The organism is Vallitalea okinawensis, assembly GCF_002964605.1.
GTDB lineage: Bacteria > Bacillota > Clostridia > Lachnospirales > PQDH01 > Vallitalea_A > Vallitalea_A okinawensis.
This window is the reverse complement of record NZ_PQDH01000004.1, coordinates 230,686-346,028: the sequence shown is the minus strand read 5'-3', so window position 1 is coordinate 346,028 and position 115,343 is coordinate 230,686. Positions and strand designations below refer to the sequence as shown.

94 protein-coding genes, 1 riboswitch and 1 other annotated feature (2 of these 96 only partly in view) are annotated in these 115,343 nt (G+C 34.4%); of the genes, 16 read left to right on the top strand and 78 right to left on the bottom strand.

Annotated features, from left to right (window positions below; translation table 11 throughout):
• From C1Y58_RS14385 to C1Y58_RS14375, 3 genes are all read right to left on the bottom strand, one after another.
• Nucleotides 1–566: the 5' end (the start) of an extracellular solute-binding protein gene (locus C1Y58_RS14385; protein ID WP_105616754.1), read on the bottom strand. The gene continues 772 nt to the left of window position 1, outside the view; 566 of the gene's 1,338 nt are visible here — the first part of the coding sequence; the start codon lies at nt 564–566; its stop codon lies beyond the left edge, outside the window.
• Between the two features lie 117 nt (nt 567–683).
• Nucleotides 684–2,324, bottom strand: a complete 1,641-nt coding sequence (locus tag C1Y58_RS14380; RefSeq protein ID WP_105616753.1) for a response regulator transcription factor — start codon at nt 2,322–2,324, stop codon at nt 684–686.
• Nucleotides 2,317–4,044 (bottom strand): sensor histidine kinase, encoded by a 1,728-nt coding sequence (locus C1Y58_RS14375; protein ID WP_170311599.1) that lies wholly within the window; start codon nt 4,042–4,044, stop codon nt 2,317–2,319. The genes C1Y58_RS14380 and C1Y58_RS14375 overlap by 8 nt, the downstream gene beginning before the upstream one ends.
• A 615-nt stretch (nt 4,045–4,659) precedes the next feature.
• Nucleotides 4,660–4,908, top strand: a binding site (T-box leader).
• Nucleotides 4,909–5,192: 284 nt separating this feature from the next.
• On the opposite strand from C1Y58_RS14375, the gene C1Y58_RS14370 reads away from it, so the two are divergent.
• The gene (locus tag C1Y58_RS14370; RefSeq protein ID WP_105616751.1) at nt 5,193–5,750 is read left to right on the top strand and encodes a GNAT family N-acetyltransferase; all 558 of its coding nucleotides are present in this window, start codon (nt 5,193–5,195) and stop codon (nt 5,748–5,750) included.
• A gap of 267 nt (nt 5,751–6,017) precedes the next feature.
• Here the strand turns inward: C1Y58_RS14370 and C1Y58_RS14365 are convergent, their stop codons facing one another.
• The 20 genes from C1Y58_RS14365 to C1Y58_RS14265 form a co-directional block, all read right to left on the bottom strand.
• On the bottom strand, nt 6,018–6,449 hold the full coding sequence (locus C1Y58_RS14365; RefSeq protein WP_105616750.1) for a hypothetical protein: 432 nt from the start codon (nt 6,447–6,449) through the stop codon (nt 6,018–6,020).
• 447 nt (nt 6,450–6,896) lie between these two features.
• Nucleotides 6,897–7,175, bottom strand: a complete 279-nt coding sequence (locus C1Y58_RS14355; protein ID WP_105616748.1) for a hypothetical protein — start codon at nt 7,173–7,175, stop codon at nt 6,897–6,899.
• Between the two features lie 162 nt (nt 7,176–7,337).
• Nucleotides 7,338–8,078 carry a CPBP family intramembrane glutamic endopeptidase gene (locus C1Y58_RS14350; RefSeq protein WP_157950109.1) on the bottom strand — a complete coding sequence of 247 codons (741 nt, stop codon included), beginning with the start codon at nt 8,076–8,078 and terminating at the stop codon, nt 7,338–7,340.
• 22 nt (nt 8,079–8,100) lie between these two features.
• A complete protein-coding gene (locus C1Y58_RS14345; protein ID WP_105616746.1) occupies nt 8,101–8,688 on the bottom strand; it encodes a TetR/AcrR family transcriptional regulator in 588 nt (195 codons plus the stop codon).
• Nucleotides 8,689–9,521: 833 nt separating this feature from the next.
• Entirely contained in the window at nt 9,522–11,351 is a 1,830-nt protein-coding gene (gene glmS / locus C1Y58_RS14340; protein ID WP_105616745.1) for a glutamine--fructose-6-phosphate transaminase (isomerizing), read from the bottom strand.
• A gap of 82 nt (nt 11,352–11,433) precedes the next feature.
• Entirely contained in the window at nt 11,434–12,783 is a 1,350-nt protein-coding gene (gene glmM / locus C1Y58_RS14335) for a phosphoglucosamine mutase (RefSeq protein ID WP_105616744.1), read from the bottom strand.
• Between the two features lie 526 nt (nt 12,784–13,309).
• A complete protein-coding gene (locus tag C1Y58_RS14330) occupies nt 13,310–14,629 on the bottom strand; it encodes a CdaR family protein (RefSeq protein WP_105616743.1) in 1,320 nt (439 codons plus the stop codon).
• Entirely contained in the window at nt 14,619–15,518 is a 900-nt protein-coding gene (gene cdaA, locus C1Y58_RS14325) for a diadenylate cyclase CdaA (protein WP_330404432.1), read from the bottom strand. The genes C1Y58_RS14330 and cdaA overlap by 11 nt, the downstream gene beginning before the upstream one ends.
• A 169-nt stretch (nt 15,519–15,687) precedes the next feature.
• The gene (locus C1Y58_RS14320; RefSeq protein WP_105616742.1) at nt 15,688–16,641 is read right to left on the bottom strand and encodes a hypothetical protein; all 954 of its coding nucleotides are present in this window, start codon (nt 16,639–16,641) and stop codon (nt 15,688–15,690) included.
• Nucleotides 16,642–16,644: 3 nt separating this feature from the next.
• A complete protein-coding gene (locus C1Y58_RS14315) occupies nt 16,645–17,034 on the bottom strand; it encodes a hypothetical protein (protein WP_105616741.1) in 390 nt (129 codons plus the stop codon).
• A 28-nt stretch (nt 17,035–17,062) separates the two neighbouring features.
• Nucleotides 17,063–18,307, bottom strand: a complete 1,245-nt coding sequence (locus tag C1Y58_RS14310; protein ID WP_105616740.1) for a putative glycoside hydrolase — start codon at nt 18,305–18,307, stop codon at nt 17,063–17,065.
• A gap of 187 nt (nt 18,308–18,494) precedes the next feature.
• A complete protein-coding gene (gene lysS, locus C1Y58_RS14305) occupies nt 18,495–19,970 on the bottom strand; it encodes a lysine--tRNA ligase (RefSeq protein ID WP_242985407.1) in 1,476 nt (491 codons plus the stop codon).
• A gap of 28 nt (nt 19,971–19,998) precedes the next feature.
• Nucleotides 19,999–20,475 carry a transcription elongation factor GreA gene (greA, locus tag C1Y58_RS14300; protein WP_105616739.1) on the bottom strand — a complete coding sequence of 159 codons (477 nt, stop codon included), beginning with the start codon at nt 20,473–20,475 and terminating at the stop codon, nt 19,999–20,001.
• A gap of 99 nt (nt 20,476–20,574) precedes the next feature.
• Nucleotides 20,575–21,540, bottom strand: a complete 966-nt coding sequence (locus C1Y58_RS14295) for a hypothetical protein (protein WP_105616738.1) — start codon at nt 21,538–21,540, stop codon at nt 20,575–20,577.
• A gap of 207 nt (nt 21,541–21,747) precedes the next feature.
• Nucleotides 21,748–22,722, bottom strand: a complete 975-nt coding sequence (dusB, locus tag C1Y58_RS14290) for a tRNA dihydrouridine synthase DusB (protein ID WP_105616737.1) — start codon at nt 22,720–22,722, stop codon at nt 21,748–21,750.
• Entirely contained in the window at nt 22,723–23,502 is a 780-nt protein-coding gene (locus tag C1Y58_RS14285) for a type III pantothenate kinase (protein ID WP_105616736.1), read from the bottom strand.
• A 134-nt stretch (nt 23,503–23,636) separates the two neighbouring features.
• Nucleotides 23,637–24,254: an ECF transporter S component gene (locus tag C1Y58_RS14280; RefSeq protein WP_105616735.1), complete on the bottom strand. Its 618-nt coding sequence runs from the start codon at nt 24,252–24,254 to the stop codon at nt 23,637–23,639.
• Nucleotides 24,255–24,418: 164 nt separating this feature from the next.
• Nucleotides 24,419–26,668, bottom strand: a complete 2,250-nt coding sequence (locus C1Y58_RS14275; protein WP_105616734.1) for a methyl-accepting chemotaxis protein — start codon at nt 26,666–26,668, stop codon at nt 24,419–24,421.
• Nucleotides 26,669–26,692: 24 nt separating this feature from the next.
• Nucleotides 26,693–27,034 (bottom strand): DUF6145 family protein, encoded by a 342-nt coding sequence (locus tag C1Y58_RS14270; RefSeq protein WP_105616733.1) that lies wholly within the window; start codon nt 27,032–27,034, stop codon nt 26,693–26,695.
• Nucleotides 27,021–27,998 (bottom strand): biotin--[acetyl-CoA-carboxylase] ligase, encoded by a 978-nt coding sequence (locus tag C1Y58_RS14265; protein WP_105616732.1) that lies wholly within the window; start codon nt 27,996–27,998, stop codon nt 27,021–27,023. Before C1Y58_RS14265 ends, C1Y58_RS14270 begins: the two co-directional genes overlap by 14 nt.
• Nucleotides 27,999–28,245: 247 nt before the next feature.
• Between C1Y58_RS14265 and C1Y58_RS14260 the strand changes: the two genes are divergently transcribed.
• Together C1Y58_RS14260 and C1Y58_RS14255 are read left to right on the top strand one after the other, a co-directional pair.
• On the top strand, nt 28,246–28,743 hold the full coding sequence (locus C1Y58_RS14260; RefSeq protein ID WP_105616731.1) for a ferritin-like domain-containing protein: 498 nt from the start codon (nt 28,246–28,248) through the stop codon (nt 28,741–28,743).
• 14 nt (nt 28,744–28,757) lie between these two features.
• The gene (locus C1Y58_RS14255) at nt 28,758–29,192 is read left to right on the top strand and encodes a ferritin-like domain-containing protein (RefSeq protein WP_105616730.1); all 435 of its coding nucleotides are present in this window, start codon (nt 28,758–28,760) and stop codon (nt 29,190–29,192) included.
• A 49-nt stretch (nt 29,193–29,241) separates the two neighbouring features.
• On the opposite strand, the gene ftsH is transcribed toward C1Y58_RS14255, so the two are convergent.
• The 22 genes from ftsH to purR form a co-directional block, all read right to left on the bottom strand.
• On the bottom strand, nt 29,242–31,287 hold the full coding sequence (ftsH, locus tag C1Y58_RS14250; RefSeq protein ID WP_207655760.1) for an ATP-dependent zinc metalloprotease FtsH: 2,046 nt from the start codon (nt 31,285–31,287) through the stop codon (nt 29,242–29,244).
• Nucleotides 31,288–31,344: 57 nt separating this feature from the next.
• Entirely contained in the window at nt 31,345–31,869 is a 525-nt protein-coding gene (hpt, locus tag C1Y58_RS14245) for a hypoxanthine phosphoribosyltransferase (RefSeq protein ID WP_105616786.1), read from the bottom strand.
• A gap of 99 nt (nt 31,870–31,968) precedes the next feature.
• A complete protein-coding gene (gene tilS, locus C1Y58_RS14240; RefSeq protein ID WP_105616728.1) occupies nt 31,969–33,354 on the bottom strand; it encodes a tRNA lysidine(34) synthetase TilS in 1,386 nt (461 codons plus the stop codon).
• A gap of 314 nt (nt 33,355–33,668) precedes the next feature.
• The gene (locus C1Y58_RS14235; RefSeq protein ID WP_105616727.1) at nt 33,669–33,992 is read right to left on the bottom strand and encodes a hypothetical protein; all 324 of its coding nucleotides are present in this window, start codon (nt 33,990–33,992) and stop codon (nt 33,669–33,671) included.
• Entirely contained in the window at nt 33,993–36,329 is a 2,337-nt protein-coding gene (gene spoIIE, locus C1Y58_RS14230) for a stage II sporulation protein E (RefSeq protein WP_105616726.1), read from the bottom strand.
• Nucleotides 36,330–36,659: 330 nt separating this feature from the next.
• Nucleotides 36,660–38,012 (bottom strand): efflux RND transporter periplasmic adaptor subunit, encoded by a 1,353-nt coding sequence (locus C1Y58_RS14225; RefSeq protein WP_105616725.1) that lies wholly within the window; start codon nt 38,010–38,012, stop codon nt 36,660–36,662.
• 4 nt (nt 38,013–38,016) lie between these two features.
• Nucleotides 38,017–40,377 carry an ABC transporter permease gene (locus C1Y58_RS14220; protein ID WP_105616724.1) on the bottom strand — a complete coding sequence of 787 codons (2,361 nt, stop codon included), beginning with the start codon at nt 40,375–40,377 and terminating at the stop codon, nt 38,017–38,019.
• Nucleotides 40,378–41,082, bottom strand: coding sequence for an ABC transporter ATP-binding protein (locus tag C1Y58_RS14215; RefSeq protein WP_105616723.1), 705 nt, complete (start codon nt 41,080–41,082; stop codon nt 40,378–40,380).
• 123 nt (nt 41,083–41,205) lie between these two features.
• Nucleotides 41,206–41,487: an FtsB family cell division protein gene (locus tag C1Y58_RS14210; protein WP_105616722.1), complete on the bottom strand. Its 282-nt coding sequence runs from the start codon at nt 41,485–41,487 to the stop codon at nt 41,206–41,208.
• A gap of 18 nt (nt 41,488–41,505) precedes the next feature.
• Entirely contained in the window at nt 41,506–42,009 is a 504-nt protein-coding gene (gene yabQ / locus C1Y58_RS27260) for a spore cortex biosynthesis protein YabQ (RefSeq protein WP_408646597.1), read from the bottom strand.
• 11 nt (nt 42,010–42,020) lie between these two features.
• Entirely contained in the window at nt 42,021–42,299 is a 279-nt protein-coding gene (gene yabP, locus C1Y58_RS14200; RefSeq protein WP_105616720.1) for a sporulation protein YabP, read from the bottom strand.
• A gap of 93 nt (nt 42,300–42,392) precedes the next feature.
• Nucleotides 42,393–42,635 (bottom strand): RNA-binding S4 domain-containing protein, encoded by a 243-nt coding sequence (locus tag C1Y58_RS14195; protein ID WP_105616719.1) that lies wholly within the window; start codon nt 42,633–42,635, stop codon nt 42,393–42,395.
• A 68-nt stretch (nt 42,636–42,703) separates the two neighbouring features.
• Nucleotides 42,704–42,979 carry an HU family DNA-binding protein gene (locus C1Y58_RS14190; RefSeq protein WP_105616718.1) on the bottom strand — a complete coding sequence of 92 codons (276 nt, stop codon included), beginning with the start codon at nt 42,977–42,979 and terminating at the stop codon, nt 42,704–42,706.
• Nucleotides 42,980–43,020: 41 nt separating this feature from the next.
• Complete coding sequence (gene mazG / locus C1Y58_RS14185) at nt 43,021–43,812, bottom strand: nucleoside triphosphate pyrophosphohydrolase (protein WP_242985406.1); 792 nt, start codon at nt 43,810–43,812, stop codon at nt 43,021–43,023.
• A gap of 251 nt (nt 43,813–44,063) precedes the next feature.
• Nucleotides 44,064–44,612, bottom strand: a complete 549-nt coding sequence (gene spoVT, locus C1Y58_RS14180) for a stage V sporulation protein T (RefSeq protein ID WP_105616717.1) — start codon at nt 44,610–44,612, stop codon at nt 44,064–44,066.
• A gap of 142 nt (nt 44,613–44,754) precedes the next feature.
• A complete protein-coding gene (locus C1Y58_RS14175; protein ID WP_105616716.1) occupies nt 44,755–45,774 on the bottom strand; it encodes a SurA N-terminal domain-containing protein in 1,020 nt (339 codons plus the stop codon).
• Between the two features lie 156 nt (nt 45,775–45,930).
• Entirely contained in the window at nt 45,931–49,452 is a 3,522-nt protein-coding gene (gene mfd / locus C1Y58_RS14170; RefSeq protein ID WP_105616715.1) for a transcription-repair coupling factor, read from the bottom strand.
• A 5-nt stretch (nt 49,453–49,457) separates the two neighbouring features.
• Entirely contained in the window at nt 49,458–50,030 is a 573-nt protein-coding gene (gene pth / locus C1Y58_RS14165; RefSeq protein ID WP_105616714.1) for an aminoacyl-tRNA hydrolase, read from the bottom strand.
• Between the two features lie 123 nt (nt 50,031–50,153).
• Nucleotides 50,154–51,110 carry a ribose-phosphate diphosphokinase gene (locus C1Y58_RS14160; protein ID WP_105616713.1) on the bottom strand — a complete coding sequence of 319 codons (957 nt, stop codon included), beginning with the start codon at nt 51,108–51,110 and terminating at the stop codon, nt 50,154–50,156.
• Between the two features lie 170 nt (nt 51,111–51,280).
• Nucleotides 51,281–52,651 (bottom strand): bifunctional UDP-N-acetylglucosamine diphosphorylase/glucosamine-1-phosphate N-acetyltransferase GlmU, encoded by a 1,371-nt coding sequence (gene glmU, locus C1Y58_RS14155; protein WP_105616712.1) that lies wholly within the window; start codon nt 52,649–52,651, stop codon nt 51,281–51,283.
• 151 nt (nt 52,652–52,802) lie between these two features.
• Nucleotides 52,803–53,111: a septation regulator SpoVG gene (gene spoVG, locus C1Y58_RS14150; protein WP_105616711.1), complete on the bottom strand. Its 309-nt coding sequence runs from the start codon at nt 53,109–53,111 to the stop codon at nt 52,803–52,805.
• 264 nt (nt 53,112–53,375) lie between these two features.
• Nucleotides 53,376–54,185 (bottom strand): pur operon repressor, encoded by an 810-nt coding sequence (gene purR / locus C1Y58_RS14145; RefSeq protein ID WP_105616710.1) that lies wholly within the window; start codon nt 54,183–54,185, stop codon nt 53,376–53,378.
• A 400-nt stretch (nt 54,186–54,585) separates the two neighbouring features.
• Here purR and murC point away from each other — a divergent pair, with 400 nt between their 5' ends.
• From murC to C1Y58_RS14130, 3 genes are all read left to right on the top strand, one after another.
• The gene (murC, locus tag C1Y58_RS14140; RefSeq protein WP_105616709.1) at nt 54,586–55,968 is read left to right on the top strand and encodes a UDP-N-acetylmuramate--L-alanine ligase; all 1,383 of its coding nucleotides are present in this window, start codon (nt 54,586–54,588) and stop codon (nt 55,966–55,968) included.
• Between the two features lie 283 nt (nt 55,969–56,251).
• Nucleotides 56,252–57,346 (top strand): DnaD domain protein, encoded by a 1,095-nt coding sequence (locus C1Y58_RS14135; RefSeq protein ID WP_105616708.1) that lies wholly within the window; start codon nt 56,252–56,254, stop codon nt 57,344–57,346.
• Entirely contained in the window at nt 57,346–58,347 is a 1,002-nt protein-coding gene (locus C1Y58_RS14130) for an ATP-binding protein (RefSeq protein ID WP_105616707.1), read from the top strand. The genes C1Y58_RS14135 and C1Y58_RS14130 overlap by 1 nt, the downstream gene beginning before the upstream one ends.
• Before the next feature lie 32 nt (nt 58,348–58,379).
• On the opposite strand, the gene C1Y58_RS14125 is transcribed toward C1Y58_RS14130, so the two are convergent.
• From C1Y58_RS14125 to C1Y58_RS14080, 10 genes are all read right to left on the bottom strand, one after another.
• The gene (locus tag C1Y58_RS14125) at nt 58,380–59,429 is read right to left on the bottom strand and encodes a glycosyltransferase family 4 protein (RefSeq protein WP_105616706.1); all 1,050 of its coding nucleotides are present in this window, start codon (nt 59,427–59,429) and stop codon (nt 58,380–58,382) included.
• A gap of 134 nt (nt 59,430–59,563) precedes the next feature.
• Complete coding sequence (locus C1Y58_RS14120; protein WP_330404430.1) at nt 59,564–60,007, bottom strand: deoxycytidylate deaminase; 444 nt, start codon at nt 60,005–60,007, stop codon at nt 59,564–59,566.
• Nucleotides 60,008–60,042: 35 nt separating this feature from the next.
• The gene (gene rpiB / locus C1Y58_RS14115) at nt 60,043–60,471 is read right to left on the bottom strand and encodes a ribose 5-phosphate isomerase B (RefSeq protein ID WP_105616704.1); all 429 of its coding nucleotides are present in this window, start codon (nt 60,469–60,471) and stop codon (nt 60,043–60,045) included.
• 85 nt (nt 60,472–60,556) lie between these two features.
• Nucleotides 60,557–61,009 (bottom strand): low molecular weight protein arginine phosphatase, encoded by a 453-nt coding sequence (locus C1Y58_RS14110; RefSeq protein ID WP_105616703.1) that lies wholly within the window; start codon nt 61,007–61,009, stop codon nt 60,557–60,559.
• Nucleotides 61,010–61,030: 21 nt separating this feature from the next.
• Entirely contained in the window at nt 61,031–62,074 is a 1,044-nt protein-coding gene (locus C1Y58_RS14105) for an L-threonylcarbamoyladenylate synthase (protein WP_105616702.1), read from the bottom strand.
• Nucleotides 62,075–62,393: 319 nt separating this feature from the next.
• Nucleotides 62,394–63,260: a metallophosphoesterase family protein gene (locus tag C1Y58_RS14100; protein WP_105616701.1), complete on the bottom strand. Its 867-nt coding sequence runs from the start codon at nt 63,258–63,260 to the stop codon at nt 62,394–62,396.
• Between the two features lie 227 nt (nt 63,261–63,487).
• Nucleotides 63,488–64,216 carry an N-acetylmuramoyl-L-alanine amidase CwlD gene (gene cwlD, locus C1Y58_RS14095; protein ID WP_105616700.1) on the bottom strand — a complete coding sequence of 243 codons (729 nt, stop codon included), beginning with the start codon at nt 64,214–64,216 and terminating at the stop codon, nt 63,488–63,490.
• 165 nt (nt 64,217–64,381) lie between these two features.
• A complete protein-coding gene (gene hflX / locus C1Y58_RS14090; protein WP_105616699.1) occupies nt 64,382–65,653 on the bottom strand; it encodes a GTPase HflX in 1,272 nt (423 codons plus the stop codon).
• 148 nt (nt 65,654–65,801) lie between these two features.
• The gene (locus tag C1Y58_RS14085) at nt 65,802–67,007 is read right to left on the bottom strand and encodes a cation:proton antiporter (protein WP_105616698.1); all 1,206 of its coding nucleotides are present in this window, start codon (nt 67,005–67,007) and stop codon (nt 65,802–65,804) included.
• A 225-nt stretch (nt 67,008–67,232) separates the two neighbouring features.
• A riboswitch (Fluoride riboswitch) is annotated at nt 67,233–67,294 on the bottom strand.
• 279 nt (nt 67,295–67,573) lie between these two features.
• Nucleotides 67,574–69,241, bottom strand: a complete 1,668-nt coding sequence (locus tag C1Y58_RS14080; protein ID WP_105616697.1) for a glycosyl hydrolase family 18 protein — start codon at nt 69,239–69,241, stop codon at nt 67,574–67,576.
• A 216-nt stretch (nt 69,242–69,457) separates the two neighbouring features.
• Between C1Y58_RS14080 and C1Y58_RS26465 the strand changes: the two genes are divergently transcribed.
• Together C1Y58_RS26465 and C1Y58_RS14075 are read left to right on the top strand one after the other, a co-directional pair.
• Nucleotides 69,458–69,748, top strand: a complete 291-nt coding sequence (locus C1Y58_RS26465; protein ID WP_157950106.1) for a hypothetical protein — start codon at nt 69,458–69,460, stop codon at nt 69,746–69,748.
• A complete protein-coding gene (locus C1Y58_RS14075) occupies nt 69,672–70,385 on the top strand; it encodes a lysophospholipid acyltransferase family protein (RefSeq protein ID WP_170311597.1) in 714 nt (237 codons plus the stop codon). The genes C1Y58_RS26465 and C1Y58_RS14075 overlap by 77 nt, the downstream gene beginning before the upstream one ends.
• A 66-nt stretch (nt 70,386–70,451) precedes the next feature.
• Here the strand turns inward: C1Y58_RS14075 and C1Y58_RS14070 are convergent, their stop codons facing one another.
• The 3 genes from C1Y58_RS14070 to uvrC form a co-directional block, all read right to left on the bottom strand.
• Entirely contained in the window at nt 70,452–71,216 is a 765-nt protein-coding gene (locus C1Y58_RS14070; RefSeq protein WP_105616695.1) for a peptidylprolyl isomerase, read from the bottom strand.
• Nucleotides 71,217–71,346: 130 nt separating this feature from the next.
• Nucleotides 71,347–72,021, bottom strand: a complete 675-nt coding sequence (locus tag C1Y58_RS14065; protein WP_105616694.1) for a uracil-DNA glycosylase — start codon at nt 72,019–72,021, stop codon at nt 71,347–71,349.
• Nucleotides 72,022–72,049: 28 nt separating this feature from the next.
• A complete protein-coding gene (gene uvrC, locus C1Y58_RS14060; RefSeq protein ID WP_105616784.1) occupies nt 72,050–73,909 on the bottom strand; it encodes an excinuclease ABC subunit UvrC in 1,860 nt (619 codons plus the stop codon).
• 281 nt (nt 73,910–74,190) lie between these two features.
• Here uvrC and C1Y58_RS14055 point away from each other — a divergent pair, with 281 nt between their 5' ends.
• A complete protein-coding gene (locus C1Y58_RS14055; protein WP_105616693.1) occupies nt 74,191–74,973 on the top strand; it encodes an SDR family NAD(P)-dependent oxidoreductase in 783 nt (260 codons plus the stop codon).
• A gap of 85 nt (nt 74,974–75,058) precedes the next feature.
• On the opposite strand, the gene C1Y58_RS14050 is transcribed toward C1Y58_RS14055, so the two are convergent.
• From C1Y58_RS14050 to C1Y58_RS14000, 11 genes are all read right to left on the bottom strand, one after another.
• Nucleotides 75,059–78,313, bottom strand: coding sequence for a cellulose binding domain-containing protein (locus tag C1Y58_RS14050; RefSeq protein ID WP_105616692.1), 3,255 nt, complete (start codon nt 78,311–78,313; stop codon nt 75,059–75,061).
• 349 nt (nt 78,314–78,662) lie between these two features.
• A complete protein-coding gene (locus tag C1Y58_RS14045; RefSeq protein WP_105616691.1) occupies nt 78,663–79,346 on the bottom strand; it encodes a response regulator in 684 nt (227 codons plus the stop codon).
• A 43-nt stretch (nt 79,347–79,389) separates the two neighbouring features.
• The gene (locus tag C1Y58_RS14040) at nt 79,390–80,955 is read right to left on the bottom strand and encodes an ATP-binding protein (RefSeq protein WP_105616690.1); all 1,566 of its coding nucleotides are present in this window, start codon (nt 80,953–80,955) and stop codon (nt 79,390–79,392) included.
• Nucleotides 80,956–80,967: 12 nt separating this feature from the next.
• Nucleotides 80,968–81,336, bottom strand: coding sequence for an FMN-binding protein (locus C1Y58_RS14035; RefSeq protein WP_105616689.1), 369 nt, complete (start codon nt 81,334–81,336; stop codon nt 80,968–80,970).
• Between the two features lie 12 nt (nt 81,337–81,348).
• A complete protein-coding gene (locus tag C1Y58_RS14030; RefSeq protein ID WP_105616688.1) occupies nt 81,349–82,077 on the bottom strand; it encodes an ABC transporter permease in 729 nt (242 codons plus the stop codon).
• Nucleotides 82,070–82,816 (bottom strand): ABC transporter ATP-binding protein, encoded by a 747-nt coding sequence (locus tag C1Y58_RS14025; RefSeq protein ID WP_157950104.1) that lies wholly within the window; start codon nt 82,814–82,816, stop codon nt 82,070–82,072. The genes C1Y58_RS14030 and C1Y58_RS14025 overlap by 8 nt, the downstream gene beginning before the upstream one ends.
• Nucleotides 82,813–83,394 (bottom strand): UbiX family flavin prenyltransferase, encoded by a 582-nt coding sequence (locus C1Y58_RS14020; protein WP_105616686.1) that lies wholly within the window; start codon nt 83,392–83,394, stop codon nt 82,813–82,815. Before C1Y58_RS14020 ends, C1Y58_RS14025 begins: the two co-directional genes overlap by 4 nt.
• A gap of 254 nt (nt 83,395–83,648) precedes the next feature.
• Entirely contained in the window at nt 83,649–84,503 is an 855-nt protein-coding gene (locus C1Y58_RS14015; protein ID WP_105616685.1) for a UbiA-like polyprenyltransferase, read from the bottom strand.
• Entirely contained in the window at nt 84,484–86,286 is a 1,803-nt protein-coding gene (locus C1Y58_RS14010; RefSeq protein WP_105616684.1) for a menaquinone biosynthesis decarboxylase, read from the bottom strand. Before C1Y58_RS14010 ends, C1Y58_RS14015 begins: the two co-directional genes overlap by 20 nt.
• A 52-nt stretch (nt 86,287–86,338) precedes the next feature.
• Nucleotides 86,339–87,313 (bottom strand): polyprenyl synthetase family protein, encoded by a 975-nt coding sequence (locus tag C1Y58_RS14005; protein ID WP_105616683.1) that lies wholly within the window; start codon nt 87,311–87,313, stop codon nt 86,339–86,341.
• Nucleotides 87,314–87,441: 128 nt separating this feature from the next.
• A complete protein-coding gene (locus C1Y58_RS14000; protein ID WP_105616682.1) occupies nt 87,442–89,319 on the bottom strand; it encodes an NAD(P)/FAD-dependent oxidoreductase in 1,878 nt (625 codons plus the stop codon).
• Nucleotides 89,320–89,753: 434 nt separating this feature from the next.
• Here C1Y58_RS14000 and C1Y58_RS13995 point away from each other — a divergent pair, with 434 nt between their 5' ends.
• From C1Y58_RS13995 to C1Y58_RS13985, 3 genes are all read left to right on the top strand, one after another.
• Complete coding sequence (locus C1Y58_RS13995; RefSeq protein ID WP_207655755.1) at nt 89,754–90,773, top strand: ABC transporter substrate-binding protein; 1,020 nt, start codon at nt 89,754–89,756, stop codon at nt 90,771–90,773.
• A gap of 101 nt (nt 90,774–90,874) precedes the next feature.
• A complete protein-coding gene (locus C1Y58_RS13990; RefSeq protein WP_105616681.1) occupies nt 90,875–92,809 on the top strand; it encodes a peptidase U32 family protein in 1,935 nt (644 codons plus the stop codon).
• Between the two features lie 33 nt (nt 92,810–92,842).
• Nucleotides 92,843–94,111 (top strand): aspartate aminotransferase family protein, encoded by a 1,269-nt coding sequence (locus tag C1Y58_RS13985; RefSeq protein WP_105616680.1) that lies wholly within the window; start codon nt 92,843–92,845, stop codon nt 94,109–94,111.
• Nucleotides 94,112–94,210: 99 nt separating this feature from the next.
• Here C1Y58_RS13985 and C1Y58_RS13980 read toward each other — a convergent pair whose 3' ends face one another.
• The 5 genes from C1Y58_RS13980 to C1Y58_RS13960 form a co-directional block, all read right to left on the bottom strand.
• Entirely contained in the window at nt 94,211–100,555 is a 6,345-nt protein-coding gene (locus C1Y58_RS13980) for an Ig-like domain-containing protein (RefSeq protein ID WP_105616679.1), read from the bottom strand.
• A 143-nt stretch (nt 100,556–100,698) separates the two neighbouring features.
• A complete protein-coding gene (locus tag C1Y58_RS13975; RefSeq protein WP_105616678.1) occupies nt 100,699–101,760 on the bottom strand; it encodes an acyltransferase in 1,062 nt (353 codons plus the stop codon).
• Between the two features lie 158 nt (nt 101,761–101,918).
• Nucleotides 101,919–103,541 (bottom strand): glycosyl hydrolase, encoded by a 1,623-nt coding sequence (locus tag C1Y58_RS13970; protein WP_105616677.1) that lies wholly within the window; start codon nt 103,539–103,541, stop codon nt 101,919–101,921.
• A gap of 131 nt (nt 103,542–103,672) precedes the next feature.
• Complete coding sequence (locus C1Y58_RS13965; protein WP_242985405.1) at nt 103,673–104,860, bottom strand: YibE/F family protein; 1,188 nt, start codon at nt 104,858–104,860, stop codon at nt 103,673–103,675.
• A 125-nt stretch (nt 104,861–104,985) separates the two neighbouring features.
• Complete coding sequence (locus tag C1Y58_RS13960; protein WP_105616676.1) at nt 104,986–106,764, bottom strand: 5'-nucleotidase C-terminal domain-containing protein; 1,779 nt, start codon at nt 106,762–106,764, stop codon at nt 104,986–104,988.
• A 338-nt stretch (nt 106,765–107,102) separates the two neighbouring features.
• Between C1Y58_RS13960 and C1Y58_RS13955 the strand changes: the two genes are divergently transcribed.
• Together C1Y58_RS13955 and C1Y58_RS13950 are read left to right on the top strand one after the other, a co-directional pair.
• The gene (locus tag C1Y58_RS13955; protein ID WP_105616675.1) at nt 107,103–107,597 is read left to right on the top strand and encodes an RNA polymerase sigma factor; all 495 of its coding nucleotides are present in this window, start codon (nt 107,103–107,105) and stop codon (nt 107,595–107,597) included.
• A gap of 2 nt (nt 107,598–107,599) precedes the next feature.
• Complete coding sequence (locus tag C1Y58_RS13950) at nt 107,600–108,439, top strand: DUF3298 and DUF4163 domain-containing protein (RefSeq protein WP_105616674.1); 840 nt, start codon at nt 107,600–107,602, stop codon at nt 108,437–108,439.
• 77 nt (nt 108,440–108,516) lie between these two features.
• Here C1Y58_RS13950 and C1Y58_RS13945 read toward each other — a convergent pair whose 3' ends face one another.
• A complete protein-coding gene (locus C1Y58_RS13945) occupies nt 108,517–110,580 on the bottom strand; it encodes an ABC transporter ATP-binding protein (RefSeq protein WP_242985404.1) in 2,064 nt (687 codons plus the stop codon).
• A gap of 12 nt (nt 110,581–110,592) precedes the next feature.
• A complete protein-coding gene (locus C1Y58_RS13940) occupies nt 110,593–112,341 on the bottom strand; it encodes an ABC transporter ATP-binding protein (protein ID WP_105616673.1) in 1,749 nt (582 codons plus the stop codon).
• A 325-nt stretch (nt 112,342–112,666) separates the two neighbouring features.
• On the opposite strand from C1Y58_RS13940, the gene C1Y58_RS13935 reads away from it, so the two are divergent.
• Nucleotides 112,667–112,888 (top strand): hypothetical protein, encoded by a 222-nt coding sequence (locus C1Y58_RS13935; protein ID WP_105616672.1) that lies wholly within the window; start codon nt 112,667–112,669, stop codon nt 112,886–112,888.
• 217 nt (nt 112,889–113,105) lie between these two features.
• Here the strand turns inward: C1Y58_RS13935 and C1Y58_RS26460 are convergent, their stop codons facing one another.
• Complete coding sequence (locus tag C1Y58_RS26460) at nt 113,106–113,252, bottom strand: hypothetical protein (protein WP_157950103.1); 147 nt, start codon at nt 113,250–113,252, stop codon at nt 113,106–113,108.
• 167 nt (nt 113,253–113,419) lie between these two features.
• Nucleotides 113,420–114,271, bottom strand: coding sequence for a helix-turn-helix domain-containing protein (locus C1Y58_RS13930; protein WP_105616671.1), 852 nt, complete (start codon nt 114,269–114,271; stop codon nt 113,420–113,422).
• Between the two features lie 195 nt (nt 114,272–114,466).
• Here C1Y58_RS13930 and yiaY point away from each other — a divergent pair, with 195 nt between their 5' ends.
• Nucleotides 114,467–115,343, top strand: the 5' portion of a protein-coding gene (gene yiaY, locus C1Y58_RS13925) for an L-threonine dehydrogenase (RefSeq protein ID WP_105616670.1). The gene runs 272 nt beyond the window's last position; the window shows 877 of its 1,149 coding nt (coding positions 1–877); it begins with the start codon at nt 114,467–114,469; the stop codon falls past the right edge of the window.

Genomic DNA, 115,343 nt, shown 5'->3' with positions numbered 1-115,343 from the left:
ACTTTGACACCGGCAGCATCAAACATCTCTTCGTTACAGTACAACACACCAACCCATGAAATGAATGGTAAACCATATAATCCATCATTGTAAGTAAAGTTGTTTGCAGCACTCATATTAAGATTCTCTAACGCATCTTCAGGCAAATAGTCTGTTATTTTTGCAACTTGGCCCGCATCAACAAACGCTTGCGAGAAACCTGCTCCCCATGTAAAAAATACGTCTGGAGCTTCATTAGCAGAAATTGCAGTTTTAATCTTTGTTTTGTATGCTTCATTCTCTGTGGCATCGATATTAATAGTTACATTCGGATGTTCGGTCTTGTACATTTCTAAAGCTTTTGCAAATGACACCGCATTCCCATCGCTTTCTGTTGTCCATAAATGCCACACATCCAATGTTATTTCTTCATCTGTACTCGATGATCCTTCACTGTTGCTCACGTCTTCTGTCTTTGCTTTATTCCCTGCCTTAGCAGATTCTTCTTCACTCCCACACCCTACAACACTAATTGCTAATACAAATACCAACATTAATGCAACTAACTTCTTCATTTTTTTAAACATAGTATCCCTCCAAATGCATTTTTGTTACTATTCCATCATAATCCAGATGCGAAGAAGTTAACATATAGTAATCTTACACAATCCTTTAAAAAACCGACCACAATTTTTCGATGTAATTTAGGAATTAAGTTTGCGTTTATACTCCGAAATTGACATATTCATATATTTCTTAAAACATACACTTAAATAATTGGCATCAATGATTCCGATTTTTTCCCCAATCTCATAACCTCTTAAATCTGTTTCTTTAATAAGCTGTATTGCTTTTTCCATCCTTAACTTAAAGACTTTATCCTTAAAAGAAATACCCATTTTTTTCTTATAAATACGAGATAAATAATCTGGATTGATGTAAAATGTTGCAGCAGTGTTTTTAAGAGTCAATTCACTGTTACAATAGTTTTTATCAATATATGTATTAATTTTGTCGATGATATCATTACTCTTCTTAGTATTCATTTTTTCAGTACATGAAAGTATCGCACCTACATAATTCTCAACAAGAGACTTTGCTCTAGGCAAAGATTCAATGGTGTTCAGATCTACATAAATCTGAAGATTGGTCTTTTTAAGTTCCTCTTCTATCTGCTTCTGAACTTGCGTCGTATGAGAGTAAACAATCTGCTGAAAGTACGATATTACAGATGACATTTCAGCTCTTAGCATATTGAGCTTCTCTCCTGATGCATTATCGATATTACTTTCGATTACCTTAAACAGTTCATCTATTGCAATCATTGCTTCTTTTTTTACACCTGACCTGATATACAACTTAAGTTTATCGAGTATCTGAGTGAATAACACTTCTGAATCACCCATGGTTTCGTAAGAAACCTGGGCATCAACACCGATCTCATCATACATGCAAACTTTGTTCATTCCTTTGATGACACTAAAATTTAATGCGTCTGTCGCTTCATTCAGCATCTCATTATATTCATAAAGGGAACTCTTAACAGAACTGATTCCAATCTTTACATTATATCTTTGATCGACAACTGACTTAATAATGTAATTAAGATCATCTGACGATACCCCCTCTTCATCATCACTTAAAAGAAAAATTCTCCTATTCATGTCAGAAAACACATTAGCCTCAATCAATTCACAGAGTACATTTTTCCATTTATATAACAATTCATAGTTCTCCCCAATATTATCAAGCCCTTCATTTTCTGGACAGATTTCAATTATGCCCAATTGATAATTTTTGCTTCTTGAGTTAATATCAAAATATCGCCATCTGTTTTCAAGTTTATCATTATCAATGAATCCAAGAATATAGTCCAGCAAAAATCTATCTTTTATGTATGGTTTATCAACTTGCAATCGCTTAAGTGCCTGCTCATAAGCTTTTTGCTGACCTATTTCATCTTCAATAATACCAATTATTTTGGTAACTTCTTCTTTAATAACATCTCCATCAATAGGTTTAAGCAGATAGCCATCCACACCGATATCAATGCCTCTCTTTGCATATGAAAATTCATCATATCCGGTCAACATGATGATCTTTATTCTTTTATTTAATTGCTTTATTTTTTCAGATAATGCCAAACCATCAATTACAGGCATATTTATATCTGCTATCACTATGTCAACAGAATATTCGTCGATATAATCAAGCACTTCAAGAGCACTTGTCGCTTTCAGAACAATCTCACAATCAAGTTCTTTCCAATTTACTCTTTCTTCAACCAGCTCTCTAATTAAAAATTCATCATCAACAATAATAACTTTATAGAGTTCTTTAATCATGACCGTTCTCCTTAGGTATATAGATTTTAATAGTAGTTCCTTGATTATCACTGTCAATATCAAAGTAACTCTTATCACCAAACATATTTCTTGTTCTTCTGATTGTTGCCGGTAAGCCTACACTTTCCTTATGTTGCTCAAAACCCTCTTGCTCATTTTTAATCTTTCTGACTTTATCTTCTGACATACCTTGACCGTTATCTTTGACCATCAATATAATCCAGTTATCCTCTTCATAAGCCGCAACTTCAATATACCCTTCCATTCCTAATGGTCTTATACCGTGATACAGGCTGTTTTCTACCAATGGTTGCAAAATAAGCTTCGGTACCTTAATGTTCTCTAACTGACTTTCCAGACTGTAATCAACCTCAAACAAGTCTTTGTAACGAATCTTTTGAATGAACAAATAATTTTTAACAATTTCAAATTCTGTCTTCAAGTCTATAACTGTATTACCATCGCTCAAACTGGCTCTATAAAATTTTCCCAAAGCGACAAGACTATCGTAAGCTTCTTCTTTGTATCCTTTTGAAACAAGTAAACTTATGGAATCAAGGGTGTTATAGATGAAATGAGGTTTAATCTGTTCCATCAAAATTCTAAGTTCTGCCTTTTTGATGGTTTCCTGTTCTTGGATAATCTCATCGATCAATTCCTTAATACGGTTAATCATATAATTGTAACCTCTACCTAAGCGGCCGATCTCGTCCTCTCGACTTCCCATATATATTTCATCAAATTTTTCAGCTTCAACTGCCTCCATAATTCTAGTCAATTCTACAATCGGATTCGATATGTATTTAGAGATGTAAAAAGAGCCATAGAAAATGGTTATACCGATGATAATAAGGATTGATAAAAATACCAGATTATAATTTTCTGTCAACTCATTTTGATCATCCGCCTGCTTCATATGTATTAGTTGCCACCCATATTGTGCATTGTGAAAACCGGTTATACGATAGGATTTACCATCGATTTTCTCTTCAATATAAAGTGTTTCTTCCGATATAACCTCATTAATAAATGGATTGAATGTTAGAAAATCTTTTTCACCAATAATCAGGTATTCTTGGTAATCCCCTCTATCCATGACAAGAATAAAATCTGTTCCCACACCAATATTCAATATCTCTTTCATCGTATCAACCTCAATATTGACCATTAAAATCCCTATGGGCTGATGGTCATTATTGGAATTGATTATTCGAAACATACTGATGTAATCTGTCTCCGCATCATTAATTAATCCACCTGCATTGATATTAATGTAATAACCTCCACGCAGAGATTCAACTTCTTCATACCATGTTTGACTACGGATATCAGCAAGTGTCAACTCCTTATACTTTTGATTATCCTTTGAATAAGAGTTGCCTTTTAAATCAAAGATATATGCTGATGACACTTTATGATTGAAAATAACAGAAGCAGCAATCTCTTTATCCAACCTGTTAAATACTAACTGATTATCTTCAATATTATCAAGAACCCCTTGAATATGCTGATTGGAAATAAGTTGCTTACTGTAATCACTGATGTCATTAATTAATACTTCAAGACTTTTGTTCTGAGTTTCTATGGTTTGTATATTGAGATCCATAATAGCCTCTTTAGCATAATTGTTAGACATATGAGTATATACAATCATACTGATTCCAAGACTAACAAAAATAAGAACAGAATAGAACATCATAATCTTTGTTCTTATCTTCATTTTTTTAATCCATCGAATAATAAAACTAGAATTCATAATAGTTAATCGAACCTTCTTTCAAATAGTTTCTAAAAATGCAACAAGAATAATCGGTATGATCATATATGTAATCATGTATACCATACCCTACTTAAAGACGTTATGGCACTATAAGTATATAGCCGAAAAAGATATATCCCTACTATATGCAAATGCATGAGAATCATTAAGATTATGTTTTCATATATATGTGAATAGTCGAAGACAACCGTTCTGGTCAATACCAAAACGACAAAAGAATATCGATGAGCTTGACAAGCCCCCTGCGTCGTTCCCCCATATTTAAAAATGTATTGATGATAAAAACTAAAACTAATTTCCCCACGTACTAAGCAAACTTTAATCTCTATTAATTATAATATCGAAAAAAAGCTATGTCTACATAAGAGTCGTATATTATGTAATTATTCCTATTGCCTCGATCATTGTAATTTTACAACCCTAATCTAAATTAAACTGAAAAGAGAGTTTTAAATTCAAAAATCTAAGAAGACTAAAAAGAAAAGCAAAAAATAATAAATTCAGTATTTACAAAATTAACACAATAATATATAATATTGTAGATAACAAAATATTCTAAAAACTATGATGGAGACAGTAAGTATTTTCTGAAAGTTACAGCGAGTTGGGTTTGGTGTAAGCCAACACTATTAAGGAAATATTGAATATCACTCCAGAGTTTCAGGCTGAAATCTTTTATTTAGATATGGCTAATTAAGTGGTATCTATGAGAGTAGGTTCTGACGGTTTTCTACCGTTAAAAGGAACGCATATGTTGGTATGTCGTATCAGGTGGTACAGCGGATTTATACTTTCGCCCTGTTATGGGGGCGGAAGTTTTTTTATTATAAAAACTCCCTAAACACCTCGACATTCCCTAAAAATGGATAGGAGGTGGTTGTATGAGTGAAGATGACATTTGTGGCGACATTCATACTATAGTATATTGGAATTTATTAATGGGAGGACGATTTAAATGAGTAAATACATGAGTAAATACGTTACTTTGAGATAAGAATATATAATTTTAGGATTGTTTCCAGCAAGAGTGCTGAGGAAATTATGAGATCAGCCTCAAAAAAATAGTATTCATAAGGAGGATAATAATTATGGAACATAATACTTATTATAAAAAATATCAATTGAGAAATAAGAATGATTTAATACTTAGGAAGCCAGTTGCAAGTGACGCTGAAGCTCTTATTGATTTGATGAAAAAGGTAGATACTGAAAGTAGATTTTTAGCCCGAGAGCCTGGTGAGTTCGACGTTTCTATAGAAGATGAAAAGAAAATGATAACTGGAAGATTAAGTGATTCTGACTCAGTATGGTATGTCGCTGAGTATAATGGTGCGATAGTTGGACAATGTAGTGTTGGTTTAGTTAATAAATACAAACGCTATAGACATCGTGCTGGGGTCGCATTCGTAGTACTTAAGGAATATTGGAATTTAGGGATAGGTGGAAAAATGATGCTGGAGTGCATTAATTGGTGTAAAAAAAATAATGTAGAACAGTTGGAACTTGATGTTGTGGTAGATAATGAAAGAGCTAAAGCGATGTATGAAAGTTTTGGGTTTGAGGTAACTGGTAAAATCAAAAACTCTCTAAAATATGCTGATAACACCTATGCAGATGAATATAGTATGATGCTTATGCTAGAGTAAAAGTTATCTAGGTAGTGACGGAATATATGACTAGCTTACATGCCTAACATTGTATAACAAAGTGTTGCCAACATGACAGATAATCGGAATGATGTCATGTTGGCAACCTAAAAAATTGTACAAATGTTATCTAATGTTAACCCCTTTCCATTTATCTTAAATTAGTGATGATATACTTCAAATCATTTGCCTCAGATATAGTTTAAAGTACCAATATGATTATTAGGGGAATCTATTAAAAGGCTCGCCTCAAATAAAATATTTCTACTACTTATTAATCAAATCGATAACTCTTATATCAATACTTACATGGTTGTTTCTTTTTTTAGACTCCTCTATAACTTTTCTGACAAGTTCTTTATAGTCTTTTAACCAAGAAGCTATTACTATCTCATTTTTCTTTACTGAATAAAAAGATATGATTTTAAGAAATATTAAATCATTAAGCACTATTACATGCACATTTTCAAATTTTAAACTTCTATTTGCAGATATTTTATTATTATTATATACTCCTTCGTCTGTTATTACATATTCATCTACTAAGATACCAATTATACTTATAAAGGTGCCCAAAATGATAATAGAAAGTATTATTATTGCAATGATGGACTCTACGTGCAATAATAATACTAATAAGATTGATAGTTGAATAAACACAAAACTATAAAATGATATACCTACCTTATATTTTTTCATGATTCACCTACTTAATATAACATGTACTATATATACTATATCAAACTATTAATTACTGCATAAAGGAGAATTATTGCAAATGTTATTGATATTGTAATGAAAATATAGTTTTCCTTTTTAATAATACCTTTAATCCCTATAAACGAAAGATAAAAAAACCCTATAATATATCCTAATATTTTTATCCAATCAGGGTAGTATCTAAAAGTGCTATAAACTACAACAGATACTAAAATTGCTATTGGATACATCTTATTTTTATTCACATCCTGATTCATCATTTAATCTTCCTTTTGAAAATTTCATCTTGTTTCTAGTGATTTCAATGCTCTATCCACCCCAAGAACAGTACCAAGAAAAATTTGTTGTATCATCCATCCAAAAAAACACCATTAATATGAACTATATCTTTATTACTAAGGACTGATGAAAGTGTGTGTTGTAATGTTATAACAAATAGAGAATAAGAACAGCTAATGAAATATACTTTAGAGCATACAATCCAACTCGATAAGATTGTATTGACTTCTTCTCTATTTGAATTCCAAAGTATTCTACAATAGAAATCATTTTAGTTGGCATATGTTTTGCTAGTATTGTAAATAAAAATAGGAAAACAGCTACTCCAATTTTTTCATTATTCTTCATACTTCCATTATCATTTACTAAGAAGATAATAAGCAACAATGTAGAATAGACTATATAAATTTTTGTTATTTTGTCCATAAATTTAGCACCTACTAAAGTAAAGTTTACAATACTTAAAGTCATTCTTAAAGCTTTTTAAGTATGTACAGTATTAATATATTTCCCTCTATAAGTACATTCTATAATTACTAAAAAAAATACTGATCTTATATAATAACTTCAAATGCCCTCTGTTCTTCCTTATACGAAAGCCTTTTTTCCCAATGAATTAGTTGTTATAATCATTATACACACAGCAATAAGAAGCCCAGGTATCAGGGATAAAATTTTATTGTTTGTGGGGAAAACCGCCCAAAAAGCATTGATTGTAGCGTGACATAAGATGCATAAAAAGATGCTTTTGGTTTTGTGATAGACACTGGTAAGTAAAAAAGCAAAACTTGTAACAATGACACAAAAGAATAGAAAACTCCACTCCGACTGATTTGTCCAAGGTATAAACCATAAAGGAATATGCCATATCGCCCAAATCCCAGCAACAATCAATGTACTAGTGAATACACTAAATCGTGCTTCTATTCTTGGTTGCAAGAAGCCTCTCCATCCTATTTCTTCAATTCCTCCTCCAATAATCATTGGTATAATCAATAAAAAGCCCATATAAAAAGGTTCTTCTATTGTCGCTCCACCTGTTAATACAGGTAATGCAGTCATACCAATGGGTAAACCAATTGCCCATATATACGATTTAATAGGTCTTCTAACATCAATAATGTTCTTTATATAAGTCCTGAATTCTTGTGAAGGGCATTGCTTTTTGGTAACTATAATAGCACTGATTCCAGGTGCGAATATGGCCATAACATAACATGTCATTGCTAAAGGCTGTCCATATTCCCATACACCTAAGTTGACTCCAAGAATAACCATTCCCCATAAAGTCCATGTGATTCCAAATGTATAGATTAGATACTTGATCATCATTTATCTCCTTCCCAATATATTAGTCTCTTTTAGCTATGTAGGCAGCCAGCCCCTTTATCAGAATCTGGAGTGCTTCTCTTCTAGCTTCTTCTCCATGTTTACAAGGTCTAGACGCCATAAAATTAATACCATCGAGTAGTTCACCTAATACCCCCATATTGACATCTAGTGGATTAATTCCTAATAACTTCATAGAGGATTCAAAAAAGTTCTTTCCTCTTAATTCTTTGTTATAAATCAATTCTGGAGGAAGTTTTGCTATGATTTTCTCAAATTCTTCAGTTGTTATTGTATTGACTATACTACTTTTACCAATATAGACTTCTGTTAATGTTTTTATTACTTTTTCTTCTATGCTTATGTCCTTGTTGCAATAATCCAGCATTTGTTTCATGAGGTTCTCTTCTTTTTCTTTTATGACTTCATAAAGTAATACTTCCTTTGAGTTAAAGTAATAGTAAAAGGTTCCCTTCCCTATGGGGACTGCATCACAGATCTTTGTAATGGTGATATTTTTGATGCCTATCTCTTCAATTAGATTTTCTGTCTTTTGCTTTATTCTCTTTCTTGCTATCTCTTTCTTTTTTTCTGTCACAATTTTTGGCATAGTCCATCTCCTTACTAGTTAATGGTTTTTACTGAATATCATAAGTTATTAAATTCAGTTTAATTTATCTATAACTGACTGTAAAGTACAAATAATATGAAGACGCTGATGATGACTTTAGTTTAACTAGGTAAAGCAACAGGAATAAGTAAGTATTAGAGAAACAGAAAGCTAAAAAGACACGCAACTCGATTTTTAATCTGAATTACGTGTCCTTAGCGAACAACTTTATTTTACTCCTTTTGACCGGAGTCTCAATCTTTATGACTTTTCACATCTCACAATATATTAGTGTATCCGTCAAAAAAACTCCTTCGCTTCCTCCTCCTCATTTCAAATCCACTAATTCCTTCTTCCATCTAGGTTTTCATCCATTTATCTTTTTTCATTGATTTTTCCAGTCAAAAAAAGTCTTTCGTTTTTCAGCCCTTTTTTCCTCCACTTTTTTATCCATTTTACCTTCCATTCGTTAAAAAAAGTTCTTCGCTTTTGATGAAGAAAGGGTAGGGATTAAGAGAGACGAGATGGTCTATTTTCTTCTCCATTTTGGTTTTCCATTTAAAAATCAATTTTATTATTTTACATCCAAAAATGCGGTCTTCCTTATAAATAAAGGTATCATGAGGATTTTTGATTTGTTTTCCTATCCAAATTTCTATTAAATCTTCAAGTCTATCTTTTACAGAAAAAGAGAACTAAAAAGACACGTAACTCGATTTTAAATCTGAATTACGTGTCCTTAGCGAACAATTTTATTTTACTCCGTCAAGAGTTTTTTTAACAGCGAAAGAGATTTTTTTACTGTTACAATTAGTTCAACTGTAATATTTCCCCTATTCTACAGTTACGCTTTTTGCTAAATTACGTGGTTTATCGACATCATGACCTAAACCTACTGATACGTAATATGCGAAGAGTTGTTGAGGAATGTTGGCTAGGATGGATGTTAGCATCCAGTGTGTTCTTGGTACATAGATAACGTGGTCGGAGATTTTCTTAGCTTTTTCATTACCTTCTAATGCAATGGTAATGATAGATGCGCCTCTTGCTTTAACTTCTTTTAAGTTACTGATCGTCTTCTCATTGAGTTCTTCTTGAGTTACGATACCGAATACTAATGTATCATCTTCAATTAAAGCAATAGGACCGTGCTTGAGTTCTCCTGCTGCATATGGCTCAGAATGAACGTAGGCTATTTCTTTAAGCTTTAAAGAGCCTTCCATACATACTGCAAAGTCTAACCCTCTACCGATATAGAAGACGTTTTTCGCTGCGATATATTCTTCTGCTAATGTTTTAATAGCATCTTGTTGATCTAAGATTTTCTCAATCTTATCTGGTATACTCATTAGCTCATCTTTTAACTCTTTATATTCTTCCATACTCATTTTGCCTTTTAAGATGGCTATATGGGCTGCTATAAGGTACATCGCACCTAATTGACAAGAGTATGCTTTAGTTGAAGCTACGGCTATTTCAGGACCTGCTAAGGTATAGAAAATATCATCCGCATCTCTAGCAATAGAACTTCCTACCACGTTGACAACTGCCATTACCCTTGCTCCTGCATCTTTAGCCATTCTTAGTGCTGCTAATGTATCTGCAGTTTCACCTGATTGAGAAACAACAATAACCAATGTGTTCTCATCAAGGATCGGTTCTCTGTAACGGAACTCCGATGCAACTTCTGCAACAACAGGTACACGAGCTACTCGTTCAAGTAAGTACTTCCCTACTAAACAAGCATAACTTGCTGTACCACAAGCTACCATATAGATCTTATTGATCTTATCTAAGTCTTCCTTATTTAAGTTAATATCATCTAGTTGAACACCTTTGTCGGTTAAACGAGGCAAAAGCGTATCTTTAACAACTTGAGGTTGCTCAAAGATTTCTTTTAACATAAAGTGGTCATAGCCACCTTTTTCTGCTGAAGCAATATCCCAATCCACATGGAAGATTTCCTTTTCAACTGTTTTCTCTTCCATATCGAAGATCTCTATGCTGTCTCTCTTAATAACTGCTGCTTCACCGTTCTCTAATAAATAGATATCTCTTGTATGCTCAAGAATAGCTGGTATATCTGATGCAATGAAGTTTTCTCCATCGCCTTTACCAATGATTAAAGGACTGTCTTTACGAGCTGCGATTAACTCCTCTGGATTATCTTTGCAAAGAACACCTAGGGCGTATGAGCCTTCTAAACGCTTGATCGCCTTCATAACTGCTTCAAATAAGTCATTGCTTTCTTTATAGTAGTCAAATACTAAGTGAGAAACTGTCTCTGTATCTGTCTCTGATTTAAATGCGTATCCTTTTTCAATTAATTCATCTCTTAACTCCATGTAATTCTCGATGATTCCGTTATGTACTATAACGATTTTATCATTATGAGATGCATGTGGATGTGAGTTATGATCAGATGGAGCACCATGAGTGGCCCATCGTGTATGACCAATACCTATTGTTCCTTCTAAATGATTACCATCTAATTTCTCTTCCAAGTTCGCTAGGCGACCTTTGGTTTTCATGATATTAATATCTTCTTGGTTATAGATAGCAATTCCTGCTGAATCATAACCTCTATATTCTAAACGTTTTAAACCTTCTATTAAAATTGATTGTGCTGGATTTTTACCAATATATCCTACTATACCACACATAATAAGCCTCCTAATATTATTTTACAGAACATTCTAAATATTCTGCTTATTTATTTCATTGGGGATGACCTTTCGGTCTTCCCTATCCTAAAACTTTTTCAACTAAACTAGCTAATTCTTTTGCATCTTGTTCAAGAACAGCCTGATCAATACCTTCTAACATAACACGTACCAATGGCTCTGTTCCCGATGGACGAATGAGAACCCGCCCTTCATCCTTATATTTTTCTTCGATTTTATGAATAGCAGCCTTGATGGTTACATCTTTATGGAAGTCATATTTTTTACTGTTATCCACTTTTGCATTTTCCAAGACTTGTGGAAGTACTCTCATAACTGAAGCCAATTCGGAAAGTGGTTTTTGTCTTTTAACTAATACTTCAAGTAAATGTAAAGCTGTCAACAAGCCATCACCTGTTGTATTATAATCTAATAAAATAACATGACCAGATTGTTCACCACCGATATTGTGCCCATTCTTCAACATATCTTCAAGAACATAGCGATCACCAACCTGAGTTGTCTCAATAGTTATACCTTTTTCTTTACCCATAAGGTGCAATCCAAGATTACTCATAACAGTGGCTACTATGGTATCATTCTTAAGGGTACCTTCTTCTTTCATAAGATCAGCACAGATAGCCATGATTTGATCGCCATCAATATAGTTACCTTTTTCATCTACAGCTAGACAGCGGTCTGCATCACCATCAAATGCAATCCCTGCATGGAAATCACCGTCTTTTACGATCTGTATTAAGTCATCCATATGTGTCGAACCGCAGTTCTTGTTGATGTTCTTACCATTAGGTTCACTATGTATCACATGAACATTGGCTCCAAGTGCCTTTAGTGCTTTTTCAGCTGTTACACTAGCCGCACCATTAGCACAGTCTATAGCAACCTTTAAACCTTTTAAATCTGTCTTAATCGTATTCTTTGTATATTCAATGTAATCTTCTACAGCCTCATACTGCGTAATAATAGTCCCTATTTCTTCACCAGTTGGAGTTGGGCATTTTTCAGTTTCATCTAAAATAATACCTTCAATCTCTTCTTCAAGTTCATCTCTTAATTTGTATCCTTTATTGTTAAAGAATTTAATACCGTTATATTCTACTGGATTATGAGAAGCAGAAATAACAACACCTGCATCAGCATTATATTTCTTTGTTAGATAAGCCACTGCCGGAGTTGGTACGACACCTAATAGAACTGCCTCAGCACCTACAGAACAAATCCCTGCTACAAGAGCAGCTTCTAACATATGTCCAGATATTCGTGTATCTCTTCCTACTAATATTTTAGCCTTATGATGTTTTTCTTTTGTAAGAACATAAGCTCCTGCCTGCCCTAACTTAAATGCTAATTCTGGTGTTAACTCACTATTAGCAACGCCTCTAACACCATCTGTACCAAATAATCTACCCATCAATGTGCTCCTTCCTTACCCTACAAACTATCTCAGAGAATTCTTTTCCCCTCAAGTTCATTTTATCTCAATTCTCTACCTTACTCTTCTATCCAATGATTACTCTTGTATAATCAACGAATGATTAAGCAAATATAATCATTAATGTACTCTTAAATAGCCATTAGTTATGAGTATATCAGCATATAAATGGAAGCACAAGTCTTTCACAAAAACTTATGTAACAATTCTGTTAATGGTGTATACCAATTCTTGAATTGGTTTATGTATTATAGAATTATTATATTATGTTGTTGGTCTTAATGTGATGGTTTATCTATGAAAATTTTCTATTTAAGTATACCACTGCACAAATTGGTTTACAACAAATATTGTCAGTAAAAACGAAGTTTTTTCCAATAGGACTATACCAATTCACCAACTGGTTGTTTCTATTAAAACTAAAACACAAAGAAAAGGTGCCCTATTATCAGGCACCTATTTCATAGACTTAAACTTTTCTATTATCATTGACTCTTAAACTTACCTATTGCGAAGTTTCTTCTTCCGTGACTGCATCAACTACTTCCGTGTTATTGTCGTCTTCAGTATTAGATTCTTCAACATTAGCTTCCTCATCTACCAGTTCAATCAGTTCAACTTGAACAGTTGGTGACTCTCCAATTAATTTCACTCCATTAGGCATATAAATCTGAAGCTGAACATCATGGGCTCCTACCCCTAAATCTTTTAAGTTAGCATTAGCACGAATATCATTAATCTCAAGATCTTCTAGATCCTCTTGCAAACCTTCAAAGATTAACACAAAATCCTCGGTGCTAATAAAATTGAATTGTAATTTCTCACCTATATTCTTGATATTTATTTCACTGATTGGTAGACTTAATTCTTTTTGCAATAGGGGTTCTATTATTACATTAATAGTAACACTCAATGGTTCACTACTATCGTATAAGGTTACCCCTTTTGGTAAACTATTTTGTATATTGGCTGTAAAGGTCCTCGTTTCTGTAAGTCCTTCTAAATTAATAGGTTCAAGGACAATTTCATCAATAGCAGCTATGACCTCTTCAGGTCCTTTAATCTTAACCTTTTGTGGTGATAGTGTATAAGGTCGAATATACTTGTATCCTTCTGGAGGCTCGCCGATAATTTCCACATCTAGATTAACAGTATCATATTTATAGATTGGAATACTTACATCCACCTGTTCTTGACTTAATTCCACTCCAGTAATTTCATTCCCATTACTATCTACAATCTTAGGTACAGCTGATAGCTGAATATCATTTGTGCTATCAGTGATATCTAATTCAACATAAACACGGTCGATAATGGCAATCTTTGATTGAGGTCCTGTGATTTCTATCATATTGGTTACACTTGGATTACCTCTCACATAACCTTCTGCCGGCTCTCCTATAGGCTCAGGAATAACAACAAAGGAGTCTGTAGCCACATCTTCTATGTTCACTTTCATGATGGAAGGGCTAATGGCATAGTCAATAATCTCTTCATCATCTTTAAAATAAATTTCTATCTGAACTGATTCAGTTATTTCAGAATACTTATTCATATCTGCAACAGCTCTTATATTTTCCTTTTTCAAGCTATCAATTACAGAACGTCTTCCCTCAACGGAAATATCGATAACTTCCCCATCGAGATAATTAATATGCTTATTCTCTTCTGTTATTGTTTCAATATTTCTTACTTCAACAGGCACATCATCAAATGATTTTGAGCGAACAGGGTCAACTTCATTAATGACATATAGCCATACAGCGATAGCAAATACTAAGGATAGGAGCTTCCACCATAGATTATTGGAAAACTTATTCTTCATTCTTTTTTCGCCCCTTCCATAGAGGTATCTTGATGCCTTCCTTCTTTTTCCCTTCTGTTAGAAGATGGCGCTTAATAAATTCCTCATTGATATTCCTTGTTAATTTACCGTCATAAGCCATAGATATGGTACCTGTCTCTTCAGATACAACTATTATCTTACTATCGGATACTTCACTTAAGCCCAAAGCTGCTCGATGACGGGTTCCTAATTGAAAGCTGATATTAGGGTTATCACTTAAAGGCAAGAAACAAGTAGCTGCTTTAATACGCCCATGCCGGATAATAATTGCTCCATCATGAAGTGGTGTATTGTGTTCAAATATATTTTCGATGAGCTGACTAGAAATCTTACTATCAATTGGAATGCCTGTTCTTTCATATTCAGATAGACCTACCGCTTGCTCGATAACTATGAGAGCTCCTGTTTTTTCACGACTCATATTTTTCGCAGCTGCTATAATTTCATCAATAGCTGCTTCTGATAAGCTTTCATCCACTGTCCGAATCATCTCATTAGAAAAGATGGTGGACATGATATTACCTCGACCTAATTGCTCCAAGGCTCTTCGGAGTTCAGGTTGGAATACAACAATAAAAGCTATGATACCCACATTAATAGTACTTCTAAATATCCATGATATGGTATGGAGTTGAAAGACTGATGCTGAAAAGAACATAATTAAAATGAACATGATCCCCTTAAAAAGTACCCATGCTCTTGTATCTTTAATCCACATAATGATCTTGTAAATCAAAAAGGCAACAATCAAAATATCCAGTATATCACCTAATGTGATACTTGGAATCTTAAAATAACTTATGTCCATTCCTACATCTGGAGTAATCTGTTGAGTAATCTGTTGTGTAACATTTAACAGTACATTCACCAATAACACCTCTTATCCTTTCAGCCTTTCCTGAATTACCCATCCCCGATAATTGGTAAAAGTTTAGAAAATTACGCCACCTTGTGAGCTCTGAATTTCTATCTATTAAAATATTATAACACTCTTTTTCATTTTTAGAAAGAATAGATAAGAAAAAACCACTAAAATTTTAGTGGTTTCCTTTGATTGACGTTATTTTTTTCACTTGCTTCTTTTGAGGTACTCTCATTTTAACCTTTGGTACAGCTTTTACATAGTAATAATAATCATCATCTTCAAATTGAACCGTTTCTGATTTCGGATAATTTAATACAACTTTGAAGAATTGCATCGACATAACGATTATAGATGAAAAGATACCTTGAATAATCACAAAAAATGGGTTTAAATCTATTTTCATGATAATAATGGACATCACCATACCGATGATATAAAGCAGTACCCCTGATATCATAGCAATGTAAGCTGCATAATCAATGGATAAACGTCTTAGTATATATGTAACGATGATGACACCAACAAATATAATCGCTGTAGCGATTAACTCTTTGTTGTTTACCATATAGGTTAATACGGTTTGTAACATATCGATCATAACGATTGGCATATTAAAAATATCCTCTAAGCCTGAACTGACGCTTAGTAATGATGGAACAACAGGTACTGAATGATAAGCTATTACACCTAATACTACTGGTATAATAACTTCCAAACCAAAGAAGAGACCAGCTGCTATAGGGACTACTAATGGTATTTTTAAGAAATAACATATGGGCACTGCTAAAATGAAAAAGCTAAGTTTAGGGTACATTCTAGCAAACAGTAAATAGAATGTCATCATTAATGCAAATAGAACAAGTGCCGCTTCAATGGATACAAATATTGTTTGTCCAGTAACTAAAAAGATTAACAACAGTACAATCCACTTTGGTGATAGAACAAGAGCAGCTACAGCTAATGCTAGATTAACCACCCCTCGATTTAACATGCTTTCACCAAAGAAACCATTGACTTGACTAAAAACAAAAAACATGATTACAAACTTGGCTAGAACGTTAATCACTTTTTCATAGCGCTTATATATATTAAGTATAAGACTTCTAATCTCTAGTAATTGTGTCATGCTTTACCCCTCTCCCCTCGTTTGCTTTAACTGCTCGAGCAACTCAAGATACTCTTCGTTGTTCTTCGCTACTTTGTTGTATCTTGCAGAATAAATTGCAGAAGAAAGCATTGTAAATAAAACCAATATGATACCATATCCAATAAGAACTTTGGAAATTAGTCCAGGAATATTATAGCTTAATGGATTTACATTGTTATTGTATATCTCATTAAAGTAATATCCGATAACAAAGCATATATAAACCACCGAAACTGACAATCTGGTTTTCCAATTATTAATATATACGTAATCAGATTTATAGTATTTCTCAACATTTTTCTCTTCATTTGTCTTGTTTTTTTCCATGATGGCTAATTTCGTCATTAAGCGAACTTGGTCCTTTTTAAGCACTCACTTCACCCCTTTATACTTATTTCATCTATTCAGGTAAAAATGCTTCTTTATAATAATTACTAGCAGCGTTCCAGAATATCCATTCTTCCAGTCCTGCATCATATGCACCTTGCATTTGAACACGCATTTCCTCAGGTCCGTAGGACATATAGTTACCGCTACCTAACCAAGATGCTGTAAATGCTTGTAACCATGGTCTTACAGTGGCTAACTCAGTTCCTTCAGGAAGTGTGGCAAAAGCCTCGCCGGAATCCATCATGGACCCGTAAATGACATCATATGGATAAAGGTCTGGTGTCATAGTACCATAATGACCTGGTCCATAATGTGATGGGTATACCATCGGACAGATAACATCTAATCTCTGAGCCATCTCTAGATAATTTTGACCTAAGTTTTGTGAATCTATTTCACTATTGATAATTACACCAAATACATCTGCAGAAACTTCAATACCATAAGGATCTAATTCAGATAATGCATAGTCCACAAATTCTAAAATAATCTCTTGTCGAGATACCTCTTTGGACTTTGGTCCAAGGTCTAAGTTCTTTAGCTGACTTGAGGATTCAAAACGGATATAATCAAATTGGATCTCATCAAATCCTACTTCTGCAGCCGATTTAGCTACATCTACAATATACTCCCAAGTTTCATCGTAATATGGATTTAACCAAGGTATACCTCTGTAGGTCCATAAAGATCCATCAGGGTTTTTGATGGCATACTCAGGCTTAGAACTTGCTAAATAAGGATCTTTGAAACAAACGATTCTGGCTATTGTATAGATACCTTGTTCTTTAAGTTCTTTTATCATGTTTCTTGCATCACTTAGGGTTGGATTCGTATCAGACCCTATTTCCTTCGCAAGAGGGTTATCTGTTTCAACCGTCACATAACCATCATCACTTTTAACATCAATGACAACAGCATTCACTTCTGTTGTATTAGCGATATCGATTATTGTATCCATTTTTTTTGATACAGCTGCATAAGCTGTCACATAAAGTCCCTTAACTGGTGGTACGTACTCATAAACAGAATAATCGATTTCAGGTTGCTCCATATAGGATGAGAACGTATAAACTGTATCCTTTATGATGACTTCTTGTACTTCTGTTGGTAGTGCTGGTTCTCCTTCAGCATTTTTTTCCAACGTAAAAGAAGGTTTGTTATCTTTTGTAAAATAATAAACCGTACCTACAACTAAAATCCCGATAATAATACTTGCTAGAACTATTCCTAGGCGATTTTTTGATCTCTTTCTCATAATAACCTCCAAATGTTACATGGTTGACTTTTATATTATAGCATAATCTTTATTGGAGTTCGATACTTTTAAGATTTCTTTTATATTATTTCATATTTCCTTAAGATAAATGTTATAAATTTAGCCTAATGAGCTGGAAATAAAAGAAAAACCCAGCTCTGGCAAACTGGGTTTTTATATACGTTAATTACTCTTTTGGCTTCATTGTTGGGAATAATAAGACGTCACGAATTGAATAGGAATCTGTTAATAACATGACAAGACGGTCAATACCAATACCCAAACCACCTGTTGGAGGCATACCATAATCTAATGCTGTTAAGAAGTCCTCATCAATCATGTTGGCTTCTTCGTCACCAGCTGCTCTTAATTCTTCTTGATGCATGAAACGTCCTCTTTGATCAATCGGATCGTTTAATTCAGAGAAAGCGTTAGCATGTTCTCTACGTACTATAAATAATTCAAAACGCTCTGTGTACGCTGGATCTTCTGGTTTTCTCTTAGCAAGTGGTGAGATTTCAACTGGATGATCCATGATGAAAGTAGGTTGAACGAGATGTTCTTCAACGTATTCTTCAAAGAACAAGTTAAGAATATCACCTTTCTTATGATGCTTTTCAAAGTCTACATGATGCTCCTTAGCTAATGCTTGAGCCTCTTCATCTGTACTGATTGTATTGAAATCAATGTTAGCATACTTTTTAACTGCATCTAACATAGATAATCTTTCAAATGGCTTTCCTAAGTCAATTTCAACATCATCATAAGTAACAGTTGTCTTGCCTAATACTTTCTCTGCTACATGACGGATTAAGTTCTCAGTTAAGTCCATCATACCATGATAATCTGTAAATGCTTGATATAACTCAAGTAAAGTAAACTCAGGATTATGTCTAACAGACATCCCTTCATTTCTAAATACACGACCAATTTCATAAACGCGCTCAAAACCACCTACGATTAATCGCTTCAAGTGTAACTCAAGAGCGATACGCATGTACATATCCATATCTAATGAGTTATGATGTGTAATAAATGGTCTTGCAGAAGCTCCACCAGGTATTGTATGTAATACAGGTGTTTCCACTTCTAAGAATTCTTCTTGATCAAGATATCTTCTGATTTCAGAGATAATCGCGGAACGCTTTACAAAAGCATCTTTAACTTCTGGATTAACGATTAAGTCAAGATATCTTTGACGATAACGTGTATCGGTATCTTTTAAACCATGGAATTTCTCAGGTAATATTTGAAGACTCTTTGATAATAAAGTTACTTCTTTAGCCTTTACAGAGATTTCACCTTTTTGTGTCTTAAAGACTTCACCTTTAATACCTAAAAAGTCGCCTAAATCATAGTGTTTAAAGTCGCCATAACTTTCTTCACCGATCTTATCCTTACGTACATAACATTGAATTTGTCCATCACGATCTTGAAGGTGACAGAAAGATGCTTTCCCCATATCTCTTCTAGTCATCATTCTACCGGCGATAACAACTTCTTTGCCTTCTAATGATTCAAAGCCATCAAGTATTTCTTTACTGTGATGAGTTTGATCAAATTTTGTAATCTCAAATGGGTTTCTTCCATTATCCATTAAATCTTTTAACTTATCTCTACGTATCTGTAGAAGCTCATTTAGTCCTTGCTCTTGCTCGTGCACTAGGACCCCTCCTTAGTTCTTATAATAACTATCTAAAAATGTCCAGGACTTCGAATTGTAGTTCACCTTGTGGTGTTACTGCAACTACTTTTTCCCCAGCACTCTTTCCGATGATAGCAGCACCTACAGGAGATTCATTGGATAACATACCCTCCATAGGATTAGCTTCTGTTGAACCTACAATTGTATATACTACTTCTTCTTCAAATTCAACATCAAATAACTTAACTTTACAACCTATACTTACTTTATCTAATTCGATTTCATCTTCATCTATAACAGTTGCATTCTTAAGAAGCTTTTCAAGCTCAGCAATACGTGATTCTACCTCACCCTGCTCTTCTTTAGCAGCATCATATTCTGCGTTTTCAGATAAATCACCTTGTGCTCTTGCTTCTTTAATTTTTTGTGCAACTTCTTTTCGTTTTATTGTTTTCAGTTGAATTAATTCATCTTCTAATTTTTTAAGACCATCATATGTCAAAACTACGCTTTTATCCGCCATAACAAACTCCCTTTCTCTGATAGTATCAAGTTTTTTGTTGCAGCATCTCTATGATATCTTTAGAATTATACATTACATTAAAGATGTTTGTCAATAACTTTATCTGGTATTTACTATTTTTTCCCTTTTAATCATCTGGGCACCATTATAAAGTTGATGTATTGCAACATGATATGAACTGATACACCCTTCAATCTCCCTAATATCCACCATTCTATAATTACTATGAATAAGTTCTCTGAATAATAATGGTTTTTCTATATACAATATCATTTCAAATATTTCTTTTCTTATGCATTGGTCCCTTGCTTTGATGGTAAAATCATCAATCCATATGATATCCTTTCTCTTATTTTCAATATTCTTCTTTAGATACACATTATGGACAAAATCAATGAAAACTATTCCCTTATTTAAAACATGGTGGAGTTTCAACTGAGCATTTGATAAATTAATGATGATATCGGCATCAATACTTTTTACATCAAAATCATTGGTAAGAACCATAAGTCCATTGTAATCAAAGATGCCTTCTATTATATCATCATAGTAACTTGGGTTCTCGGATATTAAAGTTAAGTAATTAAAACGATTGTATACAGCTCCTAAAATTAACTCACTTAGATCATTATCATCGCAGATTAGAGCAAGCTTCATGTCCTTATGATCCATGGGCATGAATTTTACTATTTCATCTAAAAGGTAATTGACTAACAAGATGCTTATGTTCTCCTTTGTTATAACAGGCAATGTTAAATCTTCTGGAATAATGCGAGGATCAGATGCTAAGCAAATTTTAATGTCTTGTTCACTTAATAATTCTAAATGTCTCAGGTACAATACCTCTAATTGCCAAGGTTCCAGTTCTTGAATAACTTCTTGCGATAAAGGTAAAGTGAGACGAAACCCCTCATAATCCAAGTACTTAACAGATTCAATATCACCATAGGCTTTATCATAGATATAGTACAAATATAATTTTTTAAATATTCTATACATTATAGGTACTTCAATTTCCATGTCATCTTTAAGTGTGCATACTTCTAGCAGCCGTCCTATTGTCATTCCCTCCCCTATCGTAATGACGTTTAATATAATATATATGTATTGCTACCATACACATCTTATGAATAAACCCATAGTATTCACAACAAATCATTTCCTTATAATTTTAATGAAGTCCCTACAGGTGTGAAACGAAGAATTTGAAACAAGGAAAAAGGAGCTATCTTTAGCTCCCCTTATCTCAAAAAAATAAATCTTTTTTAGGATCTACTCCATATTGACTATACTATTTTGATAATCTTTGAGCAACTTTTCAAGCGACCTGTAGTTTTCAATATGATTAGTAGCTCGACGTAAATCAGCAGAATGATGCAGTCCTTTCATGTACCAGGCCACATGTTTACGCATTTCCCGCATTCCAATATATTCATCTTTAAAGTCAATTAGCATCTTAGTATGTCTCAATATCATTTGAATACGTTCATCTACAGTTGGTTCGGGTAACAATTCTCCTGTTTCAAGGTAGTGTACAGTTCGCTTAAATAACCAAGGATTCCCTTGACATCCACGTCCAATCATGACGGCATCGCATCCTGTGTGTTCAATCATTCTTTTTGCATCCTCAGGTTGAAAGATATCCCCATTACCAATGACTGGTATTTTCACTGCCTCTTTCACAGCTCGAATGATATCCCAATCTGCCTGACCACTGTAATATTGCTGTCGTGTTCGTCCATGGACACCAATAGCTGCAGCACCATTTTCTTCAGCTATCCTAGCTATTTCAACAGCGTTTATGTTGTCATCGTCAAAACCCTTACGTATTTTAATGGTCAAAGGCTTCTCTATGACAGATGACATGGCTTTTACGATTTCTCCAACCAACTTAGGGCGCTTCATTAAAGCTGACCCTTCGCCATTATTGACTACTTTTGGTACAGGACAGCCCATATTGACATCAATTGTAGCCATGGGACGATCTTGAATCTTCACAGCCATTTCAGCCATCAATTCTGGTTCAGAACCAAACAATTGCAAAGCTACAGGTCGCTCTTTCTCATCTATTTCTAATAAAGTCTCAGTGTTCTTATTATTATGATATAAAGCTTTGGCACTAACCATTTCTGAGTAAACCAGACCACATCCCATTTCTTTGCAAATCACACGGTAAGGTAAGTCTGTTACACCAGCCATTGGTGCTAAAAATACATTGTTGTCTAGGTTGACGTTACCAATTTTCATTTAGTTACGAACCTTTTTGTTTTTATCATAGATTAGCTTAAGACCTTTTAAAGTCAACTGAGGGTCATATATATCGATAACATCTGTCTCACTACTAATAATCCGTGCTAATCCACCAGTAGCCACGACTTTCATGTTAGGGATACCCATCTCTTCTTTAATCTTATTAACAATGTATTCAACTTGACCTATATAACCATAAACAAGACCTGCTTGCATGGATGTAATTGTATTGGTAGCTAAAATACTATCTGGTTTCTTTATTTTAATATTCGGTAGTTGAGCCGCTCTATTCCATAAAGCATCTGCTGATATACCGATACCAGGTGAAGTAATAGCTGCACAGAATAAACCATCTTCTGTAACAACATCGTATGTGGTAGCAGTTCCAAAATCAATAACGATGGCTGGACCACCATAAATATAATAACCTGCTACAATATCTACAATACGATCGGCACCAACTTCTTTAGGGTTATCTGTACGGATAGAGATACCAGTTTTGATCCCTGGAGCTACAATCATTGGGTTAATATTAAAGTATTTTTTAAAGCCATTTTCTAATGAGTACATGATATTGGGAACTACAGATGCAATAATAACATGTTCTAACTCATCAATTCTGATATTATTACGCTCAAGAAGGGCACATATAAAAGTCCCATACTCATCTGAAGTCCTTTTTGTTCCTGTGGTCATTCGCCAAGGTCCTATTAATTTATCTTCATCAAAAACACCTAAAACAATATTGGTGTTACCAACATCAACAACTAATACCATCTTAAGGCTCCTCTCTATTAAAGGGTTATCAATTTTTTTTCTATTAAAAATGCCGTATATATGTCCTTTAAGAGATTCATCATTACTTTTCGTTAATCATGAAATTCTCTTGAATATATACGACAAATAATTGACTATGAAATTCTATTCCTATTGAATTGTTGCCATGCAAAAACGATTGGTATGGTTAAAATAACAATGACGATAGCCTCCAACACCCCTTGACCAGTAGCTGTCGTAACCACAAAATCAAGTGCAGATAGTCCTGCCATATCTGGAATGGAATTAAATATCTCTTCAACGGCATCTTTGTAAACGATATATATCATACCTAAAACTAAAATAGTATTTGTCATACTGCCAACAAAGGCGCCAACACCAACACTGATCGATTGCTTTAACTTACTGTAATTACCTAGTGCTTTCTTCATACCTATGTATGCGTAATAAGAAGCAACGCCGATAAAGATTCTAGGCAGTATGGAAACTAAAGGGTTCCAAAATAATGGTGCTAATGCACTTGGTGGTCGAGTTATAGCGTGCACCAATGAAATGACGCCCATACCAGCCCCAACGATAGCTCCAGCTAATGGTCCTAATATAATGCCTGTAACAATTGTCGGTAAGTGTATGATCGTTGCAGATACCATTGGTAATGGTATGACACCTAGAGGTGTTGCATCCAGAATCAATGTAATTGCGATCATGACAGACATAAAGACCAAATGTCGCGTAGTAAACTTTTTATTCATTTTTTATTCCTCCTGTTCTCGTTCTTAGTATTTGAGCTTTTTGCTCATAAGATACAAGACAAAATTATTATATCATAATTTTATTTAATTTCAATATCCTTTCCACATTTATGAAAAATTTTAAAAGCCATCCTTCTGGATGGCTTTAGATGCAAATTTTATTATTAGTATTTAAACTGTTGAAGAAGTGTATTTAATTCTTCTACTGAGCTGATTAAATTCTTAGACATATTATCTAATTGCTCAGCACCAGCAACTTGCTCTTGGCTTGAAGCTGTTACTTCTTCAGTTGATGCTGCATTCTCTTCTGCCACAGCTGCCATACTTGTAATAGAATCGATTACTTTATTTTGTGATTCTTTTCTCGTCTCTGCAGTAGCTCTTACTTCTTGAATCTTATCCATAACTAATTGCATCTGTTCTTCAATTTGGCCAAATGCTTGATGGGTTTGTTCAACGGCCACTTCTTGTTCCTTATAAATAAAATCACTTTCTTTAACTGTAGCAACAGTTAAATCCGTCTTACTATGCATTTCGTTGATTAAACTGTTGATGAGTTTTGCCGCATCTTTGGATTGTTCTGCTAACTTTCGCACTTCATCCGCTACCACTGCAAAACCTCTGCCAGCTTCACCAGCTCTAGCAGCTTCTATAGCTGCATTAAGAGCTAATAGGTTGGTTTGATCTGCAATTGCATTAATCATTTGAATGATTTTGCTGATTTCTTTTGACTGACCTTGAAGCTCAACAACATTTTCTTCAATAACGCTAGCCATGGATAATGTGTTTTGTGTAGTTTCCTTTAACTTATCAACACTTTTCACAGCCTCATTGCTGATGTCTTTTGTATTCAATGTCACTTCATATACTTGGTTGAAGCTATTATCAGCATTGGATACCTTTTCTACATATTCATCTAAAGCTATGGTAGCTTGTTCAGCTTCCGAAGCCTGTTCAGAAGAGCCTTTAGCAATGGCCTCTACTGCTGATGCAATTTGAGAAGAAGCGATATTGGCTTCACCTGCTACATTATAAACATTAATGGATTCTTTCTTAACACTATTCATGACTTGACTTGTATTACCTATCAAATCGCCTACTCGATCGACCATAATGTTAAAAGCATTGGATAATTGTCCTACTTCTGACTTTCCTTCATAAGGTGATTTAATGGTAAAGTCACCTTCCTTTACTTTGTTCATCAGGTTAATCATATGATTAATAGGTTTTGTAACACTGAAAGAGACAAAAGTTGCTAATACTATGGCGATAACGATACAAATTGCCATGACTCCATATCCAATGAACATAGCTGCATTAATACCTTCTGAAGCAGTGGCTTTGTCCATTTCAGAAACAACTAGCCATTCATTTGATACTTGAGAATAAGCCACATAGGCATCTTCATCGTCAATGGAACCATTAATAGTACCATCCATAACATTTTGAATGATTACACCGCTGCTTCTTTCCACTTCACCAAGTAATTCTTCATGGGTAGATATTAATACTGTTCCATTTTCATCTAATAGACTATAAGCACATTGATCCATCATTTCAGAATCGCTGGTCGCAGCAACATTGTTGATAGTATCTTCAAAAGTCTGTTCATTAATACTGAAGATTAATACACCAACATCTTTACCTGAAGTTAAATCTGTTAAGCGTCGAACCATATAGATGTTATTGTTTTCTGCAATATATTCGGATATCCATCTTGTCTTCCCTTTATCTTCTAAAGCTAAATCAAAATATCCTCTAGCACGAAAATCTTTAATAAAATCAGTACTATATTCAGTAGCCTCAAACCCTGTTCCAATACTCATAAAATCATTTTGTTCTAATATGTACACACCAGCTCCATTAATATTATCATTTGCAAAGACAATAGTTTGAAGCTTTTCTTCAATGACACCACGAACTTTTAACTTATCATAGGCACTTTCAATACCATAATAATAATCTTTAATGGCCTCGTTATAACTGTTATCACTGAGTAACATAAAGGATTGATTTTCTACCTCAGTGATAATGTTATCCAGTATGGTTTGAGTTTGAAAAAGTACCTGATTAGTAAACATATTGGTTAAATCATCAACTGAATCTTTACCTAAGTTGGTAAAAACAGTAGCTAGTAAAAGCACAGGTAATATTGTTACCACCATGAACATGGTTATTAACCTTTTGCGGATACTGGTATTCTGTCTTTTCAGTGCATGTTCAGCAGCTTCATCTAAGTTTTGTGGCTGCTTATCTTTGAGATGTTTAAACTTATTGAGTATTTTTTTCAAGAAATCAAAATTAACTTTAAGCTTTGGAACCTTCACTTTGGAATTGCCCTTTTCCTTTTTTTCTGTCTTTTGTTCTTTGAGTAGACCTTTTCTGAATCTCACTTTATCTTTTGACCATTTCAACTTCAACGTCCCCTCTCTTGAATACTATTTATCAGTATATTTTTTAATATAGACCATTGTGTACCATTTTGTGAGCGCTTCAAAGAATTCCTTATACTCTTTTTCTATTCGCCCAAGAATAAGGCGACTACCTATCTCATCATAAAGAATATCTTCTTCATCTGCACTTGCTTCTACATATATTTCAACGTTATCTTCAACATCAAAACCTATATTAAAAGTACCACCAACTTCTTCAACAAAGGAAACTGCTATTTTAATTAGATCTTCCTTAACAGCTTCTGGTAAATCCTTAAATTCCTCGTTAAAATAATACTTTTCTTCGTAACTACTTGATGCGATTATCACTTGTCTAGACATATCCATACAATCCTCTCACTGAAACATCACCAGAACGAACCATGGTATCTTCACCATTTGCTTGGCTTAATCTAAGCTCACCAAATTCATTGATATCAACTATAGTTCCCTCTATTTCTTCTTCTCTATTGGTTACTCTCACTTTACTGTTTAACGTTACACTGTATTGTTTATATTCATCTATTAAGGATCTTAAATCTCCATCACTTATAAATATATCGTAATATTTCTCAAATTTCTTTAGAACTTCCTGCAATAGAACCACTCTGGAAACATTGGTATTGCTTTCTAGCTTAAGTGAGGTAGCTATCTCTTTTATTTCTTCAGGAAAACTTTCCTGATTGACATTAATTCCTATACCTAAAACAAGATAGTTGAGATGATCCATTTCAGCGCTCATCTCAGTTAAGATACCGCAAACCTTTTTCTTTTGGATGACAATATCATTTGGCCACTTAATTCCTGCCTCTATCCCTACTACTTCTTGGATAGCCTGACATACGGCTAATCCAGCCACAATTGTCACCATAGGTGCTTTGGTTGGATTTATATCTGGTGTAAGTAGACAGGACATCCAAATCCCTGTTCCAGATGGTGATACCCATCCTCTTCCCTTACTTCCCTTTCCTTTGGTTTGCTCCTCAGCTATAACCAGTGAACCATTTTTTGCCCCTTCTAAGACAAGCCGTTTCACCTGTTGATTCGTAGAATCAATTTCATCATAACAATAAATCTCACGACCTATCTTTGTGTTTAAACCATATTGTATCTCTTGCTTAGTTAATTTATCTGGAGTGTGTACTAACTGATAGCCTTTTCTCGTAACGGAGGTAATGTCATAGCCTTCTTCTTTTAACTTTGTCACGGCTTTCCACACAGCTGTTCTGCTAACCCCAAGTTGCTTACTAAGCTGTTCCCCTGAAATAAAATCATCGGATTCTTTAAGGACTTTTAGTACTTTATCTTTCATCCTTACACTTCCTACCTTCGAATATATCAGCATTCAGTAGTAATACCTAAAGAATACCCATCTTATATCTATATTACTTTCTCAAAATTCCTTTGTCAATCGACTACTTACATAAAATTATTGACATGATTTTATACATTATTCATTTTCTAAGCTAAAAGTGACAAAAAATAGCACCTCAATATGCTTCACTGTTTCATATATATAACATAAACTATTAATAGTAACCAGTTTTTAGGAGGTTAAAATGTTCAGAACATTTCCCAATCGTAGAATTACTCAAGAATACTATTTAGATCAACTTAATTATGCTCTGGATTTAATTAAAGGATCCATTCAACGTGAGAGCGAAGAAGTACTATTCTATGATTACCTTATTCAAAATGCTCCAACTGAAGAAGCTCAAGAAGTCATTGATTCCATTGTTGTTGATGAAAAAAGACATAGCCGTTTACTTAAAGAGATTTATTACGGGTTTACTGGTGAATTGGTAACATTACCTGAACCACTTGAGTTTGAAGAACCTTCTTCCTACATGGAAGGTCTACAAGAAGCTCTTGTTTTAGAGCAAGAAGATGTACGAACTTATCGAACGATTATGAAATCAATGCCTAATAGAAACTATATGGATATGTTATTTGAAATTATTACAGATGAATTGATGCACGGGACACTTTATTCCACTCTTATTACAATGAACCTCTATGATATTTTTGAAAAAGCTTTTACGCCTGGTCAGGTATAAGAAGGTGATTGTCTATGGATTATTATTTAGATCAACTTAATACTGCATTAAAACTAATTCATTCTGCCATATTTGCCGAAAGAGAGTGCTCTCTATTCTATGATTACATGATAGAAAACTGTCCATCAGAAGAAGATGAGGAAGTCCTCACTTCCATCAGAGATAATGCATTAAAACATAGCCGTCAATTTAGGGAGCTCTATTATCAATTTACAGGACAAATGATCTTTTGTACCGATGCTCTTGAATATGAGGAACCATCATCTTACTTGGAAGGTCTAAAGTATGCTTTAATGTGTTGTCAATATAATGTACGAAATTACCAAATGATTATAAAATGTATGCCTAGCAGAAGTGACATCGGATTACTATTTAATATTATATCCGATGAATTGCTCCACGGCACAAATTTGTCTTACTTAATAGCCAATAACTTATACGAAAAATAGTGATAAAAAATAGTGATATAAGAAAGAAGAGGCTTTCGCCTCTCCTCTTCTATTTCTTAACATCAAATTTTTCTTCTTCATCAGAGTCCTTATCGGCCTCTTCTTTTGCTTGCTCAGCTTTTTCAGCTCTTTCTTTAGCTTCCCTAGCCTTGCGCTCTTCCTCAGCTTTTCTTTCTTCTTCCTCCATCTTAGCTTTACGGGCTTTTTCTTCTTCGACTTTCTTTCTATCTTCTTCCAGTATTTCTTCAACTGGTTTACCATCAAAAAGCATATCGAATTCGTCGCCAGTAACTTTTTCTTTCGCTAATAAGAGTTCAGCTGTCTTATGAAGGATATCCATATTTTGCTTAAGTATAGATATCGCCTCATCGTATGCAGTTTCCACAAGACGCTTGATTTCTGAGTCAATAGTTTTAGCTACATCCTCACCATAATTACGTACATGGCCAAAGTCTCTACCAATGAAAACCTCTTCGTTTTCATCACCAAATTGAATAGGTCCAAGGGCTTCGCTCATACCATATTTAGTAATCATAGCTCTTGCAATCTTTGTTGCTCGTTGTATATCATTAGAAGCACCAGTCGTTACATCTTTTATGATTAACTCTTCTGCTGCACGACCACCAAGGAGTGTAATAATACGTTGTTCCATGGATTTCTTAGTCATGTACATGGTATCTTCTTCTGGTATATGCATGGTATATCCACCAGCCATACCAGTTGGAATGATAGAAATACTATGAACAGGGTCCATCTCAGATAGAACTTTATTCATAATAGCGTGACCAGCTTCATGATAAGCAGTGATACGCTTTTCTTTATCATTAATCAATCGACTTTTCTTCTCAGTACCAATAGCAACCTTAACGAAAGCTTTGTTGATGTTAGCCATGGTAATGAATTTTTGGCCAGTTCTAGCTGCATAAATAGCTGCTTCATTTAATAGGTTTTCTAAATCAGCTCCAGTAAAACCTGATGTTGTCTTTGCTACTGTTTCTAAATCAACTTCATCACTTAATGGTTTTCCTTTTGCATGGACCTCTAGAATTTCTTTTCTACCTTTCACATCAGGACGACCGACAAACACTCGACGGTCAAAACGACCTGGACGTAATAAAGCAGGGTCAAGAATATCAACACGGTTTGTTGCTGCTACAACAATAACACCTTCGTTAACACCAAAACCATCCATCTCAACAAGTAATTGATTAAGAGTTTGTTCTCTTTCATCATGGCCGCCACCGAGGCCTGCACCTCTTTTACGACCTACTGCATCAATCTCATCAATAAAGACGATACATGGTGAGTTTTTCTTAGCTTGTTCAAACAAGTCTCTTACACGAGAAGCCCCGACACCGACAAACATTTCAACGAAGTCTGAACCGGATATACTGAAGAATGGAACACCAGCTTCACCAGCAACTGCTTTCGCTAATAATGTTTTACCAGTACCTGGAGGTCCAACAAGTAAAACACCTTTCGGAATCCTTGCACCTAGTTCAACGAATTTACGTGGTTTCTTCAAGAAATCAACAACTTCTTTTAGTTCTTCTTTTTCTTCTTGAAGACCAGCTACGTTTCTAAAGGTTATTTTTCGTTTATCATCCACAACCATTTTGGCTCTACTTTTACCAAAGGACATGACTTTGCTACCGCCACCTCCACCCTGAGCCTGTTGCATGATGAAAATGAATACAAAGAGAATAATGACCATGGTTATTATTGGGAATAACAAAGACCATATGGTATTCTCAGATTTCATTGTTTTCGTATAAACAGTGACCTCACTGTAATTTCTAAGTTCTTTTCTAAATGCTTCAACATCACTAACATTAAATTCTTTTACAGTATTGTCATTCATCGTAACCGTTGCAATACCACTTCCTGTAGCACCTGCATACTCTTGCACGACTATTTCTTTAACATTGCCTGCCTCTAAAGAAGCCAGATAACTATTATCAGATAACTGTGTATCTAATGCACTATTTAATCCGCTATTTAATAAAAGTAGCATGAAAAAGATGATGACAATAATAAGTAAATATATACTATATCCTTTGTAATATTGTTTCAATTGAAGTTCCTCCTCTCCCATGAACAAAGGCGGCATAATGCCACACTTTATAAAACAACTATAAAGGATCTTCTAACACTATTCTTCTCTCATTACACCAATATAAGGGATATTTCTTAAGAATTGCTCATAATCCAAACCATATCCTAATACAAATTTATCAGGAATAGTAAAACCAACATAATCAACTTCTACATCAACGACACGTTGTTCAGGTTTATCGAGTAATGTACAAATTTTAATACTTTCTGGTTTTCTTTCTTTTAAGATGTTTACAAGGTAATGAAGTGTTCTACCTGAATCGATAATATCTTCTACGATTAAAAGATTTTTACCTTCAATAGGCTCATCAAGATCTTTAACAATTTTAACAATACCACTTGAAACTTTTTCATTTCCATAGCTTGATACCGCCATAAAGTCCATTGTTAATGGTACTGTAATTTCTTTTGCAAGGTCCACCATGAACATGACGCCACCTTTTAACACACAGATTAATGTAAGCTCTTTCCCTTCATAATCCTTGGAAATTTGCTCACCTAACTCTTTTATTCTTGCTGTTAACTCTTCTTGTGAAATTAATACGTCTACTTTTTCTAGAATGTGCTTCATCATTTTCCTCCTCATAAATTCTAACAGTTCACAGTTAAGCAACCATGTACTACTTACTTATTAGACATATCATTATTATGTCATAAAAATCTAAGATTCAGATATTGTAACTTCCATCAAGCTTTTTGTTACATCTGTCACTACATAGTTGTGATTGACTCTATAACCTATGATCCATAGAATCTCACTTCCATGAGCTAACAATAAAATTTGATCTCTTTGTACCCGAGGTACTTTATGATCGATAAAGAAATCTTTCAATTTCTTCTTGCCTTTCATCCCTTTTAAATGAATATAATCACCTGGTTGTCTTGTTCGAAGTGTTAAATTATATTCTATTTTATCATAATCAAAGCATTTCGTGTAGTTATTTTTAAACTTTGCTTGATATTGTTGGTGATCATATAAAATAACAGTTACCTTTTGACTTAATTCAGGTATTTCTACTACATCTGGGATGTTTTTTATGGCATAAGAACAGCTATTCATTGTTTGATCTTCAGATTTTCGATAAATTTTTAGTGTATGATAATTTTTTTCAACAATGATACCTTTTGGCAAGGTAATTTGCTTACCTGTTTGATTCTCAGCAAGTTGGCATATGTCTTCTATATGCATTGACGTAACATCTTTTAAGTTTCTTACATAATCTTTCATGACTAATCGAAGTACACGTCTCTTTATACAGGAATGTAACTCTAGAAATATTCCTAAATCAATAAAAAAATCATTCCTCTTTTTTGTAACGCAATCTTTATAAGCTTTTCTTGCCTGGCTTTCTAAGAAGTCTTCTTCATCTCGTAAGAGATCTGCTGTCTTATTAAGATGCTTAATCACATTAGTATTAAAATGATTCTGAATATAGGGTATGAGTTCTAAACGCATTTTATTACGCGAATATAATGTTTCTTTATTTGTTGAATCAGTACGATAAGGAATATCTTCTTTTTCAAGAAAGGTTTCTATTTCTTTTCTCGAAACACCTAATAGTGGTCTTATTATGTCATCCCTTCTAGGTTTCATGCCACATAAACCAAGTAGACCAGAGCCTCTCAGTAGATTAAACAAAATGGTTTCAGCTTGGTCATTTTGATGATGAGCTACTGCAATAACACCCTTTTTAAATGTTGCAAGTTCCTTTTGAAAAACATCGTATCGTAAAAGTCTACCGACTTCTTCTTCAGATTGTTTTCGAATAGCTGCTTCTTTCTTTACATCAAAGTTATAGCAACGACAAGTTATATCTCTTTGCTTACAGTATGCTTCAACAAACATTTGGTCTTCATCTGCTTCTGCTCCACGTATTCCATGGTGAATATGTACTGCTAATAATTCATAACCATATTGTTCTTTTAACCGCCATAATACTTCTAAAAGGCAAATGGAATCTGCTCCGCCTGAAACACCGACTACGATTCCATCTATATCTTGTATAAGCTTATGTTGTTGAACATATCCCTTAACTTTCTTAATCATCTTATTCACCGACTTTATGTCATTACTAGTGCTTCCCTATACATTGCTTTGAAAGGCATATAACTCATATGTATCATACTATAAAAAATATCAATAGTAAAGAAAAACTCCACGGATGCTATATATCTTTAGGAAAGCCGCACATTGTCATTATCGGCAATTGTGCGGCCATTTTATACATACATGTCATTATAATCTTTGTTGCGTCCTTCTATGGAGTTGCGAACCATTGACGGTGAGCCTGGCTGTCTAAGACACGGACGTCTTTCCAGCCAGCGCAATAGATTACCTTGTATGCTCGACCCTATTAGATATTATAGAATAAAACTAACTAAACTTATGGCACACAAAATCATACTGATTATAGCAAAAACACTCATCCATCTAATACTACTCTCTGGTTTCATACTCCTTCTTTTCGTTGTTGTAACATAATCCTTTTGCTTCACCTTATAATCACGATTATTGGTTTCATTTCGAAGTTGCTTCTTCAGATAAGCCTCAACAATTCGCTCTGCTTCATCAACCATATTGTTGGATACATCCTTCTGCTGTCCTTGCTCTGTTAAAATAAATATCGCTTTTTCATACCATCCTGAATGACTACCATCTACCATGATTACCCGACTGTTTTGCATTTATTCTCTCTCCCTCCATATTCGACTGACAAGAACAGTCATATCATCATCAATTTGATTGGCTTTATGCTTAACCTTATCCAGTATTTTTCTAGCAATGACTTTAGGATTGTTACTATTGATTGTAGACATGATCTCTTTAAATGCTAAATTTATATCTTTATTGATGCTCTCTAGAGCATCCACAATTCCATCTGTCACCATAATGATGGCATCTCCATGGTGCAATTTAAAATCATAAGTTTGAAGTTCAATTTTCTCAACAATCCCCACTGGTAATGATGTAGATTCATATGCTATAATGGTGTCCTTTCTGATAATAAAAACCATAGCTCCACCTATTTTGATAAGTTGGCATAACCCTGTTTGTAAATCAATGAGAGCAATGTCCAATGTGGAGAAACTTTCTTCCACTGATTTTAAAATTAATAATGAGTTGATCATTTTTATGGCCGTAGAATTATCGAAACCAGTCATCAACAACTCTTCTAATAACTCTATTGTTGTTAAACTCTCTTTATTAGCCTTTAAACCAGTCCCCATTCCATCCGATAGAGCTAAAAGAAAACGTCCCATAGAGATTTCTGAGCAAGTATAATTATCTCCTGAGAGCTCTTCTCTAGCCCTTGATGCTACTCCTGTTGACACATTAAAGAGGTTACGCTCTTTTATTAATAACTTAAAGTTCTTTTTATCCATGTAACTTTTTTGATCAATTTTACATGGCTTACCAATATATTCTTCAACTACAGATATAATTTTCCTTATAATTTTGGTATTATCATAAACACTGGTTAAACTAATATCCATGTTGTAACTACCAAGATGATCTTTATAGATAAATACCTCATTAGGATATATTGTAAACTCTTCAAGAGCTAATGCGATCTGCTCCTCTAGGCTGGTTTGGAAACTGATATCCTTTCTAATATCTCTCGATATATTCTCCATCACCTTCGATACGCCTTCTAACTGATTGGATACAATTTTCCGACTGTCTATTACTTTGTTATACCAATTCAAATTGATTCGGTATATTTCATAAAGCTTATTGGTAGCTTTTATAAAATCCTTGTATTTATAACATTGCTTATAAAAAGATTCGGGTATATCCTTGAATTCAATAGTTCCCTTCTCATCAGCAGCGTTTAAGATACTATAGATAGTCTGATAGGTGTTGTAAAAATTCTTATTCCAACAATAATCGATATGATCACAATACTTACATACTTGATCAGCTACATCATCAATCAATTTGGATACATCCCTTTTGCTAAGATCCATCTTCTTCTCAGATATATCCTCAAATGTAGCCGCCAATTGTTGGAATGTATCCGAAAAAGTTCCAAGCCTTTGAAGAGTTATGTCTTGCACTCTATTCATATATTCTTTTTCTGTCAACTCATTTTTTCTACTTTTGATCTGCCCATGCTTAACTAAATCCTTTGGTAAAAACATAAATGTAAAATCGACTAATAGGATGGGGATAAGAACCTCTTGAAAAATCATTTCGTTATTGAAATAGAAGTGAAATATTAAATTTCCCATAGTGAAAGCCAGTGCACTTGCCCATTTATCCAGTTCTCTGAAAGCGCCACTCAAAATACCAGACAATGCAAACGTAGCAATGAGTAAAGGATTAGGGTATATAGTAACATTGACAATAATACCTAAGACTACACCAACTGTTGATGCAACACCGGCACCATAGACATAACCTAATAATAGTAGCAGACCATAGGATAAGAATAGAAAGAGTTGAATACTACCAATCTGAATTCCATAAGTCCCTACCACTGCTAAAGCAAGTACAAAAACTGATGCAATGAGTTCTTCTTGTTTATAGGTGGTTTTTCTCTGTGTGTTACCAACCATGTAAACAAAATAGCTCTGCACATAGACCATAATGAAATTAAGTCCACATTCTAAAACAGCCAGCATGAAGGCCAAGTTACGATCGCCGCCCATTAAGACATAAACGAGGTTAATCAGGAATAAGAGTATAGATGATACTGTGGCTTGTCCCACTTTGCTCAGAGATTTTTTATAATAAAGAATGAAACCATTAAATGCACCTATTAGAACTAGAGCGATGATATACCTCATCGTTAGATTAAGGTTTCCTAGACTCAATAAACCAAGAATGCTTGTCCCTAATAACATATAATTGACAATTTTCTTTCCTAGAAAAGTGCTATAAAAAGCTACTGAAAACAGAAATAGAGATGAATACACTGAAACACGAGATATAAAAAACCCTAGAATGCAGATCGCAATATATTGGCCTTTTTCATCGAATATAGAAATTTGCTTCATCTTTTGTATAATCTTTTGCATAATGACGTTCCCCCAAATAATAAATTGTGATAAAAATTATTATACATTATTTTCCATTTATTATTTGTCAATATTTGGTATTTATATCCTAAAAGTTTTCTCGCTTTTAATATACCATTCTACATGTTTCTTGCTTTCTCTCTTTTTGGCCACAAGAAAAAGCACATGATCAGTTAATACAACTCTGATCATGCGCTCCATATTCTTTTATTGATTAATAAATTGAACCAAACATTTAAGGCATGTACGTCTTCCCTGCTGGCGTAATAGAACTCCTTCTATGCTTGACCCTAATAATAATTAACTATTAATATTCTTCCGATTTTGATTTTATTTTGCCTTTACTCTCTGTCCTTCACTATAATTCTCCAAATCAAGTTCGACAATAACCCGATCCCCTTCATTCACTTCTCCACTGATCACAATATCCTTCTCAATCTCAATACCCTTATTAATCTCTTTAGCAACAACCTTATCATCTTCTATCACGTAAACAGCATCCTGACCATCAATCTTCATAACAGCTGTCTCCGGAACAGTGAAGACATCATTAATGCTCATGAGTCGATAGATAATATCAACCTTATAACCAGGTTTCATCCCTTCTAAGACCTCATCGCTCTGAATCTCCACTTTGACACGTTCTTCTTCAAGACCTAATGCAGAAACTTGCTTATAAGCTGTAGGTGATATGTAAGTGATCTTACCAGGCACTTCTACTTTTTGCTCTCTTCTCTGATAACGTATGATGACCTCCATACCTTCTTCTAGATAAAGGGCATCCTCCCAATAAATATAACTATCTATCTTCTGTTCTTCATTAATCAAATTACATATTAGAGTACCAAGCCCAACACTCATGCCTTCTTCTAGTAGAAATTCTGTCACTTGACCATCCTTTTTAGCAGTAATGAGACTCTTCTCTATTTGATCATTCATTAATGTTAATTCTCCCTCGATGACCTCCATATTGATTTCACCACTACTTGCATCAATTTGTCCTTCTAAAAGTGCAATTTGTGTTGTAAGGAAGGATTGATTGCTTTTGTAAGATGTTTCTTCGCTAGCCATCTGTTGCTTTGATGAATTTATACCATTCTCTAACTGCTGTATTTGACTGTTTAAAGATTTGACGACTTCATCCAGTGTATTTAACAGGTCTTCTGAAAGTCCTCCTTCTTTAAAAAGTACCTGACCTTCTTCTAAGTCCTGATCTGCAAGCATCTTTTGTCTATTTAGATCTTCCAGAATTAATGTTTGATTATCTAATTCAGTATCTAATTGCTGACTCATTAGCAGATGTTGCTGTTCAACACCTGCAAGTTCATTTCTTAATTGATCCAGTTGACTTTCTAATGAAAGGATAGTAGCATCTAATCTTTCTTCTAAGATACTTTTATTCAATTCTAAAGCATCTGTATTCAACTTAAGAAGAGGGTCGCCTTCTTTAACCCATTGACCATCTTTCACATAAATTGTTTCGATGTTACCAGCGACTTCTGAAAAGATAGCATATGAATCCACTGGCTTTATTTCACCATCTTCAATGACAGTTTGTTGAAGGTTTTCAGATGTTATAGTTTTGACTGCCACAGTAACAGGCTTCAAATAATATGCCGCTCCACCTAATAAGCATAAAATGACACCAGCTATTATTGCTACTAATTTATACTTCTTAACCATACTATCATTCCCTTTCTTTAAGCACTTCTACGATATCAAGTGCCTTAATCTTCTTAAACACATAGCGCTGAACTAAAAAAATAGCAACTAATATACCTATAAAAGCTAACATAAATACCTTAGGCTTTAATACCGTAGGAAGAGTAAATATATCATTCTGATAAACACTGGACATTGCATCTAACATCCAATACGTAACAGGTATGCCCAATACTGCTCCTACTACTCCTAAAATCCATTGCTCAGTAGATAATACATTCATTACTTCTCGCGGGTGCATACCTAATACTCGCATAGATGCAAACTCTCTTTTTCTTTCGGACAAACTAATAATACTGGCTGTATAAATAATAGCAAAGGCTATAAGGACCGCAATGCCTCCATAGACATAAATCATTGGCAAAAAAGGTCCAACCATTTCTTCAAAGTTCTCTAGTATCTCCTCTTTTTCCTGTACATAGAGAACATTGGTTGCATCATAGAACTTATCTTTGATTATATCTTCATATCCATCCTCTACCTTTAGCATAATGGAGGATGCAAACTCTGGTGTCCGTAATAAATCATACAAGTATTCGCTATCCATATAAAGATTAGCTCCTAGGTACTGTGGAACAATGGCCTTTACGACTAACATTTTCCCCTCATCAAGAAACGGACTCTCAACATATATATCATCACCTAAATCTAAACCAAAATCCTCTGCTACTCGTTCTGGAATCATCAATCCCGTACTAGGAATCTGAACGGTTTTTTCCTTACTATCAACAACGCTATATAATTGTGAATCTGATGGAATACCATAAATGACATAGTCTTCATCCATTCCTCTATTTTCTAGTGTACTAGGAATCATCACTAAAGGTTCTGCAAGTTGAACACCATCTGTATGCTCTAACTCACTGAGAATATCGTTAACATTAGCTGGGATAGCTAATTCAAGTTTCATATCGTATTTCTCAATTTTGGTATACTGATTAATAAACATTAAATCCATCATATCTACAAAAGAAAACATGGTAGCCATGATACTGAACGAAAAAATAATGCCGATTAACGTAAATGCACTTCGTCCTTTATTTCGAAAAATATTACGTACAGCCATCTTCCCTTGAACGTTTAAAGCTTCCCATACAACTGTTATTCTTTCTACAACTGTCTTGTTATGAAACTTTGGTGCAGGTCGATGCATGGCTTCAGCAGGATTGAGTTTCAGAATCTTACGTGAACCTGAATAACCAGCGACTAAACTAAAAATAAGTGCTAATACCATGGAGTAAATAAAGTGGTACAATGAAAAATGAACCTCTAATCCTGGTAAGTTAAAGAAAAATTCATAAAGCATCATCATCGGATAAGCTAGCGCTATCCCTAGAGCACTACCTGTTAAACCACCGACTATACCTATTACCAAGGCATAGGTTATGTAATGACCCATGACTTCCTTCTTGGTGTATCCAAAAGCTTTTAACACACCGATATAACCTCTTTGCTGTTCTACTAGTCTTCTTAACATGATATAGAGGATAACTGTTGAAATGGTTAGAAAGATGATAGGCATACTGGATGATACCTCTACTAAACCATTTAACTCTTCTTCCAATAACAGATTACTCGGTTGATCCTCTTTATCAAAAAGCTTAATGAGTCCATATGGATAAAGTTTATTTTTAATTTGATCTTCCAGACTGTCAAAATCATAACCAGGCTTAATCGTAAAGGCTATATCATTAACCATTCCTGGCTTATTCAATAGTTTTTCCATCATATCATAGGGTACAAAAGCAATATCAAAATTCTTAGCTTCTTGCATAAGGATTGTTTCACTTTGCACAGGAAAAACAAACTCAGGTGTCTGTACTGTCCCCATTACCTCAAAGTTCACCTTATTACCGCCTATAATACAAGGTAAGGTATCTCCTAGACTTAGTTCATGTGCCTCATAGAATTTGACGCCTAGCCAAATCTGTTTTTTACTACTCTCAATGGGAGAGCCTTCTAATAAATAAGGTTGATTTAATAAATTACCATCTGATGTATCATAGGATACCATACGTAAAGTTATGGATTCATTATCATCTGGCATATACACCCTTATATCATAAACAAGGCGCCCTTCTACCATATCAATACCTTCAATACCCTCTATCGCTTTTAAATCTGTTTTTGGCATAGCTGTGACTGTTGCAAAAGCATCAGCAAAAGCATAATCCTCATAAAAGGTATCTTTGGCATAAATCAAGTCTTGACTTATCATTCCCATTGCCACTGAGGTCATTAAGCCAATAGAAATAATCAAAATACATGATAGATAAGCTAGTTTGTTTTCCATCATATCCCGAATCATTTTTTTTCTGAGGACCATTTACCAAGATACCTCCTCAGGTGATAATGGCTGATCATTTTCTTTAATCTTTGTTATTTTACCATCTTTAAGATAGAAAACACGATCTGCTATATCACCGATTCCTTTATTATGTGTTATGATAACAACTGTTTTACCATAATTTTTATTGAGATCTTTTAAAAGCTGTAAGATTTGAAGCCCCGTGGTAAAATCTAAGGCTCCTGTAGGTTCATCGCATAAGAGTATATCAGGATTTTTTGCAATAGCCCTAGCAATAGCCACTCTTTGTTGTTGACCACCTGATAGTTGAGCAGGAAAATGCTCTGCTCTATCGGCTAACCCAACTTGCTCTAACACTTCTGATACATCAAGTGGATTTTTTGTTATTTCCACTGATAATTTCACATTTTCATATGCTGTAAGGTTAGGAATAAGGTTATAAAATTGAAAGACAAACCCTACAGCGTGACGGCGGTAATTTGTAAGTTCTTTTTCGTTAGCATCATGAATACCTTGTTCTCCATAAAAAACTTTTCCCTTTGAAGCCTTATCCATTCCACCGATTAAATTAAGCATGGTACTCTTTCCTGATCCACTGGGTCCAAGAATAACAACAAATTCACCATCATAGATTTCAAAGTCAATTTCTCTTAGAGCATTCACCTCTATTTCTCCCATTTGATAGGTTTTACTGAGATTTGTTGCTTTTAAGATTGCTTTCATCATAAGAACCACCTCTTGACTTCATTATACTCTAGACTGACCAATCTAGTCAACGCTCCTAAAATACTACAAGAAAAGCCCATGCTCAGTAAGCTTTAATCTCACTCATACATGGACTCTCATTTATTCCTCGATGATGAAAATAGTTTCATCCTCTCCAACTAGACCAAACTTTTCACGGGCTTGATCTTCTATATAGTCATCTGAATTATAATAATCTTGCTTTGTTTTTAACTCTACTTGTTTTTCTTTTTCACTGTGTATTTCACCATTCAATGTTTCAACTTGCTCGTCTAAATGCTTCATAACCTTATATTGATTATAGTAATTATAAAAGGCAAATAAGGTGATTATCATTAAGAACAGTATCGTGAAGTTTCTTTTAAACCTTATTTTCTTTCGCATCTTATTACCCCTTTAAAGCTATACTTTTTTAAAGATTACTTTAATAGACCTCTTTACTCCTCTTCCTTTAATCTTAAACCACTTTTTTGTTTTCGTCAATTTCTTATTCGTATGTGTTCTCATAAAACGGTATAAAATTTTAAAAGGGAATAGAAGGACATTTAATACAAGCTTAATAGGGTAAAGAATGACATTTATAATTAAATTCAAAAACATTAAGAGTTTTAATATAAGTCTAGTACCTAATTCTACGATCATACTACTTAATGAAAAGAAATAAATGATGGTACCAAGGGTTGCTCCTATTAGAGAGAAAAAACGAATCTCTCCATAGTTATCATTGAACAAAATCAAAAATACCACAAAGCCACATAAAATGAAAAAAAGGAAGTCTTCCATATTCATTGCTATGTTATTGTGTCTAATAATACGTCTAATTATCCTTATAAGGTCATACACTAATCCTAAAAGACATCCAGTAAGGACAGTTAATATGAAGGTTAGTGCTTGTTCGCTCACCATCACCATAGGCATCAACCTTTAAACAGTTTTCCAAAAAAGGACCCTTTTGAATAACCTTCGTCCTCAGTATAATTAACACTCTCAATAACACCTGTTAAATTGACTTTTCCACTTGTTAAATTGAGTTGATTAACATGTAGGTCTTGACCGACAATAACCAGCATACCTTGCTCGGTTTCTAGTACTACTTCTTGTTCATCAAAGGCTAATACGTCACCTACGCCTTCGATATCAACTGCATTTCTACTATCAATAACAATCCGATGATTGCTCTTTTTGCTATCCTCCATATAGAAAACCCCCTAACATAATCAAGCATTTCAAGGTGGTACATGTCCACCATCTTACTAAATTATATTAGAGGGTTTAATTGTTTATGACACTTATTGAATAACTTCATAGAGATTTTTAGCTTCTTCTTTTTTAGCATGTTCATTCATATCCAATACTTTAACTTTTGTAACTCTTGTACCAAATTGAATTTCTATGATATCATCAACTTTTACTTTTGTGCCAGCTTTTGCCACTTTATCATTAATTAAAATCCTTCCAGCATCGCAGGCTTCATTAGCTACTGTTCTACGCTTAATTAATCTGGAAACTTTTAAATATTTATCTAATCGCATGACCTTTTTCCTTTCATTCTGATATGAAAAAATCTACACCAAGAAAGTGTAGATTTATTTATAAGTTATTATTTGTTTACAGCGTCTTTTAATGCTTTACCAGCTCTGAATCTTGGTGCTTTAGAAGCAGCAATTTCCATTTCTTCGCCAGTTTGAGGATTTCTACCTTTTCTAGCTGCTCTTTCAGTAACATCGAAAGTACCGAAGCCAACTAATTGAATTTTACCACCTTGAGTTAATTCTTCAGTTACAACTTCTTCAAATGCTTTTAAAGCTCTTTCAGCATCTTTTTTGCTTAGCTCAGTTTTTGCAGCCATAGCAGCAACTAATTCTGATTTGTTCATAATAATTCCTCCTCATAAATGTATATAATAAAAATTATTGTTTACGTACAAGATTTTGCTTTCTCCCAGAGAGTATTCATTTCGTCTAATGTCATTTTTTCCATCTTTCTCCCTGATTTATTAGCAAAAAATTCAATGTACCTAAATCTATTTATAAACTTTTCTATGGCATTTGTCAAGGCAAATTCAGGATTTATCTTAAAAAATCTTGATAAATTCACCATTGTAAAGAGTAAATCGCCAAATTCCTCTTCAATTTCATTATTTTCGCCTTCTTTAAACGCCAAAGTAAGTTCATCAATTTCTTCATGCAGTTTATCAAATACGCCATCTATTTCATTCCAATCAAAACCAATTTTGGAAGCCTTTTTTTGAATTTTCATGGCACGAATTAAAGCTGGTAGGGTCTCCGGCACGTCTTCAAGAGCTTCAGTATAAGTCTCATGACCCTTTTCGATTTGCTTTAATGCCTCCCAATTTTGTTTGACCTCCTCTGTGTTCTTTGCAGTTTCCGTCGAAAATATATGAGGATGCCTGAAAATGAGTTTTTTAGCTAGATGGGTGGTTATGTCATTCATCCCGAAGTTATCGTATTCTGAGGCAATCTGAGCATGGAAAATGACTTGAAGAAGCACATCCCCCAACTCTTCTTGCATATTTAAGATATCTTCTTTTAAAATAGCATTCTTTAGTTCATATGTCTCCTCAAGTAAAGGTTCAAGTAAGGATTTATGAGATTGTTCTTTATCCCAAGGGCATTCCTTGCGCAATATTCTCATAATAAGTAATAAATCATCAAAAGTATACATTTTTTTATCGATTAACTCTTTCATCGCTATCACTCCATATAATGAGAGTAATTACATTTTGTATTTTATCATATAAATTCTAATAATGAAAGTATTTATTTAAATAATTAGTAATAAAATCCTTTTAATTAAGAGAATTACCTGTTAAAAGGAAAAGTGTAGCCTTCCCACATACTTGTTATCGACACGAATCGATATAAACTGAAGAGTTATCATCAAATCTGTCGAGTAATGGGTTAAGCTACACTTGTAAATCCAATATGAGTTCTTATATACTACTGCTCCATTTGTTTTCCTAAGAAGCCTGCTGCTGATTGAGCTAGCTTTTCCTCGACCTCTTCCATCTTTTTAGTGCTCTTACTTAATATGATAACAGAACCAATGGCATCACCTTCTGCAATGATTGGCGTAACAACTTCTGATTCATAGACTTTATCTTGATTCCCTTCTAAGATAGGGACGTAATCTCTTTCATCTCTCGTTGCGATAATTGTAACACGGTCATTGATCAACTGTTCAAGTTCTTGACTGATACGTTTCTCAAGTAATTCTTTCTTGGAGCCACCTGATACAGCTATGACTTGGTCTTTATCTGATATACATACAGTATGTCCAGACGTCTGAGCTAGTGCTTCAGCATATTGCTTTGCAAATATGCCTAATTCCCCTATAGGTGAATATTTCTTTAAGATTATTTGTCCATCTCTATCAGTAAATATCTCAAGTGGATCACCTTCTCTAATTCTTAGAGTACGTCTTATTTCCTTTGGAATAACTACTCGTCCCAAATCATCTATACGTCTTACTATACCTGTCGCTTTCATGATGTATCCTCCTTCAAAACCATAAATTCTAAGTATAATTGCCATGGCATTTACTTCTTGACTATGCCTCATATACTTATTATGGATTTGAATTGGTTATTTTATGCACAAGAAAACCATCTATTACTAGATGGTTTTAAAATCATTTTTGAACTTTAACATTATTCCATATTTCTTCCTTAATATCTATCTTTGAATCTAGTTTCCACTCTTCATAAGTCTCAACATAGGAGTCTTGTCTTTTTTGCTCGATAATAAGTTCTTTTAATTTTTCTGTTGCATTATTAACATCTTCTTCGTTTGGATAAATATAAGTTTCAAAGAAAACGACTTGGTAATTTTCATTGGTTGTGATGACAACCACATCACCATCGTTTAAATCAAACAACTCTTCATCGTATATTTTATTTTCACCTTTGGCAATTTCAATTCCATCAGTAAAAGTATTGGCAGTATCGTTTGTATTATACATGCTAACGAGTTCTTCCATTGTCTTTTCTCCAGACATAGCTAGACCATGGGCTTCATCAGCCTTAGCTTTCGCTTCAGCTTGCTGCTCTTCAGATAAAGAATTACCGGTTTCGTCTACTACTGGAAATGTAAGCATGCTAACTTTTGCTTTTTTAACTTTTTCTAAATATTCTGCAACGTATTCATCAACTTCTACTTGAACTTCATCTTCATCTACTACAAATTCAATTTGATATAGAGAATAAATCCCTAGCATACTATCTTTAACCAATTCATTGATTTCATCTTCTGTTAAGCCCATATCATTAACCACATCTTCTCCAACTGCTTCAATGACATTGAGGGTTTGTTCTTCAACATCCTTTAAATTTTCTTCTGGTAATGTTGTTCCTGCTTCTACTGCTTTTTGATGCAATAGCTTAGCTTTGATTACCGATTCTAAAGCTCTTTCTTTTGCAACCTCTTCTGCTGATCGCCCATCAAAAGGTGTGTCCCAAATATCTTTACCCCCTTGGAGCTCAAACTCCATTTCAGTCATTCTAAGATAGAAAAGAGCCTCTTTCATCAATATACTTTCCCCATTTACTGTTGCTACAACCTCACCTTCCAACTTATCACTAGACGTACAACCAATCAAACCAGTAAGTAGGATTGCAATCATCAGTACACTAATTATGCTTTTCTTAAACAAGCCAATCTCCCCTTAATCATCATAACTTCCATATATCTTTTAAACAAAACCTAGATGATTAATCCCGTAATCCAATTCGTGACTTAATCACATTAAACGACTCGTTTAAAACATATACCTAGATTTTTAGCTATAATACTACTCCATTATTATAAATTATTCTGATTGCAACTTCAAACTTTTTAAATCATGTAACATATTCTTAATATTGGTTAATAAGTCTTTTCGGCTGTTAACATCGAGTTTATAAGTAAACTTAGGTGTTTCTCCAGAAGCTAACAAAAGTCTATTGCGATGTTTTTTCATCAAATCAGGTACTTTACTACCATCCACCTTAGCATTATTCTTATAAATGAAGACCACTTTATCGCCTTTTTGCTCTACAGCCTGAATTTGAGCATCGTTTGCCATTGCCTTAACTAAGGATATTTCTAGCAAGTTATTAACACTTCGCGCTAGATCACCGAATCGATCCTCTAGTTCTTCTTGAACATCATAAAAATCTTTTTCATTCTCAATAGATGCGATTTTCTTGTAAATTTCAAGTTTTTGCAGCTCACTCTCGATGTAACTTCGGGGAATGTAAGCGTCAACATCAATGGTGATTGTTGTTTCAAAATTATCCTTGGTAGGCTCATCTCTTACATCACAAATCGCCTCTTCTAATAATTTACAATACATATCGTATCCAACAGCATCCATATGTCCGTGCTGTTGGGCACCTAATAAGTTACCTGCTCCACGAATTTCAAGATCACGCATCGCAATTTTGAACCCTGATCCAAATTCAGTGAATTCACGTATAGCTTGTAATCGCTTTTCAGCTGATTGTTGTAAAATCTTATCCTTTTTATAGAGTAAGTATGCATAGGCTATGCGATTTGAACGTCCAACACGACCTCGGAGCTGATAGAGTTGTGATAACCCCATATGATCCGCGTCTTGAATAATCATTGTATTGGAATTCGCAATGTCCAAACCTGTTTCTATAATGGTGGTCGATACAAGAATATCGATTTCACCACCGATAAATTCCACCATAATTTCTTCAAGTTGTCTTTCACTCATTTGTCCATGTGCATAGGCAATTCTTGCTTCTGGTACCATCTTCCTTAAGGTTTCAGTAACCATATCAATGTTCTTAACCCGATTATAGACATAGTAAACTTGCCCTCCACGACTTAACTCTCGGTAGATAGCATCCTTGATTAATTCTGGATTTTCTTCTAAGACGTAAGTCTGAACAGGATGTCGTTCATGAGGCGGTTCTTCCAATACACTCATGTCTCTAATACCAATTAAACTCATATGAAGGGTACGAGGTATTGGCGTTGCTGTCAGTGTCAATACATCTACATTCTCTTTAATGTGTTTGATTTTCTCTTTATGGGCAACACCAAATCGTTGCTCTTCATCAATGATGAGCAACCCTAGATCTTTGAAATTTACATCTTTACTCAATAAGCGATGGGTTCCAATGAGGATATCCACCATTCCTTTTCTAGTATTTTCTAAAGCAGTTCTTATTTCCTTAGGTGTTCTAAAGCGTGATAATAACTCAATATTAACGGGAAAGTCCTTCATTCGCTCAACAAAGTTATTAAAATGTTGCTGTGCTAATATGGTTGTAGGAACCAAATAAGCCACCTGTTTGCCATCTTGGACTGCCTTGAAAGCCCCTCGAATAGCTACTTCTGTTTTACCATATCCCACATCACCACATAATAGACGATCCATGATCTTGGTACTTTCCATATCTCTTTTGACATCTTCAATGCTCTCAAGTTGATCATCTGTCTCATCGTAAGGGAACATTTCTTCAAATTCACGCTGCCAAACTGTATCTTCCGTATATTGATGCCCTTTCTTTTGCTCCCTCTGAGCATATAGCTTCACTAAATCCTCTGCTAGATCCTGAACAGCTTTACGCACTTTTGTCTTCGTTTTCTGCCATTCAGTCCCACCAAGCTTATTCAGTTTTGGCTTACGATTTTCACCACCTATATACTTTTGCAATAAATCTAATTGACTTGTAGGAATATAAAGGTTTCCTCCATCTTTATAGGAAATTTTTAGGTAATCCTTACTTACATTATCTACATTAATTTGCTCAATTCCTCGATAAATACCAACACCATGATTCTCATGTACAACATAATCACCTATATTGAGATCTGAGAAGCTGTTGATACGTGATCCTTTAGCCTTTTTACGCTTTTTCTTGGGCTTAGCCTTACCAAATACCTCCGATTCAGAAATGACCACATACTTCAATGTAGGGTACTCAAATCCCTTATGAAGGCTTCCATTAGCTACAACCACCTCTCCAGAAATAATTGGGTTAATTAATTTGCTGGAAAAGATAGCTCTAATATCCCGGTCTCTCAATTCCTCTACAAGACGCTCTGCTCTTGTCTTCGAACCAGCTAATAATAAAACTCGATAATTATTACTTACCCAGTTTTCTATTTCTTTCTGTAAGATGTCTAATTTCTGATGAAAAGGATTAATGGATTTAACATGAAAACTGACTATCTTAGCAGGTGAAAAGCTACTAATCTGCTGAGGTAGAGTATTCAACAATATACTCTGTCTGTGGGTAATCTGATAGATAATATCTTCATTAGTAAAAATCATATCAGCTTGCGACTTCAATAAATAGCCTTTTTCTAGACGTGACTTGATGCTCTCTTGAAATTCCAAATAAGCATTCTTTAATTTTTCTGCAGATCTTACAGATTCATCCAAGAAGATCATTGTATCGTCTTCTAAATAATCCAATAAGGTTACAGTATCTTTGTAAAAGAAAGAAATATAACTTTCTAGCCCTTTAAACATTTTCTGTTCAGATAATTGCTCTTTGATACCGTTGGAGATTTCAGTGATTCGTTCAATTTCTTCCTTTGCTTTTCTTCGCTTAAAGGTCGTAACCATATCATGGCACTCTTGATCAATACCCCGAATTGCCTCTGAAATCTTATCTTCATCTATAACAAGTTCTACAGCAGGGTATATTTCTATGCTTTCAGCCTTGTCAACAGAGCGTTGACTTGTGGCATCCATAAAACGAATTGAATCAATTTCATCATCCCACAATTCAATACGGTAGGCAAATTCACTTGTAATAGGATAGACGTCAATGATCCCACCTCTTAAAGAAAATTGACCCTTGGATTCCACGATATCTACTCGCTCATATCCCATATAGATAAGTTGCTTCTTGAATTCCTCTAAATCGATAACATCTCCCACTTCTTTTCGTATAACAAATTTTTTGAATCGTTTAAGAGGTACTAAACGGTCAAGAAGTGCTTCAATAGATAAGACAATAACAGAAGGCTGATCCTCGATGATAGCTTTTAAAACACTTATCCGCTGTTCAATAATATCTAAACTATGCACATCCGCATTATAAAAAATAATGTCTTTTGACGGATATAAATAGCGATTATCTTTTACAAAAAAACTTAAATCTTCATAAATTTCTTTAGCTTTCATTTCTGAAGATGTTAAGATAACACTCTTTTTTTCTTGATGAGTTAAAAGACCATGAATTAAATGAATTTTCTGAGAATCAAAAACTCCCGTAGCTAAGAGAGGGGTTTTTCCCTTCTCTAAAGCCTTTATCATATCATTGTATTCTTTGAGTTCCACCAAGGGCTGTATCAACGAATTCATCTTAATCACACCTTTTTTTGATTAAATAAGTTCATAGCTTGCAAATATCCATCATTGATGATGGTCTCGACTGCATCATTAACGGTTCGTAATGCTGGTCCAACGTGTTCTCTCAATTCTTCTTCTGAGAATCGTCCAAGAACATAATCTGCTAAATCCCAACCAGGTGGTTTCTCGCCAACCCCTACTTTAACACGTCCAAATACCTGTCCACCTAAATGAGCTATAAGATTTTTTATACCGTTATGTCCACCAGCACTTCCTTTGGTACGTATTCGTAATCTACCGATTTCTAAACTGGTATCATCATAGATAACAATTATATTCTCAGGAGGAATTTTATAAAAATTGACAGCCTGTATAATACTTTCTCCACTATTATTCATATATGTCTGAGGCTTCATAAGTATGACTTTCTGCCCGTTCATCATACCCTGTCCTACATAAGCCCTATATTTCTTTTTTGATAAATCTATATTATGCTTATAGGCTATATAATCAACAGCATCAAAACCAATATTATGACGTGTTGCAGCAAACTGGGTGCCTGGGTTCCCCAAACCAACAACTAAATACATCAAAAATCCTCCTTTTGCTCATTATGATTATAGTCCGCTTATGGTTATAAGCGGACTAATCTTGTGTCATTTATAGAGTATCTTTTTCTATCGCTGCGTTTCAATGATCAAAAACGATTCGACTTATTGGAATAATGTTGATACTGGTTGATCATCGTGAATACGCTTAATAGCATCAGCAAAAATTGGAGCAACAGATAATTGTTTAATTTTTGATATCTGTTTTTCTTCTGGTAAGTTAATCGTGTTTAACACGACTAATTCAGTAATGGCAGATTTTTCAATACGCTCAATGGCAGGACCTGATAATACAGGGTGTGTACAACAAGCATAAACTCCTGTTGCACCTCTTTCCTTTAAGGCATTTGCTGCGTTACAGATTGTACCAGCAGTATCAATCATATCATCAACTAAAACAACTTTTCGACCATTAACATCACCAATGATATTCATGATTTCAGATACATTGGCCTTTGGTCTTCTCTTGTCAATTATTGCTAAAGGTACTTCTAATTTTTCCGCAAAAGCTCTTGTTCGACCTACACTACCTAAGTCTGGTGATACGACAGTAATATCTTCAATACAATCAGCAAACTTTTCTTGATAATATCTTGCCACAATTGGATTTCCTAAAAGATGATCCACTGGGATATTGAAGAAACCTTGAATTTGTGCACAATGGAAATCCATTGTTAAGACACGATCTGCACCTGCTGTTTCAATTAGATCAGCAACAAGTTTAGCACTGATTGGATCTCTCGCTCTAGTTTTACGGTCTTGTCTAGCATAACCGTAGTAAGGGATTACTGCTGTAATTCTTCCTGCTGATGCTCTTTTAAAGGCATCGATCATAATGAGTAATTCCATCAAATGGTCATTTACTGGAGTAGAAGTTGGTTGAACCACAAATACATCTCTACCACGAACAGTTTCGTTGATCTTAACAAAGATCTCTCCGTCACTGAACTTTCCTACTTCAGAATCTCCTAATGTTGAATTGAGTTCACTAGCTATCGCTAATGCTAAATCCTTGTGAGCATTACAAGAAAAAATTTTAATACCATTATTTAAGCTGTCCATCGAAAAAAAAGCCTCCTTAAATTTTGTACGAGCCGGCTTACGCCGCATTTTTCCGTTCAATCCATACTAAATAATACACATGTTTTTAATATTTTTCAACATTTTTCATGAAAATATTAAAATTTCGTAAACAATCCATACTTAAATTAGACTCTCAAAATATTTTTTAGCTATTTTTTTCGATTTCTTGAAACCCAATTCTCAACATTTACCTGTCGTGCTCTTGCAATGGCTAAACTTTCCTCTGGAACGTCTTTTGTTATCGTTGATCCAGCTGCTGTATAAGCTCTTTCCTTAACATTAACTGGTGAAACTAAATTGGTGTTACATCCAATAAATGCATGATCTTCTATGACTGTTCGATGTTTATTCTCACCATCGTAATTAACGACTACCGTACCGCAACCGAAATTAACGCCACTACCAACATCAGCATCGCCTATATAGGTTAGATGAGAGGCTTTTGTATGATCTTTAATTGTTGCATTCTTAACTTCAACAAAATCACCGATCTTAACATGGCTTCCAATTTCACAATTTGGACGAATATATGCATAGGGTCCTACAGTTGTGTTGTTCCCAATACTGCTATCAAGTATCGTACTGTTTTCTACCTTAACATCATCTCCTATACAAGACATGATTATGCGAGCATTAGGTCCAATATCACAGTTTTCCCCAATTTTGCAGGGTCCTTCAATGATTGTCCCTGGGTAGATAATTGTATCCTTACCTATTGAAGCATCAGGGGATATGAATGTTGTTTCAGAACTAATAATGGTTACTCCTTCTAACATCAGAGATATGTTAATTCTTTCGCGCATGATCTCTGTTGCAATATGAAGTTGATGACGGTTATTAATTCCTAAGATTTCTTTATAATTGGCTGTCTTAACAGCTTCAACCTTCTTACCTATTCCCATTAATATTTCTAGAGTATCTGGTAAGTAGTATTCACCTTGAGCATTATGGTTAGTTAAGTTTTTCAGTGCATATTTCAATTCTGCTCCATCAAAACAATACATTCCAGAGTTTATTTCATTGACCTTGAGCTCGTCATTATTAGCATCTTTATGCTCAACACTCTTAATAAAACGGCCGGCTTCATTACGAATAATTCGACCATAACCTGTAGGATCATCAACATCTGTTGATAAAACAGTAACACTATTTTCCTCTTTTACATGAAAGTCAATCATCTTCTTAATGGTTTCTGATGTAATTAATGGTGTATCACCAAAAAGAATAAGCACTAAACTTTCATCATCTATAAAATCTTCAGCCATCATAACAGCATGACCAGTACCTAATACCTCTTTTTGTAGGCGATATTCTACATTGTCTGATGCAATGGCATTTTTAACTTCTTCTGATTTATGCCCAACAATTATGCATGTTTCCGTAGATCCAGCATCTTTAGCCGCTGTTATAACGTGTTCAACTAATGGCTTGTCTAAAATTTTATGGATGACCTTTGGTACATTAGATTTCATTCTTGTTCCAAATCCAGCTGCTAATATAACTGTTTGTAATTTCTTCATATTGGCTCCTTTCAGACTTATCTTCTTTATTATTATCGCTTTTTTATAATTACATTGTCAAGTGAAGTAATCTATATTCTATATATCAATAGAAAAGGACTAAAAGAAAAGCACCTCTCATAGAAGTGCTCCTTGAACGTCTCATATAATATTATAATTCTAATTCTAAATCAGCTGCAATTTCTTCAGTAACATCAGCATCAGCTAATGTAACTAATTCATATTTTTCAAGAACCGCAGTTTGTATACGATCTCGTGTTTCGGAATTAATTGGATGTGCGATATCTCTGAATTCACCTTCTAAAGTTTTACGACTTGGCATAGCTATGAAGAAACCCTTCTCTCCTTCGATAACTTTAATGTCGTGTACTACGAATTCATTATCGAACGTTACTGATACAACTGCTTTCATTTTTCCTTCTTTGTTTACTTTGCGAACTCTTACATCTGTGATTTCCATAGTTAACCCCTTCCTTAGTAACTTGTTGTGATCTTGGCTAAGTACCCCCTAAAGATCATCCCTTATCCTAATGATGAAGATGATGACAAAACAAAATACTGTTTTTGCAATGTTCGTTATCTTTTACATTAAGCTTGATTAATTTGTTATTTTTAACAATATTATATACTAAATTTATCCAAATATCAATAAGTATTTTAATTGTTTATTAAAATTTTTTAAATTTATTAAAAAAAGGAAAAGATTTTAAAATGAATTTCACTATTACTTACTAGGATACACATTTATAACTTGGTTCACATCATCAACATTTTCAAGTACAACAAGACTTTGATAGTTATTAATTAGCTTTTCTCTAGGTTCAGCAGTAGTCATAACAACACCGATTCCTACAACTTCTGCTTCACATTCCTTCATGAGATCGGTTACACCTTTGGCAGTACCCCCAGCTTTCATAAAATCATCAACAAAGAGTACTTTTGATCCTTTAGGTATAGCTTTCTTAGGAACTGCCATGGTTTGGATACGTCTTGATGAACCAGTTATGTAGTTCATCTGTATCGTAGTCCCTTCTGTTAATCTAGCAGACTTACGTATAACAATCATAGGCTTGTTTAACATTTTAGCTGTCATTAAGGCAATTGGTATTCCTTTAGCTTCAATGGTCACTACATAATCCACATCGACCTTCTGATAAGGGTCTGCTAACATCTTACCAATCATACTTGTTATGCTAGGATCAAACAATATATCATTGGTATAAATGAAGCCACCTGTAATGATTCTTTCCTTATTATTTATAACCTGACATAGGTGCTGACAGAATTCTTTTTTTTGCTCTTCAGTCAAAGAGGGAATATATTGTACACCTCCTGCTGCACCAGAGATGGTCTCAATTTCACCTAAACTAAAATCACTGAAGATATGACGAACATAATCGATGTCCTCACTTAATGTGGATTTGGCACAGTTAAAATAGTCAGCAAAATAGTTAAGTGTATAAACACGTTTAGGATTTTCACTAAGGGTTTTGGTTATATATCCAATTCTATCATTTTTTGTTATTTTTCTCACTTTTCGGATTTACCCCTTTCTTTTCCAACTCACTATAAACACTATTATACATTAAACTTACGAATATTTTAAGTATTTTTTGTAAAAACATTCATTGTCTTTTCTTTTCAGCAAGGACACTGTATAATAGTGTTTGGAAAGAATATGTTAAATTCTATTCTGTAAAATATATACTTTGAATAAAATAGATTAATAGATATAGTCCCGAATCATTCATGATCAACGTTGAGGCTATGTGCTGATTTTGGATTTATAAGTGTTCTTCCAGGATTAAGATTGCACCTGGAGGGTTCATCTTAATCCTGGAAGGATGCTTAGAGGGCTAAAAGCGATGCATAGCATTAATGAATTATTGTGAATAATTTGGGCTAAGTTATAACAATTGAGTGAGGTGTCAAACATGAAATATATTTCCTTCGATAAACCACAGAAAATCCACTTTATTGGTATCGGTGGTATAAGCATGAGTGGACTTGCAGAAGTTTTAAAGAGCAATGGCTTTAACATATCTGGATCCGATATGAGAACTTCAAAAATTACAAATCACCTAAAAGAAATTGGTATTCATGTAACCATTAGCCATAGAGCCGGGGTTATTACTAGTGATTTAGATCTCGTAGTATATACTGCTGCAATTAGCAAAGATAATCCTGAGTATCTTAAAGCATTAGAACTGGGTATACCAACTATCGATCGTGCTACGTTACTAGGTGAAATAATGGCTAATTATGAGCACTCTATCGGCGTAGCTGGAACCCATGGTAAAACAACAACTACTTCCATGTTAGCTAATATTCTACTTTCTGCTGAAAAAGATCCTACTATTAGTGTAGGTGGTCTATTAGATGCTATTGATGGTAATATAAAAATAGGTAACTCTTCATATTTCTTAACTGAAGCCTGTGAATATACCAATAGTTTTTTGAAATTTTATCCACAAATAGGTGTCATTTTAAATGTAGAAGAAGATCACATGGATTTTTTCAAAGATCTTGAAGATATCCAGAATTCCTTTAATACTTATGCCTGTCAAATTGATAGCAATGGGTATCTTATCATTAATAATCAAATAAAAGACTTGGATCGCATTACGAAAGATGTTACCTGTAAGGTAATAACTTGTGATGTTGAAAACAACAATGCTGATTATTATGCTACCAATATAACATACCATAATCATATATTCCCAGAGTTTGATATCATGAGAGGCAATTCTCTTTTAGGGCATGTTCGACTTAATGTAACAGGCATTCATAATGTACATAATGCTGTTTGCGCTTATGCAGCATCAGATTGCTTAAATATTTCCTTTGACCAAATAGCAAAAGGGTTGTATAATTTCAAAGGTGCCAAAAGAAGATTTGAATACAAGGGAGATATGCATGGTATTACAATTATTGATGACTATGCTCATCATCCTACTGAAATAGAAGTTAATTTAGAAGTATTAAAACAATATCCACATAAAAAATTATGGTGTGTTTTTCAACCTCATACTTATACGCGAACAAAAGCTTTCTTACCTGAGTTCGCTAAAGCATTGTCACTATCGGATTCCATTATATTAGCTGATATCTACGCAGCTCGTGAGAAAAATCCAGGTGACATACATTCAAAAGATCTTTTACCTTTAATTGAGTCCTATGGTAAGAGTGCTTATTATTTTCCTAGCTTTGATGAGATTGAAAACTTTTTATTAGAAAATGTTTCCCCAGGTGATCTGTTGATAACTATGGGGGCTGGAGACATATATATTGTTGGAGAAGAACTCTTAGGAATGTAGTTATCCACATTATCCACAGAGTTATCAACAAATTTTCCATTTTTTAAATGTTTATAAATTCTTGATAACATTGAGTTTCCAAAAAATAACAGATGCTAAAAAATCAATAAAAATCACTTATAAAATCATAAGTGATTTTTTTATTCACATTATCCACAGGCTTATAAACAAAACCTTAAGATAACCCGTTGATAACTATTGGACTTACCAAACATAGTAATCTGTAGTATAATAAATTCAATACATCAGAAGAGATGATTTTAATCATTAAGGGGGAGTATTCATGCCAAACATAAATGCTGTTGCTAATTTTGATCTTGGCTTTGTACCTGTTGATAATAACTTTATATTGAATCATATGCCAAAAGCTAACGGTATCTATGTAAAAGTCTATCTTTATACGCTATATACCTGCTTACAAACGAACACTACTGTATCTACTGCAGACATTGCAAGTTCATTAGATTTACTTGAAAGTGATGTCATTCAGGGTTTAAACTACTGGACAGAACAGCATTTGATGAACCTTCATAGAAATGAAGACGGACTTCACATAGAGTTTTTAAATCCTTCTGATTCTCGTAAACCGGAATCAAAGCCAACTGATCAAGCATTAGATGTAGGGCTGAAAGTGGAAAAACGTCCGGATTATTCCCCAGAAGAAATACACACACATACCCACTCTCCTCAGATTAAAACCATGTTCTTAGTGGCTCAACAATATTTAGGTAAAACATTAACCCCAAATGATATGAGCATGCTCTATAGCTTTCATGATTGGTTAGGTCTTCCTACTGATGTCATTGAATTGCTCATCGAGTATTGTGCTGATAATAATAAACGGAACATGCGGTACATCGAAAAAGTGGCAATAAGCTGGGCTGAACAAGGTATTAATACACCTCAGAAAGCTGAAGATCAAATCCATCTATTTAATAAGAAATATCGTAGAATAATGAAGGCTTTTGGTTTATCCACGATGGAACCGACACCAAGTCAGATTGAATACATGAAAAAATGGTTAGGTGACTATCAGTTTACTATTGAGATCATTATCGAATCATGTAATCGAACGATCAAAAATATATCAAAACCAAGTTTCCAATATGCAGATTCTATATTAAGCAGTTGGTCTAAAAATAAAGTCCGAACCTTTGATGATATCTTAGCTTTGGATAATACTTATGCTAAGCAAAAAACAACTAAACCCGAAGTTTCTAAAACCGGTCGTCCAAAAAATAATCAAAACTACTCTAATGGACAATATGGTAAGACTAAATTCATTAATTTTAAGCAACGTTCTGATATCGATTACGATGAAATTGAAAGATTAGAACGTCAATACTTGGAAAATGAACTGTTAGAAGGTAGATCATAATGATAAGTAGAAAAAGCATATACAAGAAAATTCTACATGAATACGACATAAAGCAATTAAAAGCCCAACGCAATTTGGATAAAAAGAAAGAATATATTTATACCCAATCACCTGAAGTTAAATCCATTGATAGTGAATTAGCTTTAACAGGTATCAGGGTTGCCAGATTAATCGCTACCAAACCTGCTGAACAAGAAGCTTATCTTGAAAAGTTAAAAAAACATAATGAAAAGTTATTAAGACGTAAAAATCAATTGCTTGAAGAATTAGGACTTGATTCCACGTATCTTGATTTATCATACGAATGCTCAAAGTGTAAGGATACAGGTTATATTGGGAAAGAAAAATGCTCTTGTTTTCAACAAAAACTAATTGACTATGCTTATTCTCAATCCAATATCAAGAAAACTTTAGCTGAAGAAAATTTTGGTACTTTTAGTTTTAATTTTTATGCTAATGAACCTTTTGGAAATGAATCTCAAACGCCTCATGATAATATGAAGCTTATTTATGAACATGCTGTTAGATATGTTCAGCAATTTCCTGAAGGACAGAATCTTCTTTACTATGGACAAGCTGGTATGGGTAAGACTTTCTTATGTAATTGTATCGCTAAATCATTATTAGATAAGGGTTTCACGGTACTCTATTTTACTGCATTTGATCTATTTAATCTTTTAGAGAGATATAAGTTCAAAAAAGATAACGATGATCATCTTGTTGATTATTTCAATGCTATCTTTGACTGTGAATTATTAATCATTGATGATCTCGGGTCTGAAATGAACACCGGATTTACAAGTTCTGAACTATTCAATTGTATTAATTCGAGAATCTTGGATAATAAATCAACGATTATTTCCACTAATCTCTCAATAGCTGATATACAAGAGAACTATTCCGATCGTATTTCATCCCGTATTATTGGTAATTATCGGTTATATAAATTCTACGGCAACGATATCCGCATTCAAAAGAAAATAAACAAAAAAAGTAATTAAAAGCGAAGCCATTAGGCTTCGCTTAGTTTATTCTACTCTTCTTTTTCAAAAAAACTCAAATTAATATTATCTCTTAACATGACGTATAGTAATATCGCTACTAATAAAACAGCTAGTATAACTTCAAGTTCAGCGAACAAAATTCCTGCAACGCCAAAACAACCGCTAATACCGTATAGTGTTAATACTGCTTTTTTCTGACTATAACCTTTATCGATTAAACGATGATGAATATGACCACGGTCAGCTTCCATGATAGATTTACCAGTTATTAATCTTCGTAAAATAGCAAATAAAGTATCGAAGATTGGTAATCCTAAAATTAGAACAGCAATAACAAGTGCTGTATGGCTCTTTGTCATACCTTGTATAGACATTACAGCTAAAGTGAATCCAAGGAAAGTAGATCCAGTACTTCCCATGAAGATTGTGGCTGGATTAAAATTATGAGGCAAGAAACCTAAACATGATCCAGCAAGTGCCGCTGACAATATAACTGTAATTGGTCCCATAGGTCCCATTGCATCAACATTTAAAATGGATACAAACATTAAAAATAATGATGCTATTGATGATACACCTGTTGCTAAACCGTCTAAACCATCAATCCAGTTGACAGCATTGGTTACACCGACAATCCAAATAATTGTTATAATATAACCAAATATGCCGAATTCAATATAGCCTAAAAACGGTAATGTGGTACCCTCAATAAAAATACCTGTGGAAACAACCATAGCAGCAACTGCGATTTGAATAATAAATCGTAATTTTGCACTTAAGTCATGAATATCGTCTAATATACCAAGACCTGCGATAACAATACCACCAAGGAGTAATCCAATAATACTAGGGATTGTCATCTCACTACTTAAAGCACTTATAACCAAAACTGCGAAATAAAAACCAAATATAATTGCAGTACCACCAGCTAATGGCATAGGTTTGCTATGCATACCTCTTTTTTTAGGATAATCGATAGCTCCTATTTTATGAGCAATGACTTTGCTAATTGGTGTCATGAAAAGTGATACCAAAAATGCTAATCCAAAAGCAAGTAAGTAATACATTGGATTATCCATGATTTCACCCTTTTTCTTTAGAACTTTTTGTTCTATTATTATTTTTTACTTTCTTGTACTTTTTAATCATTGTATATTCTATATGATTTGTCTTTAAATGTCATGATGTAAATTTTTCAATTTTTTAATTACACTTATTGAATTTTTTTAAGGTCTACACCAGCTTCTTCTAATAATTCCAAAGAAAGTTGATCTGGGTAATCACCCTTAAAAACAATTCGCTTAATTCCAGCATTAATGGCCAACTTTGTGCAAATGACACATGGCTGACAGGTTACATAGAGTGTACTGTTTTGGATGGATATACCATGCATAGCCGCCTGAACTATAGCATTTTGTTCAGCGTGTGACGCACGACATAGTTCATGTCTTTGACCTGACGGAACATTAAGTTCCTGCCTCAAACAACCTACTTCTTCACAATGGCGGCACCCAGTTGGTGACCCATTATAACCAGTTGTCAGTATACGTTTATCTTTAACAATTAAAGCGCCAACTTTTCTACGTAAACAAGTTGACCTCTGACTGATTAAATCAACAATTTCAAGAAAATAATCATCCCAACTTGGTCGCATCATCAACCCCCACCCTCTTTATGTTCATTCACATCATACTAGTCTTCTATAAGGTTGATTCTTCTATTATGTCTATCTTCATCAGAAAACTCTGTCTCTAACCATGTCTTAGCAATTTTTAATGCCAATTCTGGTCCTACTACACGACCACCCATGGCTAAGATGTTTGAATTATTGTGTAAACGTGTTGCTTCGGCTGAAAAACAATCGTGGCATAAAGCGCAACGAATACCTTTTATTTTATTGGCTGCAATAGAAATGCCAATACCTGTGCCACATATAAGTATACCTTTTTCAGCTTCTTTATTAATGATCGCATGTCCTACTTTTTTAGCAAACTCAGGATAATCACAGGACTCTGTACCATAACAGCCATAATCCTTATAAGCATATCCTTCTGACTCTAAGTATTGAATAATTTCTTGTTTTAATTCGTATCCTCCGTGGTCACTTCCAATAGCTATCATTCTTGTTTTCCTCCAATTCATACTTCTTTAATATACCATTTTTTTACTCAATCAGCAACTATTTTTCACAATATGGTTATTACATTTATATTTCAATTATGAGTTCTACTAATCTTTTTACTAAATATTGCAATTCTTTTGCACATTTTTCATATATTTCATCACTAGACCCAAATGGATCTTCTACATCGCCTTCTTCATGAACATACTCTTTTAAGGTAAAAAAGTTATTCTCATAGGAAGGATAGGAACTCACTAAAACCTGTTTATGACGATGTGTCATTGTTAACACTAGGGTAGCATCGTCCATATCTTGATCACTCAATAAGGTAGCTTCATGATTAGATAGATCAATACCTCTTTGTTTCATCTGTTCATGAGCTTTTTCATTAGCTCCTTGGGGATAAAGGACACTAAGTCCACGAGAAATAACCTTTAATTCCCCTATATTATCTCCCAATTCATTCATCATTAGTCTTTCGGCCATAGGGCTTCTGCAAGTGTTTCCTGTGCATACGAAGATAATTCTATGCCACATGTCTTCACATCCTAACAATCTTTATAGATACTTATAACCAGCCGCTTTGGTCAAACGATTCATAATAGCCATACCAATGTGGGTATCCTCTATGGCTTCTGCTAACACCACATCAACCCCCATTTCATCAAAATCTCTAAGCGTTTTAAATAGAGTTGCAGCTATTTTTTCTGGCTCCTCTTGACTACCTAGACTAATTGTATATGGCAATTTACTATTTTCTAAAAGCTCTTCAGTTGCCATTATTCCAACTTTGCCTTCATATTGATTAATGAACCTCTGTATCTTATCTATGATTTGTTCTTTCTCACCATTAACAATGTATACTTCTGCCTTTGGAGAATAATGTGTATATTTCATACCAGGTGACTTGGGTGTAAGATGCTTTGGTGCATTTTCCAGTATTGCAGGATCAATCGTTACGCCATTTTCACCTAATACCTCTTGGCACATTTCCAAAGTAATGGCACCAGGTCTTAAAATCACACCCTGTGGACCAGTGGCATCAATGACAGTAGATTCTACGCCAATATTAGCGTTACCGCCATCAATGATCATATCAACTCTGCCTTTTAGATCCTCTATAACATGAGATGCTATAGTAGGGCTCGGCTTCCCTGAAGTATTGGCACTTGGTGCCGCAACAGGTACACTAGACGTTTTAAGAAGCTGAAGTGCAATAGGATGATTAGGCATACGTATGCCAACTGTATCCAACCCTGCAGTTACATGTGTTGATATCTTTTTTGCCTTCTTTAAGATAACCGTTAGAGGACCTGGCCAAAAACAATCAATTAGTTTTTTTGCAATGGGTGTTATTTCTAGAGCTACTTCATCCATTTGCTTGATGTCACCAATGTGAACTATAAGTGGATTATCAGAAGGTCGTCCTTTCGCCTTAAAGATATGACCAATAGCCTGCTTGTCCAAAGCATTAGCACCCAGCCCATAAACTGTCTCTGTAGGAAATGCAACTGTACCGCCTTCCTTTAATATAGCTGATGCTTCATTCATTACCGCTTGATCTATATTATTTTTGTTAACTTCTTTTATTATAGTATCCATTCAAAACACCATTCTTTCGGTTAGGTATTAACAAACACTACTTATCATAACCAATTTACTTGTAAAATGCAATTATTTTTAACTATTTTTCACTAGTAATTCTATTCTTCTTTTATTTTCCCTTTTTCATAAAGCAATTATAACATTTTAATACGCTTATATCTATCAAAAGGGAACTTATCTCTTTTTTTGACGTCAAAAGAATATAATCCTATTTCCTCTTTGTATTATGAAGAGATTTTTAAATCCCTTACTACAAAAAGCACATGATTTAATCAGTGCTTTTTGTAGGCTTTGAATATTTTAATCTTCATTATAATTATTGCAGCGATAGAACTTTCTCTTCTAATACTGGTGATAACTCATCGTCTCCTATGCTCATGGGATGACCATAAGTATCTGGTGCCGCCCCTTGGTATTCACTTTCTTTTCCTTTTATCCTTATATGTTCTTCGTCAACTTCAACAATTGTATATAAAGGTTCTGTATAAGGGACAACATGTTGTAATTCCTGGTAATCTTTAAGTAACTCCTCAGGAATAGCTGTATTAATATAGGGCTTCATTAGCCATTGATTTGAGATACTTGGTATGTCAATATAGTAGACACCTTCTCTCTCATGTACACTGCTAAAATGGTGATGCCCGTTGACGCTCGCTATTACTTTCCTATAACCAACTTGTTCATTCACTTCATCCATCATCTGATGCACTTCTTCTTTGTTTTTAATCCCCATCCTTGAATTCAATAAACTTCCATGACTAAATAATATGACTTTTTTATCATCGGAAAGTAACTGTTTTTTTAACCATTCTATTTGAACCGAGGTTAACCTAAATTCAACCCCCACATCATTTGGGATATTTGTATCAAGAACAATAAAACGGTAATCATCATATTCAAATGAGTAATATGAACGTTTTAAACCTAATAATTCAATTGCCTCTTCCTTACTGCAATCATCTGTATCATGATTACCTATTACATGATATCCATCTCCTGAATAACTATTAAATAGGCGAATTAAATGAGCCCCTTTTTCTTTTAGAAGACTAAAATCACCTAATTGTATAATAAAATCTACCTTTTCTCGTTCCATTGCTTTTAGGAATTCCATCAATCGTTTCTCTGCATCTGGCATAAAATCCCCATGTAAATCAGTCATAACGCCAAATCTTACCGCCATTTCGTACCTCCGCCATTCTATTTAAATCTATAATATGACATTTAAGTTTCGTATTATCGATTAATTCTTATTGATTTATCCACATTTATAAAATTTGATAAATCCCTTGTTCATAAGATTATAGCATATTTTGCACTATTGTCACAGTGTCACATTTACTTATTTAATATGATGATTGTTAATTTGGGGTAGTTAACAAAAGGTGACCCAATGGTCACCTACTTTTCTTATTGTATTTCCACCGATGTGGTTACACACTGATTATTGAAATACTCAATGATTGCAACATATATTCCCCAAGCAATTTTTTGTTGATAGTAATCCGTATTCAATTTCCCCTCTTCTTCTGGATTAGAAATAAAACCACACTCAACGATGACAGACGGAATGGCAATCTCCCTAAGTACAAAGTAATTATCGTTTGCTTTAGCTTTTCTTTCATTACTGTCATCAATAAAGGTATTAAACTGTTCTTGTATTAACTCAGCAAGTCGCTTCCCATCATCAGAATTACCGTGGTAAAATACCTGCCCTCCATGATACTTGGATTGACTGAAACTATTCTGGTGTATACTAACTAAAATATCCGCATCACTGCTGTTAACCATTTCTTTACGTTGCTGCATATCGGCTCTTTTTTTGTTAGAGTCATTCTCGCTATATAGTCCTTCATCTGTTACCCTTGTCATATAAACCACTGCCCCACTGCTTTCAAGATAACTTTGAAGATATAAGGCGATAGCTAGGTTGATCTCTTTTTCATGTACACCTAAGTTTCCTTCTCGACCAGGATCTCTCCCACCGTGTCCTGCATCAATGAAAACAACTTTCTCGGATGTAGGTAAGCTCATTGTAGCTACTACTTCTTCTTGATCTAAAATAACTGCAGCTGCTACGATTATAAATACTAAAACAAGAATTAAGTAAAACTGAACCCTTCTAATAACTAGAAACATCCCACCACCCCAAATTAGTTCTATTAAGATATCAGCATCAAAACTTCATTTTTGATTTTCTTTATTAGTATATTATCCTTAAGAATTAATTAGAAGAGGCAAACATGAACTTTCCTGCACTAAACTAAAGGGCGTTAAGATTCAACGCCCTTTATAATAACATCATTAAACTATTTTAAACCCCAGTTGTTTCTCAATTTGCCCTAATAAGGCCTCATTCACATAAGCATTAACTTGAATACCATCTTCGACATACTCTTCGGAAATCAACTGGCCTTTTGTACGAATTTGCTCCAAAACTTGACCATTGCTATAAGGTAAGACAATCTTGATCTCTGTACTTTGCTTCTGGAAGAAGTCAATGATGATCTGTTCAAGCTCATCAAGCCCTTTTCCATTTGTTGCTGATATTTTAACGACCGCTTCTGGTTCGTATCTTGTTGGTTTAATATAAGGTTCTTCAATATCAATCTTATTAAATACTGTTACAGTCGGATAATCATCTACTCCAAGGTGAGATAGCGTATTATGAACCACCTCCAATTGCATTTCCATATGATTACTTGAAGAATCAATAACATGTAGGAGTAAATCCGCGAATACAGCTTCTTCTAGAGTAGAATGAAATGCCTTTGTTAAATGGTGAGGTAATTTATTGATAAAACCTACCGTATCCGTTAATACAATTTCTTTACCATTGGATAATGTCCATGCTCTACTAGTTGGGTCCAAAGTAGCAAAAAGCTTATTTTCTGCGAGAACATCTGCTCCAGTTAAGGTATTCAGAATCGTTGACTTTCCTGCATTGGTGTACCCAACTAAAGTTACAATTGCTACATTCTCTTTACGCTTTTCACGGATAAGGTCTCTATGGTGCTTAATATGCTTCAATTCTCTATTGAGTAAAGCTATACGATCACGTACATGTCTTCTATCAGTCTCTAACTTCTTCTCTCCTGGACCGCGGGTACCAATTCCACCACCTTGCCTTGATAAGGATTTCCCCATACCCGTTAAACGATTTAAAGAATAACGGAGTTGAGCTAATTCCACTTGAATCATCCCTTCTTTCGTCTTAGCTCTGTTGGCAAATATATCTAAAATCAACATAGTACGATCCATCACCTTAGCATCAAACGCATCAGAAAGATTATTGATTTGTGCTGGTGAAAGCTCATCATCGGTTATGACCCCTGTCGCATCTGTTTCCCAAATAAGTTCTTTTACTTCGTCTATTTTCCCCTTCCCCATATAAGTTGAAGGATTAAAACGCTCTAATTTTTGAATAACTCTACCAACTACAATAGCTCCGGCAGTTCTAGCCAATTCTTCTAACTCATCTAAAGACTCTTCCGCTGGAAATGGACTATTCGGCACTTCAACAGCTACTAGAATCATTCGTTCAATATTATCTTTTGTTTCATGTTGTTGAGTCATGTAATTCCCTTCTCTCTCAATAACTTAATCGGGGTTAAGTCCTAATGAGTCGATTAAGTCTCTATCAATTTTATTTTAGTTTAACAGTTCTCTTCAGCTTTGTATAGAGAAAAAACAAGTAAACTTAATTATGCCTATTAAGATGCATCTAGCCCTCTGAGCAGCTCTTCTCAGCTTCCTGGTCAACTAATTTATGAGAACCTAACTTGATTCCAATTGCTCCTAGGGGGGCTGTTATCAAAATAGACATAACAGCAATGGCCAGTATGACCTCACCAGATTCTACTCCAGCAGCTAAGGGTATTGACCCAATGGCTGCTTGTACAGTAGCCTTTGGTGTGTAAGCTATCATACAGAAAATACGTTCTTTCATATTTAAATCCGTATTCATTGTTGAAATAAAAACACCAATGCTCCTTGCCACTAAACCAATGGCAATGATACCTAGTCCCACTAACCCTGCATCAAGGGCGACGCTTATATTCACCTCAGCACCAACCATGACGAATAGAATGATTTCTGCTAATACCCAAACACGGTTAAATTTATCGGATAAGCGTCTTGCTAACACTGGCTTCAACTCTAAGATCATGAAACCTATCGCCATTACTCCTAATAAGCCTGCTATGGGGAGCTTTCCTTCTAACAGATCTTCTATTGTAATAATTAGTATGGCACTGGCTAAGACAATCAATACTTTTTTTGTATCTCTAATATGGTAACGATCAAAAACTTTTACTAAAATAATACCTAGAATTACTCCTATAAATAAACCTGCAATAATTGAAACAGGTATCCCCAATAATTTCATGCCAATGTCCACTTGTTCCCCACCATATAAGCCTAAGAATGTTGAAAAAATAGTGATGGCAAAAACATCATCAATAGAGGCACTGGCCAAAATCAAAGTAGGTATTCCCTTATTTGTTCCAATCCTTTTCTCATTGAATACTAACATAAAAGGTACTACTACTGCTGGTGATACTGCTGCGATAATAAAACCTAACATGCCGCCTTCTATAAAACTAAAATCTAACATCCATATTGCTAGGACCACTATAGTAAAACCTTCAAGTATCCCTGGAATACAACTCATTTTAGCAGCTGTTTTTCCGACTTGTTTCAATTCTCCTCTACTTAAGCCCAAACCTGCTCTCAATAGAATAACAATTAAAGCTATTAAACGTAAGTCTTCAGATATGTTACGTAATGCAGGATCTATAACATCTAGAACATAAGGTCCTAACACAATACCTAATAAAAGCATCCCCAATAACCCAGGTAATCTCATCTTTCTAAATAAAACACTAGCAAATAACCCTAATAACAGTATAAGTGCTAAACTTGTTGCCATTGAATATTCCTCCTCATATATATTTTAACATCCAAGAAAAGTATGGCACTTTTCAAGTATGTGCAAGAAAGTACGATTCCTTGCTTGATCATTACGTGTAGCGAAATGTATCAAAAGTAATGAGGTTCGATGCCTCATTGCTTTTATAAGTAAAATGCGAACTTTCCTACACTAAAAAGACTCCTACTAATCAAAGTGAGATATAAATATAGATATATCACACTTTAATTAATAGGAGTCATTAGCATTCTCTGCGGTTAAAGGTGAACTCCATCACCAAGAATCATCATAGCACAACTTGAGGCGCATTTCAATAGCTTTCTTACTTTTCACACTTTCTCGTATTTCCATTTAATCTTATCTGTCATATTACTTGTTCTGTTCTAATGACCTTTAATATTAACTAAATTCTTAACTATCCCATTACTAATACAAAAAGCGGATAGGGGGTGCTATGGAGCAGCGAACCATGGACGGTGAGCCTGGCTGTCTAAGACACGGACGTCTTTTCAGCCAGCACAATAGTACTCCCTATCCGCTTGCCCCTTTTAATTGATCTTAATTTTTTATTTCTCAAAGTAATCATCTATTAAAGGCCATACATCATCACTCTCTAGATTCTTCTTCCACGCTGATATCCCAGCTATATCATACTCCTTAACCAACTTAAACTTCTCTTCAAGAGATCTCGTATCCTCTAACCATATCTTATAAGTTTTATTATCAATGGTATATTCACCATAATATTGCCCAACATCCTCTAACCAAGTTATCTCAGCATTGTTCTCTTCAAGACGATTAGCGGCAGATTCCATTCCCAGTGCTTTTGATGTTAAGGCTAGTTGACCATCAACTAATTCCTCTCCCCATAGACGGGTATAATATGGTACACCAAGAATAATCTTATCTGCTGGTACTTCTTTTAAGGTGTTAACAATAGCATTCTCAACAAAACCAATTGAAGAAACAGACCCAGCTTCTTCCGAACCCGACCAGTGCTCATCATATCCCATGATAGCAATGTAGTCAGCAAATTCTGCTAATTCATCTCTTTCATAATGACTTGTCCAAGCAGATGGTACATAGACATCAACGGATAATGTAATACCTACACGTCTTAGAGTTGGTGCCAATTCCTTTATAAATTGCACATAATAAGGACCTGTATCCTTACCTACACTTTCAAAATCAATATTAATACCATCTACGTTATATGCAACAGCTGAATCAACGATATCGTCAATAAGATTCTGTCGTTTTTCTGGATTACTGAGTACTTCATGAGTCAGACTAGAATCAAATTGATTATCAATTAAAGGCCATACCTCATAGCCCTCTGAATGAGCCCAATTGACATAGGAGTGACTGGCAATGCTATTAAGCCCTCCATTATCATTTAGAGAAAACCAAGTGGGACTAATCACCTCTAGTCCCACTGTATTACTAAAACTTTCTTTAGCCATATCATTTGCTGTTTGATTAAAAACTTGATGCCAAACCATAGTAATGTTTTCACGGGTATTTACCCTTTCATCATACTCCATAACCATTTGATCAAAATTCATACTTATATGTTCCATTTTATCGCGTTTAACAAAGCCAATAATACCATCCTCAGAGCGTACTTTTACCCATATCTTAGAATAATCATACTGAAAGACACGTAACTCTTCATCCGGCTCTAAGGTTAATAAAACCTCACTGGTTTCATCTGCTGTATTATACAGATAAGTTTCTTCCTCCCTAACACGACCAGTTGTAATAGGTCCATTAGTAGAATCCATAACTATGAAATTAAAAATAGGTCGATAATCTACAGCGAAGTTAAAATAGGTGACGACGAAATCTACAGGAATATACATGGTATCATCCTGCCATAAAAAGCTATTATCAAGTGCATAAGTATGACCATCGACTTCAATTTGATTTTCTCCAGCCTTGACCTTATAAACGTGTTCACTTGTCGTATAGGTTAGAATCTGTACTTCTTCCTCTAAGAAAAAATCATCGTCTACATATGTATCAATAAATTCGAAGGGAAAATAAATAACATTGTTGATAAGCGAAGGTGATGGACTTATATCGATCATTTCATCATCCAGAACAATCTTTATTTGATCTTCATCATACAGGGTATAAGCCACCTCTTCTACATCTGGTTGCATCATTAAATAAGCTACAATTCCTATGCCAATTACTAGTATTACTCCAAGAAAAACTATTAGTTTTTTCATTAGGACTCACCACCGTCTTTTTATAATCTATTCTACCATTATACCTTTTATTTTTAGAGAACTCTACAATAAATTTGTTTTATTTTGTGGAAATGTTCGACAGAATTCTCCTAGTAAATTCTAGCATATCTCTATTTAGTGCGATAATCTTCCTTTTGAAGGGTTAAATTAAGCTTATATACCTTTAACTTATTCACCCTTAGGAGGCAAAAATATATGAGCAAAAAGTTCGTTACAGTTATCATCATTATAATCTCACTATTAATATTATATTGGATCTTTACGATTAGTACTGATTCCAATACCTTGGAGGATTCTTCTAGGATTGAACTGAATACATTGACTTACAATGAATTGGACTATGCAAAAGAAGCTAAATCTGCTAAAATGAATTTAACGATAAAACCATATATAGAAAAGAGGACTAATGATGCTCAGAACCTTATATACAGTCATCATTTTTGGGGGGTACGGTATTTGGTCAATACCCAAATATCTTTATTGTAAGTTTTTTATTAAAGATCCTATGAAGCAGAATGCTTATACGAAAAAAGTCGTCGTTAGATGGTCGCAATTAATTTTTATGGCTATGAAGTCTACCGTTCATGTAGAAGGGTTAGAAAATATTCCCGAAGATAATGTATTTCTCGTTGGTAACCATCAGAGTATGATAGACATACCTGCGTTGTTTGCAGCTTTGAAAATTCCATTAGGATTTGTGGCAAAAACAGAACTTAAAAAAGTTCCACTTATTGCCCAATGGATCGATATGACAGGAAGTGTTTATATCAATCGAAATGATATGAGACAATCCATGAAGGCTATTATTACGGCTACTGAAAATCTTAAAAAGGGTTATAGTATGGCTATTTTCCCTGAGGGAACACGTAGTAGAGATGGCAAAGTAGGTGAATTTAAAAAGGGCAGTTTCAAACCAGCCTTTAAAACCAATACAGTGATTCTTCCTGTAGCACTTGATGGTACAAATGTCTTACTTGAAGATCTTAAGAAGTTAAAAATCAAACCCCATAATATAAAAATCAAGGTATTTAAACCTATTTACTTAGATCAACTAACAGATGAAGAGAAAAAGAACGTTCATAATATGGTTCAAGGCCAGATCAAAGAGTTTGTCGAGAATTAATGATAAAGAAAACACATGATCAAATCCCAAATAATGGGTTTAATCATGTGTTTTTTTAGCTATAACCTATGCTTTAAATGCATCTTCGTTTAACTCAACATCATACTGTTCTTTTAAAACCTTTACTTTATCAGCATAACGAATTGTTCTCTTTTGTCTTAAAAGATAGTCATCAATTTGACCTTTTACTTCTTCAAAAGATTTAGTTTGTGGAACTTTTTTATTCTCCACTTTGATGATGTGGTATCCAAAATCAGACTTTACTAAGTGACTGATTTCTCCTACTTCTAAAGCAAAAGCAGCTTCTTCAAATGCAGGTACCATCTTGCCTCTACTGAAGAAACCTAAATCTCCCCCACGCTCTTTTGATGGACATATAGAATGCTCTTTAGCAGCTTCAGCAAAATCTTTACCTGCTTTAACATCATCAGCAACTTTTCTAGCTTCTTCTTCATCAGCAATAAGAATATGACTTGCTCTCACTTCTTCAGGAGATTTAAACATTTCTTGATTTTTTTCATAGTATTCTTGTGATTCATTTTCTTCAACTTTTATGTCTTTGATTAATGTATCAATAGCAAACTGTTGAAGTAAATTATGTTTAGCTTCATCCATTAATTTCTTGAATTCAGGATTTTCTTCTAATTTTTCATCAACTGCATTTAAGTAAATCATTTCTCTGTTAACCATTTCATCTAACAGTTGTTTTCTTGCAGTTGGGTTGTTAAACTGCTCTTGCCCTCTACCGCCTGGCATTGCAGCAATAACTTTCTCCATATCTAATGCAGTAATTTCTGTATTACCCACTTTAGCTAAAACTTTGTTTTCCATTTACATATCTCCTGTCTCATATAGGAATTTTCGTATTTCCTAGATTAAAATCCATTCACGTTTTATGTTATAATAAAACTTCTTTAAATGCAAGGTACTTCATCAATTAATCACAAAAAGAACCTCTTAATTAGATATTCTCCACTTGCCAATCAATAGGTTCTTTTCCCATACTCTTTAAGAACTCATTTGTCTGTGAAAAATGTTTACAGCCAAAGAATCCACGGTGTGCAGATAATGGACTTGGATGTGGCGCCTCAAATATCTTATGCTGTGGATTGGTGATAAGTGCTTTCTTCTTTCTTGCCGGACTTCCCCATAACAAGAAAACCATAGGCTCTTCTCTATTATTAAGATGCTTAATAATCTGATCAGTGAAGACTTCCCACCCCTGACCCCGATGAGAAAATGCTTGATGAGCTCTCACAGTAAGTACTGTATTCAACAGTAATATGCCTTGATCAGCCCATTTCTTTAGATAGCCGTTATTAGGAATGCTACACCCTAAATCTGTTTCCAATTCCTTATAGATATTCACTAGGCTAGGGGGTATCTTAACTGATGGTTGTACAGAGAAGCAAAGCCCATGAGCTTGCCCAGGTCCATGATAGGGATCTTGCCCTAAAATAACCACCTTTACATCGTTATATGCAGTATAATGCAGGGCATTATAGATGCTGTACATCTCTGGATAAATGGTTGTTGTACTGTACTCTTGTTTGAGAAATCCTCGTAGCTGTTGATAATATGCCTTATCAAACTCCTCATTCAAAACCCCTTGCCAGTCATTTTTTAAAATAACCATATTGAACCTCCCTATAATTAAAGTTCATTTATCTAAAGTAAACGTACACAGCTTCCGCTGATTTTTTATTCATTCCTTCTATTTGCTCAAGCTCTTCTAAAGTAGCCTCTTTAATTTTTTCAATATTTGCAAATGCAGTAATAAGAGCGTTGCGTCGTTTTGGTCCTATGCCTGGAATATCGTCTAAGACAGATTTAACTTGTCGATCCCAGCGAATTTTCTTATGGTATTCAATGGCAAAGCGATGGGCTTCATCTTGAATTCTAGTAATAAGCTTAAACCCTTCTGTATGTTTATCTATAGGCACTTCTTGTCCTTCATAATATAAACCTCGAGTTCTATGTCGATCATCCTTTACCATACCACAGACTTCGATATTAAGCTTGAATTGATTGAGCACTTTTTTAGCAATATTAACTTGACCTTTACCACCATCCATTAAAATCAAATCCGGAAGCTTTGAGAACTTTCCATATTCATTGGATAGATTCTTTTCCTTTAATTCATTCTGCTCTTTCAATGCATGAGATAATCGTCTTGTTAACACTTCTTCTAGACTGGCGTAATCGTTAGCGCCATAAACGGTCTTAATCTTGAATTTACGATAGTCACTGCGTTTAGGTTTACCATCTTCAAAGACCACCATGGAACCAACAGATTGAAAACCAAAGGTGTTAGAAATATCGTAGGCCTCTATACGATGGATTTCTTGCTCATAGCCAATAAGCCCAGCAATCTCTTTAACTGCTCCCTTGGTACGCTGTTCTTCTCTCTTGATTCGTTCACCAAACTGCTCAAGGGTTAGTAAGGCATTCTTGGCAGCTAAATCAACTAGTTTTGATTTATCGCCTTTACGCGGTACTTTAATATGCACTTTATGCCCCCGCTTATCAGAAAGCCAAGCTTGTATGATATTTGTTTCATCAATTTCCTCTTGAAGAATTAACTCCCTTGGGATAAAAGGTGTCCCTGAATAAAACTGCTTAATGAATGTGGTCATGACTTCTGACCTAGATAACTGATCTACACCATTGAGCATAAAATGCTCTCTACCTATGAGCTTTCCACCTCTAATGAAAAAAACTTGTACTAATGCTTCATCGTGACTTCTTGCAAAAGCTATAACATCTTGATCTTCCATTGACGAATTAATCATCTTTTGCTTTTGAGCTACAATATTAATACTCTTAATCTTATCCCTTAACTTTGCTGCTTCTTCGAAATCTAAATTCTCTGATGCTACCTGCATTTTAGCTTCTAATTCTTTTAATATAATGTCATATTTACCATCTAAAAAAGTTATAACCTCAGAAATGATTTCCCTATAGTCTTCTGCGCTGATTTTCCCATCACAAGGTGCATGACATTGGCCAATGTGATAGTTGAGACAAGGTCGATCTTTCCCAATGTCTTTAGGTAAGCTTCTATTACATGTTCGAATAGGCCAATTCTTCTTAATAATCTCAATGGTCTCTTTCACTGCACCAGAACTGGTATATGGACCATAATACTTGGATTTGTCCTTCTTAAGGCTTCTTGTCATCATGACTCGTGGGAATGGTTCTCCAACGGTAACTTTTATATAGGGGTAACTCTTATCGTCTTTTAATAGGGTATTATATCTTGGGCGATGTTTTTTTATTAAAGTACACTCTAAAATTAATGCCTCTAATTCAGAGTCTGTAACGATATACTCAAACTCCTTGATATGCTGTACCATCTTTTTAATTTTAGGCATTAAATTACGCGAACTCTGAAAATATTGTCTTACACGATTTTTTAATTTAATAGCTTTACCAACATAGATAATATTCTCATATTCATCTTTCATTATATAAACACCGGGTTTATCCGGTAACTTCTTCAATTCTTCTTGTATATCAAACATAATACCACCTACCTCGAACTCGATCTTATATTTCTCCATGATTCCCGTCCATCATACTCTATTCAACTCATTGAACAATATCTCTATTATAACAGGAATATACGTTCTTGACGAGATGTAGGATAGAATGTTTTTTATTTCCTCGGTAATAGCTCTTGCTTCATCCTCATAGTTTCTTATTATTGATCAAATATTGATTAATCGTATTGACCTCTTATTGTTTACAGAGTATACTATAATTATTATTTGTCGATATCAGTTTTCAGTTAGGAGGTTATGACATGAAATATGCACTAATAACAGGAGCTAATCGTGGAATTGGTTATTATTTAGCGAGAGAAATGGCTTTAGATGGTTATGGTATTGTTATGGTCGGTCGTAATAAAGAGCGTTTAGAACATGCCAAACAAAAACTTAAGACTTATACCCCACATATTCATACACTTGTATATGATCTAGGTGATCCTACTGCGCCAGAAAGTATTTATAATGATGTGAAGAAATTAAACTTAGAGATCGATATCATAGCCAATAATGCTGGTTTTGGTTCATATGGTTTATTCCACACCAATGATATAAAAAATGAATTAGATATGATGCAGGTGAATATGACTTCTTTGGTTCACTTAACCCATCTCTTCAGTCAAGATATGGTAAGACGTAAAAGAGGTAAAATACTGAATGTAGCATCTGTAGCAGGCTTTCAATCAGGACCACATATGAATGTTTACTTTGCTTCTAAATCCTTTGTTGTTCATTTTTCTGAAGCCCTTGCTTACGAATTAAAGCCATATGGAATTAAAGTAACAGCATTATGTCCTGGCAGTACCGATACAGATTTCTTTAGTCGTGCTGAAGTTAATCGTAAGTCAGATCTCTTCAGACATAAGGCAACGCCTGAATCAGTAGCTATAAAAGGTTATAAGGCTCTGAAGAAAGGCAAATCCATTGCCATCCCTGGATTGAATAATAAGTTCATGATTCAAATTCAACGTTTTGTCCCTAGAAAAGCTGTTACAGCTATACTTGGGATTGGGATGAGTAAACAACCTAATAAGGGATAAAGATAGTTATTTAGAAGGAGCCTATATGTCATTATGACATATAGGCTCCTCTTACACTTCTTCTATTATTCAGCTGTATCTATCTCTATTTAGCTGTATCTCTATTAATTACTTGATAACCAAAGTTTTCACCTTTTGGAGCTGGTGGAATCTCAGATGGTAAATATGTTTTTATTACTCTAAGTAACGTTAAAAAATCATAGCGATATGAGATTGTATCACCACCCCAATGTTCTGCTAGCACATCAAAGGCTCTATAAACATCTTCTGTCATAGCATTCCATTCTGCTTCTGTTGGAATACCATGTGGATAAAAACTTCTCATTTCAGATATAAAGATAGCAATATCATCTTTTGTTAACTCAATATCATAGATATCTGATGTTTCTTTATTCATCTTACCTAGTATACCTAACACTTGTGGAACATGATCAGCGAAGCCTGCATAACCCAAAGTCTCAACTAAGTCTACTGATTGTAAATTTGCTGAACGGTTCTCTCTAAATACACTACCATCCACAGAGTATAACCCTCTATTGTAGATATATGTTAAAAGGATATCTTCTGCTGATGGGTCTGCTGCTTGATTGATAAAGTCTTTGAACTCATAAGAAGGTACAGCATACATGAATTCACGTGTCATACTTAGACTGGCTGCTGAAGCAATAGTTGCTTTAATAAATCTCTTATCGTTAATGTCTTCTGATACATAGGTATAATCATCATGGGCAGCATCTGCTGGAAAGGAATCAGGAAAGAAATCTTTAACCTCATTAAAGTTGGGCGTTTCTTGCTGGAAAGGTCCATCTACCGACCCGGACGTCATTCCCCAATACCATGTTTGTCCCTGAATAGTTACTGGATGTCTGAATGCTCCTTCTATTGTTGGATATACTGCTGCTGAGAAATTTTCTTTCGTTCCTAAAGCAGCCATATAATTAGGATTAATCCCATAAACTTCTTGAGCAAATCCCAACCCCATAGCCATATACTTAGATGGTATCCACATTTTAATACCACTGGTTAGATTCGTGTAGACATCATCCGCTAAACCGATAGTAATTTGAGTGTCAGATGGACTATTATATAGAATTAAACCATCTGCAATCGGAGAAACTGATATTTGATAGTAAGCATTAGGGTTACTGATTAAGTCAGTATCTGCAAGGTTTGCTTTACCTTGTATAAATCCATCAGGTAAGTCTGCACGATCTGGATAGATATCTTCACCACGCATAAACTGGACCAGGATACCTCTTGGATAGTTAGCATTACCTATCTTATTGTAATTGACAGTAACTGTTCTTGTTTCCCCCATAGGAATCGTTGTGTCCCAGTCATTTAACATGATTGTTACTTTGTTACCATCTTGTTTGAAAGATTTAGCACCTTCTACTGATGTAACTTGGGCTGAAGTATTAAAGGTAAATCCCCAAACATTGTAGATCCCACTGTCCCACTTGTAGGATGTATGAGGGTTTTGCACTAAGAATTCTGTCTCAAATGTACTATCTGTTTCACTATAGTTAATTGCCTCTACAACTAATCCTTGTTCTGTTGCCCACTTTATATCATCACTACCAGTGTTACTGTTATTGTCATTTCCATTGTTGTCATTACCGGTTTGATCATTACCCTCATAGGGGTACTTGTCCCCCCAAGGTGATGTATAGGTTGGATTACTTAGTGGGAACAATGGCTCATTGGCTTCTTCCAAATGAAGTTCTTGGGCAATCAATGTTGACATCATTTGATTATCGGGGTTGGTATAACTTGGATTGCTGTTTGTACGTTGTAAGCTCCAAATCATCATACCGCCTACATTATTAGTCTGGACATATTTTGCCGTCTCAGCCAATTTGTCAAGTGTCCATATATGACCTCCCCAGTCTTCTGGCGGTACCATAACCCCCATATTAACTGGACCATCATAGTAATTTTTGAAAGCTTTAAGAGCATCTATTGGATCATAGGATCCTGCATTATAACCCATTACATTTAGCATGTCCAGTTTGTCTCCAGCTTTTCTTAGAACAGGTAACATCATACCTGTACTTGCAAAAGGTCCTGGCTTCGCATTTTGCCATTCATCTTCACCGTACGCACCAACACTCCAAGCTGTAGCTGCAAGTATATAAGGCCGTGGTAATGCTTGACGCATTTCATTGATGATGTAAACATATTCATCTTCTTTAGCATAAGTAATCTTACCATTGCTATCATAGCTTGTATAAAACCCTCCTGCTGGCTCATAATCTAAATCCACACCATCCATATTGAAGTCTTTCACAAGTCTTCCAATAGCATCATAATTGATATTCTCCCAATTTGTATAAGTTAAACCACCAATGGATAGGATAACTTTTGTATTAGGATTACTGGATTTAAGTGTATCAATAGCTTCTTTAAGTACACTTCCATCATAGCTAAATTCCAAACCTGTTCCAGTTAAATTCAAGTTACCATTGTAAGTCATATCAGGCTTTCCAAATGCTAACATAACTACATTGACATACTTCGGTAAATTGGCTAAATGAGTATCAGCTCCATTGGATGCCCATTTATCAGACCAGGATTGGAAGTAACCGACAAAATTACTCTGCCCATCTGGAATAGGTGTTGGTTCAGGAGTCGGCTCTGGATCAGGTTCAATAGGTTCTGGTTCTGTTGGTTCCGGATTTGTTGGAACATCTACAGTTTTACCATTCAATTTAAATGCTGTTGGTTGCTGAAATGCACCAGTATAGCTTATTGAAAGCCCTACATTAGCAGTACCACTTGGTGGAATATTACTGTTCCAATTTACATGTGTAATGGTTACTTTATCTCCTGAACGCTTAACCTCTCCATTCCATGAACTGTGAATCTTTATATCTTCATTTAGTTGAATTTCCACAGTCCATCCATCAATGGACTTTATATCAGTATTCTTAATGATTACATTGGCTGTCATGCCAGAACCCCAATCGGATACGATCTCAAACTCTATCTCTCCATTTTGGACATTCTGATCATTACCACTACTATTATCACCGTTATCCATTTCTGGATTCATATTATCAGGATATGGCACATGATTATCTACAGGTTTCCATAGTGATGTTGCAGCTACTGGATTCCATGTTGAGATGGATGTATGTCCTTGTAAACACTGATAGATATTTTCTTCATAGGTTACTTGGTCTCCAACGTTGTAGTGCGTATTAACTTCCCATAGCATGGGTACCTCCTTGGCATCAGCCTCTTTAGTCATGCCAGGAATAACACCAAACGCTAGTGCTATGACGAGAATAAAAGCCAATACTCGCCTCATCCTTATGCTATTACGATTTTTCTTCATGTAATGCCTCCTTTAATGTTTACTTTATCAGTTGCGACCACATTTTTATGCTATCACATGAAGATGTTAGACTTATTACATATTTATTGCATAAATATTAATTAACCTATAATAATTAATATCTGCGCAATTTTTTATCATTTCTTAACATATTCAACTCATTAATAATAAAATACAAGATTAAAAATTAAAGTAAAACAATATGATTATTAATATTAACGTAATATAATTAATAATTTATTAATATATAAACAGTATAAAGATTACACTATGTTTCAAAAAACTAAAGTTTATCGCTACTAAAAAAGCCACGGTTTAAAACCATGACTATTCTTGTATTAACATCATTTTATCTCTTACGATATTTATTTTTTGGGCGCCCTACTTTACCATATTCTAACTCAATACTGAGCTTGTTCTCTTTCTCTAGGAAGTCCAAATAACGCCGTGCTGTTATCCTAGAAACACCTACTTCTTTGGCTATATCTTCTGCTGTAAAAGGATTCCCCTCCATACCATCAATACTGTCAATGATTTTCTTATAGGTTAATTCATTAAATCCTTTCATCTCCCCTACATCATGTGGGTCAAAATGATGCTCTTTTTCTTGGAGTATATACCGATCGATCATGCCTTGCTCAACATGTTCATTTTGATTTAAATTTGTTTTTCTATTTGCATATTTTAATAAAGCTTCTTTAAAGCGTTCGAAAACGAATGGCTTTATCAAATAATCCACTGCTCCATAACGAAAAGCTTCTTCCACAGTCTTTGCATGCCGATCTGCTGTAATTAAAATAGCATCACATTTAAGTCCTTCTTGTCGTATCCACTTTAGTAAATCCAACCCTTTTCCTTGAGGAAAGAAGACATCAAGAAGTATTAAATCGGGTTCTTTTTCACTTAAGTACTCTTTTGCTTGAGCAAGGGAATGTGCAACATGACTTGCTTTAAATCCATCAATTCTCTCAAGAAACTTTTGATTGATTTCACTCACCATTGGATCATCTTCAACTATTAAGACTTCTATCATTCTTCCTCTTCTCCTTCAACTTCAATAATCTTTTAACACTTTTCTATTCCATAGGTATAAAGACTTCTATGGTTGTTCCCTCTTCACTTGTTACATCAATCACGCCATTGGAATCATCTACAATTCGCTTAACAATATCAAGTCCTAGACCTCTATTACCATCCTTCGTTGAATAACCTCTTTCAAATATCTTTTGCTGTTTTTCTTCACTTATACCTCTTCCATTATCAGTAACACTCATGTATAAGCCTTCTTGTTCTGAAGCAAAATCCACCTCAATAACTCCTTGATAGTCTACCTCCAACAACTCATCAATGCTGTTTTCAATCAAATTACCAAGTATGGAGCAAAAATCATCAGCCGAAACAGTCTCTGGCAACTTTTCTAAATGGGAGTTGGGATTGATATTTAATTCAATTTTCATTTCAGCTACTTTGTTGTATTTAGCAAGTAATAATGCAGCTATATGAGAATTTTTTATTCGTTTATTGAGAGTTGTAGAAAGTTCTGCTCTAATTCTTGAAACATCCGAAATATAACTTACTGCTTTATCATATTCCCCTAATTGAATGAGCCCTGATATCGTGTGTAATTTATTCATGAACTCATGATTTTGTGCTCTCAAAGCATGAGTCATTTTCTTCACTCCAGTTAATTCTTCAGCCATCTGTTTAATCTCAGTTAAATCTTGAAAATCAGAAACTATACCAATGACTTCATTTCTATGATTGCGCATTATGGTATGGCTACTAACAAGAGTCTTATACGGTGTTACCCTCATTTCTTGGTTATAGATGGATTCCCCCGTAGCAAGTACTTCTTCAAGTAAAACTCTATAATGCGGGCATAAAACTTCTACATCTTCACCTGTAATATCCCGTTTGAAATCAAATATCTTCTTAGCTGTATCATTGTAAAAGATAATCTTTTTATCTTCACCTACGGCTATGATACCATTCTTAAAGCTATGCAATATCAAATCTCTTTGTCCCAGCAAAAGAGCAATTTCTTTGGGCTCTAAACCAAATATACTTTTTTTAATGTTTAATGATAGCAGAGTCGCACTAATCAACCCCAGAAGAGCTGCGATAAAGAAAGTCATGTAAAGAAGATGATAATAGCTTTGATTCTCTTCTGTTACCCGGTCCTTTAATAAGCCAACGATAACTGCCCCAATTTGATCATTTTCATAATAAATCGGTACAAATGCACGTATAGCTGAAATCAATTCATTTCTATCTGCTGAAACATAAGCCTCTCCAGTCTTTAGAACTTCTTCTTCACCACCACTGATGTATGGTTTTCCAAGCCCATAAGCCGTCGGGTAAGAGTATTTTATACCCTCCATATCGATAACAATAATGTATTGAAATCTGGTATTAACTCTTATTCCTTCAATAATCTCTTGAACCGCATGATAATCTTTGTCTGCAAGTTTCTCTTGAACCTTTTCCATTGAAGCCAGAGTTACAGCAATATCCATAGCATTGTTACCCATCTGTACTTCTAAACTGTTTTCATAATTCTTGAGACCAAAAAAACCAATAGTCCAAATGACAATGGCTAGTATTAAAACGAAAAAAAGAGTCATTTTATATTGAAGTTTCATCACCAGCCTCCTTTATTGCCTCATGCCTTGGTCTAGTGCATTCTGCACTGCATTGATGACACCTTGACTTGTATATGTAGCCCCGGTAACAACGTCTACGTCCCATGTATTACGCTTGATCATTTTTTCTGGCATTTCATCGTAAACATAGACACTTACCTCTGGCATCTCATACTCTTCAACAATATTTATATCAAGTATGCGATAATCATCTGTTGTAACTGAGACTGTTATTGGTCCGTGATTACCTTCCGCTGTTCCTATATAAGTACCTGCAAAATAGAGAGGTTCCTGCTGCTGTCTAAATACACTAATCATAAGGATACCTATGATAGCAGATGTTAATAAAAGAGTTATAGCTATTATATCTTTAATCTTCATATCGGATTCCTCCTATCGCCAAGTTACGAATCTCTTCTCTATTAAATCAATAAGCACAAAGAGTGTTAGTCCCATACAACTCATTACAAATATGCCACCATACATTTCACTGTAATTAACCCGCATCCAAGCATCTATAATGACATAACCCATCCCATAGCTTGTTCCAAAATTCTCTGCAAAGAATAACACTGATAGTGCAGTACCACTGCAAACTCTTAATGCTGTTAATACGCCTGGTAAAATACTTGGTAGGATAATTTCACGAAGGACAACATGTTTGCTGGCACCTAATGAAACAATGGGTATGTAAGTATCTTCAGGAATCTTCTTGATCTCATCCCTCACATTAACGATGACCGGAAATACCGTTATTAAAAATACCATTATAATCTTAGCTATATCGCCTAAACCAAATACTAGCATCACCAATGGTAGAAAGGCCATTTTAGGTACTGGATAAGTCAAATATAAATAAGGCTGTAATAATTTTTCTCCTTGTTTTGTGGCCCCCATGATAATCCCTAAAGGTAGTCCAACGGATAAAGCTAGGAAAATACCCAATAAAACTCTTTTCAAGCTAAAGAAAACATGTATGGCTAATTCATCGATATTAAAAATACTCAAGATGATTTGATCAACTGATGGTATTAATGGCATCTTAACAAGCATACTGATAAGTTGCCACAAGATAAGCAGTATTGATATTCTAATACCATATTTTTTTAATCCTTTAGACATCTTTTCCTCCCAATAAGCTACTTAGCTTTTTCTCAGCTTCAATGATTTCTAAAGCTTTTTCCCTATAATCCCAACCGAATACTGGATTTTCAATACACTTTAATCCCTTCATTTGAGGTGTTAAAACCCATATCTCTTGGCCAAGATAAAGAGCTTCACGAAGATTATGCGTTACCAATAGAGTTGTTACATGACTATTCTTCCATATTTCCAAAAACAATTGTCTAGCTTCCTCTTTTGTTAAATCGTCCAAAGCAGAAAAAGGCTCATCCATCAGTAAAATTTGAGGTTTCAGTAGAAAAGATCTAGCCATAGCGACTCTTTGCTTTTCCCCACCACTTAACTGTTTAGGATAACGATTTAAAAGATTGTCAATCTTCAATTGCTTATTTATTTTACTCATTAATTGCTGATCAATATTATTCTTGCCATCTTTTATTCTTGCTGCTAAGGTAATGTTCTCTTTAACTTTTTTCCATGGTATGAGACCATCTCCTTGGGTAATAAAGCCAACCCGATGCTTTTTTGGATCTACCTGCTCATCCGCTATCAAAACTTGACCATTATAATCTTTTAGTATACCCGCTATGGTCTTTAGTAATGTGGTTTTACCAATCCCAGAAGGTCCAATCAAAACTGCTATTCTACCTTTTTCAATGGACATAGAAACATTGTTGAGTACTTGTATATTCTGATCTTTGTCTTTAAAAGAGAGAGTTACACTCTTAACATCAATCATGATGATCTTCCTATCCATTGTTGATGTAAATCATTACTCACTCCAAGGTGATTTAGTATCCTGCCCACTGTTAATTCCACCATCTCTTCAATACTCTTAGGGAGATGGTAGTATGCAGGCATAGGAGGTAAAAGTATAACTCCCAATTCACTTAATGCTAACATGTTTTTAAGATGGATTGTACTAAAAGGTGTTTCCCTTGGTACAAGAATAAGTCTTCTTTTTTCTTTAATCATAACATCTGCCGCTCGTATGAGTAAATTATCACTTGTACCATGACAAATCTTCGCTAGACTCCCCATGGAACACGGTAGAATAACCATACCATCTATTTGGAACGAACCACTAGCAACAGGTGCAAACATATTATCAATATCGCATACTTTGACATTTGCACCACTCTTGGTAATCTCATCTAACCACTGATCCATCTGGACACCTAACTCATACTCAAAAACCTTCCTACCATTATCTGTCACGATTAGAAAGACCTCATGCTCCTTGGCTAGTTCCTCAACAACTCTTTTCCCATAAACACTACCACTAGCCCCAGTAATACCAACAATATATCTAGCCACACTCCAACCTCCCTTAATCATCATCTTACCTAAGACACTGACACTTTCCTACTGATGCACTCGTTCCACTTTTCTACAATTCATTAGATAACTATCCCCCATATATACCGAAAGTACGGATGGGGTACTATGGAGCAGCGAGCCACGGATGGCGAGTTCAGCAGTCTAAGACATGGATGTCTTTTCTGCTGACGCAATAGTACCCCGTTCATGCTTGACCCCATTAGTATTACTAATGAATTCCCTCCTCCCTTTTAGAGGATTAAATCCACTACCGTACTTACCAACAGCAACATACTTACTATTTGATTAATATGATAAGAAGCAACATTCATTTTTCTCTTATTATCAGGATCTACCAATCGATGTTCAATAACTAATAATGCACCACTGAGTACTACACCCATTAGATAAAAAATACCTAATTCCATTACAAAAAATAGAGCTACTAACAATATCCACATCATGAAATGAAATGCCTTTGCTATAAGCAGGCTATTCTTTAGCCCAAAACGTGCAGGTATGGAATAGATTGCATTATTCCTATCAAAATCAATATCTTGTGTACCGTATATAATATCGAATCCTGCTACCCAAAGCAGTACTACTGCTCCTAACATTAGAGGTGTCAAAGCAAATTGTCCTGTTACAGCTAACCAGGCTCCAACAGGTGCTCCAGCACATGCAATACCGAGAACAAGATGGCATGCCCAAGTTACTCTTTTCGTATAAGAGTAGACCGTGAATAAGGCTAATGCTACAGGCGACAACAGGAAGCATAAAGTATTTAGTTGGTAGGCCGCCAATACAAAAAGAGCATAGCAAATCCCTACAATCCATAATACTTCACTACCTTTAACAATCCCCTTAGGTAAATGCCTGTCAGCAGTACGGGGATTCTTCTTATCAATATCACGATCCACCCATCGATTAAGTGCATTAGCTCCATTCCGTCCTGCTACTAGAGCCACCAATATCCAAAAAAAAGTTGCTATATCTGGTAAGCCATTAGCCGCCCATAACATACTGATCAGCGCGAAGGGTAATGAGAACAGAGTATGTGAGAACATGACTAATTCACCATATGTTTTAAGCTTCTTTAATACCATAATCTTGCCACCTTTTACTGACTAAATCCTTTATTTCTTCCGTCATTTCTATATCATCAGGCCATGCTCTTGTATGTCCTTCACTGGCCCATTTCTTTGTAGCATCTATACCAAGGCGTCGATCACTATATACTAAATCTCGCTTAGCATCTATATTATTAAAAACCTTCCACGCTACAGTTGAAAGATCTTTAGCACTGACGTGTTCTTCAACTACAATGGTTATCTTTATTGCATCCATACCTTCGATTTCCCAAACTTTCTCTATAACTTTCTTAGCATCATAGGGTTCCGACTTTTTGATAGTTAAGATGACGCAGTTATCTGATGGATGGTCTGTAAGGAAGTTCACTTCTTTAATCTCATCACATACTTCATACAATTTATCCAATTTCATTTCCATAGAATTGTTTGCTAATCCTTCTTCAAGGGCTCCTTCTGCTTCCCACTTTTTAGTGGCATCGACTCCAAGACGATGTCCATAAAAAGCTGTATTAGAAGCATGATCAAGGGCATCAAGTGGTCCTTCAGAAATGACTATATCCTTATGGATTGTTGTATGCTTTAATACTTTCTCAGCTACTGCCTTCAAATCATATGGATCAGTCTCTTCATCAACTACAATGACCAGCTTGGTATACATCATTTGACCCATTCCCCATATAGAGTGCATCACCTTTTTACCATGCATAGGGTATTTTTTCTTAATAGATACGATGACGCAATTATGAAAGACACCTTCTAAAGGAAAATTCATATCAATTATTTCTGGACAGAACATTTTTATAAGAGGTAAGAAAATTCTTTCAGTAGCTTTACCCATATAACAATCTTCCATTGGAGGCTTTCCTACAATCGTTGTAGGATAGACTGGCTTCTTCTTATGCGTGATTTTTTCTAAATGAAAAACAGGATACATATCCTCTAGAGAATAATAACCAGTATGATCACCGAATGGTCCTTCCATACGTCTCTCATCCAAATCTACATAACCTTCAAGTATGAACTCTGCATGGGCTGGAACATATAAATCATTGGTAATACATTTGACCATTTTCACTGGATCTTTTCTAAGAAAACCTGCAAAAAGCATTTCATCAATCATTTTAGGTAATGGTGATGTTGCAGCATAAATAGTGGCAGGGTCACAACCTAATGCTACAGATACAGGCATTTTTTTTCCTAGCTGTCTGTACTTTTGGTAAATCTCCCTACCATCCTTATGTAAATGCCAATGCATGCCGGTTGTCTTATGATCATAAACCTGCATGCGATACATACCTATATTCTGTTGTCCTGTCTCTGGATCTTTTGTGAAAACAAGCGGTAAAGTTATATAACGACCTCCGTCACGGGGCCAGCATTGCAATACTGGTAATTGATTGAGGTCAGGTTCTTCAATAACCTCTTGACATGGACCTGTTTTAACCTTCTTAGGAAACACTTTTATCAATGGATATAGCTTAGGAATAGATTTGATCTTATCTGTTAAAGTAATATAATTACTAATATCCATTAGATCAGCTATACGATGTGCTATATCATCCAAGCTATCTACACCTAATGACATATTCATTCTTTCATAAGTTCCCATAGTGTTAATCAATACAGGATAGGGTGATCCTTTAACATTATTGAAAAGAAGTGCATGTCCATAATCTTTGGATACACGATCTGCTATTTCAGTTATCTCTAAGTAACTATCTACTTCCGCATCTATTTCATCTAATAGTTCCTTCTTCTTCAGTTTCTCCATAAAATGTTGTAAATCTTTATAAGCCATGAAACTTCCTCCAACTCTTGAAGTTTGATTTACTGCTGTAACATATATAGCATTAATAATTCCTTTTTAATAACTTGACAGTTATGTCTCTAATAATTGCTTTACTTTCACAATCAGGCAATTTATCGATATTTGTTAGAGCTTTCTTCGTATACTTATCTGCTACATGTTTAGCTTTTTCTATTCCACCATACTCATTAACCAGAGTTAAGATTTCATCAATATCTTTTTGATCTAAATCTTCTTTAGCCAAAATTGCTCCTAGTCTTCCATGTCGATCTTTTTTTAAGGCATATATTAAGGGTAGTGTATAATAACCACTAAGCAAATCACTTTGCGCATCTTTTCCCAACGTTACAGTGTCACTTGAATAATCTAATAAATCATCCATAACTTGAAATGCCATCCCAATATAGAACCCAATTCTGCCAAGTAGCTTGGTTAATTTCTCATCACAGTCGGCTTCTCTTGCTCCTACATAGAAACTAATACCAAAAAGTGCCGCTGTTTTTCCTGCTATCACTTTAATGTAGTCTAAAGCACCTACATTCTTTTCGCCTCTTAAATGGTATTGTTTGATTTCACCTAAACAAATACGTGACATAGCTTTAGATATCTCTTTTAAATTATCAGCTTCATAAGAATAATGAGATAACTTAATGAAACATTGGCATAGAAGAAAATCACCAACGTAAACAGCATAGTCTTTACCAAATGAAGATTGAATCGTTGCTTTACCCCTTCTAAGTTCTGCATCATCGATTATATCATCATGTATTAAAGTAGCCATATGAAGCATCTCAATAACCGCTGCTAAGTCATAAAACTTCTGCTGTTCTTCTGACTGACCAAATTTACTAGCAAGGAGAACAAAGGCGGGGCGTAGCATCTTCCCCCCATCCTTAACCAAATTCTCAAGTCGTGTATTAAGGAGCTTCTCATTCGATGTTATACTCTCAATTATACTCGATTTCACACAATCAAGTTCTTTATCTATCTGTGGATAGTCCATCCAAAATTTAATCATGTAATCACCTTGTCAATCTACTCTAGGTCACTCCCTAGCTTATCGTTCTTTATAAGTTCATTTTATAGCTTATTATAACACATGAAAGTGACTAGCGTCACGTTTCATGTATGTGTAGAAGAAGTCTATTAATCATCCGTATATAAATAGCTCTTTCTTACGATCTTTATTGCTTTCCATCGTTTCTTTAAGAAAGGTAATATATAATAATCAAGGCCAAAACTACTACCCGATCCACCAATTAATGCTATATTGCCTGCGTAATACCAAAGCATTTCCATTGAAGCCATACCAGACAACCAAACCATCATCCCCATAGCAATTGCAACAATATTAGCGATGGCTGTAAAGAGACCTAATATCAATAACAGCCCAATAACTATCTCTGCTATAACCATACCTGCTTGGAATATAGTTGCTAAAAATGTGTAGCCCCCATCAGATGTATAAAAGAAAACATCCATGGACCAATGAACTATCACTTCAATAAAATCTGGTACAGGAAGTGCTTCTAAAGCTGCTGCAGCGGATTCTGCCGCCCCAGTAGCTGCTCCTACTGCATCAGTGGTCTGGGGTAGACTTGTTGCTGCAGATGTACCATCAGTGTATGGAGGGGGAATCAAAAATATTTTAGTAGGGTTTTCTAAAATACTAGGCAATTTATGCCAACCTTGTATCAGCCACTTATAACCTACAAAAACACGTAGAGGCACCAACCAAAAATTCGGTGAAGCCTTAGAGAAATAGCCCCCAGTTAGACTTCTCCTATCTGCAACTTGAAAGATCTCATGCATGAGATAAGTCCAACATTTATTAAACCCTGCAACTTGAAAAAAGTAAACCAAATTAATGAAATGTTTAATGAAAAGAGCAAGAAAGCCAGAAATCATAAAGAAATGTCCTGGAGTCCCAATGTGCGCTACACCGTAGCGCCCTCCCACAGAAACCATGGATCCATGAAATCGAGGTTGATAGGATTTCTTATCTTTATTGTCCATCACAGCAATGAGATTAGCAGCAACAAGGGCAGAAGAATGTTCTGCGTTTTCAACCATTTGAGGAACAGGTCGCTCTTCCCCTTCTGGAATAAAAAATATATTATCGCCGACAACAAATACATTATCATAAGCTTTTGCTTGTAAGAACTCATTAGTTACCACACGGTGACGACCTTGTTGCTCAATGTCTACTTGACTTAGTAATTCAGAACCTTCTACACCGGCAGCCCAAATAACTGTGTTGGTATGAATCTTTCCCTTTTCGCCAAGATTTACATAATCCGGTGTTACTTCTGTAATACCTTGACCAGTAATAACCTCTACGTTCTGCTTAACTAAACGATGCTCTACTTTTTTAACAAGCTTATCCGGGAAATTAGGTAAAATTTTAGGCATGGCATCCACAACATATAATTTGATAGCCTGCTCATCAAGATTAAAATCTTTCATTAAGTGGTACTGCCACTCACCCAACTCACCAATCATCTCAATCCCTGTAAATCCAGCACCAACTACAACGAAGGTTAACAATTTTTGTTTTTTGATTGGATCTGTCTCTTTTTTTGCTTGGCGCACCTTATTCAAAATATGTTCCTTAATATATACTGCATCCTCATAAGACCATAAGCTTAAAGCATGCTCTTTAGCTCCTTGAATGCCATAATAGGTTGGTTGACAACCTGTTCCAAGTACCAGATAATCAAAATTATAATGCGTAGTTCTTGATTGTAAAACTTGATGCTGAAAATCAATATGGATAACAAGGTCTTGAATAACTTTTACTTGGCGTTCTGCAAAAATCTTATGCAAATCAATGCGAATAGCATTTTCAGGTACCCTATTTGCTGCTACCTCGTGTAACTCAGTTAACATCACGTGGTAAGGATTCTTATCAATAAGAATAATCTCAACACTTTGGCTTTTTTTGAATTTTCTAGCCAGTTTCTTTGCAGTTAAAACGCCTCCATAGCCTGCACCTAATATAACGATACGTTTCTTATCAGCCATTTCTATATCACCCTTAACTAATAGCATAAGGGGATTTGTAGACTTTTTGTTAAATGTTTATCTCAATTCTATCATAGTTCATTCCAAAGTCTATAAGAACCCCTTTTTTGTTCATTATGAATAGGTTTTGTAAATTTTGTTCATACATACATTTTATCTATCTTAATTTCTAACTATAATGTCATAGAATAAAATAGAATTGCAGCTCCTGATTTTATAAGGTATTCAGCTTTTCTCACCCCATTAACATACCAAATAAATTTATCTGCCGCGCTCCCTCCCATTCTTTACTTAATGATTTTAATTCAAACCTATTAACTTTCTCCTTTCATATTCTTACTTAAAATGCTATACTTTATTTGCTATATCTTATCGGCCAAGATATTCCTGCAGACAACATTGTTAAAAGTATGACAAAACTAGGAGGTATTTCAATGAAAAAATTAAGTTTTATAATATACATCTTACTATGTGTTTTTTTATTTGTAGGGTGTACAAACAATGATGAGGATGTTACACAAGATAAAAGTTCTGTCCAAGAAAAAGATGTAATTGAAGAACAAAGTGAAGTTGTTACTGAAACTACTGAGGAAATTGAAGAATTACACCCATTAGCAATTGGGGTTATGCCTGACACCGATTCACTTCCCCTCATCTTAGCGTCTTCTTTAGGCTATTATGAAGAAGAAGGTCTTGAGGTAACCATTGTTCCTTTTAAAAGTGCTTTAGATAGAGATGCCGCACTACAAGCCGGTCAACTAGATGGTGCCATCTCAGACATGTTAGCAGTTGCTTTCCTCAACGACAATGGTTTTAAAGTAGATATTACCTCAAAAACATCTGGAAGTTTTAAGCTCATCGCTAATGGTGAGAAAGGTATTGAAGCTGTAACAGCTATCAATAATAACAGCATTGGTATTTCACAAAATACTATAATCGAATACCTAACAGATCGTATGTTAGAAACTTCTGGTGTATCATTAGATCAAGTCGAGAAGGTGGCTATACCTAAGATCCCTACTCGCTTAGAGATGCTTCAATATGGAAACATTGATATGGCTACTTTACCAGAACCTCTAGCCAGCCTTGCTGTTTTAAATGGTGGAAAAGCGCTTAGTAGTTCTGATGCACTCAATATTGATTTAGGTTTAATTATCTTCAAAGATGAAACAATTAATTCCAAAGCCACTGAAATTCAAGGCTTTTACCGAGCTTATAATAGGGCTGTTGACTATCTAAACGAAGAGCCTCTAGAGAACTATATTGACATTATTATAGAAGAAGCTGGATTTCCAGAGCCAGTAAGGGATACTCTTGTACTTCCAGCGTATACTCATGCTACTATGCCATCACAAGATACTTGGGCTGATGTTCTCCTCTGGTTAAACAGCAAAGAACTCATTACTGAGGAGTTTTCTTTTGAAGAGGTTTCAACTGATCAATTTATTAATTAGAGATTTATGAGCATAGTTGGGGACTTCTATGCTCATTATTGTTAAAGTATTTAAAATGCTAAGGTTAGTATATCTGACATAGGATATAGAGAGGTGATAAAATGAGTCGTAATTTCAATCATCAAGAAATTGAATTACTAGCTCCAGTAGGTAACTTTGAAATTTTTAAAGATCTAGTTAACAGTGGTGCTGATGCTTTCTTTTTTGGTGGTAAGTTATTAAACATGCGTATGCACCGTAAAGCTTTTAATTTTTCTAATAATGAGATTAAAGAAGCTGTACATATGGCACATTCCCTAGATAAAAAGGTTTATATTACAGTAAATAATCTTTTTAGCCAAGAAGATTTAGAAGCTGCTAAAGATTATCTTCTTTTTCTCAATGACATACAACCAGATGCTCTTATTATTCAAGATTATAGTTTATTTAAAATAATAGATTCTCTCAATTTACAACTCAATCTTCATTCATCAGTGATGATGAATGTTCATAACTTAGCTTCCATTAAGAGATTGCGTCAGCAAGGTGTTAGTCGAATTGTTGCATCTAGAGAAATGGATTTAAGGACCATTAAAACTCTTCATAGTCAAACCGATATGGAATTTGAATATTTCACCCATGGAGACATGTGTATTGCTCACGGATCACAATGTCACTACAGTGGAATGCTCTTTGGTAACAGTAGTAATAGAGGACTTTGTATGAAACCCTGTCGTTGGTCTTTTCGTACAAAAAAAGATGGCAATGTCTATCCTACTGAATATCCTATGGCAGTTAAGGATCTTTCCATGTATGAATATTTGCCTGAAATGATTGACGCAGGTATTGTTTCTTTTAAAATCGAAGGTCGTATGCGTGATGCAGATTATTTACTGCACTTAATTAACTGCTATGGTGATGCTTTAGATCGTTATATCCATGATCCATTTGGATATGATAGAAAGAAATCTACTGAAATGATATACAACAAAAGAAAACGTGATTTATCGACAGCTTATGCTTTTGGTAATCCTGGATTAGTTAATATTAATAGGCGTTATGAAGGTACTGGTGTATTTTATAGCCATGGTAAAGTATTTAGTAAACCTATTGAAGAAACAGAAATCTCTAAAGAACGTGTAGAAAAAATAAAAGAAGTATTAACTACCCATCGTAAGAATTCACTTCAATCTCCTGTCGCTTTGAGTATTAAAGTCAATTCTTATGAGCAGGCAATAATAGCTCTAGAAGAAGGTGTTGACAGCCTATATCTATCTGGGGATGTCTTTGAACCATCACAGCCTTTTACTATTACAGAAATACAAGATTTAGCTGCTAAAAAAGGACAAACAAAGCTCTACTTAGGTTTACCTAGAATGATGTACGAAAATGATTTCTCACGTTACAATCATGTTTTAGAACACAATGCATTGGGTATTGATGGTCTTCTAGTAACGAACCTAGGCGCTATTGATCATTTTAGAGGAGCTGTTCCTGAATTAATCGGTGATTATAGCCTCAATCTTTATAATGCTGTATCAGCAGACTACTTAAAAGAAGAGGGGCTTACAACAGGGACTTTATCCATTGAAGCACCTTTAAAAGATATTATCGCTACGGTAGAAGGAACCCAACTACCTACTGAGGTCATCGTACAAGGTTCTCCAGTTGTTATGTATTTGGAACATGACCTTTATGAGAATACAAAGGTATTAGACCCTATTGGCGAAGAAGATAACCTTCATGTGGATAACAATATTTTAGTACTTGTTAATGACAAAGGTTATGAACATCCCGTCTATCGTGAAGCTGCTACTGGTCGTAACCATATGACGACTTATAAAGATATATGCTATTTGCCCTTCTTAAAGGAATTAATTGAAGTTGGCGTCAAACAAGTGCGTATCGAAGCATGTCACTATAGTGATGAAACGCTGAAATCTATGATACAATGTTATAAAGAAGCACTACAAAATCCTGCTCAATGTGAAGAGCTCTATAATCATTTAAAAACCACTAACGCTAGTTTTACATTAGGCGCTTTACAATTTAATTAACGATTATTATACCTGGTTGAAAGGGGGCTTCCCATGGATCATTATATTGGACCAGAGAAAATTATTGAGAAGAAAAAAGACTACCTTTATCCCTGTAGTCACCATTTTTATAAGTATCCACCTCAAATCGTTAAAGGTGATATGCAATACCTTTATGATGAAGATGGTAAACGCTACCTAGATTTTTTTGCAGGGGTATCTGTTATGAACTGCGGTCATTGTAATCCTGAAATCCTGAAGACTACTATTGAACAACTCAGTACATTGCAACACACAACAACCATTTACTTGACCCAGCCTATCGTCGATTTAGCAGAAAAAATGGCTACCATATTACCTGGCGAATTAAAAAGATCCTTTTTTTGCTGTACAGGTTCTGAAGCTAACGAAGGAGCATTACTATTAGCACGCCTCCATACTGGAAAAAAGAAATTTATTACTCTAGAGAAAAGTCTTCATGGCCGTACCCATCTAACAATGAGTGCAACTGCTATTCCTATGTGGCGAGCTGACCCTTATTTGTCATCAGAAGTCCTAACAGCTCCAGGAATCGATCCCCTTGACTTAGAAAACTCAGCAAAGAGTTCTCTTAAGGCTATAGAGTCCATACTAGCAGAAGATGATGATATTGCCGCCTTAATTATCGAACCCATCCAGGGCAACGGCGGTATCATTACACCTCCTGATTGGTATTTCAAAGAACTGTATCATCTTATTCATCAGCATGATGCTTTACTCATAGTTGATGAAGTTCAGACCGGCTTTGCTCGTACTGGTAGGATGTTTGCAATTGAGAACTTCGAAGTAATTCCTGATATTATGACCATGGCTAAGGCTCTTGGTAATGGTATACCTATTTCAGCATTCTGTACGACCGATGCAATAGCTTCTTCCTTTACAAAACCTTCTGCTTCAACACTTGGTGGTAATCCAGTAGCCTCCAAAACGGCCTTAGCAGTTCTTGACTACATTGAAAGAAACGACTTAAGTACTGCTGCAAGAGAATTAGGTCATCTTCTTAAAGATGGCTTACTAACTCTAAAAGAAAAACATTCATTAATAGAAGATGTTCGTGGTATAGGTCTTATGTTAGGTGCAGAACTTATTAGAGAGGATGGAACTCCCGCTTCTGAAGAAACAGATGCTATCTTAGAATACATGAAAGATCATGGTATTTTAATCGGTAAGAATGGGTTATGTAGAAATGTTTTAGCCTTCCAACCTCCATTAATTGTCACTGAGGAAGATGTAAATACTGTGCTTGAAAACTTAGATCATGCTTTTAGTGAACTAGAAAAATAGTTAAGAAAGCTGCCTTACCAGGGATATTTCCTATGGTAAGACAGCTCACACTCAATTTTTTTACTCAACTCTTCGTAAAAAACTTTTTTTCAACAGTTCTTACCTCTCATCTTTTCCATTCACTTTAATTAAAAGCAACTCTTTATCATTATAGATATTACCCTTATTCTTTATCTTATTTTTCTCAATCCACATATTCAGTGAATTAAGATGATCCAGTGTAAATACACGTTCATTAACAGATTCACCCTCTTCATTAACTACCTTGTTTATTCTAAATAAGATTGTGGTTCCAGAACTATAATCGCTAACATGACATTCAATACTATCAATTTTTCTTAATTCACCTGTTTCAACACTAACTATAGCAAAATCTGATTTTAGATATTCTGCGATTGCTTCCTGAACATATAGACTACTATCCTCCTCTAATGTAGGACTAAATCTTAAAGAATAACCAATATCAATATCAAAAATTGTATTAGTAGTTACATCTAACGTAATAACATCTGGCGCTTGGTAAGGTACCTGGTAAGGTTGACAATCTTCTAGTAAGAAATGAACTCCACCTACAGCTTCATTGCCTGCTACGTCTTTCACATATATTGGTTCATCAACTAATGTTACTTCAACATCTCCTGCGTAATTTAGATCCGTTAATTGTATTTGAATACAGTATTTAAAGTCTAGAAAAGTTTGGTTGACAGAAGCTACATGATAATCGATACCTGCTACGGCAGGATGGTCCATCTCTAATGTAAAATCATGTACTACGTCATCAGTATTCTCAAGTCTCTCAGTGAATGGCACCATGATACTATGAGTTGATTCATCATAAAACATCACATGCATATCATCTTCTTGTGCTACTTCAGGAGCATACTGATCATCAGCTTTAATATGATCATCTTGATTGAGTTCCACCTTAATACCATATCTATTAGTGTCCACATACTGTTGATCCACTGTATGGATATAGATACTGTAGTCATCAATCAAGATATTATTACCTTGACTATCCAGCTCTTGCCATTTAGCATCATGAGTAAAACGACTTTCATTATCGTCTTTAACCTCAAGAATAATCTCAGTCTGAGTAGGGGTATTTACATAATCGACTTCCAAGAAACTAGTTATATCTCTTCTATTCCCTTTATCATCAACAGCTTCAATGATAAAGTCATCTCCATAAAACTCATCAACTATAAGCGATAATGTAAGCCTCGCATCAGTTGCTGAAATGACTCTAAAGCCTTTTTCTTCATCCATACCAATAGTATCTTCATTACTTATTCTTTCATAGTCAAATTTTCCTGATAAATCTAAAGTTTTATTACCAGCTTTATCACTTACACGTGCCATAAAGATAGTACCAGAATCTCTAAATTTATAATCATCATTACTATTAACTAATAACTCTAACATATACCCATTGTCTACTATACTTACACTTAATTCGTCTTCAATTTCATTAAGATCAATAACTTTTTCTTCCCACTTATCCTCTGAATGATTATATGCCATCATTTCAACACGATAATTAGCAAGATTATTAATGGCATATTCACTACCATCTGCCAACATTTCTTCTTGGAATGCGATAACAAGAAGGTATTCTGGTTCATTAACAAAAAGCCCTGCACCAAAGTTTTCAAAATTAGGGGGAGTGTCATCAGCCTCAAATTCAATTACTTCACTCTCCATCTTGTAACCGTATAGATCTTTTACACCCGCAACCCCCAAGCTATAGCTTCCTGACGTAATGGGCTCGTTTAATTTTAGAACCACTACTTCTTGATCTACTTGAATAGTATTAATAAATGTTGCTATCTGATCACCGTCTTTTTCCAATTCATAATTATCATTATTTGATGCTGTTTTGATATCTACATCTTCGCTGAAAGTAAGTATTAACTCTTTCAACTCTTCACCAAACTTAATATTCTGAATTACTGGATATTCGCCATTATCCTCCTTTTTCACCTTTATGAATAGTAAATCTTTATCGTTGTAGATGTCATTGGTATTCTTAATACTATTTTTTTCGATAACCAGATTTGATGAACCTTCTCTATCCAGTATATATGCATCTTCAAGAGTAATTTCACCATTTATGTCATAGATTTTATCAACCATAAATCTAATGACTTTATAAGAACTTATATCAATCTCAAATTGGATATCATCAGCTTTAATCATCCTACTTTCATCAGCTTTTAAATTCAGTAATTTAAATTCTGTTGTTAGATAGGTATTGATGTATTCTTTAATACTATTTATGCTATCCTTATTAAGTCCTTGGTTAAATTCTAGTGTATAGTACTCATCTTCTTTAAATGTATCCATATCCGTCATATCTAAGGTTATAACTTCTGGCTTCACATTAACGGAGTAGTTTACCTCTCCTGATAAAGATTGAGTTAAGTTACCAGCACTGTCACTTAATCTTTGCATATAAATAGTACCGTTTTCTCTAAACCTGTAACCACTGGTGCTATCAACAGCTAGCTCTAGTATATGATCATCACCATCAACATAAGAAGTAATGCTTACTACATCTTCAATGGTATCTATTCCAATAACTATATCTTTCCACTCTTTCTCAGAAGCATAGAACTGTTGCATATCTATGCGATAATTATCTAAATTGGTAATAGAGTAGATCGTATTATCAACTGCCATACTTTCATTGAAGTTTATAACAAGTTTATATTGATTACCATCAACCAATAGTTGTGCTTCCATTTTTTCAAAGCTTGGTGGAATTAAATCATCCCCCTCAAAATCAAATTGCTTCATATTCATTACATTTCCATGTAGGTCTTCAATACCTTCGACAATGATACTATAACTTCCTGAAGTGATAGGGTCATTCAAGAATAACATAACTTCTTTGTCATCAACATGAATTGAAGTAATAAATGATGTCATCTCATTGCCTTCTTTAAACAACTTGTAGTTGCTCTCATCCTGAGCTGTTGTTATAGCTATTTCTTCACCAAAGATCAACACTAATTCTTCTTCTGATTCACCAAGTGTAATATCTACAAGTACTGGATCAACATCATCAGCTTGTACTTTGATTAATAATAAATCTTTATCATTAAAGATACTGTGTACATTCTTTATTTTATCTTTCTCAATCCATAAATCTGATGAATCATTATGGTTGAGTGCATATGCATCTTCGTTAGCTAATTGCCCATCAGGTTTATAGACTTGACTAACCATAAATTTAATGGTTGTTGTATCATCTGTTTCAACATTGAAAATAATATCCTCGGTTTTAATGATACGTTCTTCGTTCTTTTCTAAATTTGTCATTTTCAAGTCTGTTGTCAGATACTCTGTAATCCATTCTATAATATCATTAATACTATCTTCATGAAGTTTTTGGTTAAATATCAATGCATGATATTCGTTTTCCTCAAGTTTTTCAGTATTAGTAGCATCTAGAGTAACAACCTCTGGTCCTTCTGTAGGTTGATAGATACAGTCTTGCAATTCACCATAAGCATCTCCAATAGCTTGATTACCTGCTATATCTTTGATATATAGTGGTTCTGTTTCCATAATCACTTCTATATCTCCTGCAAAATCATAATCTGTAAGCTGTATTTTAACACAGTATTTATAACCTTCGTAAGTTTCATTGAAAGCTGTCACTTTATAGTCGATTCCAGGTGTTGTTTCTCTTCCATCAACATATGACATCTCTAATGCGAAATCAACTACTGCATAATCTGAATTCTGTAGTTCCTCAGTAAATGGAATCATGATACTATGGCTTAGCTGATCATAGAGCATAACATAATCATCAGCATTTCGAAGGACTTCCGGTGCATATTTATCCTCAGCAACAATATGATCCTCTTTATCCAGTTCAACTTTTTGTCCATATTGGTTTTCAGTGTCCACATATTGCTGATCTATCGTATGGATATATATACTGTAGCCTTCACTTTCTAAGCTCCCCACCTCTTGCCATTTAGCATCATAGGTAAAATATCCTTCTCCTTCATCCTTAACTTCTATAATCATTTCTGTCATATCAGAAAGTTCTTCATAATCAATATCTAAATATTCTGTAATATCTTTTAATTGACCAGACTCATCTATGGCTTCAATAATGAAATCTTCATCATCAAAATAATCAATGAGCTCTTCCAATGTTAATCTAGCTTCAGTGGCCGAAATAATTCTAAATCCTTCTTCGTTATCCATACCAATAGTATCTTCTGATGTTACTCGATGATAATCTATTTCACCTGATAGAGCTTCTGTTCTATTACCAGACTGATCATAAACACGTGCCATATATATTGTGCCAGAATCTCTAAACGCATAGTCTTCTCCACTTTCTAATATGATCTCAAGTTTGGTATCATCATCTACCACATCAAGACTTAGTACATCACTAATATCATCAAGGTTAATGCTCATATTTTCCCATTGATTTTTGTAACTATTGTATTCCTTCATGTCAACAAGATAGTTAGAAGGATTTGTAATCGAATAGATACTGTCATCTGCCAGCATTTCTTCTTTGAAATCAATGACTAGAAGCTGCTCGTCATCAAAAACAAATAATTGGGCTTCAAAATCATCAAAATCTGGAGCAGTCATATCATCAGCATTAAATTCAAGGACCGTTTTCTCCATTGCATTTCCATATAAATCCTCGATATCTTTAACGCACATACTATAGTATCCAGAAACAATTGGATCCCTTAATGTTAGAGTGACTTTCTTTTCATCCAAATTAATGTATCTAATAAATGACTTAACTTCATCATTATTTTCATCAAATAACTCATAATTGGATTCATCAGTCACTGTAGAGATATCTAATTCTTTATTAAAAGAAAGTATTAACTCTTTCTCAGATTCAAACTTAATATCTTCAAGCACTAGTTGTCCTAAGTCAATCATAACCTCTATTTCCATCTTAAGCTTATTATCATTCTTGTTTCCCCATAGGTCTTCTACAGCTTCTTCTTTAACAAAGATATAGTAGTAACCCCCTGGCATAATCCGCTCTGTTCCAAAATCAACGATGATTTCACTTCTATTCATACCAAAACTTAAGTGCTCAGCATGGTTACTGACATTAGTATGATAAACTTCTTTTTCATCTGGCAATGCTTTTAATGTATCATCAAAAATAAGGGTCACTTTACTGGGATTAGCATTTTTATAGTCAACTATTTGAGGACTAGATGTATCACGTGCTATATCAAATTCAAATTTTTTTTCATCAAATATATAACCGGCATAATCTTTGTACTTAGAGTTAATGTCTAATGTATAGTGCTCTTCATCAAAATCAACATACCATGTTACATAAACTATTGTATTATGATTCTCAAATACTACGTCATCAACACCCTTTTTATCCCCCTCTTGATCTTTTAGAATAAATGGTGCTTTTAACTCTAACATTGATAGATAATCAACGTTCATTGGCTCACTAAAAGTAATTTCAATAGTATCTTTACCTACAACTTTTGCATCTATTACTTCCGGGAACTCTTTGTCTATAAACTGGATTTCTCCTTCATACAAATCCATTTCCTCTTTGTAAGTGCTAAGAATATCTTTAACTTCTATTTTAGTTTTTGCTCGCTGTTTAACGGGATCTTTTAACGTGATTTGTACAATACGACTATCCACTAACTCATAATAAGCTCCATCTAAATCAATTTCATCCATATGATAATTATCTTCATCAGTTGCTGATAATTCATCTACGTCCTTATTGAAAATAACTTCAAATTGTTTAAGATTAAGGGGATTGATTTCTTCAACACCAAATTCTTCAGGGCGTATTAATCCATATTCTACTGCCTTATCTTTATCAACAATACCTTCATTCACCATCTTTTGTACTAATGTTATATCGTCACCATGAATCTTGGTTTGTAGAAGTTGATAAGCAATATCAACAAAAGTCCCTCTTAATACACCAGGTGTATTGAAGTCAATGAGATCATCAGGTTGTATAAGATTTAATGTTAACCCTAACTCAGGTGCGAGTTTCCAAGTATCTTCATACTCTAAAATATTTAGCAAAAAGGTAATAACTTCATGCATAGTTACTTCACGCTGTATACCAAATTGAGTGGGAGAAATTCCTTTTGTTAAACCTAAGGCCTTAGCCTTAGCTATCCAAGGGGCTGCCCAATGGTCTACTGGCACATCATCAAAACTTTTACTTCCTTCATCTAAGTCATCTTTTGTATATCCTTTTAATCTCAATACTAACACTAATGTTTCTTCCCTTGTTAATATATTTTCAAGACCTAATGAACCATCTTCATAACCTTCAATGATTCCTAATTCTTTCAGTACTAGAGCTTTATCAATTGTAGTCATTGCAAAGGTGGTCATTGTTGATAACGCTATTGTTAGAACCATCAAAATGGCTAGTAATTTCTTCAGCATAAAACTCCTCCTATATGATATTTTTTTATATACAATAGTATATGTAATCTCACCTCAGAAGGTTAGTATATGCTGTAATATAATGTATAATAAAGCAACCAAGATTCTAATTTTATAGAATCTTGGTTGCTAAATCTATTACACTATCTATTTATGGTTAATTGTTTTTGAAGTTTGTATTTTTGTTTCAAAACTATACTTCTAATTTGTTCAACTGTCCAGTTATAACAATAGGCAATAACAAAGGATAATGGTATTGTTATCAATATTTTTAATGTTACATGTAGCAATATAGAACTAATATTCAATACATTAATCACCTCATTAGCCACCACGATCACAAATGGATGACAGAAGTAGACAACCATTGTGAGTTTTGCTAGTTGTGTAAGCAACCTCTTAGGAAATCTATACACTTGTTGCCGACATAAGATAAATAAAACTAAAATTACCGATAAACAGAACCCAGTCCAAAATAAGGGGATCTTTAGCAATGTAGAATTTCCATAACCATAATACATGAAATTGGCTACTCCATAAAGAATAGTCATTATAGTACCTATCATGTAAATGCTAACTTTTTTCCAGTGCGATAGAGGTACTTTTCTTGATTGAAAGTAGCTACTTGTATAAATACCTGATATGAAAAACGGGAAATAGGTCATAAAAAATCGATCGCTATAAGGCATGGTATTTTTATACACAAAATAATAGATGAGGTATAAAACGAGTGATCCACCTACTACCCAAAAAGCATTGAACCTCTTTACTGCCCATTTTATGGGTATGAAGAGTATATAAAATTGAATGATTATCGGAATAAAGTATAAATGATAAGACATCTCTCCGAGAAGTAAATATTTGAAGTACAATTCAAGTGTATATATACGCGTATTCGTAAGTATATAGATTAAAAAAAAGATATTTGACCATAACAGATATGGTAGTAAAACAGTATGAATTCTTTTAACTGTAAATCCTTTTATTGTCACTTGTTGATGTCCATAAGCGCTATAAAGACTAAATCCACTGATGAAAATAAAGGCTGGCACTGCAAAACTCATGACACGATTGATTGTTACTAGTATTAAATTCACTATATCATCTACGGGTCCTGCTAAAACAAAAGCTGTACAGTGGATTATAATGACTGCTATACAGGCACTGATACGGAACAAGTCGATTTCATATAATCGTTGTTGCATATGAACACCCCCACAGTAATATCCTAACACAGAATTTTATATGATGCCATAATGGTACTCTAAAATTTAAATATTTAACCAATAGTGACATGAAAAACACATCAAGTATGCAAATATTGCATACTTGATGTGTTTTTCTATAATCTTATTAGTATCTGTTAAGGTGTAGCAGATGTTGTTGCGTCCACAAAAGTAAATTGAATTTCTCTTTCACCTGCTAATTGATCCTGTGAATCATATACTTTAATGATTAGTTGGACATCGTCTTGATTAAAGTTTGTAAAATCAATGGTTGCATTATAAGGCATCTTTGTAGCTGTCTTAAATAAGGTGCCATTGATATAATACTCCACTCGATTAATAAAGGGGTCATAGATACCTGCATAGGTACTTAATGTCATAGGTTCTTTGTCAATGACTTGGGTATCCATTAACTCATCAAATTTAACTGATGACTCTTGACCTACTTTTGATAAATAGTAAGGTTGATTAATTACCTCATTATAAACTGAATTTGCATTAATGTGATCTAATCGGTAATGATCGTGATCTTCATTGGTGTCGAAGTAATTAATGGCTTTTATATTTGGATAGAGGCGAGGTAAGTAATGGTAAATTCTCTCCATATTGTTTTGATACCATGCATCAAAATTTCTCTCTGGAGATACTTTAGCCCAGTAAGCCACTGCTCCTTCTGATATCATGATAGGTTTTCTATCACCATAGGCACTATAAATATGTTGCAGCTTATTCAGTGGGTTCATATCATAGTTCGATAAATCCGTATGGGCATTACCATCTGGTACAGCATAGGAGCTCACGCCTACCCAATCCACATAATCATCCCCTGGATAATATGCCTCATAATTATCGTAAGGTATATCATTCGGTGACCATAACATCACAACATTAGGTGCCTCTTCTGCCATGATGTCATGAACCAGTTGAAACTTTTCGATATAAAGTTCTGGCTGCAAGCCCCACTCTACCCAATTTCCATTCATTTCTCCACCAAAGCGTAAGAAAATAGGAATACCAGCCTCTTTAGCATCACTTGCCCATTGTCTGATGTAGGTATCATCCTTCACTTGTTCTAACCCTGCTGAAGGCTCCATAGCTACTTGAAGCGCTCCACCAGATTCTTTTATATTCGATGTTAGTTGCTTGGGTAATTGAGATTTTCCATATGTTGCATAGGTAAGAATCATGCTATGAGACTTATTAAAGGTCTCTTTAATTTTATCTGGATCAACGTATCCCCATGTCGTTAAGCGTTCATCAAATTCACCGTAAATACCTATGTATGCACCGTTTACAGGTATATAATGGTCTTGCTTTGCTTTTATTGTATTGGTTTCTACAGTTTTTTCAACAAATACTCGGATGACTGTTCTTAATTGATCTGCTTTATTTTTAGTCTGCACGACACCCCAATTCAAATCAGTATTTTGATAAGCCAAATGGCTTTTATCGTAATATTGAACTGCTAAAGGTCTATTGATAGCCCCACCATTGAAGTTACCAGCGTAATAATCACCAATCTTTTCAAGGTACATGGCATAATTGGTCCAGTTCATTTTCTCTGGTTGGTTTTCGTATAGTTCCACTAGGTTCAACCATGATTTAACAGCTTCATCATAGTTCTTTTCTTTAACCATTTCATTTGCAAGTTTCATATTATCCCAAATTGCATCAGCTCTTACTTCCATTAACATTTGTGATGAAAAGAGAAAAATCATGCAGAATATGATAATAAAATAAGATTTCAGCCTCTTCTTCATTTAATCACCTCATTATCTCTAGATTTATAATCAGTACTTTATTGGCCTTATAATTATTATTATACAATAAAGATTATACATATTACAACAAAAAACAAGTCTGTAAGAAATATTATCTTACAGACTTGAGCTTACTTGTTTTTAGTCTTAGATTTTCTACCAAAAGTGCCACCAATCCACGTTGTTAGTGGTATGGCTGATATTAAACCAATACTACCTGCTACAGCTCGAACAATTTCAGATGCTATCATATCCATATTGAGAATCTCAGCTATGGATACGTTATAAGCAATAAATAGGAGTAACAAATGAATAGATCCACCAACATAAGCCAATATCAGTGTATTGGACATAGATCCCATGATATCTTTACCTACATTCATCCCAGATCGAATTAATTGTTTGGTAGAAATCTTAGGAGAATGTTCTTCGATTTCCCACATGGCAGAAGCTACTGATAAAGCAACATCCATAACTGCACCTAGAGCACCTACTATAATCCCAGCTAATAAAATACCTTTAAAATCAAGGTGTCTATTTTGAGGGATATAGGCCAGCATCTGAGCTTGGTCATCACCAAGACCTGTTAGCATAGCTACTTGACTAACAATTCCAGCAACACATGCTGCAACCAATACACCTCCAATTGTACCTAAAATAGCTGTACGCGTTTTCTTATTCCAACCACTTATAACAATAAGTGAAAATGTTGTCGTGACAGAAACCACACCCACAGTCACCAATAATGGGTTGAAGCCATTTAAAATTAAAGGTAACATCACCAGACCTATCATTAAGACAGTAAAAGTAAGTGTTACTACGGCTTTAAATCCTTTAAACCCTCCGACAAGAACCAGTATACCTAAATAAGCTATAACCAACCATAGGATTGCTCCATCTCGAGATCTTTCATAAATATGGATATTTCCCACTTTTCCTTCATCTGTTTCAAAAAGATAAATATACATTTTATCGCCTACATCAAAAATTAATCGATAAGGATTAACCATTTCAACTGTATTTCTTACAGTATATTCTTCTCCCTTATGGTCACCTTCTAGAATTTGTATGTATAGATGCTGGTATCTTATATCTTGTTGAATCATGATGTCAGGTCGTTCTTCCTTTGTGTCATCCAGGTCTATCCGAATAACTTTTGCTTTAACAACATCATACTCTGGTTCTGCCATATCTTCTTCATAATACTCAGCAAGATTTCCATACTTCTTATCTTCTGTTATATCATCATTTTTTAATGCAGTACAACCTGTAAAAGCTAATAGCATAATGCAACTTAGAATTAATAGTTGATGTCTCATGTTCAATACTCCTTATTTTGTGTAGGAAAGCTCTGTGTTTTTTGCAATGTGACGCTAGTCACCTTTCTTGGTGGTAATAGAAAAGCCTTTAACCTAGAAGGCAAAAGGCTTTTTCATATATGATTTTATTGTGCAGGAACTAATAGTGTTTCACCAACAAAAATCATATGAGGATTTTCTAAGCTGTTCATTTCAGCTAAAGTTTCATAAGATGTGCCATAAGCTTCTGCGATTTTCCAAAGAACATCGCCATCTTGAATTGTATACGTTTCAGTATCAACTTCAACTACTGAAATAACATCTACAGTAGGAGCTACCACTTTATCTACTGATTTGAAAGCTTTAACAAGCTCATCTCTGATAGGAACAAATGTATCAACTACATTAGTTGCATCTGAGAAGTCATACTTATCTCCACCACCTAGGATGAAGTCATTTGTAACTAATGTATACGTTGCATCCATATCGATTGGCGTTCCATCTTCTAAAGTGATGCTAACTATTCTGTTCTCATATTCTTTTGATGGATCGTAAACAACTTTTACTCCAGCAAATTGACCATCTGTCATGAAGTCAGCTTCAATACCATGATCAACTAAAGCTTTTAAGTGAGCACCTGTTACTTCCATAGTTACTAATTTGTTATCGTATGGCATTACTTCGTACATATCACCCATAGTGATTGTACCTTCTTCAAGAGTTTTTCTTAAACCGCCACCATTAGTTAAACCAATTTGAACACCTGTAGATTTTCTCATTAAATCACAAACCCAGTAACCAAGTGTTGAAACATTTTTATCGCTTCTATCATGAGATAAAGTACCCTCTAATTGACCTACTACCTCACCAGCGATAGGTTCAAAATCTTGCTCATACTTGTCATATACTGCTTTTGTATCTGCATCTTCAATAATATCAGATGATATTTTATAAACAGCAGTTACAGATGGAGTAATTGCTTTAACGCTTTGATCTTCATTTAACTCGATTGAGATTTTACCAACTGAACGACCATTTTTGTAAGCTTGAACTACTGGTACACCATTTATATAACCAGCAACTGTTGTATGAGAGTGTCCAGTGATAACTGCATCAAGACCTTCAACTGCACATAAAGCTTCAATTTCTTCACCTGTTACAGGTAGTGTGGGATCGCTTCCATAGGCATCTTGGTATGCTGCTACGTGAGTTAACGCGATGATGACATCTGGAGTACCTTCTTCTGCATTACCTGCTTTTAAGTAATCGATCCAGATCTTTGCAGCTTCTTCAGCAGTTTTGAACTCTAAATTAGCTACGTTTTCAACTTTTGTTTGATAAGCAGTTTGAACTGTTGATAATCCGATAAATGCAATTTTCTTACCTGCTACTTCTTGAATAAGATAAGGTTGCGCCCATGAAACTGGTTCACCTGTTGCTTTATCGTAAATATTCGCTGCTAAGAATGGGAAGCCACCCTCTTCAGCCCATTGTGCAATTCTATCAACACCCCAGTCAAATTCATGGTTACCCACTGAGGATGCTACTACACCCATAGCTTTATACATTTCGTTAACTGGAGCACCAAATGTTAAGTTAGAAATTGCAGTACCTTGATAACTGTCACCAGCTGCAACAACAACTGTGTTAGGGTTTAATTGCTTTTGCTCATTAACATAGCCAACCATTTTAGCCATACCAATGTTTTTTCCACTTTCTTTTACATTACCGTGGAAGTCATTTACTGAAAGGATATCAATAACATTTTCTACTTGCTCAACAGCCTCTGGTGCTGTCTCTGTAACTGTTGTTTCTGTTGTTGTAGTTGTTGTATCTCCTTCAGCTAAAACTAATCCTGTTGTCATACTGAAGAACATTGCTACAACTAACATCATACTAGTTAATTTTTTCATTATGTACTTCATGCTTTCCCCTCCGATAAAATTTTGTTATACTGCCTAAATCCTATCTCCTTAAAATAGAAAATATATTTAAACATGTACAATTATATCTTAATTCTATTACATAATTTTGTCAATGAAATCTCTCAAATTATGGCTAATAAGTTGCTTTATCAATAAGTATTCCATTGTTTTTTATACTATACTATAAGTACTAATTAATCTTGCCTATTTTCTTAAGTTTATAACACACTATTATTATTTTATTAAAATGACAAATAACTATACTTATAAAATTTAAAATTATTTTAGACTTTTTTCTTTAGCCATGCGTCTATTATATGTAAGGAGGTGCGAAACCAATGTCGACAGTACCTAATAAGCATGATCAACTTATTGTAGATTATATAAAAGAGCATCAGAATGATTTTTACATATTAGCATACGGTTATGTTAAGAATCGAGAAAGTGCCCTGGATATTGTTCAAGAGTCCATCTTAAAGGCTTTATCTTCGTCTGGTAGACTAAAGGACTCATCATCAATCAAAACATGGTTTTATCGTATACTGGTTAACACAAGTATATCCTATATAAGAAAGAATAAACGTATCATCTATTTTGATGAAGTACCAGAAATAGAGTCCCCAGTTAACACTCATATTGATATTAACTTTGATCTCTATAACGCTGTGGATCAGTTGGATACCAAACATAAATCAGTTATTATACTACGTTACTTTGAGGATATGAAAATAGAAGATATCGCTTTTATACTTCATACTAACGTCAGTACTGTTAAATCCCGAATATATAATGCCATAAAAAAATTAAAAAAAATTATGGAAGGGGACATTTAAGCATGGAAAATAAATTAAAAGATGCAAGACAATATTATAAGAATATAGAGATTCCAGAGGAGCTGAATATTATGATAGATAAAACTTTAAATACAGATAGAAAATCAAATAAAGGTAAGCGTACTCTAATAGCTGCAAGTATTACAGGTGCATTAGTTTTATCAACCTTTACTATTGGGCTTAATTCAAGTCAAGTATTCGCTAAAACTATGAGTGAAGTGCCTGTCATCGGTAGTATTGCAAAAGTGTTGACCTTTAAAGATTTTGAAATTCATAGTGATGTTGTTGAAGGTGAAGTGACAATACCTGAAGTTGATGGTTTGGATTCTGTAAGCTTCGAAGAAAAAGTTAATACTGAAATTCAAAAGAAGATGGATTTAGTTTTAGAAGAAGCTGAGTTAAGAGCCCAAGAATATAAAGAAGCTTATTTAGAAACTGGTGGTACCGAAGAAGATTTTAGACCTGTAGAAATCTTCATTGATTACGAAGTTAAACATTCCTCAGAAGAACTCTTATCTTTTGTCATTGTTAAGGGTGAGAATTTAGGTTCAGCATATAATGAGACTTTTTATTATAACCTTGACTTGAAATCCAATAATACTTTGACTTTGGTAGACTTCTTCGGTGAAAACTATATTGATTATATTAATCAAGAAGTTATTAAACAGATTGAAGAGCGGACCGCAAAAGGTGAAGCATTCTTTGAAGGTGATATGGGATTCCAAACTATAGCAGAAAACCAGAACTTCTACATTAATGAAGATGGTCAAGTAACTGTTGTTTTTGCCAAATATGAAATAGCCCCAGGAGCAATGGGACAACAGGAGTTCATTATCGAGTAACATAAGAAGCTAAAGATAAGAAATAGCGCACTAGATTTGTCTAGTGCGCTGATTTTATCCTATGGGAACGCTGATTTTTAAGCTTGATCTTGGTATTGTAATTGATACAATCGATAATAAATACCCTTTTTAGCTAACAACTCTTGATGGTTACCCATCTCACGGATCTTTCCTTTATGAAGAACAATGATCTTATCTGCATGTTGTATTGTTGATAAACGGTGAGCAACTACCAATGTCGTTCTCCCCTCCATCAACTTCTCAAGAGCATCTTGAATCAACTGTTCTGTTTCTGTATCAATGTTAGCTGTTGCTTCATCCAAAATGAGTATGGATGGATCAAAAACTAAGGTACGTGCAAAGGATAATAGTTGGCGCTGACCAGCAGATAAGGTAGCACCCCTTTCATAAACCTTTTCATCGTACTTATCCGGCAATTTCTGAATGAAATAATCAGCATTGACATACTTCGCTGCCTTCTCAATATCTTCCCTGGATATCTCTTCATTCCTCAACCGAATATTGCTTTTGATATCCCCTGTAAAAAGGAACACATCTTGTAACATCTGACCAATATTCTTTCTCAACTTGTCTTTATCATAATCTCTTACATTAACCCCATCAACTGATATGTTACCCTTTTGAACGTCATAATAGCGACTAATAAGATTGAGTATCGATGTCTTACCTGCACCTGTCGCACCTACAAAGGCTACAGTTTCTCCTGGTTCTACAGAGAAAGATACATCTCTAAGTACCCATTCTTCATCCTCATAAGCAAACCAAACATTCTTGAAGTCAATTTTACCTTTTGCTTGTGCAAGCGGCTTTGGTTCTTCTTGATTGACAATAGCATCTTCTGAATCTAATACGGTGAATATTTTCTCAGCAGAAGCCATGGCTGACTGTAAGATATTAAACTGTTCAGCAAGTTCTTGAATAGGTTGGAAGAACTTATTAATGTACTGTAAGAAAATCACCAATGTTCCAATGGTCACAGCACCTTTTAAAACTTCGTTACCTCCAAATCCGATGACTAAACATATCCCGATAATGTATAGGGCGTACATCATAGGTCGATAGATTCCAAAAAGAAGAAGTTCTTTTATATGGGACTGACGAAGCTTTTTATTGATGGTTTTAAATTCATCATAGACTTCCTCTTCCTTGGAGAAAATCTGAATAATTTTCATACCTTGTATATGCTCTGATAGAAAGGCATTGATCTTAGATAATCTAGTACGTACTACCCGGTAATTCTCTCTTGAAAACTTCTTATAAATGAAAGTTAAGATAACAATTACAGGTAAAATGGTCAGAACAATAACGGACAATTTAGCATTCAAACTAAACATCATCGCCACTATTCCTATAAGTAAGAACACATTTTTAATGGAATTGGCAATAACACTGGTGTACATCTCATTAAGTGTTTCCGTATCATTTGTAACCCTTGTTACAAGTGTTCCTACAGGATGACTATTAAAATAATGAATGGATCGACTTTCTATATGACCAAACACTTCATTTCTGATATTATAAATAATTTTCTGTCCTGTATGTTGAAGTAATACTGCTTGAAAATAACCTGTAACCATACCTATAATAAGGAGAATAAGGTAAAAGAGCACCAATTCCATTAAACTGGATATATCCAGTTTTCTTAATGCAACAATAGCATCTTCATTTAACTGAAGAGCATCATAGCTCTTATTATTGATGGTAAGTATATCCCCAGCAACTTCAATTTCACTTTCCTTACTTTTCAATTGCTTAAATTCCAATACTTCATCTCGTGTAACATGAGGAACTAAATAGTATTGCTCCCCTGCATATACAATTTGGGCTAAATCTTCTGTTCCACTTAATTCATCAATATCAGGAATATAAGTCAGATTTAGATTTTCAACCTGTATATCCCCTTGTTCCTCTATCAAATAAGTTTTGTCATAAGTTTCAAACACTGTATCAATAGCTGACCCGATGATCAATGGCTGAATAAGCTGTACCCCTGTTGCAAATAAAAGTAATAGAACAGATACAGCAATTAGGTGCCAATAAGGTTTTGCATAACTCATTAATCGCTTCATGATCTCCGGATCATAAGATTTATATTCAATTTCATCATGATGATGTGCCATTCTAACACCTCCTTACGCCTCTTCGTCTAATGCCTTCTCAAGCTGTTGCTTTTCAACCATATCTGCATAAAATCCTTGCCCTGCAACCAACTTCTCATGGTTACCCTCTTCAATAATCTTACCTTCATCAATAACAAGAATATGATCCGCATGTTGAATAGTTGAAATACGATGAGCAATGATTATCGTTGTTTTATTCTGACGTATTTGCTTCAATTCTCCTAATATTTTTTCCTCTGTCTTTGTATCAACAGCTGAAACCGCATCATCCAAAATGAGAATAGAAGGCTCTTTTATCAAAGCTCTTGCTATAGAAACTCGCTGTTTTTGTCCACCTGATAAAGTCGTTCCTCTTTCTCCGATAATGGTTTCATACCCTTTAGGGAAATCCATAATATTCTCATGGACATCAGCCATCTCAGAAGCTCTTTCAACTTCTTGATCACTCTTCTGTCTTGCACCAAATAGAATATTATTCTTAATGGTATTGGAGAATAAGTAATTATCTTGAGGCACATAGCCTATATGGTTTCTTAATGTTTTAAGTGGAATCTTTAATACATCTACACCATCAACAAGAATTTCACCTGGTTTAGGATTATAAAGTCTTAATAATAAGTTAACTAAGGTAGTCTTACCACTACCAGTACGTCCAATAATCCCGATAGTCTGACCGCTTTTGATATCGGCATTAATATCTTTAAGAGCTTCTTGTTCACCATTTGGGTAATCAAAAGTAAGATGGTTGATTGTAATATGCCCACTTATGGTATCCATGTCACTCACATCTTCTGGATCAAAGATCTCTGGTTCCTCATCAAATATCTTCTGTATTCTAGCCATAGATGCCTTACCTTGTGAGAACATATTTATGGTCATACTAAAGGCTATCATTGGCCAAACTAACATCATCAGGTATTGTGTGAAAGCAATAAAATCTCCTAATGAGATCTTGGCAATCAAGGTTAAATAACCACCATATCCAATGGTTAATAACATACACAAGCCACTTATCAATGTGACAAAAGGATGAAGAATAGCAAATAATCGAACAACCTTTAAATTCTTATTAAAATTAAATTGATTAACTTCATCAAAGGCTTCTTTTTCGAGTTTCTCCTGAGTAAAGGCTTTAACAACTCGAATACCTGAAATATTCTCTTGAACCTGATCAGACATCTTGGAAAAAGCCTCTTGTTTTTCTTTGAAGCGTTTGGTCATGACCTTTCCAAATGACACACCTACAATAGCTATAAATGGTAAGGGTATAATTGCAACTAATGTTAGTGCAAGTGATATCTTCGTGATCATGGTATATAAAACCAATGTGATTAAAATGGTAAAGTCAAATGCAAATAAAAGACCTTGCCCTAAAGCCATACGTATTGTATTTAAGTCATTAGTAGCATGAGCCATCAAATCCCCAGTTTTGGTTTCATTAAAATAGCGAAGTGATAACTTTTCTAAATGTGCAAATAAATCGTTTCTTAAATGGTATTCGATTTTTCTAGATGTACCGAATACGAAATAACGCCATGTAAATCGCCCTGCAATGATGATGAGTGCCACCAGCAATAATTTACCTATAATATTGAATAAGTCCTGTTGCTGATACAAGCCTAAGGCAATACCATCTGTTGCATCCCCGATAATCATGGGTATATATACTTGGAACACGTCTACAACTAATAGTCCTATCAGTCCTATAACATAGAATAAGGCATACTTTTTCAAGTATGGTTTGATAGAATCAACGACCATGTTTTCACCTCAATCTCTCTCTTCTTTTTTGACACTATATATAATTATATACTAATATACTTATAATGTCATCACAAATATGAATGGGAAAAATAATTCAACTAAATAACTAAAAAATAGAAATGTAATGAAAAATAATTAAAAGAATTAACATCTAATAACTCATGTCAATCTCATAATTTCTAAAATCTAATGATGAATTTATGTATTTTGCATGAGAAAAAACCTTTTTGCTAATCCTAAGTTATGAAACAAAATATTGAACTTTAATCAGATTAATGAAGTTCAATAATATGAAACCTTAGTATTTAAAGGAGTAGATGATATGGCTAAAAAGAATAAACCAACAGTTGTTAAAGATGGTGTTAATTTTGAGCAATTTAAATCTGATGTAGCACCAAAAGAAGTAGATGTAGTTGAATCTGCTGAATGGTTAGAAGAGGGGGACACATATCAAGAAGAACACTATGAAGAAGAGCATTATGAAGACCAACAACAATTAAATTATCATAAAGACTATAATGCTAACAAAAATTTAAAAAGATAATTTAAATTTAAAAAGTTTTGGATAAGCAGTAACACATGTCAAGACAAGCTCATACTATATATTAAGAAAGCAATTGAAGAAAAAGCTTTCGAAGCACCATAGAAAACTTTATATATTTCCCCCCTTAACCTCCTTAAAAATAGATCTAGAGAAAAAGACGGCCTCCCCAGCCGTCTTTTTCTGTGTATTAAACTTTAAAAGCTTTCTAAGTAAATCATTAACCTACAAGATAAATACCAAGTTCATAGCCAAAGAAAAAACTAACACCAAAGAGAATTAAAAAGGTTAATGTTAGTAACGCGATTGTCCCAACTAAACTTCTATTTTTTTTATTACTTTTTTTCTGTGTTTTATTTTCTGCCATCTAAAATCCCCTTCTGTCTTAATTCTGTCCGTTTTACTTTAGTTCTATTGTATCAGATTTGATTCCATTAAAATATTATATTTCCGTTACAATCTTTAGATTAGCTATATCAAACTACTATGATTAGATAAGAAAAAAACAGATTAAGCATCTACCTTAACCTGTATTCATGTATAAAGCCTTCGCATATGCTCTAATTGATATTGTTTAGGCGTTATTTTATATTTCTTTTTAAACTGGTCGATATAATTCGATACATTAGAGTAACCTAAATCAAAGGCTACTTCACTTACAGTTTGTTTTCTCAACATCTCTTTTGACCGTTCCATTTTGTAATTATTTAAATACTGTTTAGGGGTTATGTTAAAGGTTTTCTTAAATTGATTAGAAAAATGTGGAACCGACATATGCAAGTTAAAAGCTATCTCCGATATTGTAATGCCTTGGTCATAACCTTCTTTGATAATTTCCAAGGCTCTTTTCATAGGATGATTGATGTCCTTATATATAAACTCTCGAGAGTTCTTATCCTTAAGTAATCCATAAGTTAACTGCTGGACGGCCAGATCAATAAAAAAGTGCTGTTCTTTTTCATCTTCATTGACATGTAATAAATCATTGATTGACGTCAAACTGTTTGCCAGCAACCTGGACATATCACTATGGAAATAATCATAATTCTTTAAGGATATGTCTTTTTCTAATTCAACTGATACTTTCTGACTTACATCATCAATTAAGTCATCGCTTAATTCCAACACCAAAGCCTTTGTATCTACTGGCATTGTCATGTAAACTTCCGAATGTGGTGATAATAAGACATATTCGTTTTGATCATAGGTGAATTCTTCACCATCATCAACTCTAACATCTTTAATACCGTCAAGAATAGTGCATATACGATGATAGGAGTATGAATGATAAGTATCCGAATAACCCGGCTGAAAATCATAATAATAGAGTTTTACATAATCTGTCTCAATACCATGTAACCGCTCCCATTCTTGATTAAAGTACATTCCCCAACACTCCTTTGCTTCTATCAATTGATAATTTTTTATCGATCATTATTAAAAAAAACGTATTTTTAAAAATAATCAGGTAGAATTTAACCCATCCAAAAAGTTATTATTAGTATATAATAATTTTTCCACATATGCAAATTGAACTTAATGACTTACTTAATAACAATAAATTTTAAGGAGATGGTATAAATGAGTTATACATTTTATATGCCTTCAGTTAATGTCATGGATAAAAATGCTTTAAGCGATGCTGGAGATATGATTCAAGGTCTAGGTTTTAAAAAAGCATTTATTGTAACAGACAAAGTTTTAAACGACATCGGACTTGTTAATAAATTAACTAAGGTTTTGGATGCAAACAACATCGAATATGCTATTTTTGATGAAACTAAACCTAATCCAACTATTACTAATGTACATGATGGTGTTGATTTATTAAAAGCAGAAGAATGTGACTTTGTTATTTCATTTGGTGGCGGTTCACCTCATGACTGTGCAAAAGGTATCGCATTAGTAGCAACTAATGGCGGCAGCATAAAAGATTATGAAGGAGTTCATAAATCTGCTAAACCACAATTACCATTAGTAGCTGTTAACACTACAGCAGGTACAGCTAGTGAAATGACTATTTTCTGTATTATTACTGATGAAGAAAGACATGTTAAAATGGCTATCGTTGATAAGCATGTGACACCTATTCTTGCTGTTAATGATCCAGAGTTAATGATGGATATGCCTAAATCTTTAACAGCAGCAACAGGTATGGATGCCTTAACTCATGCTGTAGAAGCTTATGTTTCAACTGCTGCAACGCCAATTACAGATGCTTGTGCCCTTCAAGCAATGAAATTAATATCAACTAACTTAAGAAATGCAGTAGCAAATGGTCAAGATGAAGAAGCCCGCAATAACATGGCTTACGCTGAATTTTTAGCTGGTATGGCATTTAATAATGCAAGCCTCGGTTACGTACATGCAATGGCTCATCAATTAGGTGGCTTCTACGATCTACCTCATGGTGTATGTAACGCTATTCTCTTACCTCATGTTCAAAAATACAATAGTC

Coding starts and splice junctions, on each gene's coding strand:
- C1Y58_RS14345 (WP_105616746.1), bottom strand. CDS start 8,688: ATGCCAAAAATTGTGACAGAAAAAAAGAAAGAGATAGCAAGAAAGAGA.
- dusB (WP_105616737.1), bottom strand. CDS start 22,722: ATGAAAATTGGTAACGTCAACCTAGACAACAATGTATTTTTAGCACCA.
- C1Y58_RS14310 (WP_105616740.1), bottom strand. CDS start 18,307: ATGAGAAAGAGATCAAAAAATCGCCTAGGAATAGTTCTAGCAAGTATT.
- C1Y58_RS14285 (WP_105616736.1), bottom strand. CDS start 23,502: ATGGTATTAGTTGTTGATGTTGGTAACACCAATATTGTTTTAGGTGTT.
- C1Y58_RS14210 (WP_105616722.1), bottom strand. CDS start 41,487: ATGCGAAAGAAAATAAGGTTTAAAAGAAACTTCACGATACTGTTCTTA.
- uvrC (WP_105616784.1), bottom strand. CDS start 73,909: ATGTTTGATATACAAGAAGAATTGAAGAAGTTACCGGATAAACCCGGT.
- mfd (WP_105616715.1), bottom strand. CDS start 49,452: ATGAATTCGTTGATACAGCCCTTGGTGGAACTCAAAGAATACAATGAT.
- C1Y58_RS14375 (WP_170311599.1), bottom strand. CDS start 4,044: ATGAAGATAAGAACAAAGATTATGATGTTCTATTCTGTTCTTATTTTT.
- C1Y58_RS14050 (WP_105616692.1), bottom strand. CDS start 78,313: ATGAAGAAAAATCGTAATAGCATAAGGATGAGGCGAGTATTGGCTTTT.
- C1Y58_RS26460 (WP_157950103.1), bottom strand. CDS start 113,252: ATGGCAGAAAATAAAACACAGAAAAAAAGTAATAAAAAAAATAGAAGT.
- C1Y58_RS14330 (WP_105616743.1), bottom strand. CDS start 14,629: ATGAAGAATAAGTTTTCCAATAATCTATGGTGGAAGCTCCTATCCTTA.
- C1Y58_RS14010 (WP_105616684.1), bottom strand. CDS start 86,286: ATGGCTTATAAAGATTTACAACATTTTATGGAGAAACTGAAGAAGAAG.
- C1Y58_RS14220 (WP_105616724.1), bottom strand. CDS start 40,377: ATGGTCCTCAGAAAAAAAATGATTCGGGATATGATGGAAAACAAACTA.
- C1Y58_RS14015 (WP_105616685.1), bottom strand. CDS start 84,503: ATGGTATTAAAGAAGCTTAAAACATATGGTGAATTAGTCATGTTCTCA.
- greA (WP_105616739.1), bottom strand. CDS start 20,475: ATGGCGGATAAAAGCGTAGTTTTGACATATGATGGTCTTAAAAAATTA.
- C1Y58_RS26465 (WP_157950106.1), top strand. CDS start 69,458: ATGAGCAAAAAGTTCGTTACAGTTATCATCATTATAATCTCACTATTA.
- C1Y58_RS14125 (WP_105616706.1), bottom strand. CDS start 59,429: ATGGATAATCCAATGTATTACTTACTTGCTTTTGGATTAGCATTTTTG.
- mazG (WP_242985406.1), bottom strand. CDS start 43,812: ATGAAAGAGTTAATCGATAAAAAAATGTATACTTTTGATGATTTATTA.
- C1Y58_RS14255 (WP_105616730.1), top strand. CDS start 28,758: ATGGATTATTATTTAGATCAACTTAATACTGCATTAAAACTAATTCAT.
- glmS (WP_105616745.1), bottom strand. CDS start 11,351: ATGTGTGGTATAGTAGGATATATTGGTAAAAATCCAGCACAATCAATT.
- C1Y58_RS14070 (WP_105616695.1), bottom strand. CDS start 71,216: ATGGAAAACAAAGTTTTAGCTAAAGTGGGTAATACAGAAATTACTGCA.
- C1Y58_RS14005 (WP_105616683.1), bottom strand. CDS start 87,313: ATGATTAAATTTTGGATGGACTATCCACAGATAGATAAAGAACTTGAT.
- C1Y58_RS14120 (WP_330404430.1), bottom strand. CDS start 60,007: ATGATGCGACCAAGTTGGGATGATTATTTTCTTGAAATTGTTGATTTA.
- C1Y58_RS14085 (WP_105616698.1), bottom strand. CDS start 67,007: ATGGCAACAAGTTTAGCACTTATACTGTTATTAGGGTTATTTGCTAGT.
- C1Y58_RS14280 (WP_105616735.1), bottom strand. CDS start 24,254: ATGAATAAAAAGTTTACTACGCGACATTTGGTCTTTATGTCTGTCATG.
- C1Y58_RS14055 (WP_105616693.1), top strand. CDS start 74,191: ATGAAATATGCACTAATAACAGGAGCTAATCGTGGAATTGGTTATTAT.
- C1Y58_RS14195 (WP_105616719.1), bottom strand. CDS start 42,635: ATGCGATTAGATAAATATTTAAAAGTTTCCAGATTAATTAAGCGTAGA.
- cwlD (WP_105616700.1), bottom strand. CDS start 64,216: ATGTTTCTAGTTATTAGAAGGGTTCAGTTTTACTTAATTCTTGTTTTA.
- C1Y58_RS13960 (WP_105616676.1), bottom strand. CDS start 106,764: ATGAAGTACATAATGAAAAAATTAACTAGTATGATGTTAGTTGTAGCA.
- yabQ (WP_408646597.1), bottom strand. CDS start 42,009: ATGGTGAGCGAACAAGCACTAACCTTCATATTAACTGTCCTTACTGGA.
- C1Y58_RS13955 (WP_105616675.1), top strand. CDS start 107,103: ATGTCGACAGTACCTAATAAGCATGATCAACTTATTGTAGATTATATA.
- C1Y58_RS14045 (WP_105616691.1), bottom strand. CDS start 79,346: ATGATAGAAGTCTTAATAGTTGAAGATGATCCAATGGTGAGTGAAATC.
- C1Y58_RS14260 (WP_105616731.1), top strand. CDS start 28,246: ATGTTCAGAACATTTCCCAATCGTAGAATTACTCAAGAATACTATTTA.
- tilS (WP_105616728.1), bottom strand. CDS start 33,354: ATGATTAAGAAAGTTAAGGGATATGTTCAACAACATAAGCTTATACAA.
- C1Y58_RS13965 (WP_242985405.1), bottom strand. CDS start 104,860: ATGAGACATCAACTATTAATTCTAAGTTGCATTATGCTATTAGCTTTT.
- C1Y58_RS14000 (WP_105616682.1), bottom strand. CDS start 89,319: ATGGCTGATAAGAAACGTATCGTTATATTAGGTGCAGGCTATGGAGGC.
- C1Y58_RS14215 (WP_105616723.1), bottom strand. CDS start 41,082: ATGAAAGCAATCTTAAAAGCAACAAATCTCAGTAAAACCTATCAAATG.
- C1Y58_RS14100 (WP_105616701.1), bottom strand. CDS start 63,260: ATGGCGGTAAGATTTGGCGTTATGACTGATTTACATGGGGATTTTATG.
- C1Y58_RS14265 (WP_105616732.1), bottom strand. CDS start 27,998: ATGAAAGATAAAGTACTAAAAGTCCTTAAAGAATCCGATGATTTTATT.
- C1Y58_RS14350 (WP_157950109.1), bottom strand. CDS start 8,078: ATGATCAAGTATCTAATCTATACATTTGGAATCACATGGACTTTATGG.
- C1Y58_RS14370 (WP_105616751.1), top strand. CDS start 5,193: ATGGAACATAATACTTATTATAAAAAATATCAATTGAGAAATAAGAAT.
- spoVG (WP_105616711.1), bottom strand. CDS start 53,111: ATGGAAATCACAGATGTAAGAGTTCGCAAAGTAAACAAAGAAGGAAAA.
- C1Y58_RS14270 (WP_105616733.1), bottom strand. CDS start 27,034: ATGGATATGTCTAGACAAGTGATAATCGCATCAAGTAGTTACGAAGAA.
- glmM (WP_105616744.1), bottom strand. CDS start 12,783: ATGGGTAGATTATTTGGTACAGATGGTGTTAGAGGCGTTGCTAATAGT.
- C1Y58_RS13975 (WP_105616678.1), bottom strand. CDS start 101,760: ATGCAACAACGATTATATGAAATCGACTTGTTCCGTATCAGTGCCTGT.
- C1Y58_RS13940 (WP_105616673.1), bottom strand. CDS start 112,341: ATGGTCGTTGATTCTATCAAACCATACTTGAAAAAGTATGCCTTATTC.
- glmU (WP_105616712.1), bottom strand. CDS start 52,651: ATGAAGAAATTACAAACAGTTATATTAGCAGCTGGATTTGGAACAAGA.
- C1Y58_RS14225 (WP_105616725.1), bottom strand. CDS start 38,012: ATGGTTAAGAAGTATAAATTAGTAGCAATAATAGCTGGTGTCATTTTA.
- C1Y58_RS13995 (WP_207655755.1), top strand. CDS start 89,754: ATGAAAAAATTAAGTTTTATAATATACATCTTACTATGTGTTTTTTTA.
- hflX (WP_105616699.1), bottom strand. CDS start 65,653: ATGACTCAACAACATGAAACAAAAGATAATATTGAACGAATGATTCTA.
- C1Y58_RS13945 (WP_242985404.1), bottom strand. CDS start 110,580: ATGGCACATCATCATGATGAAATTGAATATAAATCTTATGATCCGGAG.
- ftsH (WP_207655760.1), bottom strand. CDS start 31,287: ATGGGAGAGGAGGAACTTCAATTGAAACAATATTACAAAGGATATAGT.
- C1Y58_RS14295 (WP_105616738.1), bottom strand. CDS start 21,540: ATGACAATAGGACGGCTGCTAGAAGTATGCACACTTAAAGATGACATG.
- C1Y58_RS14105 (WP_105616702.1), bottom strand. CDS start 62,074: ATGGATACTATAATAAAAGAAGTTAACAAAAATAATATAGATCAAGCG.
- spoVT (WP_105616717.1), bottom strand. CDS start 44,612: ATGAAAGCGACAGGTATAGTAAGACGTATAGATGATTTGGGACGAGTA.
- C1Y58_RS13970 (WP_105616677.1), bottom strand. CDS start 103,541: ATGAAGAAGAGGCTGAAATCTTATTTTATTATCATATTCTGCATGATT.
- pth (WP_105616714.1), bottom strand. CDS start 50,030: ATGTATTTAGTTGTTGGTTTGGGGAACCCAGGCACCCAGTTTGCTGCA.
- C1Y58_RS14040 (WP_105616690.1), bottom strand. CDS start 80,955: ATGAAACTTCAATATAAAATGACTCTTTTTTTCGTTTTAATACTAGCC.
- C1Y58_RS14190 (WP_105616718.1), bottom strand. CDS start 42,979: ATGAACAAATCAGAATTAGTTGCTGCTATGGCTGCAAAAACTGAGCTA.
- C1Y58_RS14075 (WP_170311597.1), top strand. CDS start 69,672: ATGCTCAGAACCTTATATACAGTCATCATTTTTGGGGGGTACGGTATT.
- C1Y58_RS13950 (WP_105616674.1), top strand. CDS start 107,600: ATGGAAAATAAATTAAAAGATGCAAGACAATATTATAAGAATATAGAG.
- murC (WP_105616709.1), top strand. CDS start 54,586: ATGAAATATATTTCCTTCGATAAACCACAGAAAATCCACTTTATTGGT.
- C1Y58_RS14130 (WP_105616707.1), top strand. CDS start 57,346: ATGATAAGTAGAAAAAGCATATACAAGAAAATTCTACATGAATACGAC.
- C1Y58_RS14355 (WP_105616748.1), bottom strand. CDS start 7,175: ATGGACAAAATAACAAAAATTTATATAGTCTATTCTACATTGTTGCTT.
- rpiB (WP_105616704.1), bottom strand. CDS start 60,471: ATGATAGCTATTGGAAGTGACCACGGAGGATACGAATTAAAACAAGAA.
- C1Y58_RS14065 (WP_105616694.1), bottom strand. CDS start 72,021: ATGGTTATTTTAAAAAATGACTGGCAAGGGGTTTTGAATGAGGAGTTT.
- C1Y58_RS14235 (WP_105616727.1), bottom strand. CDS start 33,992: ATGCAAAACAGTCGGGTAATCATGGTAGATGGTAGTCATTCAGGATGG.
- yabP (WP_105616720.1), bottom strand. CDS start 42,299: ATGGAGGATAGCAAAAAGAGCAATCATCGGATTGTTATTGATAGTAGA.
- C1Y58_RS14135 (WP_105616708.1), top strand. CDS start 56,252: ATGCCAAACATAAATGCTGTTGCTAATTTTGATCTTGGCTTTGTACCT.
- C1Y58_RS13985 (WP_105616680.1), top strand. CDS start 92,843: ATGGATCATTATATTGGACCAGAGAAAATTATTGAGAAGAAAAAAGAC.
- C1Y58_RS14380 (WP_105616753.1), bottom strand. CDS start 2,324: ATGATTAAAGAACTCTATAAAGTTATTATTGTTGATGATGAATTTTTA.
- C1Y58_RS14365 (WP_105616750.1), bottom strand. CDS start 6,449: ATGAAAAAATATAAGGTAGGTATATCATTTTATAGTTTTGTGTTTATT.
- C1Y58_RS14035 (WP_105616689.1), bottom strand. CDS start 81,336: ATGAAGATTAAAGATATAATAGCTATAACTCTTTTATTAACATCTGCT.
- C1Y58_RS14080 (WP_105616697.1), bottom strand. CDS start 69,241: ATGAAAAAACTAATAGTTTTTCTTGGAGTAATACTAGTAATTGGCATA.
- C1Y58_RS14160 (WP_105616713.1), bottom strand. CDS start 51,110: ATGGACAGCTTAAATAATGGTATTAAAATTTTTTCTTGTAATGCTCAC.
- C1Y58_RS14110 (WP_105616703.1), bottom strand. CDS start 61,009: ATGTGGCATAGAATTATCTTCGTATGCACAGGAAACACTTGCAGAAGC.
- C1Y58_RS14320 (WP_105616742.1), bottom strand. CDS start 16,641: ATGACACAATTACTAGAGATTAGAAGTCTTATACTTAATATATATAAG.
- C1Y58_RS13935 (WP_105616672.1), top strand. CDS start 112,667: ATGGCTAAAAAGAATAAACCAACAGTTGTTAAAGATGGTGTTAATTTT.
- C1Y58_RS14025 (WP_157950104.1), bottom strand. CDS start 82,816: ATGATTGATGTTAAGAGTGTAACTCTCTCTTTTAAAGACAAAGATCAG.
- C1Y58_RS13930 (WP_105616671.1), bottom strand. CDS start 114,271: ATGTACTTTAATCAAGAATGGGAGCGGTTACATGGTATTGAGACAGAT.
- C1Y58_RS13980 (WP_105616679.1), bottom strand. CDS start 100,555: ATGCTGAAGAAATTACTAGCCATTTTGATGGTTCTAACAATAGCGTTA.
- spoIIE (WP_105616726.1), bottom strand. CDS start 36,329: ATGCAAAAGATTATACAAAAGATGAAGCAAATTTCTATATTCGATGAA.
- C1Y58_RS14030 (WP_105616688.1), bottom strand. CDS start 82,077: ATGTCTAAAGGATTAAAAAAATATGGTATTAGAATATCAATACTGCTT.
- C1Y58_RS13990 (WP_105616681.1), top strand. CDS start 90,875: ATGAGTCGTAATTTCAATCATCAAGAAATTGAATTACTAGCTCCAGTA.